Raw genomic sequence first — 115,343 nt, forward strand, 5'->3', positions numbered from 1 at the left:
ATTGAATATGAATCAAAGGATGAACTTGGCAATTTCATCAAAACATTTAACCAAATGGTAGAAGATCATCGAAAAATCGATAAAGAGAAAATAAAAATCGAAAAGGAAGTTAGAAGAAGCGAAGAACTTTTTAGAACTTTGATCGAAATTTCTCCCGATGCAATTTTGCTCATAGGATTGGATTATTCCATTCTTTGGGCAAACAGCAATATGCTTCGAATGTTCGGATACAATTCTATTGAAGAAGTTAGAGAATTACACGCTGTTGACTTTGCAATTCCATCTGAAAAAGAAAAAATAGCGTCAATCATGAATGCTCTTTTAAGTTCGGATTATAACAGTTATGCGTATGAGAGTATTGCATTTAGAAAAGATAAAACTAGTTTTCCCATTGAAATTCAACACTCGATTTATCAGAATGAAAATGTAAATGTGGGGATACTTACAAATATCCGTGATATTACAGAGCGCAAGCTAGCAGAAGAAGCTCTAGTCGAAAACGAAGAGCGATACAGAATCATTACTGAAAACATGGCAGATGTTATACTCGTCATTGATACAATCTCTACGAAGTTACTCTATATTAGCCCTTCAATCAAAAATTTAACAGACTATTCTGTTTTAGAAATCATGGCTCAGCCACTTGAATTTTTCTTAACTCCAGCCTCCTTAGCTTATGCAAAAAAAACTTTTCCACGGAGGTTAAAAAAAATTTCAATGGGCAAGAAATCTATCGATGGTATTTATGTTGATGAGCTTGAACAGTATAAAAAAGATCGAACAACAATATGGACAGAAGTTGTATCAAGATATATTTTAAATCATGATACTGGAAACCTTGAAGTCCATGCCGTTATGCGCAATATCACAGAGCGAAAAAAAATACAAAAAGAAATAAATGAGAAAAGTCAAATGCTTGGTGGAATCCTCGCAAATATGCCTGTTGTAGTTTTTAGAGTTGACAAGTATGGTATCATCACTCAAAGCACGGGAGCCGGTCTAAAGAAGATGGGTTTATTTGAAAACCAGGCGGTAAATATAAATATTTTTGAGGTATATCATGAATTTACCGCTCAGTTCAATCGAGCACTGGAAGGTGAGCCACAGGTTTTTATTTCCAATGGACTTTATAATGATGGGGCTGAATGGTTTTTTCAAAATTATTTTTTTCTCGATGAGTCAACCGACGGTCTTATAGGATTTGGTCTTGATATCACAGAACAAGTAGTCGCAAAAAAAGCAGCAGAAGTAGCGAGTAAAATCAAGGGAGAATTTTTAGCCAACATAAGTCACGAAATTAGAACTCCAATGAATGCCATCATAGGATTTACAGAAATTCTCAGAGGCTCTATCTCTGATGAAATACAGCGAAAGTATTTAGAGAATATTGTTTCAAGCGGAAAAACGTTATTAGCCCTAATTAATGACATTCTTGACCTATCAAAAGTTGAATCAGGGAAACTTGAGCTTGATTTATCGCCCGTAAACATTGGGGATGTATTCGGAGAACTCCGTGATATTTTTTCTCAGAAATTGCAGGAGAAGGAGCTTGATTTTCAAATTGTTGTTGACCCTAGCCTTCCCAAAGAGATAATTCTCGATGAAATTCGTTTTAGACAGATTTTTCTAAATTTACTCAGCAATGCAATTAAATTTACTGATAAAGGTTATATTCGATTAACCGCTACATATCAAACGAAGAAGGAAACTATTCAATATATGGATTTAATTTTTACTGTAGAAGATACAGGCGTAGGAATTCCAGAAGAAGAGCACGATTCGATTTTTGAGGCGTTCACCCAGCAAAAAGGACAGAGCCATTCCAAATATGGGGGAACGGGTCTTGGACTTGCCATTTCAAATCGATTGGTTCAGCTTATGAATGGCAGTATTTCAGTAAAAAGCCAAGTAGACAAAGGTAGTGTTTTTCAAATCATTTTACAAAATTCACTTGTCTCAAAAGAAATTTCTCACAAAAATCCAAAGTCAATTAGTGGAAGCAAACAATCAGTTGCCGCAATACTTCCTGAAAAAATTGAGAGGATCCAATTGGATGAAGAAGAAATTAAAAATTTAAAACCATTACTCGATGAAATGGAAACAGATTTATATTCTGAATGGAAAAAATTATCTGACATATCTAGCATTAACGAGATTGAAGAATTTGCCTACAAAATTAAATACTTAGGAGATAAATATAATTATCCCCCTTTAGAAAACTTTTCTGAGAACTTACAAGCAAAAGCTTTGCTATTTGATATGAATTCCCTTTTAAGCTTGCTAATGACCTATCCAAAGCTTTTAGAGGATCTAAGGTCACACTATGTTGGCTAATATAAAAAGTGCCTATATATTGATAGTCGATGACACTCCAAAGAATATTCAATTACTAGGGACTGTATTGAAAAATGTCGGTTATAAAATTATTGTTGCATCGAACGGCTTACAAGCATTAGGCATATTAGAGAAAATTAAGCCAGACTTAATTCTTCTAGATGTTATGATGCCTGAGCTAGATGGATACGAAACTTGCAAGAGAATCAAAGCAACTGAAAATTTAAAAGAAATTCCAATCATTTTTTTGACAGCAAGAACGCAGCCCGAAGACATTGTAAAGGGCTTTGAACTTGGAGCAGTAGACTATATTATTAAGCCATTCAATTCTAATGAATTACTTGTTCGAGTGAAAACTCATTTAGAGCTTAAATTCAATCAGGAATTACTTCAAACTTTACTCAATTTTCAAAGAGATATGGTTCTAATGACGGACGGAGAAAAAGTAATTGCGGCAAATTACAGTTTTCTACAATTCACCGGACTAAAAACAGTAGAAGCGTTTAACAAGAATTATCCAAGCTTAATGAATTTTCTAGATTTTGGCAATGGTTCTGACTCAGAAGAAAGTTTTATTTTACCAAAACTTCCCAAAGATGAAGAATTTCAGGTTAAAATTAAAAATTCTGATGGGGAAACGACGATTTTCCGCATAAAGCAAAATATCATTCCTGAAAAAGAAGTCAGTATTCTGAGTCTAACAGATATTACCCAATTGGAAAATCAGAAAAGTTCTCTAGAAGAAAAAGCCAGCCTAGATGAGCTTACGAAAGTTTTTAACAGAACAAAATTTCAACAACTTTTCAAACAGACAATCGAAGAAAATAAAATCAATCCAAAATCAATCTGTCTTATCATTTTTGACATTGATCATTTTAAAAAAATTAATGACACATACGGTCACAATAAGGGTGATGAAGTGCTTGTAAATGTTTCTCGTTTTATCAAGGCTCAAATTAGAATGTCAGATATTTTATGCAGGTGGGGAGGGGAAGAATTTACTCTTCTACTAGTCGGTTCAAACATCGATGATGGCGTGAAAATATGTGAAAAAATTAGAACGTTAGTTGAAAATCATGCTTTTCTAGAAGAAAGGCAAGTCACAGTAAGCATGGGAATTAGTGAATACTTACCTGACGACAGTTTAGAATCATTTATAGCTAGAGCGGATAACGCTCTCTATAGAGCCAAAAAATCTGGACGCAATCGAACGGAGCGAAATTGATCCCAAGAGAATTTTTTATTGAAGATCGTTTAGAAAAATATAGATTAACCGCTAGCTGTAATTTAGGGGAGAGCGGCTTACGCAATTTTACCGTAAAAGAATTATTGGATCGGTTAAATTTAGATATTGGATGCTTGAATACAATTTCACTTGCCGATTCTCCCAACAACGGAAGGGAAGATTTGCGATCAGAAATCGCTTCCCTATACAAAAATATTTCACCAGACCAAGTTTTAATTACCACAGGCACAAGTGAAGCTTTGTATATATTATTTCATCTACTAATTGGAAAAGGTGATAAAGTATCTTTGTTTACTCCTGCATTTCAAGCGTTATACGAAATACCTTTGACATTAGGAGCCATCATAATAGAGGTTGAAGTAAAGGAATCTCTTCCTATACAGCAATTGTTTGATCAACAAGTTAAATTGGCAATCGTAAATCATCCACATAATCCGACCGGCATTGGACTGGGAGAAAGCGAAATCAAAACACTAAAAGACTCCCTATCTAAGTTTAGCGGCTACTCCTTATTTGATGAACATTACCGTTTCTTAGACTATGTAAACGATTTAAGCTTTTCGGGAGCTGGATTAAATGAAAAATGTTTTGCTACCGGCTCGATTACAAAATGCTTTGGGGTAACCGGCCTCAGAATTGGTTGGCTCGTTGGAGACAAAGGATTGCTCGAAAAAGCTCGTTCTTTTAAAGACTATTTAACACATACAGTAAATCCAATTTCAGAATTCTTAGCTTTAGAAATTTTACGAAACAGAAAAAAAATTGTGAAGCCAATCAAAGATTCAATCTTACAAAATGTAAATACATTTGCCATCGCAGCAAAGAATTTGCCAGGAATAGAAAATTTTCGCGCACCCGATGGAGGGCTTGTTAGTTTTGTGAAATTAGCAACAGGAATTTCCTCAGAAATCTATGCAGACTTATTATTAAAGCAGTGCGACATATTCGTATTACCCGGAAGTAATTTTGAAAGAGAAGGATTTATTCGTGTTGGTTTCGGTGAAACGCCAGGAAGATTTTTTGCAGGAATTGAGAGATGGAAAGATTTAAAGATTACCACCGATGGACAACGAGTGCACCGATAAAAGATACGATTAATGTTAAATATTTTTAGTTACTCACCTTACGCAAGGTGAGTGCCAGCGTTCCCAGCGCTGAGGGTGGGGTTTACACCTAACGGTGGGTTTGCTGCCGCAGGCTATTTTATTAGATTTACCTAATATTCTTGATTGCATTAAAAAACCCATTGTTTTATTCTCTTGCGTAAGGTGAGTTAGTTATATTTGTATTGAGATCGTTTTTTATTGTTTATTTATCCGTGTTCATCGGTGGTAATCTTTGAAGAGTTTACTATTGAACAGTTTCGGGGATGACGCTTGTGCTAATAAAATTAATTTCTAATTGCCAATGAGGGCTTACTCTAAAAACTAGAATACAAATTTACTTTAGAGTAATAGTTATGAATGAAAAAGTCCAATTAATTACGGAAGAATTGTTTTCATCCGTTTCCGAAAAAGCAAAACTAAGTCAACGAAAAAGATCCAATCACAATTTTCATGAGCTAACAGAGGTTTACCAAAGATTCCTAAATGTATTAGTAAAAGGCACTTATGTTCAACCGCATAAACATGAGAATCCGCCAAAGCCAGAAACATTTATCGCTTTAAAGGGAAAACTTGGTTTCCTGATTTTTGATGAGACAGGAAGCATTACCGGAAAATACTTATTATCCGATGATGGACCTATTCGAGGAATTGACATTCAACCGGGAGTCTGGCATAGTTTAGTGACACTCAGCGATGTATGTGTTTGCTTTGAAGGTAAATCAGGACCTTATGATCCGAAAGAAGATAAATTTTTTGCAACTTGGGCACCTACTGAAGCGGATGACGCTCGTTTTGCGACAATAGAAAAATGGGAGAAATTATTTTTATGATAGATAGATACAGCAATCCAGAAATATCCAAAATTTGGAGTCTCGAAAATAAATTTGAGATTTGGAAAGACATTGAAATTCTAGCCTGCGAAGCAAGAATGAATCGCGGAGAAATTCCAGAAGCAGATTTCAACGAAATTAAAACAAAAGCAAAGTTTAAAGTAGATGAAATTCTAAAATTAGAAGAAACGTTACAGCACGATGTAATTGCATTCTTAACAAACCTAGGTTCTTATATCGGACCTGCATCGAGACATGTTCATCACGGACTCACTTCGTCTGACATCGGCGACACCGCATTATGCGTTCAAATGAAACAGGCAATTGAAATCATCATCAATCGTGTTGAAACGTTACTCGAAACAGTAAAAGAAAAAGCGATCCAAGAAAAAGATTCTCCTTGCATGGGACGCTCTCATGGAATCCACGCGGAGCCAATGACTCTTGGATTAAAATTTGCACTCTTCTTTGCAGAGATGCAACGAAATCTAGAAAGACTCAAACAAGCGCACAAAGAAATCTCTGTTGGAAAATTTTCCGGAGCGGTAGGCACTTACTCGAATATAGATCCAGCAATTGAAGAATTTGTTTGCACAAAATTGGGATTAGCCGTTGACCCAATAACAACTCAAGTCATTACTCGTGACCGCCATGCATTTTACCTTTCTATTCTAGGGCTAACAGCTTCTAGCCTCGACAGGATGGCGACAGAAATTCGACTCTTACAAAAGACAGAAGGGAGAGAAGTAGAAGAACCTTTTTCTAAAGGTCAAAAAGGCTCATCCGCAATGCCGCATAAACGCAATCCAGTTATTTGCGAGCGCATAAGTGGGATAGCGAGAGTTATCCGCTCGAATGTAAATGTTGGATTCCAGGACATGCAACTCTGGCATGAGAGAGACATATCCCATTCTTCCGCAGAGAGAATTGTATTGCCTGATTCAACAATCGCTCTCGATTACATACTAGATAAGATGAATTTTGTAATTAAGAATTTGCATATTTATCCAGATGCAAGCGAGCGGGTTCTTGGTATTACCCGCGGTCTTATTTTTTCACAGAAGCTCATGCTTGCAATGATCGAGCGTGGTGGAATTTCCCGTGAGAAAGCTTATGAGAAAGTCCAATCCCATGCAATGGCGGTTTGGGCAAATCAAAATGAAACAATGAAATCGCGTCTTCTAGCTGATAGCGAAGTAAATCAAGTATTAACCGCAAAAGTGTTAGATGAAATTTGCGATATAAAACCATACCTTGCACGAATTGATGTCATTTATAAAAGACTAGGCTTGGTATAATCAAGAATGGCTTTGAAATACTATTTCAAAGCCATTTCTGTTTTTTGAAATAATAAATCATTCCAAAGAGTGTAGTAATCATTATCCCCCAGACAACAAAATATCCATATTGCCACTTAAGCTCTGGCATATTTTCAAAGTTCATTCCATAGACTCCAACAATGAATGTCAACGGAATAAAAATTGTCGCAACCGTTGTTAAAACTTTCATCGTTTCATTCATCTTTTGACTCAAAGAAGAGAAGTAAATATTCGTTAGACTCTCTAGCGCGGTATACGTTGCATTTGCCTCTTCGATTGCGTTGCTACAACTATTTGTTAGATCTCTAAAGTATTTTCGATTTCCAACATTGATAAAATGAGTTCGATCCTGTAAAATATTAGTAAGCGCTTCCTTAAATGGGGCAAGGGATTTTTTTATTTTACTCACATTCTTTTTATTCTTTTCTATCAATAACAAAGTAGATTGTTTCGGGTTTGTTAAGGTTTGTTTTTCAATTAATGCTACTTCTTTATTGATTGAATCAAGAGTTTCAAAATAATTATCTAATATGGCGTCGAGCAATTGAAACAAAAGAAAATCACATTCTCGTTTTCTTACCAGACCAAGGCTATCACGCATTCTCTGTCTAATATAATTAAAATGATCTCCAACTTTTTCTTGAAAAGATACTAAATAATTTTTGCTAAGAACGAACGATAGCTGCTCGATATCAAGCCTATCAAACTCATCCAATAAAATGGATTTTATGCTAAAGAAGATATAATTGTCGTAATCCTCCATCTTCGGACGTTGCGTTGTATCAACTACCTGTCCAACAGTGAGACTTTCTAATTTAAGTGTATCAGCTATTGCTTCGATTAATGCAACATCGTGAATACCGTGAAGATTTAGCCAGTGATTATTGGATAAATTATTTGTATCAACTAATTTATAATCAGTGATTTCCGCTGTTTCTGTGCAAGTGTTTTCATTATAAGTAAACAGTTGCAACTTAACTTCTTCAACTTTCTTCTCTCCGATGAAGGTAAATTCTGTTTTGCCTTTAGCCTCACTTTTTAACTTTGAATAGGACTTAAAATTAATCCCTGTAATGCTTTCGGTCATCTCTGACAAAGAACGCAGACTTTTCATTAAAACTTCGTCTGGATTTTTCAAAGCCTGCATTAAATTTTCAGGTTTAAAAGGCTCAATTACTGTCTTCTCGATTTTCTTACGCGCTACTTTCCATTTCATCGTATTTATTACTTCTCTACTGACTTGCTTTTGATTTGCAGTCACTACATGAAGACTACTAAGAATTTAGAAAATGATTTCAGGCAAGAACATTTTTACTATATAACAAGAATCGTTAATGCCCTAGGATTCCTGCTGAAACAATAATATCATTCACTTTTTCATTCTTGAGGATAAAAGCGATTTGCCAGATACGGTATATGAGAAAGTTTTTTGTAATAGGAAAGAACACAGTATAAATATTCAATGTTTCTTTGCTCAAGAAATTCTCCTTGACTTATGATAGAGCAGACAAACAAATTTTCTTCTATTTTTATCTTCGCCATAGATTCTGGGCTTCCAATTGAAAAGCAGATTTACACTGTCAATTAAAGCAAAGTTAAACGAACTATGGTCTTCATCGTGAGATTCTATTTGCGACTTATATTAATTATTCACTCACCTTACGCAAGGTGAGCGACCAGCGTGCCCAGCGCTGAAGGTGGGGTTACACCTAACGGTGGGTTCGCTGCCGCGGGCTATTGATTCATTAGATTTATCTAATGTTCTTAATTTCATAAAATAATCCATAGCTTTACTTCTTTGCGTAACGTGAGTTATTCATTCAAAATATTTCTACAGGGTTCGGAAAGACTACTTTCATTCCTAAATAAACATTTTATTATTCTTCCCCCACCGGGAACGGTCCATTTACAAAAATTATTCACATCTTCTTTGCAAGCACCTTTTGTTTGATTTCGCATTTTTTCGGAATAAGCCTTAAGATTTGACTTACATCCTTCAGACAAATCATCATTATGCTCTAATAGACATTGAGTAACTTTTGCTTTTGGTTGCGTAATTTCTTTGCAAAATTTTTCATAGTCTGATTTACAATCAGGAAGAAAGGTATCGGCAGAGAGAGATACCAAAGACAAGGTAATAAATGCAATAAAAGATACAGGTTTGATAGGTTGAAACATTTTATTCATAAGATATTTTTATAAGCTCCCAAAGATTTTATAATACATTAATTTCTATACCCAAAATGAAACGATCATCATCCGGTGGGACACCCATTGAAAACTCATCGACCTTGTTTAGAATAAAATCAATGGATTCTTCTAGAGACATATCAGTATTACACGCTTCTGTAATTATATGGCAGAAATTTTTGTTTCCGAGAAGTTTTCCTTTCTCATTTTTAACTTCGATGAGGCCATCCGTGATAATATAAATTCGATCTCCAGGAAATAGTTCGACACTGAGTTCCGTGTAAGTAAGATTATTCATAAGTCCAAGAGGAGTTCCTTCTATCTCAAAAATTTTAGCGCATTTTTCTCGATGAGAATAAATAAATGGATAAGGGTGCCCGCCTCTAGAAAATGTAAAGGTTGTTGACTCAGAACTCGATGAGAGTAATCCATACAATGCAGTAAAATAATAATCTTCCGCTAAATAGTTATTAGCCTCTTTATTCAGATTTTCCAAATACTTACCCGGAAAAAGGCCATTTTTCTCTCGATTCTTATTAGCAAGAACATTGACCAAAGATGAAATCAGTGCAGCAGAGATTCCATGACCCACAACGTCTCCCACAAGGATACTCAAAAGTCCTCCATCTATTCTTTGAAGGGAAATGAAATCCCCGCCAACTGGGTTTAAAGGTAAATATTTATAAAAAATTCTATATTGATCAAACTTAGGAATTTCTGGCAAAGAAAATTCCTGAATCAATTTGCAGACTGTAAATCTTTTTTGTAGACATCAATCAAATCACGAATATTATTTTCAATCGCGTTACTCTTTGCAATTTCGATTCGTAATTCTTTATTGGACTTTTGCAATTCATGATTAATTTTATTAGCGATTTCTTGCGTTTGTCCCGCAATTCTAGCAAGGAATCCCAAAAATAAAGGGGCAGTATCTATGACCCAAAGCAGTGGACTTGAAACTTGAATGCTTAATACTGAATCGAATGAAATAAATCCAATTCTCAAGTATGTTTCAAATAATGTTGAGAAAATGGGAAATAGAAACCCAAACCCCAATCCAATGAACATAAATTTATTTGCTGTATTCATCTAATTATAATTAGCCACTCTTTTAATATTTATAATTCAGTCTTGAATCCATATACAACAAAATTCGATCCACACGGTGGTGTTGGAGGACAATAGACTCCATAGATTCCTGATCTGTGATGAATTCGTGCAAATACTTTTGATGATTCATTAAACCATGGTAATGTATAATCCAATTCAAACATTAAATAGTTAAGCCAAGGTCTCGACTGAATATCATCAAATACAATTCTACCGTTGTCATAGCCCTTACGTAAATTTTCCAATTTTGGATTTTCACTAGCAATAGACTGTCCTTCGCCTAACGCAAAACTAATTGGAGTGCCGAATAGTTTTGGAATCCGAGCAATTCCAACTACTACAGCTTCACCATGATTCATCGCTCCAGAATGCTTGGCTAAAATTCCTTCCACTTCAAACTCAAAGATAGAATACTTACGATTAACCTTTCGATTAATTCCTAAACCTGAAATGTAAGAAGGTTTGTATTTAAAATCCAAATTAAAAGAGATCGGAGCTAAATCTGAATTAACAAAAATTCCACCAAAGCCTAATACACTATATTTAGGTTTTAAAAAAGCTTCCTCTGCAGACAAAGTATAACTAATAATCAGAGAAATAAATAAACCTAGAAATTTCATAATTAGTTATTGAATTTAAAAAATAGGCAAATAAAAGAAAGCTGTTTTGCAAATGATTTGTATTTTCCTCAAAAAAAAAATTTGTATTAAAGCTGTAAGAGATTTTACTACCAATAAGAAGGCAAAATGCAATTCAATCAAAAGAATGGATTTATTTCAAGTTGGGTTTCAGAAGGTTCAGGTAAGAAAATTGTTTTTTTACCTGGTTGGGCGGAGCCTCATTCCGTTTGGCAAGAATCATGTCCTAAAAATCTATTCGGCTACGAAAAAATATTTATGAACCTCGGCGGACATTTTCCTTCTGAATTTCCAAAAGATAAAACCCATTTGCAGCTAGCGGAATTTTTAGATTCTCACTTCGATATATTGAATAAAATAGCGGCTAATGAAAAGTTAATCCTGATAGGTCATTCGACAGGAGCATTTGTAAACTGGCAGTATATGAATCATTTTCCCGATAAAGTGGAAAAAAATATTCTTGTAGGATCTTTTCTGGAAGGACCAATTGGTGGAATCGTGACTCTCATGGAAAATCTCAGACTTTGGAATCTGACTTTTCTCACTGATTTTGCATTGGGATTTTCTCAGGATTCAAAATCTACTTTTTACGATACAGCATTATCTGTTAACCCCGATAGAAAACAAGAATTCTTAAATCGAGCTGATGTAAAAGAATTCTTCCCAACTTTCTTTGAGCAATATAAGAAAATTAAACCTAAATCGCTGCGTATTGTGGTTGAAATTCTTGAATCCATTCGTCTTTCCGATATGAATTTACGAGAAGGACTTCCTTTATATTTCATTCACGGAGAAAAAGATCCTGTCATTTCCATTTCTCGCATAAAACAATTTTGTGAAAACTATAAAACAGCTAAGCTCATAGCTATAGCGGATACAGGTCATTCACCTCATTGGGAAAATCCCTCTTTGTTTTGGAGTTACGTGAGAGAAATTTTGGAAAGCAAATAATAAAAAGTCATTCTCTTTTCTTTACCATCCAAAATGTCCAGTAAATCATGTTTAAAAATATTCCCATGAAGATGGTTACGCCCCATGTTCTTGGATGATCAAAGGGATTAATCAGACGATCAGTAATATCATACAGTAAATTAAATGGCTCACCTATAATATCCCAACTATTCCAGCGCAAATATCTTCCTAGATAAATTCCAAAACTCCCGACAAATAAGAGGCTAACAGATATTATGCTAATCCATATTTGACTCAATGATTTAGTAAGTATTTTTTCAATATCCCATAGACTTAAAAAACCAAATACTAATCCAGTCCATGCAAAGGAAAGAATTAAAATCAAATCAAACCATTTCGGCATAGAGGATTTTAATCGAAGATGAAATAAATCTGTTAAGATATAAGGTGCATTCGGAAAGAACAAAAGCCAAACCGCTAAGAGGATAATGATTGTTACCTTGTATCTTTGAATGCTTGGTTTCAGGATTGTTATACTTGTCACTGCCCAGGGGATAAAGGCGAGAAACAAATTCCAATTTAGAAAAAGAAAAACTTTTGTATCCGTATATATAAATCTGAAGATTGAAAAGGAAAAACACAAAAGGGATATTGTTCCCATAAATAATGTTTCACTAAACCGATTTCTTTCTTTTAATAATTTTATCATAGCCCAAAGTAAGAATGGATTTGGCTGCTTTGTCTGACAATTATTTTATTATTGGAAAAAAGGCAATGTAATTAGTTTGGGTATAAATACAATTAACCCAATGAAGATTGCAGTAATTGCACTAATCAAGACTGCAGCGGCGGATAAGTCTTTTATTTTTTTAATCTGATCATTTTTTTCAGGAGAAATGAAATCAGCCAAATTCTCGATTGCGGAATTGATCGTCTCAAGCGCAAAAACAAATCCAATCGCAAAGATAATTGCAATCCATTCAACATTTGCTATTCTTAATACTATTCCCGCAATGATAACACAGAGTGCAGCAACTAAATGAATTCTTGCATTGTGCTCTTCGAGAATTAAAATTTTCAATCCATTCAAAGCAAAGATAAAACTTTTTAGCCTTTTGATGATGGAGAATTTTTCTTGTTTCATATTCAGTCTAACAGCCATTTGCCATTCACTTAACCTGGATATTCCGACTCTCTTTCATCCCAATTAAAGTAATCCCACCATTCATATTTACATTGCATACATATTTTTTTCGTAGAGCGTAAATAATATACAGTCGAGTTAATTCCATCTATCCAATGTTCCAGTCCTGAGACCCTATCTTTGTATTGGATAATATTGATTTTGCGAAATTTACAAATCGGACAAGCATGATTAGAATCAACGTCTTGTATTGTTTCAGTCGGAGGATCTTCCAAAGAATTTACTTTATTGTAAAAAACTTTCCGAAGTGCGATATCAATGGTAAGATTTTTAGTAATCCCATTATAATAATCAATCATAAACTTGGAAGACTCTAAATATTCGAGTCCTAGCCCTTTGAAATAATGAATGCGCGCATTTTTCTGATCTTTCTCTATAAGTTTATCAATTTCTTTTAAATAGATGTTTAACTCATGTGTGGCTTTTTCCTTGTCTCCTTGCTTATAATAAATCTTTGTTTTATACAAATAAATCAAAACATTTGGGACCAAGTGGTAACTTTTTTCTAAATAAGAAAAAGCTTTGTTATAATCCTGGAGATTGGAATAAACTATCGCCATACGAATACAACTTTCTGATTTTAATAAATTCTCAGATGCTTCGTTTATTACATATTCATAATATTGCAAGACAAGTGGATACTGATGCATATCCTCTAAAACATTTCCCGCCTGAAAATAGTATTTTGCTAATGCAAAGCGATTGTTTTTATGATAGTCCAAAAGATAACGCAAAAGATTGATTAACTCCTTTCGTAAATCTTTAAAGCTAGAAAATATTCTTGTAAAGTGTCCAAAGAACATTCTCTTCTCATACCAGATTTCATTTTGCGAAATAAAAAGAGTATATAGGACTTCTGTTAACTCTTCGATGGCAACCAAGTAAGTTTTATTTTTTTCGAGTGCTTTTTTTAACTGTTGATAGGAGCTGGGAAGTTCTCCTTTTTTATGAAGAAATTTTCCATATTCGTATCGCATTTCGGCATCAGCAGGTTTTCTCTTAAAGAAATCTTCGAACCCATCTTTAGCCATACTGGGAACATGGTCTTTAAAATACAAAGCTCTTCTTCTGAAAAAATCAGGCTCAAATCCTTTTGGATAAACGGTTTCTTTCCATTCTTCCCAGGATTCTTCACTCGCATTGCAACTCTCGCAAATTCGCTTTGTTTTCTTTTTGACTAAATTATAATTTACAAATTCGTTTTTAGCCTCTAGCGGATAACGCACAGCATTGTAGTATTCAATCCGCACTGACCCAACAGCCTGGCAAGACTTACAGTCTTCTTTCTTTTTATCTATAAACCAAAGTTTATCTTCTGACATGAAATCCTCAAAGCAGTGTAAAGTAGATAATGTTTCACCTTCAGCCAAGCTATGACCGACTTATCGCAACTCTCTCATTCAAAATTCATAATTACTCATTCCGCATTCCTAATTGATCATTAAATTAATCTCGCGGCAAATCACCGCTATCCGGTATTTCAACTTCTCTTGCCCAAGTAGATTAAACAAAATCGGAAGTTCCAAACCATGCGCCTTACCGGTAGTAGCCACACGGATTGGCATATAGAGATTTTTTCCTTTTTCGCCTGTTTCAGCGCCGGTCTTTTCAATTAAGGCTTTGTAGGCGTCGGAGTTAGATGGGTTTTCGGATGCGAGAAGTTTGTGAAATGTCTTTATGACAAGTCCAGCATTTCCGGCAGTGGCGATCGTTCTTGCGTCTTCGTTTTCAATAACAATATCGTTATTGAAAAATTCAGAGATGTAGTCAGGTGCTTGGGAGAGTCGATCCAAGTAGACCCGAATTGATTCTAATAGAGATTGCAGGGTTTCATTATTCGCATTTTTAATTTCTTCTGGAATCCCTTTGTTATCTTTGATAAATGGAATTACTTCAGCGCATAATTTTGTTATGTCGGAGTCGCGGATGTATTTATTCGAAAGCCAGTTGAGCTTGGACTTTGGATTGAGTTGGTCTGCGAGTGCGGATAATGGCAACGAGTTGAAATCTGTCTTTTCTTTGTCTTCTTCTTTTACTTTTTTAAATACATCAAATAGCGATGGAGACTTAGAGCATCTTTCTACATCAAATATTTTTTCGAGTTCGCCGTGTGGTAAATATTCCTGTCCACTTTCCGAGGTCCAACCGAGAAGAGCCATATAATTACGAAAGCATTCTGCTGTGTATCCCAAGTCTCTGAACGCCAAAATAGAAGTAGCCCCTGCTCGTTTCGAAAGTTTCTTTCCGTCTGCGCCTACGATTTCGGATGCGTGTGCGTATTTCGGAAGTGGATAGCCAAGTGCTTCGTAAATTAAAACCTGTCTAGGAGTATTCGATAAATGTCCCACGCCTCGGATAACATGTGTTATCTGCATAAGGTGATCGTCTACCACAACTGCATAGTTGTAAGCAGGAAAACTATCTGATTTTACAATGATAAAATCTCCGATGAGTTTTGTATCAAATTTTACTTTTCCTTGAATGATATCGTCTACGATTAAATTTTTTGCAGGTGTGCGAAATCGAACTGAAAATGGAATCTTTTGATCTAGCTTGTCTTGGATTTCTTTTTCTGTCATGCTTGAACAGGTTCCATCATAGAGATTAGGAATTCCCATTGCCTCGGATTGCTTTTTCTTGGCTTCAAGTAATTCAGTTGTGCAAAAACAACGATATGCGTGGTTACTCTTGATTAGCTTCTCTGTGTGCTCTTTGTAAATATCCAAACGCTCGGATTGTTTGTAAGGACCATGCGGACCGCCTACTCCCGGACCTTCATCCCAATTGAGTCCAAGCCATTCGAGTGACTCTAAAATAATTTTCATCGAAGAGTCAGTAGATCTCTCTTGATCAGTGTCTTCAATGCGAACCAGGAATTTTCCGCCGGTTGCTTTTGCGTATAGATAATTGAATAGTGCAGTTCTTGCACCGCCTACATGTAAGAAGCCGCTCGGAGATGGAGCGAATCGTGTTCTAATATTTTGGTTCATTCTACTGTGCTCTCTTTCTTTTTAAAAATAATCAAAGGTAAATCCATTTTATATAAAGTCAGTTGTTTGTTTTTAGCATAAATTAAATTTTCATCTACGGGATCTAATTTTTCACCGGGAAAATAATAGATCACAAATTCTTTGTTGTTATAAAGTTTGCTGCCCGAAGGAATGTCTTTAAAGATTTTTTTATAACTGTAATCTTCGAAGGCATAGATTCTTGAATACTCTAACGTATTTTTATTGGGAGAGAATTCCGAATAAGGGTAATTACGCGCTGGAGTTCCTGACGGATAATGCTTCCAACGAATTGCTTCTTGACCATCTTTCATTTCTGACTCTTCCAATTTCCAAAGACCTTCGTCTGGTGTAATTGTATAAATTACTTTTTCATGAAACAACTGCTGCGCTTCCATTTTGCGATTAATGAATTTTTCTAACCCGCCAAGCAAATCGGAACTTTGTGAATTACGAATCGAAAAATTTGTGTATTCGACTTCTAAATCGCCAGAGTCGTTACTTCTTTTCCCTTCTCCGTATTTTACTTTTTCATAGATTGTGAATTTAGGTGGAGCTTTCTCTGCAAAAAGAGAACTCACTTCACCAAGAAATTTATTCGTATAGGAATAAAAATAAATCTCGATTTCCTTGACCTTTACAGTCGGACCTTCACCTGGTCGAATCACTAGGTATTTGTATTGTGAGCTAGGTTTTTCAAAAAAATTATTTGAGTTCAAAACCTTCGCTTTTTGGTAATAATCACCTGTAAAAATTTCCAGAAATTTCTTTTTTTCTGCATCACTTGTCGCAAAGGTTTTACACGAAATGATTAGAATTGGAAAAAAAAATAGAAAAAAGTGTTTTTTACGATTATGTATCATTTGAATCAATAGAATTAGGGTTTTTTGCACATTCAGACGCTGCTAAAAAGGGGACTTGTATTCGTTTAGCCAGTGTAAAATTGCGAAAATGCTTGACAAGCAGAATAGACAGACATACGAACGCAAAAAAAGATGAAAAATAATACACAAGAAACGACCCGACCAGATTTTCCAAAAGTGCTGTTCGAAGACCAGGTAAATGATGACCAGAGAAAGTATTCTCGGTATGTTTGTGACTCCCGTGCCATTCCACACGAGATTGATGGACTGAAACCGGTGCAAAGACGAATTCTATGGGCGATGTGGAATTCCGATGCCAGAAATAGACATACTAAAACAGTAAAAGTTGCCGGCTTGGCGATGGGATACCATCCGCATGGGGACAAGTCTATTCAAGACGCTCTCTCAGCTATGGCGCAAGATTTTACTTTTGCCAATAATATTCCTCTCGTTCATGGAGAAGGAACCTTTGGGGACGTGCTAGATCCAAATGCGATCGCATCTCCGCGTTATACAGAAGTCAAACTTTCTGATTTTGCAAAGGACTTAGGTTTTTTTGAAGGACTTGCTGATATTGATTATGTAAAAAATTACGATGAGACAGAAGATGAGCCAATCCATTTCGTAGGAAAAGTTCCAATTGTTCTTCTAAATCAAATCCAAGGAATTGCGACGGGGTTTAGATGCTTTATCCCCGCTCATAAACTTTCTGATATTGTTGAATCTCAAATTGCTTATTTAAAAACAGGCAAACCAAAAAAAATTAAACCTTGGTATAAAGGTTATGGCGGCGAAGTTCGAGTAGCCACCAACGAGAATGGATCTGAAATCATGTATACAACATTCGGATTCAAATGGGAAGGGGAAAGTCTCTTCTTAACTCATGCTCCTCAAACTTGGAATCGTGACAAAGTAGTTGCTCTTTTAGAAGACATGATAGAGAAAAAGGATAATTGGTTAAAAGACTACATCGATTCTTCCAGCCAAACTTTTAAAATAGAACTCGTTTATAAAAAAGGCGAAAAGCCAACAGAAAAAGATATCAAAGCTTTATTTAACAAAGAAAATCTTGATACTCTTTCGTTTAACGTTATTACACATGAAGGAAGATTAAAAAATCACAAGCAAGAAGAAATCATTAAACGATTTTGTGATTTTCGCAAAACACATCTCATCCGCAGATTCAAAAGACTTGCAGGATTAGAGCAAGAAAAGATTGATAGAAACTCTGAATTAATTCGTTTCATCAATGAGAAGTGGAATCAGAAAGTGGTAACAATCAAATCAAAGCAAGACTTCGAAAATCAATTGAAGAATGCGAAGTTCAAATACTTCGAATGGTTAGCCTCCATTCCAGTTTATAGAATGACTTTAGAAGAAGCAAGAAAATGTCAAGATGCAATCAATGAGGCTAAGATTAAGTTTGCGGAGTTCACTGCATTGTCAAAGCAAGATGCAAAGCTGACTGCATTTATGATCGATGAATTGACCGAACTGAAAAACAAGTGGGATAAATAATGAGTGCCGAAATAAAAACTAAACCGAACGCAAAAGATTCAGGCGAAAGAAATTTTAAAAAGCTTTCGAACGTAGAGCATGTTCGTATGAGAACTGGAATGTGGCTTGGACAAAATTCCATGTCAACATTCGAGCAACATTTTTTCAAAAAAGATTCCAAGGGGAATTATGAAATTAGCCATGAAGAGCTAAATGATATTCCTGCAAAATTAAAATGTCTTGATGAAGCTTGTATGAATGCTGTCGATGAATATCGCAAAAATCAAAATGATAAGACAGTCAAAGATGGTCAGAAGATGACTAAACTCATTGTTAGCCTCTCGACTGATTGTGGAAGAGTTACAGTAGAGGATAACGGTCGCGGAATACCAGCAAAAAATGCAGAAGGTGTATTCTTACATTTGATGTATGGAGAAAATTTTGACGATCAAGTCAAACAAGATCATGTGGCAGGTCAAAATGGAGTAGGTATTTCCTTGGTGAGAATGGTGTCTAATTTTTTCCGTGTAACAACAGAGAACAAAGGACAGTCTTACAAAAAACTTTTTAGCGTTCACGATGAAGTAAAAAAACTAATTCGCACCTTTAAATTATCTCCAGAAGATTTTGAAAAAGTTATTTTATTTTACGATGAACATGGTTCTTTTAAGGAATGTCCATTGCTTACAAAAGATCATCTTTCTAAGCTAGAATCTTTGATGGAAAAAACTTTCATGATAGAAGCTATTAAATCCTGCGGTGATTCGCATGGAACTTCTGTTGAGTTTGAATTAGAGCCAAAGTATTTTAACAAGCTAGATACTAAGTTTAATCCTGATTTAATGCGTCAATATTTGCAAGACATTGCAATGACAAATCCAGGACTTGAAGTTCAATTCCATCACAAGAATAAATCGGATAAGTTTAAATTCAAAAAAGGAATGGAAGAAATTTTTCAAAATTCTGATTTAACATATTACAAAATGGAATACAAAGATCCGAATGTGGCTTCTCAGATTAACCTCGAAACCTATTTCGTAATCGGTCAGAACAAAACTCTAACGTGGGTTAATTCCAATTTTGCGGTGCAAGGCGGTTCTGCAATCGAGTATTTAGAAAATCGAATTTGTGATGAAGTTCGAAAGAAAAGTCAAATCACTGCACTTGAGAAAAAATTAAAAACTCAATCTACAAGAAATGATGTAAGAAATTGTTTTCATATGTATGTAAACTTGCGCATTCTAAATCCACGTTTTAAATCGCAAGATAAATCTTATTTGATTAACGACTTAAATGAAGACATCAGAAACGCAGTCGATAAGAGCCTAGACAAACTGATTAAGAAGACCGACTTACTCGAAGAAGTTAAGATGCAAATGGAAAAGAGAACTCAACTCAAAGAGTTAGAAGATGCACAAAAAGGACTTCGCAAAGCGTCTAAGAACAATATACCAAAACTTATGCAACCAACTGGAAAACCAAGCGATGCAGGCAGAGTGTTGTTTGTCGCTGAGGGAGATTCGGCTATTGCAGGTTTACGTCCTGCTCGTAATCCAAAACTTCACGGCTTATTCCCATTACGCGGTAAACCATTAAACTGTAAAGGAATGAGTTTGGCAAAAGCACTTGCGAACGAAGAGATGAAGAATATTGTGGCTATTCTTGGTTTGCCGATCAATGAAAAATTAAAAGATCCAAAAGAATTAAACTATGAAAAAGTAAGTATCATTACAGATGCGGATTTTGACGGTTATGCGATTCGCTCTCTCATGCTTTCGTTCTTTTATGAATACTGGCCTGAGCTGTTTGACTTCGGTGTAATTCATATTTCTGCTGCACCTCTTTTTGAGGTAGATGTAAAGTGGAAAGATGGAAAGAAAGAAACCATCTTCTGTATCGACGATAAGGATTATGACAAGCTCATGGATCGTATACGTAAAAACGCAGGAGAGATGGTCAGAAAGAAAAGAAACAAGGGTTTAGGGGAAACAGGCAAGGAAGCGATGAAATTCGCTGTAGACGAATGTATGACGAAAATTACGATTAGCACTCGCAAGTCAGCCCAAAAGACCCAAGATCTATGGTTTCACAAAGACTACGCCGAACAAAGACGTGAGGCTATTTCCGAATACTCAATGGCGGTGATTCAGGATTAATGGTTAATGGTTAATTATGAATGGAAGATCGTGGGGTGTTGTGACATTATGTGAAGGCGTAATATTTTATTGAAGGGCGCGTCATTATTGAAGGCGCAGAAACGTTTCTGCGCCTTCAATAATGACGCTCGCCTTCGAATCACTAACACTCGACTTGAAATACCTCTTTGAATCACAACGACTTGGATTTAGAAAATGGAAAGAGTCTGATATAATTCCATTTACGAAAATGAATTCCGATTTAGAGGTTATGCAGTATTTTCCGCAACCTCTCTCAAGAGAAGAAACAATCAATTTAGTAAATCGTATTCATTTGCATTTTGAAAAATGGGGCTTTGGTCTTTGGGCAGTAGAAGAAAAAGAATCAGAAATATTTATTGGTTTCATCGGATTAAACTATGCTGATTTTAAAAGCTCTTTCACTCCCTGCATGGAAATTGGTTGGCGATTAGATTCTCGCTTCTGGGGTAAAGGCTACGCATCCGAAGGCGCTAGGCTTTGTTTACAAAAAGGCTTTGAAGAGTTTAACCTAAAAGAAATTTATTCTTTTACTTCGGTCTTAAATACTAAATCTGAAAATGTAATGATAAAAATCGAAATGAAAAAAGTAATGGAGTTCGAGCATCCGAAATTAGAAAATGAGAATCGTCTTTGTAAACATGTATTGTATAAAATTACTTGTGAGTGAGTTTTATTCAATAAAATTAACCACTTCGCTAAAGAATTTTTAATCTAAAGGAATTAGAAATGACATCCACCCAACCCAAATTCAAAAGCCCAGAAGTATTTGCGGTATTTCAAGATTATCCGCATGATATAAAGTCAAAGTTATTATTTCTTCGTAAGCTTATATTCGAAGTCGCAGATAAAACAAAAACTGCCGGTGAATTAGAAGAAACTCTAAAATGGGGTCAACCGAGTTATTTAACTTCCCAAACAAAATCAGGAACTACCATTCGAATCGATAAGGTCAAATCGGGTAAGCATGATTATGCGATGTATTTTAATTGCCAGACTACACTCGTTGATACGTTTAGAGAAATGTTTCGCGATGAGTTTGAATACGAAGGAAACCGCGCTCTTCTTTTTAAAACAAAAGATAAAATCGCAACTGAGAAATTAAAACTTTGTATCTCGATGGCTTTAACTTATCACTTGGATAAGAGGAAAAAGTAAAGATTACTATGCGAAGGCGCTGGTCGCGAATATATGCAGCGAAGGGGAGAATGAAGACGATGAACACCGATGGGGATTACTCCTGTCACCCCCGAAATCTTTAATCGGGGGTCTATCTGACAAATAAACGAAATTGATATAAGTTTCTAAAATTCTTTCGTGCAGAAGATTTCTAATGGTTTGTTTTCAAAAAAGTATTTTATGGATATTTCTTTACACGGATAATGGGTAATGGAATAAATAGCATTTAGCTTAAATTTTCAAATTGAAAGGTCTAAATTAAATGCAATTTCCTAGAAAGAAATCTTTTACAATATTACTCTTCCTCTTTTGCTATACCAATTTAAATTCTTTTGGAGGAAACAGTCAGCGAAAACTGGATTGGTATAGACTTCAAGTCGAAACTTCACATAAAGTAAAACTCTGTAATCAAAAAAGTTCTACAATCGCAGAAAGATTAAAGCAAAAGCATTCTTTTCTTTATTTGAAAATACCTGAATTAGGCAATGAGTATTTGGAGTATGGAAATGAAGAGTCAGAACAAAATTTAGAATCCTACAAAAGAACGGAAAAGTCTTTGCCCGTTTTTATCGAATTTGGTGATAGCATTTTAAATCCTAGAAAAGAAGACTTCATGAATTACCAGGCAAGCTCCAAAATAAAAGAGCGAATCATCTCTGAAAATTCTACTATTACAAGAAGAAATTGCACCTTTATGTCTTTGGGATCAGAGTATTTATTTCCTATTCAATCTGGTAAAGGAACCCTTTCTGTTATTCTTTATTTTAATTATGCACAAGATATTGCACGTTATGAATTATTGCGTTTACTAGGCAGCACTAGTCAAATGATTCCTGAAAACGAATTCGATAACTTCATCCATAGGAGTTTACGAACTGAAATTAATTTTGAACCTGGGCATGTTTATCAAATTGAAATTAAAACAAATCCAAATTCAGCTATTTCACGCAAATCATACACAGCTTGGGCTAACGCATTTGATAGAATGAATACTGTTCCCGGATTCATTATTACGCTTAAAGAACTACCGCCTAATACAAAGTTTGCGTTTGATGGAAAAGATGATATTGGTAAAGATTACATGCAAGTGAAAAAGGAATTTATCTTTTATGAAACAGGTGTAGAGAAAAATATAGAGTAAATTATGGAAATTAAAAGAATGACAATAACTGTATCAATTTTCCTAATCTTTTTTTTATATTTTGAAAACTGTGCAACACTACCAGATGATAAAAATACTGATAGCTTAAAGAATTGGAGTGATTATCTAGGTGAAATGAATTGGGAAGATGCTAAAAGAAAATGTGGTAGTCTTGGGATAGCCGGTTATGGAATGAGATTACCTAGTATTAATGATTTGGAAATTGCATATAAAAACGGTATCACAGAATCTTGGAAATCCGATTGGCAAAAAACTGAAAATTCAGGTTACTGGACTTCTCAGCATTATTCCGAGGCAAGAGCATATTATTTCCTTGTAGCGTTAGGCGAATTGGATTATCTGAATAAAAAAGATATTAAGCATGTTCGCTGTAAAAGTTGAATATTATTTTTTCTTAAAAGCAATCAAAAAAAGAATCGGCTTTATGTCCGTTGATTTTAGTTGACTTATTCTAAAATGATTCGCAAAGTGGGATTTAGTAAATTTTTGAAAGAAGGCTGAGCTATGGATTTATTTAAAAACGATGATTCTGCGGAAGATTTTTATAAATACAAAGATTCTAGACAAAACTTCACAAAAGAAAATAAGAAGATGAAGTCTACTCTTTCCAGAAAGACCATGGATTCTGAAAACATTCCTTTTGATGAAGTGCATACTACTATTTATAGTGAAGTCGGTCTTGGTTGTAACTGGAAAGTTGATAAATCAAATAGTTATGAGGAAATTAATACTGCGTCCGACGGCTTTAACACAGTATCCACACATTTACAAGAAAATGTTAGAGATAAAAAACTTCATTCGACAGGCGTTGTTGCAAAAATTTTATCTATTTTCAGAGCAAACAATGACTAACCTCTCTTTAAAAATTTCAGGCTACATTACGATAGGGCTAACTTCTGTTAAACCCGTTAGCTTTGCTGACTTCAAAGAAAGTGTAGAGCAAAATGATTCCGATAAAAATATTTCTTTTTATTCTGAAAATTTAGAAAGGCTGCATTCCTTTGGTCAAAACCCATTCTGGCGTTTGCCGAAGACAGAAATTGAAAATTCTATTCTTGAAAAAGAATATTCTACTCGCTTCTCGCGACTAAACAAAGTTAGCCAGAACTATTATCATTATATAATTAAATCAACCAACCATTCTATAAAAGAAATTGTGCAAGTTTATGAAAAGGAATGTGATCGTCTCATCATTTTAAATTCTTATGATCTAATGCACGATTATATGAGCATGGTTTCCTATTTCAGTATAAATTCTTTTTTATACCAACGAATTATTAAATCAGGAATACTCACCAATCTTTTTATGCACTTTGGTTATATTAACAAAAAGAAATTAGCCTTACTGTTACAAGGTTCAGGCAAGGGTGTAAACGAATACACCTTCCAAGCCATTGAGCCGGTCTTAGACAAAGACTTTCATTCCAAAGTAGATATCATTAAACATAAAATTTACAAACAAGCTTAAGTAATTATCCTATACCTAGAACCAACATAGAAGCGACGTAGAAGCCGCACAGAAGAATCGTTTATTCTGATTCGAATTGATCGATTTCCATATTAATTTTCTCTGCTTTCTCTACGAGCGATTTTGTAGAGGTTGAAATTTCTTCTGTTGCGATTAAGTTTGTAAACGCAAGGTCATCAAGAGTTGAAATTACATCTTTGATTTCTAGGACAGCAGAATTTTGCATAGTAAGAGATTCTTTCATTTTGCCAGCGGCTAATTTAAAGTTATCTGCTGAATGCTCCATCGATTTAAAGTCAATAGCCTGTTGATTGACTGCATCCGAGATGAGTTGAATCTTTTTTAAGATTGTGTCTACGTTTGAAATGATATTGCTAATTTGCCCCGAAGTCTGAGCCAGATTTTGAGAGCCTGATTTTATCTCGTTGTCATTTTGAATAATGATTGAGCTAATTGATTTAATACTTCCTGAAGTTTGCTCTGCCAATTTAGAAATTTCATCGGCTACTACCGCGAAGCCCATGCCTGCATTGCCCGCCCTCGCCGCTTCGATAGCAGCATTGAGAGAAAGTAAATTAGTTCGGTTGGATATATCATTGATAATTCCAATGATTCCTTGAATCTGACTTGAACTCTTACTAATTTTTTGCATACTCTCTTGCATGACTTTCATAGACCGATCTCCTTCCTGTGCATTCTTGTTGATCGATTGAATTTTACTTAGAGATTCTTGTGTTAGTTTAATTACAGACTGCATACTTTCATTGACGGACTGCATTGAATCAATCAATACATTCATTCCAGAAAATTGATTTTCAATATTTTCAGAAACGACATTTGCTCTTGAAGCAATCTTTTCGATATTCTCATTTGCTTTTTCGGAAGAGGATTTCTGATTTTTTGTGTTCGAATGCAACATGGAAATCGTAGCTAAAAGCTTTTCTGAAAAACTAAAAAGATCTTCCGAGTTAGTTTTAATTCTATTCTTTATAAAATCATTTTGCTTTTCACTTTTCTCTGCATTGCTCTTATTAAGTTTATGAATTTCCTCTGCCTCTTTAGAGATTGCAAAGAATTTTCGTAAGATTGCTCCCATCGAGAAGAGGATAAAAACGCTTATCCCCACAACAAATCTAGAATGCTTACTATCAGGAGTAAAGTCATAGAATTGATGTGTATACACACTAATAACGTCAATTACAGCACCGGAGACAGCAATTAAAAGTCCAATAAAAGATAATAGCAGGTAATTGAGATTACCCTTAATCATATCGACTATATAGCATCCAATAGAATATAAAATGATAAAACCGAAAAAGGCATCACGGATCGGATAAAAACTACCTTCTTTTCCTCTTCCATGATCTGCCTGCCGAGTCAACCAATCTTCACGATGAATAGTCTGAGATACAAATAAATCAGGTGCGACGAATGCAATAATCGTAATCAAAGCAAAAATTCCTAATCCAATGAAGATAAGGATTCGATTTAGTTTTTTCCAGAAAGAATTTATAACAAGTAAATGTTGTAATACCATGAGTATTGCAGGCCCGCTTATACCCGCCCAGCAACCCGAAAAAACAAAAAAAAAAAAAACAAAAAAAAAAAAACAAATAATAAAATAAAAAAAACAACCCAAAAAAAAAAAAAAAAAAAAAATAGTTTTGTTTTTGTAATATGATTCAAATTCTTTGTTGAAGTATATGGTTTTAACCTTTTATTCATTTCAATATACTTAATTAGAACAAATTTTGTTTGTTTGTCTTTAGTCTTTAACAGACACAAAATAAAAGTCGATTAAAAAAAAGTTTGACCTTCTCCTTTTTCATAGCCTTCAAGTGGTTTATAAAATTCTAAAAATTTATCTATTTTTTCTTTTTCCATCTATTCTCTCTTTAAATAAACTATGTTTTAGAAGTATCCCTAGTTTAAATAATATTTTCTAAATATCTCCACTGTCTTTGTATAACGAAAGAGGAGGCGGGGACGATGCTTGCTTTCGCCTAACATTAGAGTAGCCGCAATTTGCTCGAACCTATGAAACCACATACCCAACTCAGGATTTAGCATCCATCCAGAGGCTAAAATCATTGTCTCGCCACCAACAAAACAAAAACCTGCAATACCTAAAACAGTTGTTCCTAAATGCAAAGGATCTTTTGTATTCCAATACATTATAGCATAGAGCAAGGAGCCAAGAAAAAGAATTCCTGCACAAAAAGCAGACGGCAAAAAAATAGAAACACTTAGATATTCTTGAAATGGTTGCATAAGTTCAATGGTAAAGAACTATTTTTTCTTGGATAGAAAAAAAAGGATATTTTGACTAACTCTTCCGAATCAAAACTGAAACAGCGAATTATCAGAATTAGTCGTAATTAAAATCTATCGAATGCAATGTGTGTCTTTGATTCCTGTTTTATCAGTCTCAAATGAATCCTTACATGTAAGAGAGAACGCATAAACATATCTCGGCGCATCTTTTATTTCGTCAGAGCTCCAGTATACACTACCCTGCCATTCTTTTGCTAATCCATTTTTGGATGCATCTTTGATTTCGCGTAATGTGGGAAGTCTCATTTGTTTGCCCTTACAGTATTCAGCCGCTTGTGTCCAAGTGAAGAAACTTTTAGAATCAGCAGCATCCCACTGCTCTTTCGATTTTGAAATTTCTTCTTGCGAGTTTTTACAAAATAATATATTTCCGAGAATTAGAATGCTGAGTAGCGTTTTTGTAATTAAAATCTTATTCATAAAATAAAAATCTTTATACAGATAAAATAAATCAAGTATTTTTATCTATATTTACGCAAAACGCCAACTACTATTTTAACTCAGAAGATTTTTGGCGACTAAACTTTTCTCCTAAATCGATACCGATAGAATATACGGTCGGAATAAAATATAAAACTACTACCGTTCCAAAGAGTAGCCCATAAGACAAAGCCAAACTCATAGGAGAAAGAAATGGATCATATCCTCCAATTCCATAAGCCGTAGGTAATAAACCTAATATAGTCGTTGTGGTTGTAAGTATAATCGGTCTTAACCTCTGCACTGCTCCATCTACAATGATTTCCTTTGTAATTTTACCTTCTCCTGCAATCTCAGAAGTAGTAAATACCATAACGATTGAGTTGTTCACAATCACTCCCATGAGTCCAACGAGGGCAACTCCTACAAATAAAGAAAGAGCCATTCCGTGTGCGAAGACAGAGAGTATAACACCAATTATCCCAAATGGAATAGCTAGAATTACGATGAATGGTTTTAAATAAGAGTTAAAAATCAGCGCAATGATTAGGTAAATACCGGCTAACGCAAATATGGCAGCAATGCCTAGATTCTTAAAAATCTTTGCATTCTCCACAGGCTCACCTGCAAACTCATATTGGAGCGAGCTTTCATTTGAGAAATTTGCCTTTACTTGATCGACTACACCTTGCGGACTGATAATATCCTTATTCAAATTTCCAAATACGGCCAAGTATCTTTTTCCATTGATATGACGAATTTCATCAGAAGAATTCTTTTCTTCAATGGAAATGAATTCTTTGAAATTGATTTCTTGTCCTGCGCGATTTAGAATGGGCAAACTGCGTATAAACCGCACGTCGGCTCTTGCCTTTTCATTGAGTCGAAGTCTAAAATCTAACTTCTTATCCATGTTGACCAAATCTGTTACAACTTTTCCCTCGAACGCAATATGCAGAGTAGTCAACACATCGTCTACACTCAGACCTGCTCTTGCTAGAATTTCATGATTGATCTTAAGATTTAATTCATCCTTGCCTTCAATCTCATCATCGTTCACATCGAAGACTCCGGGGATTTCTGAGAGAAATTTCTTTAGAGGAATTGATTTTTCTTTTCTAAGTTCATTATCATTTGAGATTAATCTGATTTCAAATGGTCTACCCATTGGAGGTCCGAAGCGAATTATCTTTGAAGAATAGGAAACTAATTCTTTTTTAATTTCTTTTTCTATTTCGACTCTTACCATTTCTTCTAACTCAGACGCCGTTGTCTTTCTTTTTCCAAATGGAGTAAGATATGTAAAGATTACTGCCGAGTTGCCGACACTGCCTCTCTCTGTTGTAGTGGATTCACTATTAGTTCCTATTCTTGCACTGAATCCTTCCACATCTTTCTCTGGGAGTTTATGAAGAATAGCCTCTACTCTTTCAACTAGTGATTCTGTTTTTTGAACACTTGCACCTTTTGGCAAGAGTAGGTTAATGATAAATCCTTCCGATGCATCTTGCGGGAATGGGTCTTTCTTCATAAACTTCTTAAAGGTAATGATTGTAATCCCCAATAAAAGAATTATTGATAGAATAAATAATACTCTATGGTGTAAAACTTTTATTAGAATAGAACGGTAGGAATTTTCTAGCTTAACAATGAACTGTTTCTTTTGAGGAATATAGGCTTTTCCGTGTGCCATATGAGTGGGTAACATGAAGTAGCTCTCAAATAGAGAAATGGCAAGAGATAGAATTACAACGAGCGGTATTACCCATATAAATTTTCCAGGAAGCCCACCGAGACTAATCAATGGTAAAAAAGCTATCGTAGTTGTGGCAGAAGAAGCAAGCACAGGAGCCCAAACTTCTTCCACTGCGGCAGAAGCAGCTTCTACGGGATTCATTCCTTTTTCCTTATTGCTATTGATTGTTTCTGAAATTACAATCGCATCATCTACGAGCATTCCTACTACTATAATAAATCCACCCAAAGCCAATACGTTAAGCGACATCCCCATCAACTGTAATACAACAAGACATCCAAGTAAAGAAAATGGAATTCCAAACGCAGTCCAAAATGCAGTCTTCATATCGAAAACTAAAAACAGTAAGAGGAGAACTAATCCAAACCCCATCATTGCATTTCCGAGAACTAAACTAATTCTTGTCCTTGTCAGACGAGAACCATCATTTAATTTTTTGAAAGTCACTCCTTCCGGTAATTTCAAAGTATCCAGATAATTGGAAACTCCGTCTATTGTTTTTAAAATATCTGCTTTTTTCTTTTTTTGGATAAGAAGGGATACTCCTCGTTTGCCGTTATTGCGGACAATTAACTTTAAATCCTCCGGTTGGTATTCAAGCTTTGCAATCTTACCAAGCTTAACGCCAAATCCATCGGGTGACATTCTAATATAAGTATCTAAGATTTCTTCTGGCTTTCGAAATTTTTCATAGGAGACAATCTTTTTTTCATCCAAAAAAGATTTGAGTGTTCCACCTGAACCATGAAGATTTCTTTTTTTTATCGCAGCGGCTACTGTCAGTAAGTCTACAAATTCTTTTTTTGCTAATTCTGGATCCATTAGTATATGAACTTCTTCATCACCAAGTCCAATTGTCTTAACTGCGGAGACTCCATTTATTTTTTGAATTTCTTCTTTGACTGTTGGAATAAAATCCTTGATTTGTTCGTATGTTCCTGAAAATGCAATTTCCAATACAGGCAAATCTCCTGACGAGATTTCATCTATTACCGGCTTTCCCTTTAAGCCTGTCGGCAAATTGTTGATATTCGATATCGCACTATCAACATCCATATAGAGTCTTTGTAATTCTTTCTCTTCTAAATTTTCATCAGCAGTAATATCAACTAAAGAGTAACCTTCTCTGGAATAGGATTTTACTTCTTGTATTCCTTCCAATTCTTCGATTGCGTCTTCGATAGGGAGAGTAACGTTTATTTCGACATCGGCAGCAGAGGCACCTGGATAAATTGTAGTGATAATAAATCTTCCCATTGCCACTTCGGGAAACGCTTCCTTTCTCATCTTTGATAAAGATAAAAATGCAAACCCGAATACGGATATGATAAATAGATTTACGAGCATAGGTCTATTTACAAAAAACTCTACAATTTTTTTCATAATTTAATTTTCTCCAAGTTAATTGAAGCAAACTTTCACTATGGAGTGCAATCCATTTTTCGAAATTAAACTTTTTAATTGATGGGGAGATGTTCGACTTGCGTAATATACTTTGAAATCTTTGATACTAATTTCTCCGGATGAAATGGATTTAATATAAAATCAATGTTTCCAATCTTAGCAAAAGTATTTATCATATCTTGATCAATATTCTCCGCTGCAATTAAAATAGGAGCACTTGCTAAATTTGGTTTGAATTTAATCTGTCGAATGATCTTCAAGGGATCAAGCTTAGGTAGACTCGATTCCAGAATAATATAAGCTATATCTAGACTATCTGTGAGTCGAAGAGCTTCCTGCATTGTTTCAGCCTCATAAATATTGCAAGAAAATAATTTACGGATATTAGAGGTTATCCTTAATCGTAAGAGAGGGCTATACACTATTAATAAAATGTGATTTGAGGATTTTTCAGCTTTGCTTTCGTCTTTGCTCAATATTGATTCTTTATGGAGAGGCAACTCATCCTTTTGCTCAGGAAGAAGCTTTTGGAGTCGTTCAATTTCCTTATCTTTAGCAAGAAGTTCATCTTCTAATTTAGCAAGAAGTCTAATTCTCTCACCCTGAAATCTTTGGATTAACAATTCTTTCTTAAGCAACTGAGTTTTTACAGTTGCCAATAAATCGTCTATTTGAAACGGCTTAGTAATATAATCCGCTGCTCCTAAATGCATTGCTTTACGAACATCTATTTTATCTGCCTTCGCTGTAACAAAAACGAAAGGAATCATCTCTTCAATAGAATCATAATTTACTTCTGAAAAAGTTTCTAATCCACTCATTCCAGGCATCGAAATATCACATAGTATTAAATCGGGTTTATATCCTAACGCAAGAGAAACCCCATTCTCGCCATTTTCTGCCAGAATAACTTTATATCCTTCATTCTTTAAAATCAAACTGACTGAATCTCTAATTGCGGCATCATCATCAATGAGTAGAATTGTTTTCATCTTATCAAACCTCCTTTAATATACTGTGTCTTTGCGGAAAAATATTTTTTACTTCTGTTCCGATTCAAAAATTGTTTTTAATTCATTTAGCATTTTAGCAGTTAATGGCTTCGAAAGAAAATCAATTGCGATTGTATACTCTGTTGCCCTTTCTTCATCCTTTGGATCAATCGAAGATGTTAGAATTGCCACTTTTGTTTTAGGAAAATCGCTATAATACGTTTTCACAAATTCATCTAAAAATTCCCAGCCATTCATAATAGGCATATTCAAATCTAAGAATATTAGATCAGGATAATGCTCTTTTTCCCCAGCAGATGCTTTTTGTAGAGATGCATAATAATCGATAGCCTGTTGACCGCCGAGAGCACTTACAACTTCGGCTGCAAAAGAATTTCTTTTAATGATTCCAGTGCAAAACATAATAGTAACTGGATCATCGTCGATACAAAGTATTTTTTTCATTTTATCACCTTTAGAAAGTTGATTTTAAATTTGGCTCCAACATTCACTTCACTTTCAACGTGAATAGTTCCGCCTAACGCTTCAATTTGGGATTTAATTAAATAAAGTCCAAAACCTTTACCCTCAGGATGATCATGAAACCTTTGATAGAGTCCAAAAATCCTATCTCGATAGCGATTCAGATTCATCCCCAATCCATTATCCTCAAACAACAATTGATATTTATTTCCAAAGTCTTTCATTTGAATAGATATTTTTAGTCTCCTATCTGATGATTTATATTTCATTGCATTTGTAAAAAGATTTAAAAAAATACTTTCTAACCACCAGAGGCCCACGCGAAACACCGCTATTGATATTATTGATTCATTAGATTCATCTAATATTCTTAATTTCATCTAAATTTCCATAGTTTTATTACTTTGCGTAAGATAAGTTTCTAAATAAGATTTATTAAAGCGAATAGTTTCAACTTCCCCAAAGTCAATCGTTATATCTGGATCGATTTCAATAATCAGATTGTTAATTTGACCACGTATACGCTCAACCATATCATATAGGTCAATGTGTTCCAATAGAATGGAAGGCTATTTTCGTATAACAATGATTTTGTGCAAATCTTTTAAAGTTTGATTGAGTGCATATGTTCAGATAAGGAATCGAACACGCTTACATTAAATTCATTGCTTTAGTGGATTAGTGGAATGATTTGACTTTATTTCTTTTTTTAAGAGCGCGAATCATTAATTCCGCATCACGCGAATTATCCTCAACGAGTAAGATTTCTACTGAATTTGTTTCTATTGTCATAATCTCTCCTGACTTAAGCGATATTTCTAATACAAACTGAAAATTCTAAAGGACGTAGTAGAACCTATCTACCTAAACCTATAACTTACTTTCTATTTCGAAAAATATCTATAGCCTAGGAAACAGTCAAGCCTATTAAATAAAAATAGACTGTAATCAAGTAAGTTATGGAAATTGTGGATAAATTAAATTATGCGCTGTATAATTTAGAATTATTTCCAGAATTTTTATAGGTAAATACACTTGTTTTTGATTTAGAATAATTCTTTTACTCACAATCATATAAGTATATCCTTATGAGATTTGTTTATATTAAAATGAATGTCAGATTCAATCAAAGAATTGAATAATCTCAGCGGATTCTGCACGAGGAGATTGGAACTTATTCGTATTATCCTCTAAATCTCCGTAACCAAGACTAACACCGACTGCCACTGTCCAATTATCCACTAAACCTAAATTTTTTCGAACAATATCAGGGAATGCAGCAAGACTGGCTTGTGCGATTGTTTCGAGTCCTTCGTCTCTAGCTGCAATTAAAAAAGTTCCAATTAAGATTCCAAGATCAAGAGTTGGCCAATAATTCATTCCTTTTTCCATGAGAAAGAATACTCCGACAGGAGCGCCGAAGAATTTAAAATTTTCAAGCATAAGCTCCTTTCGTTTTTCTTTGTCCTTTCTGTCTACTTGCATATGACCAAAATAAGCTGCGCCGAGTTCAAGCATTCTTTTCTTTATATAATTAGGATAAAAATCTTGATATGGGTAATCAGGATTTTCCGCTATCCCTGCATCTATGGCTTTAACAAAATCATTCGCGATATTTTCCTTTGTTTTACCTTGAACCACTGCGATTTTATAACCCTGCGTATTCTTCCAAGTAGGAGCTCTGCGGGTAGTTTCCAGTAACCGCTCTAGCTTTTCTTTTTCAATAGGCTTTGGTAAATACTTTCGAATTGATTTTCTATTTAAGATTGCTTCTTTTACTTCCATTTAAAACTCCTTTTTTAATGAACATTCGAGATACTTATATCAATTTTTTATGCAATTTCTATTGGAGAATTTCCGCTTGCAAATTCTTTTAAAAATTTCTTTTTCCCTTATTGTAAGACGCACCGTATTTCAAAACTAATATTTATTATTATCTTACCATAAGTCTTGAATGATCCATTTGGATGTCTACATCTTTTCAAATAAATAATAGTCAATATTAACTACTTTTTGCATCAAAAAAGCGCAAAAAAACGTATTTTCTAATCAATCTTGAGGATAGACAGAAAATTTTTAATGGCTATAATAGGTGGTAAACATATTCAAAGGAGAATTCTAATGAAAAGAAATCTTGAAAAAAACAAAGGTATCCAAAAGGGGATAATGGCTCTCAGTGCAATTACAATTTTACTAGGTGTTTTGTTTTGCGCTTCCGAAAAAGCAGACGATCCAATGAAGGATATTACTAACTTATTGCTACTCAATTCACTTTCCCAAGCGACTAGATCTAGTTCAACTAGTAGCGGAACATATTCTTCTAGCAGTAGCTCTTCTGGTGGATCATCTAGTGGATCATCTTGTTACTATGCTTCTAGTTCAGTTTGTCCATCTTCGACTCCTTATACATGCACAGCTAGTGGTTCTTGCTCTTCTTCTTCAACTTGCTCTAATCTTTCGGCTTGCACAAGTTCTTCTTCCTCATCTAGCAGTTCATCTAGTTCATCCGGTGGGTCATCTAGTAGTGGAGGTTGCACAACTGGATGGACTTCTGCCTGTGGCTCTTCAACCGCATATTCTTGTTCTGCGTCTTCTAGTTGTTATTCGACATATACCGGTTGTGTGAATTCAGGAACTTGTGGAACATCTTCATCTTCCTCTTCTAGTAGCAGCTCTTCATCAGGTGGAACATCCTCTTGCTACTACGCATCAGCATCTGAATGTCCAAGCTCAGCTCATTATACTTGCAGCGCAAGTTCTTTTTGCTCTACATCGTCTACTTGCTCAAATCTAAGTTGCAAACCAGAAGCTATGTCAACCAAAACACAAGACGGACAAATTGCAGCAGAGTGTGATGAGAAAGATTTCAAATGCGCGAACAGGACAGATATCACCAATAGAGCAGACATAACGAGAAAGAAGGCTAACTAAGGATTAAATCCAAGTGCAAATAGATAAAATAATAAAAAGATTTGTTCCTCGGTTTTTGGTTCAAGCCATTCTAATGGGAATGGCTTGGGCTTTTTATAAGAGTTTCCCTTTTTACAAAACTTATTTCTTTCAAAGTTGGCAAATAGCTTTGAATTCATTACTCTTAGTATGGTTGGGGATAAGCTTTATTTACCTCTTTGCCTCCCTTTCTTTTTCAAATAAAAAAACAATTGATACAGGAGATAAATTTCTAATCTTAATTTCTTTCGTTAAACAATTAATACATCCTAAGATTAGTTTAAATCATAAAAAGTATAGAAACGTTTTCTTCGTAATTCTCATAAAGATTTTCTTTATTCCACTGATGTTCGTATTTATATTGGAACATTACAGAGTATTATTCCCTTATTTCATAGACATCTCCGCAGATTTATTCATTTTTTTTAAACAACCTTTTTCTTATTTTTATACAGCTTATTTTAATTTTCTACTTATCTTAGACACGATCATATTCTTCTTTGCCTATTCAGTAGAATCCAAATGGCTCGGCAATAGAATAAGAGATCCACAGCCACATTCTTCTGGATGGATAGCGGCATTAATCTGTTATCCTCCATTCAATGGTGCAACGGCACAATTATTTACCTACGGAAAATTTCCAGAAGCACAGTGGATAGAGTCTTCTACTATTCTTACGGTCTTACAAATCATAACACTTTTTCTATATACGATCTATTTTATTAGCACATTGAATCTTGGATGGAATGCAGGGAATTTAAGTAGAAGAAAAATTATCACGAAGGGAGTCTATGGAATTGTTCGACATCCTGCCTATGTAGCTAAAATATTTGCCTGGTGGTTAGAGCATTTACCCTATTTAAATTTTCAAAATGCACTCGGCTTAGTCGGGTGGAGTTTGATTTATTTCTGGAGAGCCTACACAGAAGAAATCCATTTACAAAAAGACATTGTCTATGTGCAATATATGCAAAGAGTAAAATGGCGATTTATCCCTGGCATATTCTGAAATTACAATTTCACACAAAAGATTTCATCTCAATAAAACCTAATTTATCTAATTCCACTTGCATTGAAGAACTTAGAATATTTTTTATCTGATCTGAGGATATGATTGGTTAGCCACTTCCTTAAAAAGTTTAACAACTCAAAGCTAACCGTTTCCGTTCCCTCTCGATAGGCTTTGCTGAATTTAAGAACTTCTTCTTTTAATGCTTCGTGCTCTGCAGTGTGAGCTACCGCTTCTGGATATTTGCACTGCTTCATATAACTTTCTTCTGTATTAAAATGAATCACCGTATATTCTATGAGTGCGTTTAGTATTTCGGTGAGCTTTTCTTTCGATGCATCTTCATGTGTAGAAATATAAAGTTGGTTTAGAATATCGATTAGTTTTTGGTGTTGTCTATCTATTTCTTCTACGTTTACACTGAGAGTATCATCCCATTGGATTAAAAGCTTTGTATCGATTTGGAATTCACTTAGAACAGTCTTGATAAAGTTAGAAGTCTTTACTTTGTCATTGGCTAACCGCAATATATCCTGCGTTCCATTTCCGATAGTCTGTGCTTCTACAGAAATACTTTTTACGTCTGTGTCAATATAGCTAACAGTATGCTTTAGAACATTTATATTGGACTCAATTTGATCTGCCATTGCATTCATATACTCAATATGTTTTTTTAATTTGTCTGAAATATCTGTATGCACATTAATTTTTTGAAACACTTTGTCAATGTATTGGTCTACTTTTTCTGCATTCTCTAAAATAGAATGAATAGTATTGGAAGATTCATCCACTTTGTTCTTTCCATTTTCTATTGCTTTATTTGTAGTTTTGATTAATTTTTCAATTTCCTTGACTTTATCCGCTGTATGCTCTGCTAATTTATAAACTTCATTTGCTACAACAGCAAATCCTTTTCCTGATTCGCCTGATCGAGCTGCTTCAATCGAAGCATTGAGCGCAAGTAAATTGATTTGTTCGGAAATTTCTGTAATGGTTCCCATGATATTTTTTATGGCGATATAATTTTGACCGATTGCGTCCATCGCGAATCTAACTTCCATTATCCCCTTCTCGCCCAAACCTGCTTCTTCTGCAGAATGATCCGATACTTTCATTAGTTCAGTAAAGACGGTAGATTCATCGAGAATGGACTCATTCAACTCATTGATGATAGACAAAGCATCTTTCGTCATTATGGTTTCTTTATTTACCGCATCCACAATAGCATTTGTAGAATTGGATACGCTAGTAACAGAGTCGGAAGTTTTTTTAACAACGGTTGCTAATTTAAAAGAAGTCTCTGTAAAATCCATTGCATAGCCAATCATAATATTTGCTGAGCTATGTAATTTATTTGCCACTTCTTTTATCTCAGCAAAAACACTTCTAAAGATAATGCGGATAATCTTGATTGACTGCAAGAGTTCTCCAATTTCATCCATAGTATTTACTTTTAGGTTATAGTCAAAACGACCTTTGGACATATGCTCGGTTACACTGAATGCTTGCTGAAGAGGCACAATTAATTCTGTGTAAATGAGAAAAGAAGCTAAAAAGGAAATTATGGTAATAACTGCGAGAACCAAAATCCAACCAATCAGAAAGGTATCAAGAAACTTGATTAATTCTAATTCATGATTTTTTAATTTATCAAATGCTTGGTTTTCTAAAGCGATATCTTCTTTATACTTTGTATCCAACAAACCACGGAGTCTACTCTGCTCTGTTTGAATTTCTTGAATCTGCGTCTTCATTGTGTCTTTTACTACTGTAGTTTGGTAATAGACACCAAATGTCGCACCTACCAAAACAAAACCGGCAAGGCATAGAGTTATAATTAATCTAGTTACAATTCTAAGCTGATGAATAAATTTAATCATACACAATGACTCCTACTAATAGAATCGGCATTTGGCAATCATAGTTTTCTCGGAAACGAGCAGATTCAAAAAAAGAAATCATATTGTATTCCTCTTGGTTTTTGTATCAGCTAGGTAACTGAGCAGACCCAACAAAATTTCGTCCATTTTTCTTGGCAATGTATACGCCATTATCCGCAACTTTTATAAGATCTTCCAAAACCTTCATATCATCTTGCCTTGAGGCAACACCAATGCTTATACTTCCAATCCATTTGCCATTACCCACAGAGACTTGAAGATTTGATACTTCTTGTCGAATCTTTTCAGCAAGAAGCATAGCACCATCCAGTGGAGTATTCTGACATAGAATTATAAATTCGTCTCCACCCAATCTGCAAACAACGTCATCTGTTCGAATAGATTCTTTTAATTTTCGGGATAATTGTCGTAACACCTCGTCCCCTGCATCATGTCCCTGTGTATCATTAATTTGTTTAAAATTATCAGCATCAACCATCATACAAGAAAGCGGTTTATTTTCATTGATAGATTCAGTCCAACATTTAGTAAAACGCTTCATTGCATGACGACGATTTGGTAGACCAGTTAGAACATCTGTTAATGCCATGTCTTCCAACTTTTGATTTGCTTCTAAAAGTTCTTGTGTTCTTTCGGCAACTTTTTCTTCCAGAGTTTGATTTAATAGACTCAATTCTCGATTTCTCTCTGATACTTGATGGAATAATCCATTGAGTGCTCTTAGCAAAGGACCAGTTGCCCCGTTTTTTTGTTTCACTTCTTGGGTATACGCGTCATAACTGCTTACGCCATTCTGTATAGCGAAGATTTGTTTTGCCATACTCTGATCTAAGCCTAAAATATGATAAGCGAGCCAGTGAATTAAAAATTTTAATAGTGACTTTGCAGAATTGGGATTACTATTAGAAAGACTTTTTTTTATCTGCTGTATTTCTCGCAAAAAGTTTAAATGCTCTCTACAATGATGTTTGTAATGATGCTCATATATGGAAGCTTTCTTCATTAAAGATTCTTCTTCCTTGAAGTGATATTCAGAATAATCAGTTAAGTCTTTAAATACTTTTTCAATCTCATCCAATAGTAATTTATCATTCTCTCTGACTAGTTTTCCAAAATGATTTATTACATTTACAAGGTGATGATGTTGCTCATCAATTTCAGTTAAGCCGGTTACAAAGCATTCATCCCATTGAAAAGATTCATCAAAGTTCGAATCATGATGCTTTTTACCCATTTAAACAAATACCTCTTGTTATCATTTTATTTTAGTCACTTAGATATGCACTTCATTTTCAATTAAAAAAACAATTCAGAATAAGAACAAGTTTTTAATAGACAAGAATATTTGATTCTAAAATTTAATTAGAATAATAATGGACTTTTAGAATCATGTTTCTCCGAAAGATAAAGCAAAGTTTAAAGGAAATATTCTACTACGGAATTGACAAAGTTCCAAGCGCAAACAAAGCAAATTTTATTTTTTCAATATTACTAATTTCTCTATTATAATTGTAATCTTGACTATCATCATTGCTCATCCATTTCAACTCACGCAATTTGAATGGAATCTTACATTCTTTTTTTATTCATCTTTTGCTTTAACTTAATTGCATTGCGTTTGTTTGGTTTCCTCGTATCCAAAAGAATCCTTGCGACTTCGATGAATTTGGTAGTTTTGTTTTTGCTCCTGAAAGAAAAGGATTTAGCGATATTTTTACTTTTTGATATTTTCGCAGATTCTGCTACTTTCTTTTTATTTAATATATATGAAAAGAGAGATATTTTCTTTTTTCTTGGATTCAATATATTTGGTCTCATCATTTATTTTTTTGTGGACCTTCCTTTTATTGAGCATATACCAAAGACAAAAATGGAAGAGAGGTTTCTCACGATTACCTTTTATCAAAAGTAAACTATGAGCTCAATGAAAACAAATTGGAAGAGTTTTACACAGATAAGCCGCTCAGTATTTGCATAACTGACGAAGGAATTGGAATACCAGAAAAGATTTTAAAATATATTTTCGAGCTATCAAGTATCAAGAAGCGAACAGGATTGGACAATGAAATTTCTACTGGATTAGGTTTATTTATTTGCAAGATGATTTCACGCAAATTAGGAGGAAATATAAATGTTGAAAGCAGGGAAGATAGTGGTTCCAAGTTTACACTTTCTTTGCCTCTAGATATTGTCGTGAACGAATAACTTATTCTTTTACAATTGTAAATTTTCAAATAAAATTGAATTTTCGTAATGAGATTGTAATATAGATTGAAATAAATTGAAAATTTAACTCTGCGATTCAATATTTTGAATATAAATTGAAAATTTAACTCCAAAATCAAATATTTTAAACGAAAATTGAAATTTCGTAATATAACTGTAATATAGATTGAAATAAATCTAAAATTTAACTCTGCAATTCAATATTTAGAATATAAATTGAAAATTTATCTCCGCAATTCAAATTTTTCTTTGAGGATAAGAGTTATTACTTCTTCGAAAGCAGCTTTTGTTCCTTTTTCAATTACAGCTTTCTCTCCACCGATTTTATTGATATGAGGAGAAGCTATACTGAGTTGTTTTTTTAGAATTTCTTTTTTGTTTTTGGTTACACTTAAATTAATAAATCCTCTATAACTTCGCATTGGAGAGCCCGCCATTACTGCTCCTTGCTCTACAATATTTTCCAATTCTATTTTTACTTCATATTCTGCAGTTTCCTCTTGTGAGATTCCATATTCATTCGATAGATTTGTAGTTGTAGTTTTTAATAATTTTAATTGTGTCGGCGCAGTCGCTGATTGAATCAGATTTTTATGGATAAAATAAACCTGAATCGATTCAGTTTCTCCTTTTTTCAATTGGATAGTATACAAATTCTTTTTGATCAATAGATTACAGGTAAAATCATTTTCTAACTTTTTGCATTCTGTCTTTTCTATAAAATCAGAATAGGAAGGAATTAAAGTATTGAGTAACTTAGTTCTCAATGCTTGCTTGTCTTTAAAAAAATCTCCTACAATACTGTATTCTTGTATAATCCGATCATATAATCCGGGCATACCTTCTAAGCTTCCAGTAGAGCTAATCGCATAATTTTTAAATTCCCCTACGTTGATTTTTGATGAGAATCTATATTCATTTTGACTTACGACTAATTCCATCTTATCATTTTCTGAAACGAAATAACTGCTTGGTGGTTTTTGAAAGATAGCTTCTTTAGAGCCAGCAGGATAAAACTCTGCAAATGATTTATTTTTATTTTTTCCATTCTTATAAATAAACTGAATCAATGAACTCTTCTTTATTTCTTCTTGATCTTGTATCAAATAATTTTTAATCAAATTATTTTCTTTATCTAACGTTGGCACTTCATCTGCCAATAAGCAGAAGGGAAGTATTAAAAGTAAAAGTATTTTTTTCATAATTTCTTTTGTTAAAAATATTTTTTGCAGCTAATTAACCGTATCCAATACAGGTTTAATTCTAAGATATGCCATTGTATTTTCCCTGAATGAATTCATTGTAAACTTTATTTTCATTAAAAAGAGATTCTCTTGCTTTGTTGACGTATTGCATTGCAAAGGATGTAAACTCATTCACTTTAAAACTTTTAAAATGATATAGAATAATGTTCTTCCTTTAATTCTCCAAAGAATAGAATTCTGCTAATATGACTTCCATTCTGATGCAGGCAAACTTTCTATTCTGGCAGTCATTACTGTTGCACCCACTGTAATGATCGCAGCTAGTCCATACATCCAGAATGTTCCATGAAGAACAATCTTGTTGGAGAACTCCCATTTTTTGCATTTCCGTATTGTGTTCGAGTGTAAGTATATTTAATAAAATAATTCGTTGTAGATGATTTGTTAATCAATAGGAACCCCATTCTACGGCATCTCCTATATTTATCTATCACGCCTTCACAGTTAGAACAGCTTTTAACCGAGATAGGATTAATTGTTTGACATAGTCGTTGTTTTTTTAGAAGATAGGGATTATCTTCGGTTTTTGCTTTCTATCATTAGAAGATCGGCAGCAATCGTAGAGCCTTTCATATCAGAGAGCATAACAATGATAAACCGAGCCATTGGACATATGAAAAATCTTTTTCTCCAATAGATTTGTTTCCCAACCCAAGGAATGAGAACTGTTCCTTCTTTGGTTTCTTTTTCTTTTTGCATGTCCTGATTTAAAATAATGAAGTCATCCATTTTTAAGCTAGTAGTCATAGCAATCTTTTGTCTTGCTGATGAGAATTCTCTATTGTCAAAAATAACAAATGCTCCACCGATTTTTGTTTTATTCACTTTGATTTCAGTGGATATTGCATAGCCAAAATCTTCTTTTCGATCTTCAAAGCTATCTACGGTTACAGTTGATTTAATTGCATACAACGCAATTTTTAGCATATAATCTTGCTTTTGCGCACTAATTTCTTTACGTATGCCATTATCCGCATAAATAGATTCTGCATTTCCAGGTCTTCCATTTTTACTGATTCAATTGTAGGAATACTTCCATCTTTAATCATGATAAAATGAGCTTCTTTGGCTTGAATTCTAAAGAGCACTTCTTTGATGATCTGAGTTCTCTTTTCTGTAATGGAAGTAGAATCATCTCCAATAATGGCATTCAGGTTATTGGTTAGTAATTCAATTTCTCTGTAATACTTTCTCCGATTAAAACTCAATATGGCGGTATTTAATTTTTCCCCAAAAGAGCGAAGAAACCCTTTATCGAATTCATTGATTGCATTTCCGTAAATTGAAATAGTTCCGATTTTTATATTATTAAGGCTATTTGCTGTTAGCTCTTCTGAATACCTATCCAATTTTTCTAAAGAAGGATTGTTTATAAACTTCATGCTAAGAGGTGGGGGAGCAGGATCCATTCGGTCAACAGGAACATTTTTCAAGAGAAGCGAAGAATTCGACACTATCATCATTGATTCAACCTCGACGGATCCTGCAACGACGAGAAGGCCCATTTCTTATCCCGATCTAACGTTGCACATTTAAAATAGAATTATCTATTAAATTAAAAAATAATTTCTTAAATCCAAACTGTGTATGGATTGATATGCCTTGCTTTCATTTTTTGAGCCTCTCGTATATGTAAAACTTCGTAAACCATTCCACCTTTAATGGAATACAAAGAAGAATACAATTCTGCAAGAGTATGAGAAGATATACTTCCTTTTTCTTCTGTTAACGCCAAAGTAGAACCAGTGACGAATCCTAGACTGCCACGAATTTCTTGTGGAATCAAGGTAAGTCCGAATTGATCAATTTTGAGTTCTTTAATCCTCTTAAATTCTTTTTCATTGTTTGTCACAAAAACTAAGTCTTTGGAAATTGCTTGAGAGGCAATGAGAATATCATAAGGACCAATCATTTCTCCGGCGAGCACCGCAAACTTTGGATTATCCACTAACTGGAAAGATTGGCAGACTTTCATTTCCGTGCAGAGGCAAGACACTGTTATTCAAAGAAAATCTGATATAGGAGACACTGATCCTGTAACTGGAATATTACAAACAAATGATTATAGCAATCCCTACTCCTATCCAACTTACAGAACTAAAGATGTTCCTGCATGGACAAATATAAATCTAAGAATTAATTATAAAATATGGGAAAATATGCGTATTGCGCTTAACGTATAACCAATACCAAACCACAATTCAAAGATTAGCCTATCCTAACGATTATGTCAGGGAAGGTAGGAAAATCTTTCTCGATTTTCAAGCTAGTTTTTTAAATTTAGAAACAAGGAAATAAAGGAGCCTACTTCCGAATTGGACTTTCAACCTTTTGATTTATTTAATCTAAGTTTTCTTGTATAATTTTTTCAATTCGGATATTCAATTCTTTTAGTAAATCAATAGGAGCATTTTTGTTACTTGCAAGGTAAGGTTCAACAAAACTAACTTCAGATAAAACACCTAGAATTTTTGCAATATTTTGACTGGCTGTTTCAATGGTTTTTGACGGTTCTTGTCCTTGCCTACGACGAATCTCAATTTTTCCTAAAATTCGATTGTTATTGACTATAATATGCTCAGCCATGAGAGCCATAATTTTTTGGAAGGTTTCCACAGATGTTTTGTATTTTTCTTTTTTGACATCCAATTCATAAGCTTTCTTGGCAGCATGCCGAAGGGAAAACCAAAGATATAAAGTTAAACTAGAAAAAAATATTTCTATTATAAGGATTGGCAAAAAGGGAAAAGAAAAAACTGATTGAAAAAACTTTTTGTCCAAGTTGAAATAAATTGGTTTTTCCTCCATCATTGAGTCCATAACGATTAAACCTAGATGCAACCCTAATCCTAGTATAATTCCTGCCAAAATTAAAAGACTATACTTTTGATAAACTGCCTTTGATAAGTTCAAATCACTGTCCTTTTATTCTAATATGAATAGATTTTTTTTAATTATATTAGCATTTTCTTGTTAGACTCTTTGATTTAGAAAATTTTTAATTTAATGACAGAGTTTTGTAATAAGCAACAGAAATGGATATTCGGAATTATCCACATCCTATTATCTAGTGTTAGAGCCTATTTTGTAAAATAAAGTTGGGAAAAAATTTTATTTCCCATTTTTCAGGTGTTGGCTGGATGATCCAAAAAGTTTCACTCAAAAGAGGTAAATTAGTGTTTGTCACAACTATTTTTAAAAAGGAAAAGATTTTTTGTTAAATTATTTAAAATATTTTTACAGAAATAATGAACCGTTACAAATTAGAAACAAAAAATTATGGTGCACAAGATTACGAACAAGAAAAAACTCAGTCTATTTCTAAAAACCGTAGAGTTGAATTCCAAATTTATAAACAATAAGATTTAAAAAAAATTTAATAGATTGTGTAAAACCATGCTTCGACTCGCTAATTTAGAATCTGCGGTTCAGCATAAACACTAGCAGGGAGATAAACAGAAATGATGTATCAAACTCTCTGTGCTTAATGTTTTTTGCTTTTACACAATCCTAAAATCTTTTCAATTCCGTTTCCTGGTGTAAGTTTTCGATTTTAATTAACTTGAACTCGATGTAAGGATTCCTTTCTGTATCATCCCCAAAATTTTTTACTGAGAATCTTTAGAAGTTGAGATTTCTGATATTAATTTTCTTTTTATTTCAAAAGAAATTTATTGACAAAGTTTTTTAAGACATGATCCTTTACATTGAGGTAATTTATGAAAAAAATATATTTATTTTTATTTCTATTCGTATTTTCAATTTTTGCGAATGATGTTCCACAAGATCCAAAATTAGTAGATTTGCTGACTAAATTTTGCGAAGCATTAAAAATCGCAGATGAAAATGAAAGAGTAAAAGCGATTCTTCCCTATGTACACGATTATGACAAAACCAAAGATAAAACTGATTTAATTCCAAACACTAAGCAATTTTCTTTTAAAAAAGCTTCCAATGGAATTTCTAGATACGAATTTCCATTGGTAATTACAAGAGTGGAAAAAACAGCTGACACTTCTTACCAAGGTGTAGCTGGTTCTAGATTCAAATATTTTATTAAGAAAAATCAGAATTTTAATGGGATGCCTGCCCCAATTCATATTTTTGTACCTGCCGACGGATCTGAGCCAAAAGTTATTAATTTTGGTAGCATATAGTTTTTAAAAAAAGAATTTCGCTAAATTATTTTTAGCGAAATCTTAAAACCTTTTATGAAGAATATTTGTTTATAAGGTTTGATACTTTTAGCCATATAAACAAATTCAAAGATGTAAAAATTTTTCATTTTGTAGAAAGCCCTTCTCAATGAAATTATTTAATTACATAATCGAAAGGATAAACATTAGATTTAAAACAAAAAGAATAGAGAACCATTCATATCATTCTAGCGGTTGTTACCTCAATAATGCAATTTGTATTTCTAGTAATTTGCATTCAACTTCTCTCATAATTATATCCGATTCTAATTACACAGAATAAAAGCTTAATGCAAAATTGGATTGTCTTTCTTTCATAAAAAGATGTTTTGAAATGAATGGGGGAAAATTTTTCTAATTGACTGCTACAGTCTACGCTCTATTAGCCACAACTTGTAATGATTATAGGTTAATAATATAAAAAAGAAATGCTTGAAACTATTGAGGCAGCATTCATTATTAACTCTTAATCAATCGAAGAAATATTAAACTCTGAATGGAGTATAGAACTATGAATTATGAAGAAATGCTAACAATCGCTTATGAAGAAGCCAAGGTAGGATTTGACGAAGGAGGAGTGCCTGTAGGTGCTGCTTTGTTTGATAGCAATGGCAGACTTCTCGGACGTGGGAGAAACCGCAGAGTGCAAGACAATGATCCTTCTGTGCATGGAGAGACTGACGCTTTCCGCAAAGCCGGACGGCAAACAAATTACCGAGATAAAATTTTAGTGACAACACTCGCACCCTGCTGGTATTGTTCTGGCTTGATTCGTCAATTTAATATTGGAACTGTTATTGTAGGTGAGTCTGTAAATTTTGATGGTCACCTAGATTGGTTAAAAGAGGCAGGGGTAAAAGTGATTGAACTAAATAATACACACTGCATTGATCTGATGAAGCGGTTTATCGAAAAGTCTCCAGATATCTGGTTTGAAGATATTGGTGAATGTAAGCATGAATAATTTTCTAAACTAGGTAATTGTGATTCGATTTTTTTATTTAATATGTTTATTTCTAACTAGTATTCTATTCTCCTTGGATTTGAAGGCGGAGACAACGCCGGTTAAGCTTCAACTGAAATGGAAACATCAATTTCAATTTGCAGGCTATTATGCAGCAAAGGAAAAGGGCTTTTATGAAGAAGCAGGTCTAGATGTAAAAATTCTAGAAGCAGTTCCCGGTGTGGATCCTGTAGTAGAAGTGATTGTAGGCAACGCTCAATTTGGCGTAGGCACGAGCGAGTTAATTTTAAATCGCTATCATGGATCGCCCGTGATTGTGTTAGGAGTCATTTTTCAGCACTCTCCTCTCAGTCTAATTACTCTCTTTGAATCAGGTATTGACAATGTTCATAAACTAGCTGGTCGTAAAATAATGATCGAGCTTAGCTCTGCGGAATTGTTTGCTTACCTCTCTCAGGAAGGACTAAGTCAAAATAAATTTACGCTACAACATCATAGTTTTGATTTCAATGATCTATTAACAGGAAAAACTGATGCGATCTCTGTTTACGTGACAGATGAATTATATGAAGCAAAGAGAAGAAATTTAAAATACAATCATTTTACTCCGAGAATGGGAGGCGTTGACTTTTACGGTGATAATTTTTTCACAATGGAAAAAGAAGTAAAAGAAAACCCACAGATTGTTGCAGCATTTAAGGAAGCGACAGAGAAAGGTTGGCGATACGCAATGCACAACCGAGAAGAGATTATTCAGTTAATCTATAATAAATATTCCAAGCGTCATAGCATCGAACATTTACGCTTTGAGGCTAATACGATGTATGACTTAATGCAGCCTGAACTGATTGATCCTGGCTATATGAATCCGGGACGTTGGCAGCATATCAGTCAGACCTATCATAAGCTAGGACTCTTACCAGAAAAATTCAATGTAGATGCAATGCTCTATGTTCCTGACTCTATAGCAGACTTAAAAAAATTAAGGGAAAAGCTTTATTATGCCGCTTTCGGATTATCGTTATTAACCTTAATATCGGTCATGCTATTTCGATTTTATCGGACTGCTCGCATTAGTGAATCAAGACTTAAGATTATGTTAGACAATGCTCCTGTCAGTATCATTGTCCTAAACGATAAAAACCAAGTGCAAACTTGGAACACAGAAGCAGAAAATACTTTTCTTTGGAATTCGAAAGATATGCTAGGACAGAATATTTTAAAAATAGTTCCTTCAAGGGAACAAGAAGAAGTAGAACAGGTTCTTTCAGATGTTCATAAAAATTTTACTGTTTCCCATCATCAGAATGCAAATATTCGCAAAGACGGCAAAGAGATTTTATGCGAATGGATGAATGCACCCTTTAAGGGAAAATACGATAACTCTAATTTTGTAATCTGCATGGCTCGCGATATAACAGAAAAGAAGCGATTACAACAAGAGTTAGAACATGCCGCTCATTACGATAGTCTTACTTCCTTGCCAAACCGTGCTTTGATTCTAGATCATTTTAAAAAATCAATCGCAATCGCTGCTCGAAGAAAAAGTAAACTTGCCGTTTTGTTTCTAGACTTAAATGGATTTAAAGATGTCAATGATAGCCTAGGGCATGAAGCAGGAGATGTTTTACTAAAGACGATAGCTGAGCGTTTAAAACTGGGAATTCGAGAAAGCGATTATGTAGGACGATTGGGTGGGGACGAATTTCTTGTAATCCTAACCGACATAGAAACTTTTGCAAATGCAAACCTAGTAGCCAAAAAGTTAAAGGAACTTATTTCTCAGACTTGCAATATTAAAAACGTTAGTATCCATATCACCACAAGCATTGGAATTAGTATGTATCCCGATGATGCCACCGAATTGAATGATCTAATTCATCATGCCGACCAGCGAATGTATCAGATTAAAAAAGAGGAGAAATGAAATTGATTGATTGTTAGGTTTTAAGAAAGCACGAGGTTTTTAGTCTCGTGCTTTTAATTTAAAGACTAGATTACACCAAGTTGCAGTTCTCATTGCAGTTCATGTATCAGTTCATCTATACTCTAAAAATTCCGTGACTAAAGATGTACTGCAACTTGAACCGCAAGATGAACTGCAATGAGGTGTAAGGTTAACCTAAACTATTGACAATTGGTTCCGACAGCTAATCCATATTTGCTTTGAATGTAGCAGTGGACGACATTGATTCCAGTTACGTCGAAGCCTTGTTCAAAGAAAAGGACTTCGAGAACTTCGGCATCCAAGAAAGTGGATACATTTAAACCAGATCCAAGAAGCATTGTATTGGCAGCAGAAAAACTAGTTGGTGTTGCAAGAGTTGAAGTTCCGTCTATGTTGCCATTATAATAATAAGTAACAGCACCGGCAGAATCAATGGTAAATAAAATTACACTATAGGAGGTAGTGGATATTGCCGTATTAGCCGCAGCCGCACAATTTACAAGCGAAGGAGAAAGAGAAGAGCAAATACTTGGATTGGAAAGGTTTGCTCTCCAATTTCTAGCATTCACCGAGTTTCCTAAAAAGCCAATGCTAAAATATACTTCTTCTGATTGAGAAGAATATTTTTTTAATACCATGACTCCTGTGCCTGTCTTTGCCCCTGTATAGCCATTCATTGTTCTGGTATTCATAAATTGTTTTTGGTTTGAATTAAAACGCACAGAGGGTTTGCCGTTTAACGCATTTGCAACAAGAGTTGGATTCGATGAACTTATAGAACTAGTATAGAGATGATTTCCACTTCCGCTAAAATCATTCCATACTTTTACTTCCATTCCATTTTGTATCCCAATAGAATCTGCTGAATACCAAAAACGTAAATTCTGCGCGGAGAGTGGACTTTGTGAAACTATATACTGATCTGTTTTAGTATTTGCAACCATTGAATCAACACAAACGGCTGCTTTGAGCAAATGCGTCTTAGCCCCGACCAATGGAACTGGATCGGTGTATACAGTTCCATTCCAGCATGTAGGCTCAGAACCATCTGTCGTATAGCGGATAACGCTTGCTTGTGTTCCAGATACTATACTTACAAATTGGTCAAACCGATACGTTCCACCAACTGGTAAAAATGTGAGAGGATTTCGTGAACTTCGAATCTGTCTTTCTAAAACAAGCGAAGAAATTGGATTGCAAGTTGAATCCAATTGATTGCAGGGACTAGTGACATTGCAATCCTGTAAGCTTATTAGGAGAAATAATACTACAACTTTTAAAATTGATTTCACTGGTTACTCCTTATTTACCACAAAGAAAAAAAATCTACTGAATTTGATTTATACTTCGCTAAAACTAGCAATCTCAAGTGCAATTAAAGTTTCACTTAAATTAATTGGAGGGTCAAAATGCAACCAGATGAATGTATAATGTCTGCCTTTGTGAGTTTGATTTTCAATAGAGGTTGTCTTTCCATTGAATTCATATTTTTCTTGTTCGCCGCGCTTTTTAATGAAGCCCTTTATTGCCTCAGTAGTCTTGGCAACATGCATACCTTTATGGACAATGCAAACTTCTAACTCACTTGCATATCCTAAAATTCCAAGCATATGTTTGCCCATGTATTCAAAACTAACATAGTAATCTTTGTAACGATTTGCTTTAAATAAAAATCTTCCTTTATCAATCATTTGTGTTCCTTTTTCATTAATATGGCATCTTTTCCATCGGGGTAGTATCTTTTACGGACTGCATAATTTATAAAGTCTTTTTTTTTATAGAGTTCTATAGCCGGAGAATTTTCACAGTTGACTTCGAGTATAATATCTCGCATGTCTACAAACTCTATGAGAGAATCAAGGAGTCTCTCGGCAATTCCTCTTCTGCGAAAATCATTTAAGACTCCAAGCCTTAAGATTTCTAATTCAAAAGAAGTTTCCGAATAGAGTAAATATCCAACAGGACTCGTAAAATCATCAGGGAAATAGAGAAGAGAGGAATGCATGTCATGATGGGATACAATTTGAGCAAAATTCCAATTCTCTGATGGAAAGCAGAGTCTCTCTAAATTTTCTAAGGACTTCATGTCCTCTGTAGAAGTTTTTTTTATCAAAAATTACGCCCTAGCTACCGTTTTTGTCGAAACCGCGTAATTGGAAATAAAATAATTGAATTGTCAGAAAGACGAAACGATTTTTAGATTAAAGAAAATTATTAAAGAAGCTTAGCACGATGTTAGGGGTATAAACAAATTGTCACCCCCTAAATTTTCTGTAGGGGGTCTCAAGAAGTTGAGATTCAACAAATGTCATCCCCGAATTTAGTTATCGGGGATCTCAATATGTTGGAGATTCCCGACAGAAAATGAACTCAATGTTTCTCTCTAAGGGTCGAAACATAATGGGAATGACAACTTGAACAAACCCGTTGTGCAAATTTAATTTCAATACTAGGAGTCATTTATGAAGTATTTATTACTATTGTTGCTATTTACTTTTTCTTCTTGCGAGAAGTTGCAAGAGATGGGGCAGGAAAATTTTAAGAAGAACGTTACACCCAAAACACCTTCCGAAGCAGAGTTAGAAAAATGGAAACAAAAACTCGCACTCGAAGAGGCAGAGATCAAAGAGCTAGACGAAAAAATTCGCAAGATGGTTCGTAAGACAAAAGAAGCAGGCGTGCTTTCTTGGAAAATCGCGCAAGGCTATATGCGCGTTGGAAACTATGAACTGAGTAGTCGCTATTATACGCAGGCGATTCAGCAAAATATGGAAAACAAAGTAGATGTTGTTGGCTCTGAAGTTCATTTCTTTGAAGGTGCAATTCCATTTTTCGAAAAAGCATTACTCTATCGAGAGATTACTGATGATTTGCTCTTCGAAGCCGGACTTGCCTATGCAAATGCTTCCCGCGATAGAGGCTGGGATAAAGAGCGTCATGATATTGCCGTTACCATATTTAAAGGACTCATTCGAAAAGATCCGGCTGATCTACGTTATCCGTATGAGCTTGCTTTAATTTATTTTGATTCTTCTGTGACAGATGGACTCATTGATGGAGTCGATCCTTCCGGCTACAATGATGCAGAGAAAGCGATGAAGATTATGAATGCTATCATTCAAAAAGAGCCGAATAATATTCCCGCTAGATTTGCTCGCGCGAATTTTCTTTATAGAGGGGGTTCACCCGAACAAGCAACAGAAGAATATCTCACGATTAAATCAAAACTAGAAGCCATGAAAAAAGCAGGCGCAATCAAAGAAAACTTAGACAAAAATACATCTTATATAAACGTTGTGCGCAATCTTAAAAAATTAGGCGCCGCAAAGTAAAAACATGGAGGACTTGATTCCTTATTATTTTTCTTTTTCGAGTTTTTCTTCGATTGCGCATAGATACAAATTATTATCACAGGTATCTAATCTATCTGAGTTAGAAAAAAAAATTTCTCCCATTCTAAGATCAGATGAAATAGTTAAAATTCAAGCTGCCGCTGAAAAACTAAAACTCGAAACAGAAAAAAGAGGAGTCAAAGTCATCGATTTCTTTCAGCCTCGCTATCCGAATCTTTTAAAAGAAATTGATAAACCTCCTATTTTACTTTTTTGTAAGGGTAATCTTGATTTGCTCCAATACGAATTAGTATCAGTCGTAGGAACTAGGAAACCAACACCTATTTCTAATTTGGCGACAAGTCTTTTACCGAATATGCTTTCAAAATCTCCGAATTTAGGAATTGTATCGGGTGTTGCAACGGGAATTGACAGAACAGCTATGTTAGCCGCTCTCGAAGCAAACATCCCAACGATAGGCGTAATGGGAACGGGAATGGAAAAAGAATATCCCTATCAAAACAAAGACTTGTATACCAAACTAAAACATTCATCGAATGGATTACTCATCACAGAAATGAGAATCGGTGAGGCTATTGGCAAATGGTCATTTCCTCGGCGAAATAGAATTATCTCCGGCATCGCAAAACTACTCATTCTAATGGAAGCTCCAATTAAAAGCGGTGCCATGTCCTCCGTTGCACATGCACTTGAACAAGGAAGAGAAGTCATGGTATTTGATGACCCTGAACTTCTCTACAACGAAGGAGGACGCAAACTTCTAGAAGATGGTGCTTCTAGACTTACAATGTCTGATCTAAAAAAATCCCCCGATTCCTTCTTCCATATATCTGAGATCATTCCCCAAAACTTTAAGGAAATGCCTTCTTTGTTTTCTTCTCTCAGCCAACTCGAAAACGAAGGTCTTTTCCAAAACATAGGGGGCGGATACTTTAAAAGAGTGTCACCTTAAATTATTTTCCAATCGAGACTAATATTCATTTGACAAATTAATCGAAAGTATCCGAAATTTGAAAAAGGAATTATTCTCAAAAAAAATAAAAAGGAATCCCAATGCACCCAAACGAAGAACTAATAGATAAATTTTATAGCGCGTTTCAAAAGAAAGATTTTAAAACAATGGGAGAATGCTACGCCGATACAGTGGAATTCAACGATCCTGTTTTTAAAGGACTCAAAGGAAATGCTGCAAGAGCTATGTGGCAAATGCTGATCGAGCGAGGCGCTGAACTCAAATTAACCTATAGCAACATCAAAGCTAACGACACAGAAGGAAGCGCTGATTGGGTTGCCGTCTATCCATTTAGCAAAACGGGAAGAACGGTCACCAATCGCATTCGCGCAAAGTTCCAATTCAAAGACGGAAAGATTGTAAACCACAAAGATCAATTTAGTTTATGGAAATGGGCAGGCATGGCACTTGGAGCTACAGGTTATCTGATGGGGTTTATGCCATTTATCCAAAACCAAATCAAGAGCGAGGCTAACACCGGTTTAACCATGTTCATGAAACGCAAAAAAATCACAGCTTAGGAAAATCCCCTGTATCCCCTTTACAAAAGGGGATTTTGTATACACCCCCTTTCGCAAAGGGGGCAGGGGGGATTTAAAAAAGTCGATGGAATCATTTGGTAAAAATTTATTCTTTTTAGGAATCATCCTTCTTATCGTTGGAGGTTTGTTTATGCTTAGCGGCAAATTCCCGTTTATCGGTAATCTTCCCGGGGATATCAGCATTAAGCGCGATAACTTCAGTTTTTATTTTCCTCTCACAACTTCTATTCTTCTAAGTATATTACTTTCTTTTATTATGTGGCTATTTAATCGGTAAGAGTCCAATATGGATTATCCAGAGAGAATACGCCTGGCAATCCAATACATGGAAGAACATTCGAGTGAAAAAATTTTGCTCGAAGCAATAGCAAAAGCCTCTTTTATTTCTCCTTTTCATTTTCATCGAATTTTTAAATCAATAACTAACTCTACTCCAAGAGAATATATGGAAAGGATTCGTATAGAAAAAGCCGCTCATCTTATACAATATACGAATTTAGGCATAGGAGATATCGCATATGACGTTGGGTATGAAAACCATGAATCTTTTTCTAAAGTGTTTAAAAAAATATTTGGGTCAACGCCGCAGGAATACAAAAGAAAATTCAAATCCATTTTTACAAAGAAACCATTAGAAATTAAATTAGATAGTCCAATTAGAAAAAAATCTGAATCTTTAAATGTATTGTATATGCGGCATCTCGGAAAATACAGCCAGGTAGATAAAACTTGGAGGAAACTAATTCAGATTGCATCTAAGAAAATAAAAATAGATAAATCTACAAGGCTAATTGGTATTTGGCACGATAATCCCAACATAACTTCCGCAGAAAATCTCAGGCTGGATGCATGCATTGTAACTAAAGAAAAAATGCAAGTTGAGGGATTGGATATTAAAACAATTGCAGAAGGAGAATATTTAGTTTTCAGGTATTATGGAGATTATGCGCAACTCGATTTAGTTTATAGTAATATCGTTCGAGATCATTTACTTACAAACAAAATAGAATTAGACAACCGCCCGTCCTTTGAAGATTATATTCAATCCCCTGCCTTTCATTCCCCTAAAGATTATATCACTGATATTTACCTACCGATAAAATAGCAAGATTTGTCTAACTAGAATCAGGGAATGGGTGTATCCTAAATTTATAAAGGAGATAAATATGAAATACGCTTTGATAATGATTGGAATTTTAGGACTTGGCGGCGGAACTATTGTTAAGTTCATAGAAAAGCCTTCTATAGCAAATCCATTCATGAGAGTCTTTGCTCATCTATTCATTGACATGGACAAAGCGATGGAATTGTATTTAGAAAACTTAGGTAATGCTCTTGGAGAAAAATATGAAAGCGCAAAATAAAGATTTAACCCCATGGCAAACAAAATTAAATAAAGACGCAACGCACCAAGTAAAAATTTTGGATAAGAAATTTGCTGATATGCCTGCCAATAGCTCTATGTTAATTGCAACACCTAAAATTATAGATCAATTCATTCGCAAAATCCCAAAAGGAAAATCAAAATCTCTAAAAGAAATGAGAGTAAGTCTAGCAAAAAAATATTCCGCCGATTATACTTGTCCTGTGACAAGTGGAATCTTTCTTAGAATTGTAGCTGAAGCTGCATTCGAGAGTTACATTATAGGCAAACAGCCATTAGACAAAATAACTCCATTCTGGCGGTTAATAGAAGTAGACTCACATCTTGCAAAGAAGCTAAGTTTCGGCGAAGACTTCATCCGGCAAATGAAAAAACAAGAAAGTGTTTCGCAGGAATAAAGATATTTTTACGAAATTTTTTCGTTTACGATTCCCCTTTTTGTTTTAACATGTATGTCATAAACATAAAAATAGAGATGTATGAGATGACGATGTATGATAAAAACAAAAATACCGGCGGAAGACAAGAAGTATTATGATTTAATTAATAGCTTGCAAATTGAAATACGGTTAGGAAAAAATATTTTCGATATTCTAGATCATATTCTAGAAGAAATTCTCAATATTTTTGAAGCAAGCACAGGAAGTATTTCTCTTTCTGACCCACAAGAAAAAATCCTTACCATTGCATGTGCGAAAGGTATTGATAAAGAAAAAAAAATTGCCGCAAAATTCCCATTTGCCGTTGGGATTACGGGAGCGTCAGCAGCAAATAGGAAAACAGTTTATGCACCTGATGTAACAAAGGAAAAGCGTTATGTAAAACTAATTGACTCTGTTGTATCTGAGCTTGCTGTGCCTATGATTTCGGACAATGAAGTAATTGGGATTCTAAACCTAGAATCGCATTACCTAGATCATTTCACAAAAAAACAAATCTCATGGGCAGAAAAAATTGCCGATGAACTCTGTAAGGCGCTTATTCAAAATACCTTTTATAGAGAAGCAATTGAGAGAAGTAAGAACGAACAGGATTTTTTAAATTCTATTCTCGGTTATGATGCGCAGATTTTATTTTTAAAAACAAGAATTCGCACTGTAGCTCCCTCCGATGCATCCATCTTGATTAACGGCGAGTCAGGAACAGGAAAAGAATTAGTCGCGAAAAGCTTACATCATTTATCCGCTCGCAAAGCAAATCCTTTTATTAGTCTAAACTGTGGGGCGTTAAATGAAAATCTACTCGAAACAGAATTATTTGGTCATGTGAAGGGAGCTTTTACGGGGGCAGATAGAAATGTAATCGGAAGATTTGAAGCGGCTAATGGTGGAACTATTTTTTTAGATGAAGTTGCTGAAATGCCACCTTCTTTACAAGTAAAGCTATTGAGAGTTTTACAAGAAGGAGAAATAGAGCGAGTTGGTGACTTTAAAAAAATAAAAGTAAGCGTGCGGGTAATTAGTGCTACCCACAAAGATCTCGCGCAAGAAGTTGAAAAGGGAAACTTTCGATTAGACTTATACTTTCGTTTGGGGGTAATTCCTCTTCGCCTCCCACCTCTTCGAGAAAGAAGAGGAGACATTCCCTTACTCGTTCATCATTTCCTATTAGAATTCAATAAACGATACGGCAAAAATAAATACTTTGACATGACAACGCTAGAACTCTTAACACAACATACCTGGCCTGGCAATGTGCGGGAACTCGAAAATGCAATTCAGTATGCAGCCATTCTATGTCCAAATGATAAAATTACTCCTGACTTTTTACCGGATAATGCAATTCGTGGATTTGATCGCCTAAAAGAAGAAAAAACGACCGCTAAATCAAAGGTGAATCCCTTAGAAGAACTGACAGCCATTGATTATTCTGATTTGAATCTAGAAAAAGCTCTTTCCAAAGTAGAAACAAAATTGATTCAAGAAGCCCTAAAAATCGGAAAGACACAGGACAATGCGGCAAAGCTTTTAGGTATTAGCAGGGGTTCTTTACAATATAAGATTAAAAATAATCCTGATATTCAATTTTTAAGCGATTAATTTTAATCTTTTTAGATTAAATCTAAGAATAATTCTAGCAGCAAAAATCCCGATTGGATACAGTTAAAACTTATTACTGTAAGCCGATTATTGCTAAACTATCAATATTCTTTATTAAATCATACATTTCTAGCCATTCTAGACATAATAAGGGAGGTAGAATGCAATTGAAGATTTAATAATTTTAGATTAAAATTAAGTTTTTAAAACTTGGCACGGTTCATGCATTAGTATAAATGAAACAGCGAAACGCTGAAAACAAAGAAATGATAGACAAGAGGATACATACCATGAAAAGAATTACAGCAATTACCTTAACAGCAGCAGCTCTCAGCCTAATGACAAGCCCGATTTTTTCAATTAGCAATGACTTAGAAAGCAAGCTCCTAGAAAAAGCACTCATCGAAGGCGCAGTTACTCAAGAACAAAAATCTGCTGTAAAACATTACCTAGCTTCCGTTGCTTCTGAAAAGAAAAAATTGGCTGATTCTTACAGAGAAATGGCAACAGTAAATTACGGTGGAAAAGCTCTTACTCAAGATTTGAGAACAAAAAGACTTTTAGACCTTGCAAAAGCTTTGGATAATTTAGCAGCTAGCTACGAAAGCTTAGCAACAAACTACTCTCCAACAGAATACCAAAAACTAGCTAAATTAGAAGAATAATAACATCTCATACATCTTTACTAACTCTTGCTCTCTCCCTAACCTTGTCGAGCAAGGGTTAGCTTTTTTTCCCACCCACCACCTTCCCTCCTACAAAAACAAAAAACACTTTCGGGCAGATAAGTTAAATTAGCCTCAGAAAAAATCGACAATAGTTACTAAAGCTATAAACCTACCTTATATAGCTTGATAAAAACTATTTTAACTTTACTCTTTCATATTGAGCATCAAGTATTGTCGCACCTGCACCTCTTCCACCGGCAACATCCCAACTAGGGCGAGATTCTTTTTTATCTTCCGAATAATCTAGAACGAGTTTATAATTTCCAAAGAAGTTTAATTGGTTCGCTATAATTTCTAACTTATCAGGAACTTTAGGATTGTATTTTCCATAAATTCCTCTTGATAATGATCCATCGTTTTTCCACTTATAACGATATTCACTAATATTTACATTTCCAGCTGAATAGAATTGAAAAACTTTTCCAACAGGAAGATGAGTAAAGTAGTAGCAATCTTTTTCCTGCTCGTTAAACTGTATTGTCTATTCGATAAAATTTATTAAGATGCGAAATCATGGAAATAAAATTTACACAAAAGGAATTATCATGTTACCAGAAAAAGAAATTTTAAAAGAAACTTTATTATGCAATAATACCGGAAAGCTAAACAAGGAAGCTTGCGGCTATTCCCGATTTCCCCTTCAAGTATGCAATCTAAAAGGAAATACATTTAGAAAAAAAAGATGGAACTATTGGTGTTTTACAAACGATGAAATTTTATTTTCCGTTACACTCGCTGATTTGGATTATGCAGCAACTGGTTTTATTTACCTCTTTGATTTAAAGACGCTAGAGTTCATCGAAAAAACAGAATTGATTCCCTTTGGAAAGGGTTGTGTATTAGGAGAAACTGTTTTAGATAGAGTTTATTTTGAGAACTCAAAAATGAAAATTTCTATCGAATATGCTACAGTAGGCGACACATACGAAATTGATTTTAATATATTCTGCAAATCCTTTCAGCAAGACAAAGATTTAAACGCTGAGATAAAAGTAATTCAACCACTGACGCATGAGAGTCTAAACGTTGTAATCCCCTGGGACGAAAAGCATTTTCAGTTTACATCTAAACAACACGCCATTCCAACTAGCGGAAAAATACAACTGGGACAAAGAGAATTTCTCCTTAAACCGGATAAAACAGATGCTACCTTGGATTTCGGAAGAGGCATATGGCATTATTCCTCTTCCTGGAATTGGGCGGCTGCCTCAGGCAAAATAAATGGAAAGAAAATAGGATTAAACTTCGGTGCGAAATGGACGGATAATACTGGTTATACAGAAAATGGAATTTTCTATGATGGAAAGCTTTATAAAATAAGTGAACAAATTCTCTTCGGTTATGATACATCTGATTTTAAAAAGCCATGGACTCATAGAACAGAAGAATCGGATAGAGTAAACCTTACCTTTCATCCGATCTATGAGCGTGTTGCTGAAACTAATTTTATTTTAATCGCATCTAAAGTGCACCAAGTATTCGGCTATTTCGATGGTTATATTCGCTTAGGAGTAAACGAAGAAAAAATTCAACTGCCTAAATTGTTTGGTTGGTCAGAAGAGCACTATGCTCGGTGGTAATCGAAGAGCTAAAAAGAATTCCACTTGACAGAGTTTTTATAAATTCCTATTGTCTTGCACATGCGGAGGAATTTCCTAAATGAAAAAAAATTCAAGCTTTGAAGAAGAGTCCCCGGAGTCGTCTCAGGATTTGCAAGACTTAGAGTCCTTTAAGAAAAAGTTCATTGATAATCATCGTGGACGCCCCATTTTTATGGTGCGCATGGAAAACATAAGGGGGCTTTCTCTAATTGATTTCATTAATTTTTTAAAAAAGGAGATTCATAATTTTCCTGAAATAAAAATCATAGACTACGGATTCTACTTTGTTGAAAATAAACAAAGTCTATTGCTTGGCATTGCCTCTGGTGCAGATATTGCGGATGACGCATTTCCAAATCTAGATGGCCATTTTGGAAAAATACACCAAGAAAATATTAGAAAGAAAATCTGCGAATTTAGCTATGGAATTTCAAGAACACAGTGCAATTACATTTCAAGCGTAAATGAAATCTTTGAAGATTTATCCAAAACGTCAGAAAAAAACTTAAATGATAATTTAGTGCGATGGGGCTGGACCTATTTTAACAAAGCAAACAGCTATATATCGGGAGCTTCCCATGAGGCAATGATTCAACCAACAGTTTGCTATGATTCAAAAGAGAAAACATTCTCAGTTAAAGGTGGAGAAATATTTGTTGGTGGAGGTGCATATAAAGGCTACAAAGATCTAATAACAGATATACCACTTGGTCAGGATATTAATCGCGTCGAATTACTTATCCTTGAAAAATTAATCATTGCAAGTGAAAACGCGCCCGGGTTATTAAAATTCAACATTACACCGCAATCTTTAATTGATACATTTTCCAATCATGAAAAGGTCAACCGGTTTAATGGTCTTATCCGCTCAAAAAATCTATTACCTAAAAATGTTCGATTCGAACTAATTGAAAAGCATTACGAAGAAGATGAATTTCTATTGAAAGATGTATGCCAATGCTTCTGGGATTATGGATACAGCTTTGCCGCAGATGATTTTGGAGTAAAAAGTTCTAGTCATCAAATTGTTTTAGATTTGGGTATCATGATTCAAGAATTCAAACTAGATCCAATCAGCTTTAAATTCAAAGCAACTGAGGATAAAGTCAAATTCCTAGATAACCTCGCTTTCATCGACTATTGTAAGAAGCTTGCGGACAATAGAGAAGCTGTTATCACCGCAGAGGCAGTGGGTGATTTGGAAACTCTAAAGTTTTTGATGGAGCATCAAATCGGACAATACCAAGCATTTATTCTATTTAATAAAATTTCGTTGATGCAATACAAAGAAGAATTCGAAAGTTTAAAAAATATGCCAGTAGAAGTTGTCTTTGAAATTCTATCTAACCATACACTTCTAAAAGAACAAAGGAAAGAAGGACATATTTTTAAAGTTGCCAGAAAAAATAAGTTAATCTAATTTTGGTGGCAGATTATTTTTAACTCCTATTGCCAATAGCACCATGGACAAAAGTTTACAAATTCGATTGAAATTGCAAGCTGATAAATTACATTGAACATAGAATAGATATTTTCCGCATATCATCCCATGACAGAAATTCTAAACAAAAACCTTTCTAAGCTACAATCGGAATTATCGGAAAGAATTCAAGATTCCACTCCAATAGGTAATTTAGAGAAAACAAAATCCGGACAAGAAAATCTACTCGTAGATGGAATTTATTTTCATAGCAAGCATGACCCTTTTGTAGAAGCAAAACGCCTACTCGATGGACTAAAGAAGTCATACGAAAAAAAAGTCTATATTTTCTTTGGGGCTGGACTTGGTTACGTAATAGTAGAAGCATTAAAACTACCAAATGTTCAAATCATCTGGATGGAGTGCTATTTGGGAATACTCAAACAAGCACTGGGTAATTATGATTATTCACATTACTTAGAGTCGGGACAATTAAAAATTCTAGCTAAACCTTTTACGGAAGATTCTTTGTTTTCTACATTTAAGGGAATATCAGTATTACCCGTTACCTTTATTCCGCATCGACCTAGCGTGTCGTGGAGAGAAACAGATTATACAGAATGCAAGTATATATGCGAAAAATTCTTTCAGAAAAAAGATGTAAACATTGCAACACTCAGTCGATTCGAAAAGATATGGACTCGTAATCTTATTCAAAACTTTCCAGATATTCACCATTTAACTCCTGTGTCCCGATTATTTGGAATTGCAAAGGATTTGCCCATTGTTGTGTCTGGGGCAGGACCTAGTCTCTATGAGAGTCTAGGAGATATCGAAAAATATCGAGATAGGTTTATCCTAATCACAGTAGATACCGCCTTACAGGTATTAGCCAAAGCAGGCATTGAGCCTGATCTTATCTTTAGTGTAGACCCACAAGCCATTAATAGTTCTTATTTAGAAGGCTATCATGGTAGCGGCAATATTGTATTTGACCCAACTTCTAGCTATCATACTCTTCGACTTTCTAATAAATTCCGAACTGGCTTTTTTACTTCTTCTCCTTTTCCCTTGCTACAGTTATATACGAAACATTTAAACATAGAAGCAGGAGATATTCCATTCGGGGGATCTGTATCTACAAATGCAGTAAGTCTAGCAGAGCTTATGGGAGCGGCTAATGTATATTTTGTGGGACAAGACTTGGCGTTTACGAATGGATATGCACATTGTAGAGGGGCAATCCTAGAAGAGAGATTGAACTTTAAAGAATCCCGATATTTCAAAAGAGAAAAGCACAATTACAATCAACTGAATGCACTTCCAAAATTAAAATCCTTTGGTTATGCAGGAGAAGAATACCATACTAACGAGAAGATGCAAATTTTTAATAAATGGTTTTCCGATCGCGCAGCGGGAAGGAATTGGATTAACCTATCTACGAAGGGAACTAAGATCACTGATGTTCCTAAAAAAACTTTCTTTGAATGCTTTGATAAAACATCTCTAGAAAAAATTACGAGTATCCAATCTATAAGAGAGGCTATTCATCATTTAACCTTAGAACCTGCGAGTAATTACTTTGATACTGAAAGTTTTCTCAAAGAAACAGAAGAGATGTATTCGGCGCTAAAACAGTTTACATCTACTCTAAAAAAAGGAAAAGACATTGCCGAAAGAATTTATTCTTTGCTATTAAAAAAAGGTAACACCTCAAAAGAAATCAATCATCTACTCACGCAAATGAATCTAATAGACGAAGAAGTATCTTCTAAGAAAAGTCTCAACGAAGTAATCGGAATGAGTGTGCAACGAACAATTCTTACAATTACAGAAGGCTACGAAACAAATCTAAGTCTAGAAGAGAAAAAAAATCCGCATCTAGGCGTAGCAAAGAAAAGTATTTTGCTTTACACTGGTCTATTCGATGGAGCTACTCTGATTCAGAAGTTACTAAGAAAAGTTATTATGAGGATGTCAGATGGAAGAGATGAATAGAAAAGTTTTTTTAGCAAAAACAGGAACAGCAGTAGCGGCTACTTATATTTTATCCACAAACGCTGCCTGTAATACTGAGGAAAGTAAAATGGACACAAAATTAAGATTTGCAAATTTAGATGAAGCAGTAAAAGAACTAAAAAAGATTGAAACTGCAAGTAAAATTACTCCGAGTGGGGAATGGTCATGGTATCAAATTCTAAATCATTGTGCGCAGAGTATAGAGTATTCGCTCACTGGCTACCCGGAAAATAAAGCAGCTCTGTTTAGAATGACAGCCGGAAAAATTGCAGCCAACCTATTTGCTAGTCGTGGTTATATGAGTCATGATTTAAATGCTCCTATTCCAAAAGCTCCAGAGATTCCCAAAGTAGGAAATGAAAAAGAAGCAATGCTTCGTCTTTATCAAGCAATTGAAGACTTTAAGAAATTTTCTGGAGAATTAAAAATGCATTTTGCGTATGGCGAATTATCTAAGAAAGATTATGACCAAGCGCACGCAATGCATATAGCCAATCATCTTTCGTTTGTAAATGTAGAAGCGTAGGGACGTAATACAACGCCCCTACGATATGTTTTTATTTCTTAAGTAAATGTTCTACTAACGCTTTTAGGAAGTTCGGGTTTGGTGTTCCTGGATCAAGCGCCTTATTGTTAATATATAAAGAAGGTGTGCTTTGAATATTTAGAACCTCGCCTTCTTTTACTTCTGCTAGGATAAAGTTTTGAATTTCAGTAGAGCCCATGCAAGCTTGTAGCTGTTGCATATTAGCCCCTGCTTTATTTGCAATCTCTTTTACGGAAGAAATTGTATGTCGAACTCCGTTTTCGTTATCCGCATAAAGTCCTGTGTAAACTTCTTTGAATTTGCCTTGCTTGTTAGCGCATAATGCAGCACTTGCCGCAATACAAGAACTCGCACTCGGATCTTTTCTTTGCACTAAAGGATTACAGGTTCCATCTAGTGGGAAGTTCTTATAATATACTTTTATATCATTTGGAAAGTCTGCAAGAAGTTGACTGATAATATGACTTGTATGCATGCAATGTCCACAGTTAAAATCGGCATATTTTACAATCGTTATCTTTGCATTCGGACTTCCGACTCCAGGAGATTGCGATAAATCAATCTTAACCGCTGGTCTTTTTTCGAATGCTTCAATTTTTGTCTGTAAATAGATTTTATTGCTTTCTGGGTCAGGCTCATTACTAGTTTTATTTGGCGTAGATAATCTAGCGCAAGCAATCCCACCCGCGAAAAACAATAAAACGACGATTGTATAATTTAAAAAATTCGTGGCAATGTTCTTACCAACAGTTAATTTTACTTGGCTCATAATTCCTTCCTCCCCAGAATAAGACTTTGCCTGTAAGTAGGCAAGCACGAATATGCCTATAGTAACTACATAGGTCAGAGCGCATAATACGCATACTGTTCCAATTTGTGAAACTGAAATAATGAGCAATATCACATCTATCACTATTCCTAAAAGAGAAACAGCAAATAGTAAATTTACAAATCCTTTCTTCTCCTCTTCGTCTGCTCTTAAAATCGCGAAGAATAAAAATCCGCAAAATCCATAAAAGGTAAATCCAATATGCGCAACAGGAACATCACCTAATACTGGTAAGCCTCTAAAACCTGACCAAGCACTCTTTGCAACTTTACTACAAGAATCTCCATCTCCCGTGGTAGAACAAAGTGATTCAACGAAAGCGCCCGCCGATCCAAAAAATTCCTGTATTAAGGCAATACAAAGGGATAGACCTACAATCGCTACGATTACTCCCATTAAATTATATTTTTTTAAATTATTCGTATTCATTCGTGTTTTCTGTTCTCCGTAATTTTTATTATTTATCCTTCAAATGATTCTTTATTTAACTGGTTTGCCCTTGGTCCACTGTCCTTTAAAAATAATGGATCCGTCCGCCTTTGTATGAATTCCTTCGCCCTCTGGTTGGTCATCTTTGAAATGTCCATTATAACTATCTCCATTAGCATTGGTTAATACACCTTTGCCGTTCTGACGATTTGATTTCCATTTGCCAGTATACTTTCGTCCATCAGGCCAGACATGAATTCCATATCCATCTCTTTCATCATTCTTCCACTCACCTAAATAGGATTCCCCTTGGTGTAGTCCACTTGTCCAAGATTGAATCCCATTTCCGTGTCGCTTACCATTAAGGAAATCTCCTTCATAATTCAAATCATGAAAAACGAGCTTTCCTTTTCCATTTGGCTTTCCATTGGAAATAATTCCTTTATAAGAACCACCATCAGGAAGATTAATCGTTCCCGACTTTTTGCATGCAAGAATGAAAATGAATAAAAGTAAAAAAGTTGCTATATGTTTAAAGTTTAACATTGAGTAACCTCGTATAATTATTTTTTCGTATTATCGATTGCTTCTTTTAAATCAAGTTTTCCTTCATAAATAGCTTTCCCTGTAATAATTCCATACAGAGGACGATCGGAATTAATACTTGATAAATCTATTATATCTTTCAGAGATGCTATTCCGCCTGACGCAATGAGTTGGAAATCAAAATCATCCAGAATATGCTTATAAGATTCAAGATTAGGTCCACTTAAAGTTCCGTCATAAGAAATGTCAGTAAAGATAATCTGTGTAATCCCCTGCGAACTCAATCTGGTCAATAAGTCTTCGTAACGAATTTCCGTTTTAACTTCCCAGCCACTCACGCGAACTAGTCCATGTAAAGCATCTACAGAAATAATGACTCTATCTGTTCCAATAAATGCAAGTGCATCATCTACAAATTTTGGATTCATCACTGCTGAAGTCCCAACAATAAACTTGTCAATACCAAGAGACTCGTAGTATTTTAATTTTTCCATATCGCGGATTCCTCCGCCTAATTGGATTTTAACGTTAGCCTCTTTGCGAATTCGAATGATTGTGTCTTTGTTGATCGAATCTGCATTTCTTGCTCCATTCAAATCAACTAGATGAATCAGTTCTGCACCACTTCTATTGAATCCTTGTGCGAGTTCCCAAGGCTTGGAGCTATAGACTGTTTTTTGAGAATAATCTCCTTTGTAAAGTCTGACAGCTTCATTGTCTAAAATATCTATTGCTGGTATGATTATCATGATTTAACTAAACCTTAATTTGGATTTGCTACCCGAATAAAATTTCTTAATATCTTAAGACCTTCTTTATCGGATTTTTCTGGATGGAACTGAGTTCCAAATATATTTTCTTTTTCTACTATCACTGGAAATTTTTCTTCCGCATAATTACAATTTGCCGTTACAAAGGATTGATCCGCATCAACAGGACGATAGGAATGAATGAAATACATATACTCTCCATTTTGAACTTCATTGAGTAGAGTGGATTTCTTTCTAGCGTTTACTATTAATTTGTTCCAACCCATATGCGGGACTTTATAACTTCTCAGTTTGAATTTTCTTACATGACCTTTAATTAAGCCTAAACCTTTTATTAGCTTTCCTTTTTCAGTAGACTCCTCGGAGTCCTCAAATAAAATTTGGAAACCAATACAAATCCCAAAGAGTGGAATTTTTTTTTCTATAGCTTTATGAATCGAATCAATGAATCCGAGTTCCTCTAAATTAGACATTGCCTTTTCAAATGCTCCATCTCCGGGCAAAACAATGCCGCTTGCATTTTCCAAATCCTTTGGATCTGTCGTTAATTTAAAATTATCTGTGTAGAGGCTAATCGCCTTTAGGCAAGAATGAATATTTCCCATTCCAAAATCAATGACGGCGATCATTCTAAGACTCCTTTTGTGGAAGGAATAACACCCTTAGCATTTTCGTCATAAGCAATTGCTTGACGCAGTGCTCTGCCCAGACCTTTAAAAATAGATTCGTGAATATGATGACGATTCTCACCATAATGAACGACAACATGCAAATTCATCTTTGCATTCAATGCAAACTTTTGCAAGAACTCAAGGGAAAGCTCAGCATCGTAAATTCCAAATTTTCCTTCGAGCTTTGGACCTGTGTATTTAAAATAAAATCGCCCGCCAAGATCGACAGCCACAGTGGTTAGAACTTCATCCATTGGAATCGTAAAATGTCCATAGCGATTGATGCCAGCTTTGTCCCCTAATTGCTTGTGTAAGGTAGATCCAAGTAAAATGGCGGTGTCTTCTACGCTATGGTGGCAATCAATGCCAATATCGCCACGAAGCCAAACGTCCATATCGATTTGTCCGTGTTTGGATATATGCGAGAGCATATGGTCAAAAAAAGGAATTTCAGTATCGAAATTGTATTTTCCCGTCCCGCGAAGGTTTAGGGATAGTTTAATATCTGTTTCAGAGGTTTTTCGAGCTTCAGATGTCATGCACTATAGACAATCTTTGCAGGATAATTTATTGTCAATCATAGAACATTTTTTTAAACACACTTAAAACGCTGAGATGGTCTCTCAGCGATTTAGGAGTTCTCCATGTCGAATGAAAACATGGAATCTGAGGTTGTTATTGAACTGATTCTGAGAAATTCAATTCGTTCAAATAATAAATTGCATTGTCTGTTAGATTATTTAAGATTACTGGATCAGGATGATCTACAGAATCACCATTCTTAGTCTTGATAACGAAAGGAATGATACCAAATAGACGAGTAGAACTTTGATAGAATCTGTCGTATCTTTTCAATTTTCCATCAACATAGTAATCTACTAACATTGCTACTCTGTTCTTCTCAAAAGCAGGAACCAAAGTAAAGGTCATTATAGATACCCACGCCGATGCACCAAATAACCATCTATTTTCGAAAACATCTTGTTTCTTAAGATGAATCTCTAGGTGGTGTTTATCAGCTTTATCTAACTTATCATTTACATCGATGACATTTACAATTTGGAAAAGATTCGATTTTTCTAAATTAATTCTTACAACGCGGTTGTAATCACTCAAATCTTTCTTATCTTCAATTCCAGTGATTCGAAAAGAGATGGCGTCGATTTTAATTTTCGGTTTAACTGCCCTGATTCTTGGCAATTCATCATTAACATAAGTGTAGCAGGAAATCATATTTGTCAAAATGACAAAAAGTAATAGTTTTTTCATCCATATAACTCCAGAATAGAATTCTAGCACAGGTTAAAATTCCTAAAGGAATTGTCTAGGAAATAATTAATACCAACCAGATTCTTTCTTAGATTCGTTCAGATTTTAGTTGCATTTCCACCCTCATAAACATAGCTATAATTAAAATGCAGAAATCCTTATCCAATTCAGGTAAATTTCTTTCCTCAAAAGTATCCCTGCTACTCACTTTTCTTTGGTTAGCAAACGATCATATTTGGAAAAGAGAATTTCACAATGAAATTACAGGTAAATTAAGCGACATAACGGGATTAATTGTATTCCCTTTTCTTTTAACGACGATTTCCTTCCATGGTAGTTTCAAAAAACTAAACGAAAAATTTCTATTTCTATTCGCCAACATCAGTATCGCTACCTTATTTTCCATAATCAATTGGAATCAGGATTGGAACGATTGGATTTATGCGAATTGTTTCGGGAATCAAAATGGATTTGCGGATAGGACGGATTTATTTTGCATTCCATTTTGCCTATGCGCCAATTTTTTCTTTTATACAAAATTTTCAAAAATAGAAATAACTCTATCGACAAGATTTTTCTTTTTACAATTAATCGCTATTATCCTCTCAACACTAGCATTTACAAACACCTCTATAATTGATCCCAATATGCATTTAAAAAAGACAAAGCTGAATGCAAAAGTCCAAAAGAACTAATTCAAAATGAAACCAATTCAATTCTTAACCTCTTCATTCAAAATTACTAATTCCACATTCCTCATTCTCCTAACAACCTCCCTCTTCTCTGAAAGCTACAAAGAGCATAGAGTGGATGATCTTAATTATGCGAACCATGGACAAAAGACAATTCAAAACAAAGGACGGATTGAAACAAGTGGATTTAAAAAAAAGAAATCGGATACAAATGAAACTCAAGATAATTCTAAAGGTGAATTATTACTGAGTTCCTATATAACTCCTAAATTTTATTCCCAAAAGGGTGGAGACAAACAAGACTTAGCCGGTAGATATGCAAATCAATTTATTTTTTCACCTGAACTAGTTGGCTACAAGCAGACAAATAACGTGATGTATATGCTACTCTTATCCCCAATTCTTTCCTACAGAGAAGATTTTCAATTAAAGCGAAATGTAAATCGACCTGTAGATACAGAGTTAATCGCCGCTTGGAAATTAGCTAAGAAGGAATTCAATGTAAACTTGGAAGGTGGAAGAGGTTTTCAACGACTTGACGCATACGGTCTGTTATTCGCAGGAATGGCAAATTATATAGAAACAAATTTCTATTGGAAATCATTCGATGCAACCTTGAGTTTCCTGGCTTTATCGTATAATTTTAACCAAAAAAATTTATCCCTGAGAGACAACGATACAAATGATAGACTAATGGGAGGAAATTTACTCTTTAGATCAATCCCCTTCCTTTCACAGATACAAATCTTCAACTACCTTGTTTTAGAAAAAGGGCAGATTGCAGAAAAACAATTTCTTCAAGAAGACAAACAATTTAAACCGCAAGGCAAGTTTAGTTACAAAGGATTCGAGCTAAAGACCAATAATTTTTTCCGAATCACAAACATGGAACTAGGGCTTTTTTCGGTAAATGGATACCGAGATTACGGAGAATACGCTTACCAAAAATTCAACAGTATAACTAAGACTAATGCTTACTTGACGTATTTAACTATTAATCTTGAATTTGGAAAATGGAAATTTAGAACTGGCGGACTCTATGCCTCAAAGGATAAATCCAGTAGTCTTAATAAAGCGCATAATGGATATTCACCCTTACTCTCTGATGTAAGAATTTTTGGAGGAAAATCTTCTTTTCTTTTAATGGAAAATGTAAACGAAAGAAATGGAACTATATTTAAAGACTTTGATTCTAAAAAGGAAAATAGTTATGACACAAAAGGAATGGAACTCGCAAGTATTGGTGCAATCTACAGTGTAAACCAGAATTTTCAAGTCACCGGAATTCTAAATCATACCAATTCAAATCTTGGTATAGGAAATGAAGGAATTATTTCCGCAATGTATCAATTTTCTAGTCGGCAAGAGGATAATTCTAGTTTTCTGTTCGCATCCATCTGCGCTGCACGCGTAAATCCAATCACACAAAAAAAAATACTCTACGATGAATTCAGAGTTGATCCTTCAATAAAGGAATTCATTCGCTTTTATTTTTCAGGTGGCTTGTATTTTTAATAATTTTTTTTCCATAACAACGAGCGGCTACTTGTTGCTAAAATCACAATGACTTTTCTTTTTTTATTTGAATTCTACAGTTTTCAAGTTAGGCTGGTAAAATACGACATACTAAATGAAAAAATACTTTAAAAGAAAAATTAAGACATTACTCTCAATCGGAATCCGAGAAAGTCAGACAGTATTTGAAGCTAGACAAGTAAGAACTCTGAACCGAATTTCTTTTTTTCTTGGCATAATCAATGCATCCTTACTTGTATTTAACTTAATTGCGCAAAGGTCCCATGCAATTTTTCTAAATCTATCCATTTTATTAGTAATTTGCTTTCCTATTTTTTTTCTAAATTACAAATTCCAAAATAAGGCTGCGCAGATTTATTCTTTCTTTGCTTCTAATACTTTGATCTTGCTTTATGCTTGTTACGGAATCATTAACAATAGAATCATTAACTATGAAATTCTAATTCTTGGTTGTGGTTTTTTTGGAGCATTTCTTTTTAGTGCTTCGTGGATGCTCTTATCTTACATTTACAATCTTTCTACTTACGTTTTTATTGCGGGCATGAAAATAATATATATCAACGCTGTTTTTGATTCAGCCTTTATTGGAAGTTTGATAAATTGTTTTGCAACAACATCTTTCTTATATTTAATCATAATGGTCTACAAAGAAGATTTTAAAAGAGCAGAGCTAGCTTTATCCAAGTCAGAAGATCGATTAAACCTTGTATTGAAAGGCTCTAACCATGGTTGGTGGGATTGGGATTTAGTTAAGGATAATATATATTATTCTCCGGTTTGGTGGAACACTCTAGGATATGAATACAATGAATTAAAGCCTGAAGTAAAGTTATGGTGGAATTTATTGCATCCAGATGATCTACCTCATGTCAATGAACTATACAATCGCGCATTGATTACAACAACCATTATAACTTACGAAGTAGAAATTCACCTAAAACACAAAGCAGGTCACTACATTCCAATTCTTTCTAAAGGATTTATTTCAAGAGATAATGAAGGAAAACCATTTCGTATTTCTGGGAGTAATATTGATTTAACCGAACAAAAGAAAGGTCAGGAAAAACTTGAATCATTAGTCAAGAGCATCACGGAAAAGAATAAAGAGCTATCTCATCAAAAATCAGAAATTGAAATTCAATCTGAAAAACTAGCTGAACTAAATCAAATCAAAGATAAATTATTTTCCATTATTGCTCACGATATAAGGAGTCCGATAACGTCTCTTCTATTAACACTTAACTCCATAAAAGAAAATATGCTAACAACTGAGGATTTACTTGATATACTTCCCGAAATAACATCTAATTCAAAGAGCATTTTGGAATTAATTGACAATCTATTTGGTTGGGCAAGGAGCCAATTGGAAGGCGCAAAAGTTTATCCTACAAACTTTAATTTAAATCAAGTCATTTCTGAAGAGGTCAAATTATTTTCATCGCGTGCAAAAGATAAAAAAATAAAATTAAACCACGATATAAGCGATACACTCAATGCTTATGCAGATAAAGACATGATTGAACTTGTGATTAGAAACTTAATTTCAAATGCAATCAAATTCTGTAGTGAAGGAGATAATGTATATGTCACTGCATCTCCAAAAAATAATTCAATCGAAATATTAGTTTCTGATACCGGCAGAGGAATCTCACCAGAAAGTATTGAAAAAATATTTACGAGTGGTGTAATCTCTTCGAAAGGAACGTCAGGCGAAATCGGAACCGGTCTTGGATTATTACTTTGTAAAGAATTCACTGAAAAGAACAATGGAAATATTGCAGCAACAAGCGAACCAAGCAAAGGTAGTCAATTCACCTTTACCATTCCTTCAGCAATAGAAAAACCTGTGTAAAAGAAATATCTCTGTGGTAGATTTTTCCCTTTTACACAGTTCTACAAAATCAGTCGAATAAAGGATAATTACTCTTTAACGACTCTAAAATTGACTCTTCTATGATCTACATCTAAAGGATCTTTCTCGCTTTCCATTAGACTTTCTTCTCCCTTAGAAACAGCTATCAACTTGTTAGCTTTAAATCCTTTTTTTAATAGATAGTCATAGACATACTTGGCTCTTTTTTCACCAACTTCCATATTTTCCTGATTAGAACCAGAAGCATCTGCGTTTCCACGCACTTGTAATTTGTAACCTTCGGGCATTTTATCGTAAACACCTTTGACTATTGGTAAAAAATTTTTGTCCCATTCAGCAAGTTTTGCTTTTGATGGAGCGTTACTTCCTATTTCATACCCTGATAATCTTGCGGGTTTTAATTCTGCATTTAGTTCAGCCATTGGATCAGGCTTAGCTTGCACTGGTTCAGGAGTGGTGCTACAATTGTTTGTGAGGATAATAAGCATTATACTTAAGAATAAAAAAAATTTTACTTTCATTTAAATTAACTCCAATTAAAAAATATTTTCTCCATTCAAGAAAACTAACCACTTAAATCAAGTCTTTAATAATTCTAAAATAAGTGTGTTAGATTTATACAAATTATCTCCGACATTTTTATAGAATTTCTGTAATAAAAAAACTAGGAATATTATTTTTTTTTAAGTTGTAATTCTGTTTTTAAATCAAAACATGGAACGGTCTCATTCATTTTATTTAAATTTTCACATATAGGCGGCAAGTATGGGAGTAGTAAATATAATCATGGGCTTTTTTGCTGCAATACTTATTGCAACCGGAATAAAAAAAGAAGAACCCCTCAATCCCGAAGATAGAAAACCGAAAGTTGAAATTCTAGAACAGCATAAAATTGTAGATAGAAATTTTGATTATGAAGAACTCAGAAAAAAAGCAAAAGAGTTACTGGCAAAGCCATTTAAAGAACCCAAAAAATCAATCAATAAAAGTTTAGCCGAACTCAATTATGATAAATATAAAAATATAAAGTTTCTTCCTGAAAAATCTATTTGGAGAGGAGAAGGAAATCCTTTTCAATTACAATTTCTTCACCCGGGCTATATCTATGATTACAATGTTCTTATCAATGAAGTTAGAAAGAACAAGGCATTTCCTATTTTTTATAACACTGATTATTTTGATTTCTCTGCCTTGCAACTAAAAGAGAAAGCATCAACAGAACTTGGTTTTTCTGGCTTTAAAATTCATTATCCAATCAATACCGAAGAGCATACAGATGAATTCGTAGTTTTCCAAGGTGCAAGTTATTTCAGAGCAGTTTCCCAAAATCAATTTTATGGTCTTTCCGCAAGAGGACTTGCGACTAATACCGGTATGCCATATCCAGAAGATTTTCCTATCTTTAAAGAATTTTGGATACGTAAACCATCGTCAGGAGATGATTCCATAAAAGTTTATGCACTAATGGACGGCAAATCGGCAGTTGGCGCGTATGAGTTTGAATTTTTTCCCGGTAAGCAAACGGAAACGATTGTAAAGGCTGAAATTATTCTAAGAAAGGAGGTAGATCGCCTTGGTCTCGCGCCATTGACTAGCATGTATTGGTATGGAGAAAATTCAGAAGCAAATCATCCTTCTACCTATCCTGAAGTGCATGACTCTGACGGATTACTCGTATTAAACGCAAATGATGAATGGATTTGGAGACCATTGGAAAATCCAAAGAAACCAACTATAAATAGTTTTATTTCAGAAAATGTAAGAGGATTTGGTCTTCTTCAAAGAGATCGAGAGTTTTCCAGTTATGAAGATTCTGAAATGAAATATCACCTTCGCCCCGGTGCGTGGATTGAGCCAAACGGGAATTGGGGAAAAGGAAGCGTTCAACTCTACAGAATGCCAACCAAAGAAGATTCGGTTGATAACATCGGAGCATTTTGGGTTCCAGAAGAAATGCCTAAAGTTGGTGAGCCTTTTTCTTTTTCGTATAAAATTTTCTGGGTAAATCAAAATCCAAATGATAAAACAATCGCTGATGTAGTTGCGACTAGAATTAAAGCTGTTCCCAAAGAAAACGATGCATACATTTACCAAATTGATTTTAAAGGCGGTAAATTAAAAGGAATAGAAAACTCTTCCGAGCTAGAAGCCGTTGTAACAGCAACGGATTCTGCCCAAATATCCGAAATAACAATTCAAAAAATTCCGGAAACAGAGAAATGGAGATGCAGCTTTAAACTAAATTCTAAGGCTAATGGCAAATCAATCGAATTAAAAGCATTTTTAAAAAAAGGAGATTCAGTGATTACTGAATCCTGGACTTATACACTTGAACTTCAATAGCTTATTATCAAATAAGAAAATTGAAAACCAAAAAGGAATTGAGAAAATTTATTTCAATTTGCTTGCATATGGTATTTCTGATTTCACAGAAGCAAATAAAATTTGGGAAAAATTGAAGAAGAGTCAATCAAAATTAGATACTCGAATGAATAATTCTAGTTTAGATTTAGTAGTATACGAGTATTTGTCGCAAGAAAGTATTAATTCAAATGCGTTTGGGCCAAAACAAATATTATCTCTTATCTGCCTAGATTCTCAGAAAGATTCAGCACATGCAATGGACAGGCTAGAGAAAATTTTTCCGCAAAACTTAAATGTAAGCAGTATGACTCCGAGTCCTATTCACTTTGGACCATTAGAAGGATTTTTTTCAGATTCCAGTTCAGCAGTAGATATAAAAACTTTATTTTTAACAATTGGATTTTGGTTTTTCATTTACACTCTGATTATTTACAATTTATATTTTTAAACAAATGAATAAAACACCTGGATCCAAAATTTATACAGCAAGAATCGTTGCATTTTTAGCAGTTATGAATTTAATTTCTGGGTATGGAACAATTCTTTTATGGGATTATTTTTCAATTAGAGAAATGTCTTTTTTAAAATGGAGTGTTTATTTTATCTTCTTAATTTTATTTACGAACCTTTCCTATGGCACGACAGTCTCTATTTTTGGATTCTGGAAACTAATCACTGGCGGCGATTCCTACCGAATAACAAAGAATATCCTCTCAAACAATAAATTATCATTAGAAAATATTCCAGTTGCAGTCGTAATGCCAATCTATGGAGAAGAAGTAGATTCTGTATTCTCTAGAATTGAAACTATGTATAATTCCATTTCCCTAGAAAAAGAAAAATCTAGTTTTGATTTTTATGTTTTAAGTGATACGCAAAGTATTGAGAAGTGGGTCAAAGAGGAAACTGCATTTTTTGAACTAGTAAAAAGATTAGATGCATTTGGAAAAATTTTCTACCGAAAAAGAAAAATGAATCTGAATAAGAAAAGTGGAAATATTGCGGATTTTTGTAGAAGATGGGGAAAAAAATATAAGTATCTGATTATACTTGATGCAGATAGTCTTCTGACAGGAAAGTGCATTGTTCAACTTGCACAACTAATGGAGGAAAATCCGAGCACGGGGATTATACAAACCTCTCCCCAAATAATTATGGCAAAAACTTTTTTTCAAAAAATTATGCAGTTCTCAAATTCTGTGCATAGTTTAATTTTTTCTGTTGGTGCAAATTTTTGGCAATTGAATAGCTCCCCTTTTTGGGGGCATAATGCTATTATTCGCTTGAAGCCATTTATGGATAATTGTGGACTCCCTGCATTACCTAAACTCGGTGCTGTCGGTGGTAGAATTTTAAGTCATGATACAATCGAAGCTGCTCTCATTCGAAAAGCAGGTTACTCAGTTTGGTTTGCGTATGACTTGGATGGGAGTTATGAAGAGTCTCCACCCGGTGTAATAGACTCGCTAAAAAGAGATCAGAGATGGTGTCAGGGAAACTTGCAGCATTTTTGGTTTCTATTTGCTAAAGAATTAAAAATTACGAGTAGAATTCATATCCTGCTTGGTATTTTTTCTTACGTATCCTCTTTCTTGTGGTTTATTTTTATATTATGTATGGTGTTAGTTTACTTCCAAGATTTACAATTTTATCGACTTGCTCTCGGACCTGAAAAATGGAAAGATTTTTGGGGACATACCTATTTCGAAAAAGCTTTGAAGCTTCAGATTTTTTCCTTAGGAATTCTTTTCCTACCTCGAATCTTGACTTTAATTTATACTTTGGTAAAAGCGGATTACAAGAAGAATTCGCAGAATATTTTTTCCTTTCTGTTGAGTTACTTTTTAGAATTCACTTTTAGTGTCATTCATGCACCTATTCTAATGTATATGCATAGTAAATTTATCCTACTCACTCTTATCGGTTTTAAAATCGAGTGGAAGTCACAAAACAGATACTTAGATAGCTCGTCAGCATTTAGAGAAAGTTTTAGCACTTTCTATGTATTGAGTTTACTCGGAATTCTAACAGGTGTATTTTTTTACTTCCAAATAAGTGGACTTTTTTATTGGATGATGCCCATCTGGGGAAGCTGGACATTATCCCCTTTTGCTACTTATTTGGTATCATGTAAGGATAAACAAGAAAAAATTTTTCTACAAGAAACTAGATTTAAAACAAATACAGACGTAATTTCTCTTGAAAGAAAAACTTTATCTTCACAGGGGCTAATGGCTAACAGGAGAAATTTCAACGTTGACCCTCTATTCTTAATTTCTGTCGATCCTTATTATAACGCACTTCATTGTTATTTACAAAAGACTTCTTTGCATTTGCCTGAAAAAAAAATGAAATACGGCAATGACTTAATGGAAAAACTTTTACTAAATGGACCCGATAGTTTAAATGCAAAAGAGCTTCGAATCATTCTATATAGCTCTTTCTTTATGAAAGCACTCTATTCTAAGTTCTGGGAATTACCCGAAACCAAATTGCATCTCTGGTGGAATGAAAACTTTATAAAATACAAACTTGGACTTCTAACCTAAAAAAATCTAACCGACTTGAATCTTTAATCCATCATCAACTTCGCCCATCTGACTAGTAACTGAGTTGCCCGTAACCGCAACTAGGACAGTAAAAATTCCTATTCGTCCTAAATACATTAACAAGGAATAAATAACTTTTTCTAAATCTGTAATTTTGGGTGTAAAATTCAAAGTAAAGCCTACCGTCCCAAAAGCAGATATGACTTCGAAAACTATTTCCGTTAATTGATTACTTTGAAGCAAACTTTTCGGATGAACTATAGAAAGAATAAAAATTGCGCCCATAAGTGTAGTTGTCGCTAGGAAATATAGCCTTATACTCATTGCGACAGATCTCTTAGAAACAAGTTGCCCGAAAATTTGGACTTTACTCTGTGAGTTGATTACATTCTTTAAATATTGAAGAAAGATAACAAACGTAGTTATCTTGATCCCTCCAGCAGTTCCTTGTGGTCCTCCTCCAATGAACATCAGACTACAAATTACAACTATCGACGAATCCATAAGTTTTGACATATCAAAAGTATTGAAGCCAGCCGTTCTAGACGCAATTGAGACAAACAGTGAATTGGCGAATTTAACATCCAGAGGAAGAGCACCAATAGATTTTTCATTCGTATACTCAGAAAGAAACACGGTTATCGTTCCAATACAAATTAAAACAAAACTCCCGATGAGGATAACAGTTGTTTGCACACGACTTGACTCACCGAGAAGAGATTTGTTATAAGTGGCGATTTGATTCTCTGTCCAAAAGGAAAGTCTAGTTAGAAAAAAATAAATCGGAGAAGGTTCCTCGCCACTAATTGCCTTTATCATTAAGTGAGTCTCACACCATACTTCAAATTTGGAAGTGATTTCGTTTAATGTCTTAAGCATTAATTTTTCAATAAATATAATTACAGGAAAACCAATTCCGCCCATTAAAATTAAAAACATAATCGCATAAAGACTAGGTAGATTATACATTAAAAAACTAATGTCGTCTGTAATAGAAAATCCAGCGTTATTAAAAGCAGATATCGAAGTGAATAAAGCTAAAAAGAATCTTGATTGAACGTTAGCCGGCAGTTCATCAGGGAAAGTAAAGTATAAAACAAAGGCTCCGATTAGTTCAATTGTAATAGCAATATTAAAAATGGCAACGATGATCCTTAATACTTTTGGTTGTCCAATAGAGTCGTCGGGCGTTCTTAATTCATCAGTCGGATCAGTATCCAAAACTTCAAACATAAATTCTTGCAGTTTTGTATTGCGCGACAAACCACGAATAACCATCACACCGATTAGAACGGTAAATACGATTATACCTAAGCCACCAGCTTGAATAAAAAACATAAGTGCTAGTTGCCCTGGAAATGAAAGTGTGCTAATTAATACTGGCGTTAAGCCTGTAACGCAAAATGCAGAGGCAGAAATGTAAAATGCATTTATGTAGGAAAGTTTTCCACCTTCTAATAAAAATAATACGAGAGAGCCGACCAAAATAGCCAGACTGAAGCTAAGACTAACTGCCCTAGCCACAGACATCGACTTAATGAAAGAAAGTAATTTAGAAATAAACCTGTTCGATTCATCCATACTGTTTAAGCATTTTCTTCGATTTCTTCATTCTCTTGCTCTTCTTCACTTCCTTCTTCATCATCGAACTCATCATCCGAATTCGATGCAAAATTTAATTCAGGATTTTTAATAGCGTTCACTTGTAAGTAAAAAGGAATAAGTTGCAAGCCGAGAAATAAAACGATAAAAGTTAAAAGAAATATTTTCATAGAAGTCTACTTTTTTAGAGGTAGGATCACTGTAAATTCAAGATTTGCAATATCCTCGATAGGATTCATCATACTTTGATAAACCATTCCATAATCTTTGCGATTAATCTTGATAGAACCAGAAAATTTCTCAGAATCAGTTGTGCGGATGATCGAAGCTACAAAGGAATACTCTTTAGTAATCCCTTTTAAAGTTAATTTTCCTTTTCCTTTCACTGAATCAGTTCCAGATTCTTCTAATCCAAGAATCTCAAACTCTGCTTTCGGAAATTTTTGAACATCAAAAAAATCAGGATCACGAAGATGAGTGTCTCTCATTGAGTTTCCTGTATCAATAGAAGATGTATCAATTTCGATAATTCCCAATCCAGCTTTTCTGTCTTTGACCATTATAGAAGTTTTTTTAAAAGAACCTTTTCCTAAGCCAAAACGCGTGTCTATAGAAAATTTTAATTCTACTTTTGTATCTTCCTTGGTTTGCGATAAGATAGGATTTAAAAAAACCATGCAAATTATCAAACAGAATAATGTAAATCTAGTAATCATTTGAGTCTCCGTGTATTTCATAACCGTAAAATCTTAGTTTATACCATGCATAGTAAAAATTAGAGAGAGCGAAAGTTAATGACAACTAACTTTCCTGTATCAACAGATATTTTACTGAAGTTTTTCCCTCCCATAGCACGACTGGTATTTGATTTAAACTCAAAGTCATATGTTCCTGGTTCAATAAAAATTCTTCGAATTTGAAAATTAGAAGGTAAAGTTCTCCAACAACGAAGGTCAGGTTTAATAGTAGCAGACACTCCGGCTCCGGCAATGGCTCCGGCAGCAACACCAACAATCAAGCCTACAATACCGGCACCGTCTCCCCCTCTATCCTTTGCTTGTTTCTCTGCAGCCTTCGAAGCGGCATACGCAGCAATACCCGCTGCAACGACTTTAGTTGCAATAGACGCAACGTTCCTTGTAACAAGGCTTGTGTAATTTTCATTGAAGTTAGCAATAGCAGTTTCCGAATAATCGTTGTAAACCTTTGTGTTGGTTAGCATGACTCCATTTACATAGATATCAATTGGATTTGAACGTTGCTCTTCTCTTTTTTTGTATTCGGGAATAGGATTTTCAGCACTAGAAATCATTGCCATTACAGTTGTAACGGAAGCACCTTTGGTATCCATATTTCTCATGGCAAGGTCAACCGCTTTGTAAAGTGCTTGCTGAATTACTGGCTCATTGATCAATTTGCCTTTTGACTCTTTCGTTGCAGTTTTACCAGATTGGTTAATAATAAGAACTTCCGCCAAATTACTATTATACGCTATTGGTTGTAAGTTTTTATTGTATGCCTTAATATAATTTTGTCCTTCTGCATACTTTGATTGATCTCTTGTATCTTTTTCTTTGACGGCTAACACGTATCTGTCTGCCAAAATATCTTTATTGTCTGGAGCGATGTCCATGATATTTTTATAACTAACTCTCGCATCGTTAAATGAATTTAATTGTTCGGAAACGACCGCATCAATATAACGAGCAAAAAGATTCTGTTTGTATTTTGAATCAGTCGTTTTCATATCTCTGAGTTCAAAGTCTACTTTTTTAAAATAACGCTTAGATGATTCTACATCTCCGAGCATAAGATAATTTATAGCCATGTAAAGCTTGATTAAAACACGCTCGAAACTTTCTCCTTTGAAATTACTTTCATTATCAGAAAGCATAAAAGCAAGACCTTCTTTTGTAATGCTGGTTTGAATTTGATCAGCTATCACTTCTGCATCTTTGAATACTTTATTACTAGTTGCGTAATCCCCTTTAGTGTGAAAAATCGTTCCAGCTTCCATCAAGTAGAGTAATTCATCTTTTGCGCTAGCGTCTTTTGCTAATTCACGAACAGATGGAATTGCTGTTTCATAATCTTCCGCATAAAATGCATTTTCCGTCTTAGCGATCTTTTCAATATAATTTGTTGCGCAGTAAGAAAAAAGCGCGAATAAAAGAATAAAACTAGAATACTTGATGTATTTCATTTTACCAACCAACCCCTCTGTTACTCACAGCTTGTTTACGGTAAGTCTTTTTATTACTGAAAGCGACTTCCCTGTCTCAATACTCAAAAGTTCTACATTCAAGACTTGCTCTACAATTTTATCACCACCACTTCGAAACATATTTTCATCTATAGATGTTCTTATAAAGTAATTAGGCGATTTGAGATTAGCCGCAGAAAGATCAGTTCCTAATTGCTGGCTGAGTTTAATCTCTTTTAGCTGCTCTGCTCTTTTGTCTGTGCGGATCGTTAAAATCTTTCCAGAAAGCATAGTAGCGACTAACGTATTTTCAAATACCTCTGTTGGAATTTGTTCAGACGTATCATTCTTAGTCTGAAGAATTGCAAGGGCAACGCCTTTAGGGCTTGGGTTCTTCTTAAAATGAACAATGACATCTTTGCCGATTTTGACGGCAGCAATTTCCAATTCTTGGCGAGTCAGTCCACCGCTATCACTAACACGGTCTTCCGTTTCATCCAGTCTTTGCCCACCGGATGCACAATTCTGCAAAAAGAAAAAAGAAATAGTTAAGATAAATAAGATTCGTAACATGAATTACTCCAAAGTTATTTTTTGCCTTTTTATAAAAAGAATCAATCTAAACGAAATCACCTTTTTTGTAAGCAAGTGAAATTATATTTACATGTTATAGGATTTTATCAACATTTTATTTTTGTATAGAACGGTTTTAATTTAATCTTCCAACACAGTAATTTCCTTGAAAATCTGACAATATGCCTAAACCATATTGATTTTAGTTATGAGCCTACATATGTAAGTTCTAAATTCACTGACTTGCCAATCCAAATACAGAGTGCAAAATTCTTATTTGATTATTCTGCATACGGTGAGTTATTTAAACAATCTCAATTTCAGGCATCTTTAATTCTGCGAAGTATTTTCCGTCTTCAATTTTATCTGAAAAATTTATTCTTAATGCTTCTACTCTTTTTAGAATTGTGATATGACCATTTCCTACTTGAACTTTTTCTTGATTCCAATTTGTATTTGAAAGCATTTGAAATACAATTTTATTATCTTGTGAGGTTAGAGTCCAATGGGAAATTCCGTATCCATATTTCAAATCATTGTTTACAAGTTCAGAAATGATGTTCAATAAATTAGAATAACTTTCTTTTGGGATTCGACTTTTATTAGAATATTTTTCTGATTGAAATACTATTTTTCTTTCTGCTAGATTGTATCTTCTGATCAGGAAAATTTGCAATCCTACTGCAAAATTTTCTTCTATGCTTTTCATATCCTCAAAAATTAATAATCGATTCCTCAGTCCTTTTAAAACCGAGTTGATTGTGTTTTCAATTCTTTCTTTAGCGGAAGAAGGAATGATCATATCCTTCTGTATGAGATTCAATTGAAATGATAGATCTAAAAGTTTCCCTCCTAGATTATCATGAATGTCTGCGAAGATTTTTTCTCTTTCTTCTACTATCTCTAATTCTTTTTTTATCCTTTCCGTCGCTCTTTCCCATTGAAGTTTTTCTAACTCTCTTTCGTATTTTTCTTCGGTTTGACGTCTTCTTTGATATGTGAAAAAAGCCATGAGCCCATAGAAAAACAAAAAAGCAAAATCAGCAGTGAAATAAATGGAATCATATTTTGTAAAAAATACATAATCAACAATTGCAGTAAGGTAGCTTAAAAACATAAATATAGTTAGCATAAATTCAATTTTTGTATTCCAGGAATGTTTGATTGAATGAATAAGAGTAAGAGAAAAGTTATTTCTTAATCTTAATTCTCTTTTGTATGTTTCTAAAAAATCTTTAAGTCCTATGTATCCAATTCTATATACGATCAAATAGAAAAATACTAGCAATCCTGAATTTGATACAACATTATATAAAAAGAAAAAGGTAAGTGCGTGAGGTAAAAATAACTTTATAAAAGAAAGTAGCAATGTTAAAAGAAAATTAAATTTAGTGAGCCAATGAATCCTATCATCAATTAAGTAATTTGCAAAAAAAATCATCGTTCCAGATAGAAGTATAAAGGATATAGAATATATGTTTTGTTGAGTATTCGAATCTTCGATAAATCTAAATGCGATATAACTATCAGAGAATCTAAAAATCCCATATAGAAATAAACTGAAAGAAAAATATAAATTAAACTTCTGTCCCGGATAAATCAAAAATAGAACCAAGTAAAAAATGGCAAGAATAAGGTAGGAAGTATGGATAACAAATCTAAATAAATCCCATTGCCTAAAAGCAAGATTTTCAATTGTGTCAATTTCAGATGAATTTAAAAAAATTGCTAAATAGGTATCTCGGATATCACCTGTTAGCCGGAAATATAAATGATTTTCGCCCTGCTTTAAAAGTTCAGAAGGAATAGAGATTAAGGGAAAGCGAGTGGCTTTGTGAATTTTTACTTTTCCAACTTCATCTAGATGAATCTCGGATTTCAAAAGCTGACCATTCAAATAAATTTCCCAGTTGATGCCTATTCTTTCTAACAAAATTCCGTAGACGATATTTTTACCGGGTAATTCTTTTAGATGAAAAGTTGTGCCTATCGTAAATGTATCAGCCCTTCTCTCATTCAAATCCATGATTCGATTGGCTAATTCAAATTTTTCCGGAAATATTTTTTTTATGCGAATGGACTTGAATACCTCTTCATGAAAACTGATGATTCTACAATCCATACAATTCTCCGGTTTTAAATGAATCCATTCTAGCTCAAATCCTTCTCTGATAAAGAACTCTGATTTGGTTAAATCAATAGGTTGACCGCCTAATTCAAAAACGAAAAAAAACAGGACAATTTTTTTTAACAAACTCATATACTAGTGGCTAATTTTTATTAGTCTACCAAATAACTTTTACTTTGTAATTTTCAATCATCTAATAGTTCTTTTGGAAGCGGAACAAAAAAAAATTGTTTGTTTTAAAAAGACCTTTTGCGTTAGTTGCATTCATGACACCAAGGTTGGATAAGTGAATAGACTAAGTCAAGGAAAAATTATAAGTGCGCCTGGTGATAAATAATTCTTCCTTTGTCTTAAAAGACTGAAAACAAATATCAATTATGCCATGAAAAAATTTTTGTATTTAGTCTTGCTTTCCTTCAGTCCTGTCTGGATGAAATAACGCTTTGATCTAAGTATGACTTAAGATAATACCAACTAGCAGTCCATGTTGCAGTTCTCCTATCAGTTCAATTATACTCTCAAATTTTTAAGACTAAAGATAAACTGCAACATGAACCGCAACATGGACTGCAACGAGGGGATAGGCAAAGTAAACCATTAGTGTATCTATGCTTATCAAGATATTGAATACAACTTTGCTCTCCCAAAAACTTAGTAGAAATATAAATTGACTGTTCTAACTGATACAATTACAATTGTAAAAAATAATTATTTCCTATAGAAATAACGGTCTTGAAAAATTTCCTATAACTATACAGGAATGATTGCAACATATGCGAATTAATTTAATTGCATCAAGTCACAGCGAGTTACGGCATAATATTATTATGCGCTCGTAAGAATACTATGAATGAATAAATTAAGGTAAATTAAAACAATTGAGAAAAGAACTTATAAAAAAAACTCCACTTCAACTATTTATTGTTACGACATTGATATTAACTTTAAATTGTATAACCACAGGAATTCATAAAGCCTCAAAAACTGGGGACTTAGAAACAGCAAAAAGATTAATCGGAGAAGGAGCCAGCATTAACGACTCGGATGGATGGAGTTTTTCACCGCTGCATTATGCTGCTGAGAATGGTCATTTGAATATGGCAAAACTTTTGATTGAAAATGGTGCCTTTGTAAATGCACTCGATGTTCGCGAATACACCCCATTACACTTAGCTGCCAGAGAAGGTCATTCAGAAATGGTTTATTATTTACTAACCAAGGGAGCCAATAAAGAATTAAAATCATCTAGCACAGCCTACGAAAGAACACCATTAGACTTAGCAGTTATGGGTATGCATGAAACAACCAAGCAAGTTTTATATGACTGGATAATTTTTGAAGAAATCCCCAAAGGAGCAAGCAGCAACGGTCAATCTGCTCCCAAAGGCATTTATAAAGATATCGTAACTTTGCGAAATGGAGATATTCTCGAAAATGTAAAAGCAGTGGTTACTCGTAATTCTGTGGTAGTGACAAATGCAAAAGGAAAAGCGACCGAGTATAAAAAAGCAGATGTAAAAAAGATCTCTTTAAGAAGAATGTAAGAACAATCTCAAACTATGCAACTTCCACTCTATTAATATGAAGCGATTTTTATTTTTATGCCTACTACTTATTTCTACGGCAATTAGTTCTCAGACAAACGAAAACGGATTACCCCAAATGACTGAATATATAGGAAAAGCTCAAACATCAAAACAGGGAGCGGGCTTAGTTATAAAGAATGGAGTTATTTATTTTCTAAAAGGAAAATCTGAATGGGAAAAAATGTATGAAGGCAAAATAGTATTAGTCAAAGGAATATTAACTGCACAAGAATCTTCTACCCCACTCAAGAACGAAAAGGGAGAATACAGCACGGGAGTAGAAGGAACTCAGTATTTTTAGATAATTATCAGCTTCCTAAGGTTAGAGAAAGCTCTTCCTTCGTAGTCGTTTTCAAAAAAAATATTCCAGACCAAACTGCCGAACAAATTGTGGACAAATACAATTATCCTCACTGGGAAGGTATGGACAGCAGCAAGGGTAAGAAATATTTTTATAGCACAGGAAAAAAATACTTTATGATATTTCCTACCGAAAAAGAGAAAATGGAGACAATCCAAATACTAAATAAAATCCAAGAAATTCATGAAATCTATACACCGGACTGGAAAATCCAAAAAGATTAATCTTTCAATTTACCCTTGCTGCTTTCTCTGCGGCCAATGCACGTGAGGCGCGAAGACTAAGACTCATCGTTGTTATCTGTGGATTTACCGAAAGCCCGGTTGGAAATACGGATGCATCCATGACAAAGATATTCTTATGACCATATAACTCAAAGTTAGGCGCAATAGCTCCTCCCTCGGGCGAATCGGCAGCTTGGATAGACCCATGTGGATGTGCAGAACCGATGTTAATCGAATCTGCTGTGGCGGACTCTTTTAATATCCAATCAAAATTAGAATTCTTTTCTACGATATAAGGTTTTTTCATACGAGTAAATGGGAATATTAGTTGCTTTGCGCCAGCGGCTACTTGAACTTCGGCAAGCATTTTTAATCCACGTAGTAGATTACGACCATCCGTAGGCGTTATTTCAAAATAGACTTTTCGTTTTCCTGATTTCCATTCTACACGAGCATTGGTTTCTCCGTCTGCTCCGTCTCTTACTAATACAATCCCGGCTTGTAAATGTAAATAATCCTTCATTACGTCAAATTGCTGTTTGCCGTAAAAGGGAACGAGGGATGTAGCCAACGCCGGACGGAAAGGAGCGGTTTCTAGCCAGAAGCCGTAACCTGTATTATCCTGGTTGTGTCCATCTTTGATGACAATAGATTGGGGTGGACCGGAGAACATTTTTATTTCTTACTCAAAGAGCGCAAATATGGTAGTAGTTGGATGCACTTTAAAATTTCTTCCTACCCAATTATTTCCGAGACTTGATCTTTGCAGTAGTGCAGGACCTTCAACGGCACCGGCACTTACAATTACAACGGGAGCTTGAATTTCCATTTCTTTTATTAATTCATCTGAATATTTTTCATATGGGTCTGGTGTAAATTCCGCAAGGACAGTTTTTATTTTTCCATCTTCTATTTTGATTGCGCGCATATTCGTGATTATCTGCGCCCCGTATTCAAGGGCATCGGGTAGAAAGGTAAGAAACATAGACTGCTTTGCATTAATAGGACAACCCATACCACATCTTCCAAGTCCATGACAACCTCGATTATTATTTGGTAATACTTCTGGATGAAGACCCAATTTCTCTCCGCCTTTACGCAAAACATTATTATTCCGATTGATTAATGCTTCTGGAACTTGATGAACTCCGAGCCTTGCGTGAATTTCTTCTATATAAGGATTCATCTTTTCTTTGGAATAATCTTTTAGACCAAATCGCTTGTCCCATTCATCCGTTACATAGATCGGGGGATAAAGCGATGTTTGCCAATTAATAGTAGTAGAGCCGCCTAACGTTCTGCCTTGCACAATATTCAACGTTTGCTCTTCTGCAAGTATGAATCCCGCATCTCTATAAAGCCGAGTGTTGGATAAAAACTCATCTCCATTGAATTGTGCCGGAGTAAAATAAGATCCTTCTTCTATCAATACAACTTTCCAGCCATTCTTGGAAAGCTCTGCTGCCGCAACGGAACCGCCTGCTCCTGAGCCAATAATTACAACGTCAGCGGATAATTTCCACTTGCCGTTTCGGATTTTATTTTCCTCCATAATTTCTTTGTGTTTTTTTGGAGTGATGATTTTATTATTTATTTCAGGGATTCCCATAATTAGCCTTCGTATCCGATGGATTTTTGATATTCTTTGCTGCTCGATAGCAAATACATACTGAATTGTCTTAGAACTGCGAAGAGTCCTCTTTTTGTTCGAGAAGAAGAGTTTTTCCAGGAAAGAAGCCTCTTTTCTCTATCCTCTCGATTTAGTTTTACAAGAGGGGTAAGGGAAAAATCTAGAACCAGAGCGGCTAATATAGAAGAAGGCGCTCCCGCTAATTCGTGGACTAATTCTTTTGTCGGGAGCGGAGAAGGATGTCCGTATACATAATCATCTAAAGCCTTACCCAAATCAAAATTCGCAATTGGATTTCCCTCTAAAAAAATTTCTCCAAGAGATCGCATATTAAAATACTCTTCCGGTGAAATTCCTCTTAAGGCTGGAGTAGTTAGCGAATTACCGCAATTTACCCCTTCAATCGAGAGTGCAGTAATTGCAAATGCCTTGAGTGAAATTTTCAGGAAACTATTTCTAGAAAACTCCGATTCAAATAATTTCATTAGAAGTTTTCCTCTTCCTTACTCTTTGTTTTTGACTTCGGTCTTGGTTTTACCTCTTTCGTGCTTTTTGGCTCACTGCCGTCTTTTTGTTCTTCGTTTAGAATTTTATTCACAGTGTCTAATTTTACTTCGCCCCCAAAAGAAATTACAAAAGCTCCTGTTTCTTTAAGGATATAGCTGATTGGAAATTCGATTAGATATTGACTGCCCATTGGAATGATTTCTAAATCAATTCCAGCATCTTGATTCTTCTTCTTGAAGACTGCCTTCTTTGGCTTTAATTCTCCACCGACTAACATCCTGTAAACCGGACCGCTCAAGATTGCTTCCGCCATTTGATTTTCTTGGGTGCCAGAGGGTGCTGTTGTTTTATTTTGTCTAAATACAAATACATATTGATTGTATTCATCCTTAAAAGGAACCATCGGAAAGGAGTCAGTTTCTATTCTTTTATTGAGAGAACCTTCCGAGCCAGCGTATTTAAAATGTAAGACGATCGAGGCATCTGTTTCTTTCTTAATTCCTGAAAAAACTCCATCTAGTTTTTTTAATTCAGGCTTATTGATCACGTCATCAATATCTAGATTTGCTACTGGTGAATTGACTCCACCCATTGCGAATAACGCTTTTGAAAAGGAAATTCTATATTCGGATTTGAATTTTTTATCAGCAGTCAATTCGATATAATGAAAAATATCAAAACAAGAAACACAAAAGAGACAGACCATAACTATAAATATTTTTTTCATTGATTACTCCATTTCAACTAGCCTAAAAAATGGGAATAAGAGATGCAACTGAAATTTAAGTAACTTGAACTGGAAAAGAAATGGGAATATAAAGAAGCAAAAGAGCTAGTAACCGCAGAAAGCGCAAAAGCGCGCAAAGAAAAGATTTAACATTTCTCTGCGAACTTTGCGCCTTCTAGGTCATATTTTTTACAAAATCATTAGAAACCTGAAACTAAATTTGTTTCGGAGAATGACTCCTCCTGTAGAATAGAATCATGGAAATTAGAACTAAAATCAATACTAATAATCCCTGATACTGCGCAAGTGAAACTCCTCCGATAAATGCTAAGAGTTGACTACTAGGAGTATCAAGTGCTCCCCGATTGGTAATTACAAAAGAATAATACACATTCGCACTTGTTGCAGCCGATGCGTCATTATACCAATCCATGTCTGTTTGTCCCGCACTGCTTACCCATGTTGCAAACCTAGGATAACCAGAACTAGCCGCTACACGTAAATCTTTTGACTCAGCAGGCCATTTCCATAACCCGGGAACTAAGACAGCAAATGGGAATCCATTCTTGTCAATGTAAATATCCTCGCCGGCATTTCTTACTACACTATCCACTGTTGCTGTTGTGGTATATTTGTATTTGCCAGGAAGATGGATTTCATAGACTTGAAAGCTACTTGTTGGAGTGACTGATCTCGGACCTTCAGTTGGATAACCGGGAGTAGTCGCAATCGGTTTGGTTTCCACTCGAACGAAAGTATCATATGGAGCAGTTCCAATGACTGATCTATCAACTGGCGTATTGAATTTAACTTTGATCTTTGCCATATATCCAGCTGCATAGGTTGTATCTGTGCTCTTTGTATACCAAGTGGAACCAACGGTCGTTAATGTATTTCCTAAAATTCTAAGACCATCTTGTAAATCAGTTGCGCTTGGAGTATACTGGCTAATACCAGTTGCCTCTGAAGTGCTCTTTGTTGCAACTGCTGTAGCTTGCAATATACTGTTTCCATCTCTAACTTCACTTTCATAAGTAACATTTACAGTAGAAGGCAATCTCAAATTCAGAGAATACTGATTACCCGCACCGTGTGCCATGTTCTGAAAAGATCCTCTAATTTCTACAATCTGTCCTGCTGCGTTTTGATCTTCCTCAATGTAATAAATAGTGACTAAATCGTTTAAGTCAGCATCACCCGCACTAGGGAAGGTTCCTTCAAAACCAATTGTATTAACCCCGCTTGATGGAAATCTTAGCTTTGTAGCTTTGGTTGCATCATTTGGATAATCATCATATTGATCCAATACTCCATCCCCGTCAGTATCTATGAGGCTAACAGAGTTTGTCCCTGATGTAGAAGTAGATGTTGCTACTTGAAGATCAGCTGTTTTAATTGGAATCTTTATCGTAGTGATTTTGATTAGAACTTTATTGTCTTGCTTAATAGCAACGATTGTAGCCGCGGTGGTTACTCCGTTGTATGTCACATATACATAAATTTTTGTCTCAGTGGTATTTAGAGTAATGGAACCAACGACTTTTCCGAGAGTATTGGAAAGCTGTTGATAAACTGAATTTTTATCTCCACTGTCTCGAATTTCAACTAACGCACCTGTAATGGGTTTATCTTCTCCATCTACTACAGTAGCATCAATAGAAATAGGTCGAGTTGTTTGGTAACTGAAATTTTCCGTTCCATAGTCAGCACCGATTACAGCCTGAGTGCTACTTACAGATGTGGTCGTTGTGCTCGTTGTCGAGCCAGTGCCAGTCCCTGTAGAAGTCGCGGTCGTTGGCTGAGTCACACTGGTGCTCGATGTGGTAGTCGGGGCAGATTGATTTGCTATAGTTTGTATTGGTATATAGTTTTTCTTCTTATTGTCGCATTGAATCATAAATAGACTAACTAGAACCAAGGTAGGTATAAATATTTTTCGTATCATTTTTTCGTCTCCTTGTATTTTATACGAAGCGGACAAAAGAATAATGACTAAATAAAAAAAAGCAACCGTTTTCTTGCAGAAAAAAAAATTGATACCAAAAAAATGGAAAAGGGATGGCTATGCGACAGAATAAGAACCGATGTGACTGGACTGGAAATGATGATTTAATGAATGAATATCATGATAAAGAATGGGGTGTGCCTGTTCATGATGATAAAAATCATTTCGAATTTTTGATCCTCGATACATTTCAGGCTGGATTAACCTGGAAAACAATTCTTTATCGACGAGAAGGATTCAGAAAAGCATTTGCTGATTTTGATGTCGAAAAGGTTGCACGATTCACCGAAAAGAAACTGGAAAAACTAATGCAGGATACAGGTATTATCCGCAATCGTCTTAAAATATGGGGAAGTGTTCAGAATGCAAAATCATTTATCCAAATCCAAAAAGAATTTGGCTCTTTTGATAAATACATCTGGCAATTCACCAATAACAAAACAATTCAGAATAAATTTAAAACCATGAAAGAAATGCCAGCCACTTCAAAAGAAAGTGACGCAATGAGTAAAGACATGAAGAAACGAGGTTTCACCTTCGTAGGGTCAACTATCTGTTATGCGTATATGCAAGCAGCCGGTATGGTAAACGATCATTTAACGACTTGCTTTCGCCACAAAGAAGTTAAATAATCGAAAATCTGGATGCATTATTTCTTTTTTAGCAAATAATCTCTCAACCCTTTGTAAGCAAGGTGTAGTCCACCATCGGTCGGATACATTCCATCAAAATACCAAGTCCCTGAGTGATCGGGAATACATTCCTTTAAATCTAAAAGAGATTGGAATATTAAACTCAACTTAGGTCTAAATACTTCTGGCATAATGATATTAGCCATTTCTTGAATAAAATTGTTTTCTGGAATTTGGGAATAGAATTTAATCAAGATCTCTTGCTTTTCTATTTTACTTAAATTCTCTTTTAATGTATCAGTGATACTTCTAAGTAAATCCTCATTTCCTTTTTTAGAATAATATTGAATAGCCGCTTGGAAGGAAAGAAATTCTTCGAAACTGGACATATTGATTCCATAACAATCTGGATATTTAATAATAGGCGCTGTCGAAGTAAAAATCACTTCTTTCGGATTGACTAGATTTAAAATATAAAGCAAGCTCTCTCGCAGTGTAGTTCCCCGCACAATACTATCATCAATAATAACCAATAAATCATTGTTCGAAATAATATCTAGAGTTGGCTCGTATACAAGACCAACCAGTTCATTGCGATTGCTTTTTTGCGTAATAAACGTGCGAGCCTTTGTATCCTTCCAGATTATCTTCTCCATTCTAGGAATTTGCCCTGTTTGTTTTAAAATTTCTTCGAGCAGACCATAGAATGCCACTTCCGAAGTATTTGGAACGTAAGAAAACACTGTCTCCGAAACTTTATATTCTATCTTTTCTAAAATGGGACGAGCTAGAGCCGCGCCTAATCTTTTTCTATCTTTGTATATTTCGGGATCGCTACTTCTGGAAAAATAAATTCTCTCGAAAGAACAACTCTTCTTTGGTTTGGGTTCCGAATAAGAATGAATAGCCGCATCACCTGACGGTTTAATCAGGAGCGTATGACCACCTGGAATTTCTTTTATGGACGAATAACTTGTATTAAACGCAAGAACTAGAGGCGAGCGCTCAGAAGCCACAGCAACTAAATCGTCATTTTCGAAAAAATACGCAGGTCGAATGCTATTTTGATCACGCACTACAAAGGCGGAGCCAAATCCCGTTAATCCTGCTAAGGCAAACCCTCCATCAAAATGCTTACAGCTTTTTTTAATCACTTGTAGAATATCTAAATTGGATTCAATAAAGTTGGATAAGTCAAGTCCTGAGAAATGGTTTTTATTTTCTTCGAACACTCTTTGCACTTCTGCATTTAGAAAATGGCTTATTTTTTCTAAGACAATCACAGTATCAGCGCTTTCTCTTGGATGTTGACCAAGATTCATTAGCCGCAGAAGTAACTCATCAATATTTGTTAAATTAAAATTTCCTGCTAGAATTAAACTTCTACTGCGCCAACTATCAAGCCTTACAAATGGATGAACATTTTCGATTCCATAGGAAGCGTATGTCCCATAACGCAAATGCCCTAATAGTAAATCTCCACTGATTTGCTCTAAGTTTAGTTTTTCGGAATTTGCGACCTTTTCATCTAGCTGCCTAAACAAATCAGAAATCGGATCCGCGGCAATGCTCTTCGTTATATCCAAATATTGATAGCATGGTTTTATTTTAGAATCAATAATCGCAATCCCTGCCCCATCTTGTCCTCGGTTTCTTTGTTTCTCCAAAAGAACCTTCATCTTTTGAAGTCCATAAAATTCGGTGCCAAAAGTATTTTTATAGTATTCCTTTGGCTTCTTTAACTTAATAAGTGCAATTCCACATTCATGCTTTATTTCTTCAGACATATGAGTTATAAATATCCTTTGACTAAATCATCGGCACTTCAATGAGTAAAATTTCTGCATTCTCATTGGCAGTAATCGAAAAAGAGTCTGTTTCTGCAATGCCAACTCCATCGCGTTTTTCAAACGTTTCTCCATCGACAGAAACAGAGCCATCAATCAAGAAGAGATAAGCACCATTACCCGCTAATTTAATTTTATAGTCAATGGATTTCCCTTTTTCTAAATTTGCGAGTGAAAAGTAAGAATCTTGATTAATCCAAAGAGCATTAGAATCTTTTTCAGGAGATACAACAGTTTGAAAATTATTATTTCTATCGCTTACTAAAAATTCTCTTTGATCGTAGCGAGGTTTAATTCCTCTTTCTTTCGGAAGAATCCAGATTTGTAAAAAATTTACGATATTGGTTTCAGAATTGTTATACTCGGAATGACGTAGTCCAGTTCCTGCTGACATGATTTGCACTTCTCCCGGATAAATGACTTTAGCCGTTCCCATGCTGTCTTTATGAGCGAGTTCACCAATGATCGGAATGGAAACAATTTCCATATTCTCATGTCCATGCGCGCCAAATCCCATTGCCGGTTGAACAATGTCATCGTTTAATACGCGTAATGCGCCAAATTGCATTCGATTCGGATTATAATACGACGAGAAGCTAAATGTATGATGACTGTGCAACCAACCAAAATCTGCGATTCCTCTAGTGTTTGCTTTGTGGATTGTTTTTTTCATTGTAATACTCCTTTATGCACAATAGTTCGACATCGAACTATTGTGTCAAGCTGTATTCATGGGTAAGGCTGAAATTGTTTAATTCTATCTAAGCCTCAAAATCGGGATATTGCGGTGGGGCTTCACCTACAGTTTCTATAACAGTAGCGGATAATTTTAATTTGCCACTTGGAGTTTCCTGTTTTATCAACTCAACGATAAATTTCCATTCGTCACCAAAATCAAATACAAACAGTAACTTCTTTTTTAAAACATCAAAGGCTTCTTCTACAGAAACTTGCGTAACGAAGCCAGTGGAATTCATAGAGTCTTCATCCTCTTCCATTGTATACGATTCATTTGAACGCGCCCAATTTTTTAGGTTATCATAGAATCCATACATATGATCTAGTTCAAAATCAAAGCTATCTAAAATCGCTTCCGCAAATTTGCTCAATGTGTAAGAATTGGGAATAGAAAGAATTCGGTAAGTCTCTTCTTCATAAATTGCCATGAGTCCTTCCGAAAGAGTTACTTTAAAAATAAAAAGGGAGTTGGAGTTGGATTTCTTTTTTGGGACCAATTTCTTTTTACTTGCACCTTGTTTTTGTGCTAAAATTTCATTGAAATCAATTAACTCACCCATATTGCGTTCTCCTTTTCACAGGCAATTAAATTTACAAGACTAGAATTTTTCCATCGTTCATAAAGTAAAGGATTAGTTCCTGAATAACTCAGATTACACAAAGGAATAAAACTATGAATTTTTCTACTTTACGGTATTGGCATTCATTTAATAGAAATACTTCTATGAAATATTTAGTTAGATCGTTATTCTTCTTAGTCAGCATTTCCATTTCAGCGGACACCTTTCAAAATATAAACGGATTCTTCGGTGAAAGAGCTGCCGGTATGGGCGGAGCCTATTCAGCTATATCAGATGATGTCTCAGGAACTTATTATAATCCCGGTGGAGTTGCATTTGCGCAAAATTCGTATTATTCGATCAACGCAAGTAGCTATAATCAAATCAAAGTAAACCACAAAAATCTATTCGGACCGGGTCAAAATTATAGACGAAATTCAAGAAACTATCTTCCTAATTTTATTGGTTTCATAAAGAAGGATGGAAAATGGACTTACGGCTTCTCGGTATTAAACCCTATCAATCAATCTTTCGATCAATCGGATCGTATCATACTTCCTATCTACCGCCGAAACCTATCTCAATTGGATATTAGCTATACGGAGGAAAACTTTCGTTTGCTGGCAGGACCTAGTGTCTCGTATTTGCTCACTGATAAACTTGGAATTGGACTAACGACCTATTATATGTATGATAGCAATCGAGTCATTATAAATGCTAATGAAAACCAATTCAATGATAATGTCACTACTGTAGGCGAGCAAAATAGAAGAAGAACAAGCGGAATTATTCCTGTTCTGGGTATTCAGTATATGCTCACAGAAAAAATTTCCTTCGGACTATCTATGCGAAGAATTTACGTTACCGGCGGAAATGTTTCCTATCGAACCAATGTAACTACTGCCGGAAGAACGGGAGGTCCTTCCTCTGTCGCAATTCAATCCACAGAAGAAGGAGGAGGTAAGGTAGATACTTTCAACCTAACAATCCTTAGCCCCTCAACCTATCAAATTCCACAAACAACTGAGATTCGATTTGGAACGGCTTTCTTTATTAACCGCAAATTTACAGTTTCTGCCGATGCAATCTACACTTCCGGGTATATGATAAAATTAGCGGGTAATACCTATAATGCAAAGAGTGGTGTAATCGGATTAACCGATCCCTATGCAAATGACCTAAGAAGAAATCAAACACTCAATTACAGTGTAGGCTTTGAATACTTTATAATGGATAGTCTTGTCTTAAGACTCGGGCATTTTACAAATAGATCCAATAACGAGCAAACTCATTGGGGAGAAGCAGCCTGGTTTGCCGCCTACCGTCAGATTAACAGGGGTAGTGCAGATATAACACTTCGGGATAATCTTACTTATACTATCCCTGAAAAAAGAGAGCAATACATCAACCTAACGGGATACTCGATAGGAATTGGTATTGAAAATGCTAGAAACTCTTTTAGTCTTACACTGATGATTCAAAATGGCAAAGGTCTTGGCACTATAGACAGAAACCAATTGCCATCTACTTCTATTTATAGAGAGAGCACTGCCTATGTTTCAGGCAGCACTCGGTATTAATTAGGAATTCGGAATTGGTAATGAGAAATTTTGGACGAGTGTGGGTTAATAATGATTAAACTCTATGAGTAGGCTTTTACCGGCATATTCTGAGTAGCCTGTGTGTATGGTTTTCTTAATAAAGTCAGCAAAGGATGATAGGGATTTGCCGCCTAATAAAACGCTAAAATATCTGTCCTTGTCTTCTTTTGCTTCCTCTGATTCTAATTGATATTCCCAAATTAAATCTTTTATTCTAAGAGCCCAAGCTTCATAAGAAATTTTCAAATCCTCTGCAAAGAAAACATCAGCGGTGATTCCTTTTTCTTCATCCTTCTCGATAGAAATAAATAAATCATCATTTTCGCTTAAACTAATTTGAATATCATCTAGAGAATCATTTGGCAAAGCGCTCAGTTTTTCTAAAAATTCTTCGAGCCGATTTAGATCACCTTTAATTGTAAAATCAGTTTGATTTGAGTCTTCTTTCTCTTTTATTTTTTTACTACTTAGGCTAGTTGCAAATCTATCAGAGCTATCGAAAGCAGAAAAGTCCTGTGCTTGATTGCCTGCGATTAGTGTAGACTTTGGCTTTGTATTTTTACTTTTTAAAATCAATGTAATTAAAGAATAAATTCCAACTCCAAACACGATTCCAAATAATAAAAATGAACTCAGATTAAATGTTTCCATATACCCTCTAAAACTTTTGTCCGTAGGCTATTCGGTCTTTCCAATTTGTCAATCTTGAAATTAGAATATTTGCCAAAGCCATTTAAATGGAAAACTAACGCACCTTACAAAAGGTGATTAAATACTATTATCCGCTCGTTTTTTTATACAATATGCGCCGGATTCTTTCTAAATTGTGCAGATTATACCTGATAGACCAAAACAAAATGACTATCTCCTTGTCTTCATGGCTATAAAATCAAACATATACGACATAAAGCAGTGATTTCATATATTTCATTCTAAATTTTCAAAAATAGAGTTTCACGAAATCGTTTATGGATTGTCAAATTCAGGAAACAACATATTTCAGTTAAATATGAACTTTAAAATATTTACTTTATTCATTTTTTTTTCATTAGGCGCAAGTCTTCTTGCACAAGATAAAAAAATTCCTCTTCCTGCTAGCTTAGCTGACTTAGAAGGTCTTTGGGAAGTAACGAAGATCGAACAGCCCTATGGTTCGACCGACACAAGTTCCGTTCAGCAATGGCTTGGAAAAAAGGTATCCGTTTCTCAAAGCAAAATCACACTCTTGGATGAATTTGAACTTTACGGCAAATTAGGATTTACCGGAAAGGAATGCGATACAAAAGGTGGAAACGTTAGACCGATTACTTTTCAAAAATATTCTAAGTATGATGCAACTAACAAAGATTCTCTGGTTATTAAAGCAGATGAGAAATTGGCTCTTGGAGATTTTTACATTTGTAAAACAACTCCATTTGCAGAATTCCTTTACTTGCCTAAGCAAGAATCAATTGCACTCTATTCTCCTGCGCCTGGTGCGGCAAATACATCGTTATCCAGTGGATTTTTTGTATATCTGAAACGAATTTCAAAAACTCCAGTACAAACAATTAGTGCACAGACAGGAGAAATTCTTCCTGCAAGTTTTAATTTTTCAGATAAAGCAGTAGAAGCTATCAAAGAATTGGAATCTTTCCGTGACCATCTTTACTTAGATGGCAATAAGAATTTCATTTTTGGATACGGTCATTTAGTCGCTCCAAACCCACAACTAATTAGAGAAGGATTTGAGCATCCACAAGAAATAAAGGATGAAATTCAAAAATTCAAAACTAAATTTGGAACAGGTGCAGGGGATGGAACTGCAACACAACAAGAGAAAAACGAAGCAGTGGACATGTATCTTCGTAAAGATCTTGGTATCATTATTGGGAACATGAAAAAATTTATCACCGTTCCTTTGTCTCAGAACAAGATAGATGCAATTGTGATTTACCTCTTCTGGAGAGGCTCTTATGCAAACGACACAACAACAAATGGAAAAATGGTCTTAGAATTTTTCCAATTGATTAACGCAAAGAATGATTCCGGTGTTGCCAATTTTATAAGAACTCGCTTAAAGAAAGACGTAGATGGGAAAGACATTCCATTTAGTCCAGGGCATCCTGACAGACACAATAAAACAGCGACTCTTTATACGGACGGTATTTACGCAAACCCTTGGTTGTGGTAAATAAGGAGTAATCGCTAAGGGCTGTGTAAAAACATGAAAATGCTGTCATGGTGAGTCTGTCGAACTACGGCACTCATGGCAACAGTTTTTTACACAACCCATAGCATCTAACAACAATTAACCTCTTCTTGCTTCGGAGGGCATACCACACTTCCATACGAGCAGAACACACAGCAATCCCCTTCTTTTGGTTTAAGCCATTCATTACAATTTGTGCATGTATAAAAACGCATACAGGCATTCGTTGGCATCACTTCTTCCTTTTTAAACCCGCATTTGGGACAAGTAATCATTGATTGTAAGAGTATTTTATTAAAATTCATTTTCTTTTTATCAATCTTGATTTTTTTTGCTTCCCATTCTTATATTATAGTTAGATTATTACTTTATGATTCGAATATTTATTCTTTTCTCCTTTCTGTCATTAGAAATTTTTTCTCAAGCTACCATAACAAAAATAGTCAATGAGAAAGGTGCAATAAAAAACCTTACGGAAGAACAATTCGTAAGCAATGTTGTCGATCTCATTCACAATGAAAAGCAAATTATCGCTTCGGTTAATGCGGGAGTGCAAGTCGAATATAAACTCACAGGAGAGACTGTTTCCAATTTCAAAGAATTTGGAAATATGGCACTCGTCATTACAAATAAAAATTTACTTGCTATTTCAAATAACGCAACCGAATTCGCAAGGCAACCTCTTTTTAGCGATATGAATATTACTTATACAGTTTCGAATTCTCTAATATTTGTAATTACAAATAGGAAAATTTATTCGTATACTGTATCCTCGTCTGAATGGAGATCGATTGATTTAACAGGAGAGTATGTTAGATCTCATGCAGCATTTGACAAGACTGGAACTCTGATTACAAACAAGCGAATTATTTCGTATTCTGAATTTACAAAAGAATTTCATTTCTTTAATATAGATATTTTTACTCCGGTGAATAATTATACAGTGCTCGCAGATAAAATTATATTCGCTAGCTCACGAAAAACAATTATCTACCGAGCAACAACAGGCGAATATTCAGTTGTAAATTTCAATTAATCTAAATTCTTGGATGTTAGCAACTATGACATTCAAAAATTTTTTATATATACTACTTTCCCTACTATTTTCTATTTGCGCTTACAACTTATTATCCGATACAAACTCGCCTGCAAGCAATTCACCCGAATCAGCCAAACCTATCGAAGCAGGAACAAAGTATCCTGAATACGGCTGGCCTATCTTCGGTGATAAACTTGTCACAGGTAGCTTTGGAGAATTTAGATACTATCATTTTCATATGGGACAAGACTTTGCTACAGAGGCAAAGAACGGTCTACCGCTACTTGCGATGACAGACGGAAAAGTAATCAAGCTTCAAAGTTATCGTTATTCCATTGGAAATGCGATTATACTATTGCATGATGATGGATTTATGAGCCGTTACGGTCATATGAGCGGCTTTGCGGATAACGTATGGGCATCTATCCAGGACAAAGATGTTTTAGAAAAAAGAAAGCGAAGACAAGACTTCGAATACACACTTGCAACAGCAGAACAAGTTCGTGTAAAGAAAGGAGATGTGATTGGTTATTCCGGCGATACTGGAATTGGACCTTCTCATTTACATTTAGAAATTTTTAAGGATAATATCTATTATAACCCTGCGGACTTTGGATTGAACTATTTTGCTTTCGGCGGAATCAATATTTACGCAGTCGATATAGTTCCAGAAAACAATAAAAGTTTTATCAATGGAAAGAATGCAACTTATTCCATGCGATTCAAATTGGATAAGGATAAAAATCTTGTTCCTCTTCATGGGGAGGTTCTAAAAATAAAAGGAGACGTTAGTCTCAGTGTCTATGGGAGTGAATCTTCCGGTCGAAGCAATAAGATAGGATTTCAGAAAATCACGGTTGGTCTCAATGGTGCGGAATTGCAAGAAGTTAATTTTAATAAAATTTCAAGCTTCCATACATTTCGTTCCTGCTTTGTATTGGATAATTACAAAAGTAGAATGAATGGCAGACCCTTTAAGTATTTCACGCATACCAAAGATGGAAATACTCTACTCGGATTTAAAAATCAGCAAGTTGGTGCAGGGATAGTTCGTTCTGAAAGTTTTAAAGAAGGGGAAAATGAAATTTCACTTGCCCTCTTTGGAATCTCAAAACTTCCCGCCCTTGCTAAGATCAAAGTAGAAAAGGATAACAAAGAGTATCCAGACGGAGAAATTAAAAAATTCAATCTCTCCCATGATAGCTACATTACAGTATCAACGCCCGACAAAAAAGGAGAAGCATTTTTCCCTGCCTATTCCATATTTACACAAGCAAATGTATCCATCGAAAAAAGCAAAAACCAAAAAGTCTTAGATAAAGATATGAGTCTTGAGTCAGAAATCTATACAGTGGAGCCCGATTACAAAGAATTTAACCTTGGCTATGATTTGTATATAAAACTCGACAAAGAAATCAACGCAGAAAAATTTGGACTCTATCAACTCGCAAATAACGGAAAGGTAATCAAGAGTTTCCCCGGCGTATACTTCAATACAACTGAAAAATTCTTTCGCGCTAGAATTAAGGCTACTGGTAATTTTGCGATAGTATCTGATTATGCAAAGCCGACACTAAGAATCTATCGACATAAAAACAATCAGGTATTTAAAGGAAATGAATTTAAAATCTATCTAATTGCATCCGATCATGGAACAGGAATTCCAGATTCCTCACTTATCGTAAAAGTGGATGAGAAAGAAGCCTATTTAGACTTAGATCCAGAGACGGGACTTAGAGAAATATTTTATCCAGATTCAATGCGCGATGTAGGCAAACATACAATTACCGCTACAGCCAAAGACCGAGCAAATAATATTGCTGAGCCTTTGACTTTTACCTATGAAGTGAAATAGAATGACTTCGCTTATCTCTCGCCAAAATAATTTGCAATAGCGAGAAAAAGACCACCTAAGAAAGCAGCAGTGAAACTTGGGACACTTAGCATTTGCGGGAACAAACCTTTAATTAGTAGGATGATTACTGCATTCAGCAGAAGACCTGCGATGCCTAACGTTAGGTAATATATTACCGCACCGATTCCAAGTGTGAATATGACGATTAATTTGCGAGCAGCAAAATTCAGTGCAAGAAAAACTATCACGATAATGAAAGCATCCTTCCAATCTCCCGATACACGAAAGCCTGAATCGATAAATGGAAAAACAAATAAGACAACTAACACCTGTAGAAAAATGGATAATAAAAATTTCTTCATTTAAAACTCCTTCCATCATAATTTATGATTGTAAAAAAATTACAATGAAATAAAGAAAATTGTTTCTTGCTTATTAGTTTTTTAAAAATATAGTCATTTAAATTGATTTCCAAGAGGAGTTTATATGACTGATACGAGTCTAGAAAATATAGGGAGTCCGGCGCCACAGAGATTCTTATTCACAGCAAACGGAGGAGATTTTTTTGGTATAGCAATCAAAAATTTTTTTCTTACGATCATCACACTCGGAGTTTATTGGTTCTGGGCAAAAGTTGAGATAACAAAATTCCTCTACAATAATACAAAATTCCAAGAATCTTCTTTTGACTATCATGCCACAGGCTTAGAAAAATTCATTGGATTTCTAAAAGGAATCGGCATATTGCTAGTTTATGGTATTTTTATTGGAATCGTCACTTGGATACTAACAAAGGCTGTCGGAGAATCAACGGCGACAACGATAGTAACTCTTCTTTCTTATCTAATTATTTTTTCAGTATTACCAATTATCATTATTGGGGCGCTACGATTTCGATTGAGTCGAACCTCCTTTCATGGAATTCGTTTTCAATTTCTAGGAGAGCCAAAAGAATTCACTATCTTATTCTTAAAGTCAGTCGGGCTAACGATTGTTACCTTCGGATTCTATTATCCTTGGGCGATAGTCGCCATATCTACCTACATCGCAAGGAATTGTCTTTATGGCAATCACGCATTTGATCTAAGAGTTAAAGCAGAAGAACTTTTCTTTACTTTTATAAAAGGTTTTCTTTTATCATTGGTCACTTGCGGAATTTATAGTTTTTGGTTTCGGGCTGATCTTCATAATTTCTTTTGGAATAATTATTACTTTCAAAATGGAAAAACTATCTCTGATTTAAAAGGAGATACTCTATTCATTACTTTTTTAAAATCGGTAGGGTTAATGGCGATTACCTGTGGAATTGGATTTGCCTGGGTAATTATTATGAATCAAAAAGTAATCATTGAAAGCCTTTCTTTCAGCACTAATATTGACTTCGATTCGATTTCCAATATTCCAATCAAGCCAGGCTCTGCGACCATTGATAGTATTGGCGGAGATGCACTCGATTCATTTGGATCTATTGCTGGATAATCCCTCTGATCTAGAGCGGATAACCCTAAGTATATTCTGCTGAATATCTCGCATTAAAAAATCGCTCCAGACTTCTGCATAGAAATTAAATCTTGTAGAAAGTCTGTAGCGGCTAAACAAGTGTAGCCTTATTTGGTTAGCACTGATTTTTTCAATTTCATACTGTCCTATAAGCGTATCAAAATATCTTCCACCAACAACAACATGGCTGTCGAGAGTAGTTAGAGGTGTATTGGCTGGTTCAGATCTAATTTTAAAGGTCAACTTCTTTTCTTTTTCCCAGTCAGTAATTGTTTCTAAAAACATAAGTCCCTTTTCAAACTTCGCCTCCCGAATACCTCCAATTCCTTCATAAGAAAGCGTAGCCTCAACAGGTCTCGGAAAACCCATCGCATAAAAAAAACTTTCCTGTGGTTCAGTAATCTTGGGGATACGAGTAATTTGACTCCAAACTATTTCTGAAGGTGCATTTATCAAAATAGATGTATTGACCTGTAAAATTTTATCATCCAGAGGATAACGCTCTTCTACCCCACTTACAATAAACGGCATAATAAGCAAAGCACCGAGAGCAAACGAATTCATCCTATTCGAGTTGTAGACAGTAAAAAAAGCGCCACCTATGACTCCACCTAAAGAGGCTAACGGTAAATAAATCGGAACTGCCATAATCAAACAAATCGTGCCTTCCATACCTGTGATAAAAGAAAGTAGTAAACAAAGCGAAGCTGTTGCCCAAGGCATAAAGATTCGATAAACCCAAGAAGATTGCGATTCAGTATTCGCAAAATACAGAGTAATCACTCCAAGAGCAATCGGAAGAATAAAAACAAAGCCCATCGTCATAACAGTAAACCAATCTTTCAATTCGTCACGGCTCAATACAAATTGACAGAATAATCCGTATAGAGCACCAATCGCCACCCCAATAAATAGAGATATTTTATTTCCCTTCGGTAAATTCATTGTTGCCTCATTTTTTTTGATTTAGTTTTTGCGTGTTCTTTGATTTTAATGCAAGAGCGATATACTCTGTTTCAATTTGATCGATAGATTTGCCGGTAAGCTCTTCTATTTTTTGAATTGCCTTTTGTCCCAATTCTTTGCCTTGGTAGTTTGGAGATAATTCATACACATAGGATTTGACAAATGGAATGATTTTATTTTCAACCCATAGATAACAAAATAAAAAACGAGCCGCAGAATAGCCGTAATCCTCACGCATTTCATCACTTAGTAAAAATTTCTTAAGAGGAGTCAATTGTTTTTTGTGGATAACATCCTGTAACTCCGGCAATCTCCAATTTGTATACCCTTCAATGAACTTTCCATTTCGAGTAGATCCCATTTCATAAAAGGAGGCAAAGCCTTCATTAAACCACTGTTGCACATCACTGTCCGTATTCAAATCAATGAAGGAATGAACCATTTCATGCCATAGTGTTCCGGGTCCTGAGTTGTAGTAAGTATAAAGAGTCCTTTCCGTATTAGTATAATAGTCAGGGGATTCGGGATAATAAACGCCGTAAGTAGTATATCCCATTTGTTTGATAAACTGACTCTTATTCTTAAAGAAAATAATTCGAAGTGTAAATCTCGGCTCATAAATAAAATAACGGGAATACGTATCGTTATAAAAAATTTTAAGCTTCTCTTCGATGACATCCATTTCTTTTTCCGTGCACATATACGCGATGTTATAATATTTCGTATAACGCACCTTGAATTCTAATTTATAGAGTGATTTCAAATCTGCTTTAAAATCACTCGTTTCTTTTTTCTTTATTTGCTCATATTCAGTTGCGCTTATGGATTGATTTAGATAGAAAGTTTTATTTTTCTCTACCCTAATTTCACTCAAAAGATTTTTTCTGTTCTTGAGAGAATCTTTTCTCTTTGATTCACCTCCTAGACTTGCGGTAGTTACAATCAGAGCTACAACAAGCAGAAATATCTCTTTACGCATAATGCGATTATCCTTTTATCTTGGCTATCGCGCGATTGTATAAACGTGTATACTCAGAACTTCCTTTCTTCCAACTCCAATCCAATTTCATTATCCTCTCTCTTTTTTCGCTCAATTCAATTTTATTATAATAAAGGGATAATGCACGATCAAGCGCATAATTTAAAGAATGCTCCACTCCAGCTTCGAATACTAATCCATTCGATTGTTTCCTATCCCAAGATTCTTGGACTGAATCCTTTAATCCTCCAACTCTCGAAACAATTGGAATTGTTCCATAAGCATGGCTATACATTTGGTTAAGCCCGCATGGCTCAAATAAGGAAGGCATTAAAAAGAAATCAGAAGCAGCTTCAATTCTTCTCGCGAGCGACTCATCAAAGCCTTTATAGAAAAAAATTCTACCGTTCGAATGATGGGACTCATGAAACAGTGCGCCTTCTATTTGTTTGTCGCCACTTCCTAGCACAAAGTAATAGAAAGGCATTTTCCATTTTTGATAAAAAGAATTTAAAAAAGTATCAAATCCCTTCTGGTGCGTTAGTCGCCCGATTAAACCAATCAAGGGTCTATGTAAATCTACATGCAATCCATATTCCTGATAGAGCGCTAGTTTGTTTGCAAGCTTTCCTTTTTCAATGGTTGCAAGGGTATAATTTTTGTAAATTTTCTTATCGAGTTCTGGATTCCATTCTTTTTCATTGATTCCATTTAATATTCCAGTAAGAGAATCCTGTCTGCCATTCATTAGCCAAGAAAGGGACTGTCCCATTGGTTCATGAAGAATTTCATCTCGGTATCCTTGACTAACAGTCGTTATCTCCTGTGCAAGAGTCAGTGCCGCTTTCATAAAATTCGCTTTATGTAAATGGTCAAATACTTTTATATCTAAATAAAATGGATCTATTCGCAAGAATCTACACATTTCGGTAGGATGATCGCCTTGGTAGGCAAGGTTATGAATCGTAAAACAGGTTGGTTTTTTTTTGCTTTGTGTATTACAAAGAATAGTCACTATTGCTGTATGCCAGTCATGCGAGTGAACCAAGTCAACATCCAATTCTAACGCTAAGTGATAACAAGCATAAGAAAAAACAGCAAAGTTAAAGTGCTCATTCGCGTTTGCATAAATTCCTGGTAGATCACGAAAAATTGGTGAGTCAAAAAAATATAACTTACGAGAGCCATCAATTGCTTCTTTAAATTTAGAGTTTTTTAAAATTTTGCACGCATCCGAATGGTATGCAATAGAATCATCAATACAAGCAAATTCTCTTCCCGTGAAATTTGGTTGCTGATTCATTTTTTGTATAATTGGCAATGCAACAAATACTTCATGGGAACCTCCTTCACCAGATTGAAATTCACTCAGGGAAGAAAGCATATCTGATAGCCCTCCCGCTTTAATGTAGGGAAAAAATTCTGCCGTAGTATGTAGTATTTTCAAAGTGATTCCTTTTTTTACTTTCTTTAAAAAGAAAAGTTTTTCAGTCTGAATTAACGATAATATTGGCATAATCTTATGAAAGAAAAAAATTTTATTTCAGTAAGATATATATCATAAGTTTTGTAAAAGAATTCCTATTTGTAGTCCATTTAACTTATTTTCGGTGACAAGATTACAGGAATAGCTACTAAAATATTTCTGGAGGAAGATATGAGTAAAACATTTATAGTGACTGGAGCATCTGGCGGGATAGGAATCGAAATTGTTCGAGGACTTTTAAGCGAAGGGGCATTTGTAATTGCAACTGACATTAATGCTAAGTCTTTGGAGGAATTAAAAAGAGAATTCTCTCACTACAAAGAAAAACTAATTACAGAAATTTTGGACGTGCGAAAGCCAGAACTCTGGGAAAAAATCATTGAAAAAGCAAAATCACAACCCGCCCCATTCTATTGCTTAATCAATTCCGCCGGAGTAATACTACCCGGTTATATTATTCATTCAACTTCAGCAGATATTGATTTTCATATTGATGTGAATACGAAAGGCGTCATGATTGGCTCCCAAGCTGCTGCCAAATACTTTGTAGAAAAAAGAAGTGGACATATTATTAACATTGCCTCTCTTGCCGGGATTTCTCCTATCCCCGGAATAGCTCTTTACTCGGCTTCTAAATTTGCAATCAGAGGATTTACACTCGCCCTTGCAATGGAACTGGAGCAATACAATGTGAACGTAACCTGCATTAGCCCAGATGCAGTTGCAACCCCAATGTTTGATTTGCAAAAGGATTATGAAGAAGCTGCGATAACCTTTAGCGGATCAAAGCCATTATCCGCTGCCGATATTGCAGATATTGTAATTGATACTATCGGAAATAAAAAAATGGAAATCACTGTTACTAAATTCAGAGGAATTCAGGCTAAGCTAGCAAGTATGTTTCCTTCGTTAGCTTCCAACGTAGTTTCCATTCTTAGATCAAAAGGAATTCGCAACCAACAAAAATTAAAAAGTGGTTTTTAAATGAAAGAAATTGAAATCGTATTCGGACTATTAGTTGTTGTTACCGCCCTTGCAGCTATAGCTGGAAAGGTAAAAATTCCCTACCCAATTCTTTTAGTTTTAGTAGGAGCATTGATTGGATTCATTCCATTCTTGCCCAACTATGAATTAAATCCAGATATTGTTTTTCTTGTTTTCCTTCCACCTATTCTATATTCAGCCGCTTGGTATACATCTTGGCGAGATTTTAAAGAGGAGCTTAGACCAATTAGCCTGTTGGCGATTGGATTGACTCTTGCGACTACGACTGTCATTGGATATACAGCCTATTGGCTCATAGATGGAATTTCGCTACCCTTAGCTTCGTAATTGGAGCTATTGTTTCGCCACCGGACGCTGTAGCGGCTACTTCTATTACCCTCGGACTCAATTTGCCCAAGAAAGTGATAACAATTCTAGAAGGAGAAAGTCTCATCAACGATGCAATCGGACTTGTCGCCTATCGTTTCGCAGTCGCATCTGTTGTTACAGGAAGCTTTTCATTCATCAATGCTACTAGCAGTTTTTTTCTAGTCTCTTTGGGAGGTATCTTCATTGGTTTTCTATTTGGATTTTTAGTATCTCGACTTCATAAATGGTTATTCAATAATCCGGCTATTGAAACAGCCATTACAATACTAACTCCATTCATCGTCTATTTAACCGCTGAGAACATCCACGTATCAGGAGTTCTCGCGGTTGTAACAACAGGACTCTTTTTAACTTGGAGATCTCCGGAGCTTTTTTCCCCACAGACCAGACTACAAGCAGTAGCCACATGGGACATTATCATTTTTCTATTAAACGGATTCATATTCCTTTTGATAGGACTTCAATTACCTACTATTATGGAAAAAATTCCTGGTGTTTCTTTCGGAAAATTAATTTTCTATGGTGTAGGAATCAGCATTATTGTAATTCTGATAAGAATTTTATGGGTAATACCTGTTAGCTACCTATCTTTCAGAATTGCACACAAACTAAATCCACAAAAAACAAGAAAAACCTCTTGGCAATGGAAAGAAGTTTTCATTGTTGCCTGGACAGGAATGAGAGGTGTTGTATCTCTTGCGGCTGCTATGGCTTTGCCGCTAACACTCGCAAACCAAGAAATTTTTCCTTATAGAAGTTTAATCTTATTTATCACTTGCTGTGTAATTTTTATTACACTCGTATTCCAAGGACTTGCACTTCCATTCATAATAAAAATTTTAAAAGTCAAAGGTGATACGAGTATAGAGGAAGAGGAAATACACGCGCGACTTCTTGCGGCTCAAGCGGCACTTGATTACTTGAATGAAGTAGAATTGGAGGGGGATGTCTCTGTTGACATGATTAACTGGCTCAAAGCAAAGCATAAAGCAAGAATCAGGCAGATTAAAATTGAGTATCACCATTTAGACAAAACCACAACCAGCAATGTTTTTCTTCCTGATAGATATTTGCAAATTCAAAAAGCAGTGATTGCGGCTGAGCGAAGCATGGTGATTCAACTCAGAAGGGAAGGAGTTATTAACGATGAGTCACTTCGTAAAATAGAAAGGGACTTGGACTTAGAAGAAGCTAGGCTAAAAAAATAAAGCTACTTAGTATAATCAATAGCCCGCGATAGCTCGGCTGCTGCTGGTGCGCGACTAAGTGATGGGGGGACGAACCCATCGGTGTAACCCCCACATTCAGCGCTGGGCACGCTGGTAACTCACCTTGAGTAAGGTGAGTAATTAAGACAAATACTGAGTAGCCGCTGAATTGCAGACTATTGAAATTTTTCTTTCCTTAACACGTTTACTTCATGGCTAAAGGCAATCATTTTATACTTTGGGAAATATTCTTTTTGCAATAAGCTGAATATTTTTTCTGTAAGCTCAAGACTTGCGAGGATTTCAATTCGTATATTTCTTCCCTCCCAATTATCATCTCTTCGCAGACTAAGTCCTTCTCCGTGGGCTTCACTAACAGTGTAACCTTTTACACCAAGTGCTTTAATATCTCCAATCAATCTTGCTTCAAGCACATCAACGGAGATAATCGTTATTAGTTGTATCGTATGTAGATTCATGAGTTTACTCCAAATATAAATTTAGCAATCGAAAGGTAAAGCGGAAGTCCAAGCACAATATTAAATGGGAACGTTATAGCAAGAGCTGACGTTAGGTAATATGTCGGGCTTGCTTCCGGCAGTGCAATTCGAATCGCTGCGGGTGCAGCAATATAGGAAGCACTCGCACACAATACTCCAAATATCGTAGATCCTCCAAGAGATAATCCAAGTGCCTTACCTAAATAGATTCCGATGCAAGCATGAACAATTGGCATGATGAGTCCAAAGCCAATTAAAAAAGGTCCCGCTTTTACTAAGTCACCTAGTTTTCTTCCTGTAACAAGTCCTACTTCCAAAAGGAATAATGCTAATACTCCTTTGAAGGGTGTGTCAAAAAGTGGGGCTACTTGCTCGAAACCCTTCTTGCCAGAAAGAAATCCAATGACGAGTCCACCTATTAATAAAACAGTTCCTCTGCCGGCAAATAACTCATGAAATAATTTTCCCCAAGAAGATGTGCTTTCTTCTTTAGATTGAGTTCTTGCGATAAATATAGCAATTAAGATTGCTGGAACTTCCATGATCGCAAGCATAGTTGGCATAAAACCTTCGAAGCTAACACCCATTGTCTCCATATAAGAAAGGCTTTCACTGAATGTTACAGCAGAAACGGAACCATAATGAGCAGCAATGGCAGCAGCATTGGTTACACTGAATTTACCTATCTTATTTAATATGAAGTAGGACCAAATCGGTATTAAACTACACATTAAAATGGCACCAAGGGCAGGCTTATAGAATTCATTCAATGGAGTGGCGGAAAGTTTTACTCCTCCTTTTAAACCAATTGCAAATAGTAAATAAATCGTAAGACCTATATAGAGTCCTTCAGGAAATTTCAGATCGCTCTTTATTAGTGTCGCAAAAATTCCGAGAGCAAAGGCTAACACCATCGGTGATAGTAATTTTGCAGCAAGTGAGTTAAATAATTCCATTACTTCTTCTCCTTTGAAATTTTATTCAAATAATTTTCAGGGAGTAATTCCACTTTGCCGGTCTCAAGATGATACACTGCACCAACAATTTTAATTTCTCCCGATTTAGTTTTTTTAGAAAGAACAGGCTCAAGTCCTTTTAACTGTTCTACTTGCTTTGCGACGTTTACTCGGACTGCATTGTCAACTAAGTCACCTTCCATATCCCTTGCAATTTCAGCAGCAGGTTTAATTGCATTAATAAGAGTTACAATATGTCCTGGCACATCTGGCACTACACAGGCAGCAGATACTGCACCACATTTTGTATGTCCCAACACTACAATGAGTTTTGCACCTAAAGCCGTTGTCGCAAATTCCATACTTCCCCATGATGCATAGCTAGATACTTGACCAGCAGTTCTTACAATGAATAAATCACCAAGTCCTTGATCGAAAACAATTTCATTTGGAACACGAGAGTCAGAACATCCAACAATGACTGCAAAGGGTTTTTGACCAGCCGCAAGTTCTTTAATCTTCTCAGGTGTTTGGTTTGGTCGAATCGATTTACCTGCGACAAATCTTTTATTCCCTTCAGTTAACTTTTTCAGGGCATCGTCTGAATTTACTTGTGCATTTAAACTCTGTAAAATGCTCATTAGAAACAATAGGCATGTAAGTTTTCTCATTTTTAAACTCCTTAATTAAACAGATAAATACAATGATATTTTATGTATATTTTTTAACAAGCATTTTAATACATGAATAATATTTCATGTATTAAAATGCTCATTTAATATGAAATGAAAAAATTAAACTAAATCAATTATTACTTTAAAGATAAAGAAAACACGAATAAAAGGGAAAGATTCTAAGAAATTTGGTGAGGGTTACGAGAATATGCTTATTTTAGAAGTTTTAGCAAGTCACCAATTGTTTTATGGGACTCTAGCGGATGACGAAGAGAGATGGATTCGTGGATTTTGTATTTATTTCGTCTGCCTTCTTTTGTGCGAACGATGATTCCGACAGTTTCCAAATCTTCAATAATACTGATGACTGCTCTTTCTGTAATACCCACATTAAACGCCAAATCTCTCAAACGAATAGTTGGATCTCTATAGAGACAAATTAGAACATGTGCGTGGTTACTGAGAAATGTCCAGTCCTGCTTATTTGAACTAATTGAAACGATAGTCTTTGATTTTTTGGCTGCCATAAAAATTGAATCTAAAGACAATATTCCTAGATAATCCAATGAAATGTCAAATGTAATTTAATTCCTGAATTATTTTTCTAGAAATCAAATTAGTGCATCTATGCTAATCTGAAGGAAGTAAAGACAGACTTTAAACTCTTGCGTGTCTGTTAAAGAATTAGTATTTTAAAAATCTAAATCTAAATTTTCAATTTTTAAAATTCTTAAAGCATTTGTAGATTTGATTACGCCATCTTTTATTTTATAATCAAAGCTCATTCTATTTTCCTTTACAGTTTCCGTGAAATGAGCAATTTTTTGCTTTTTATTTTTAATAGCTAAATCCACATCATGCGTAGTTATAAAGATAAACGAATTTGATTGCATTAATTTTTGTAAAATTGCTTTCGATGCAATTAATCTCTCACGAGTATTTGTGCCTTTCAGTAATTCATCCAACAACACTAAATACTTGCCCGATTCTTTTGTCTTATTTAAGATATAAGCAATTCGTTTTACTTCAGCATAAAAAAAAGAGATACCTTCTTCTAATGAATCTTCATTCTTTATACTAGAAAATATTTCTAATGGAGGAAACTGCATCTTATCCGCTGCTACAACAGAACCACATAGACCAAGTAAAACATTAAGCCCAATCGTTCTAAGATATGTTGTTTTACCTGACATATTGGAACCGGTAATAATCAGGCTTTCACCTGTTGCAATTTTCTTTAATGGATTAGAAACAGATTGATTTCTTTCAATTAGCGGATGACGCATATTCTCAGCCGACAACGAAACAAAACCTGAATCAATCACTGGAAACATATAATCAGGATTGTGAAATTTAAAAATGACAAAGGGTAAGATTGAATCAACTACATCAAGGCTTTCCGCAATATATTTCATTTTTTCACGATATTCTTTTTGCCATTTTGCCAATGCGGTTAATTGCCATAAATCCCAAAGAAAAAGCATATTTAATATATAATGCATGAATGGAGCATTCTGCATTGAGATTCTAGATATAATTTTATCTAAATTCTTAAACATTATCTCTATCTCAACTCGGCTAAAGTTTGAAAAGGAAAAAGATTCTTTCTCTGATTGAATAGGAATTCCTGAAAGATAGGTAGATACTCGTTTAATGGAAGGAATTTCTTCTTGTATGTTTTTAAAAGATTTCAAAGCAATGCTGATTTCTTTTCGATTCATAATAAATAGGATTGTATTAATAAGAAAAAGACTCGCGCTGATAGGTGGAGAATCAGCAAGGAATAAATAAAAACTAACTAACCATCCGAATATAATGTAAGGCTTGTATAATCTGCTAAGTATTTTCTTCTTTTCGAAAAATTTGCTTTGATACTGATACAGAGGGGCTAAGTTTATTTTACCCGAACCCTCTTCTATATGAGCCTCATCTAAAATACGTAAAATTTTTAGCGGCGAGTATGTCTTAGCACAAAACTCTTTCACTAGATTTTGGCGAGATTGAATTTTTTCGATGGTTTCCGGGTTAATGCGTAGCAAATTTTCTAAAAAGAGTTTTTCTCCACCAACTGTTCTTGTTGTGTTCAGATATGTGAATAATCCTGTTTTGCCAGAAATCCCAATATCTCGATGAAAATGATTTTTTAAACCAAACCGATTGATTGCAATATCATAATCATAAAATGTATCTAGTTTAAACTCAAATCTTAAAACTTCCTTCTGTAACAAATTTTCATAGGAATGAAGTCTTAATCTAAAAATATTTATCTTTCGATAGTAAAATACTAAAAACAAAAAGACTGCAAAGAAAACAAAAATGGGGAGAAGATAAAGGCGATTATCCGTTCGAGTTAAATAATAAGAAAGCAAAGATCCAGAAAACAAACCGAAAAGAACTAATCGAAGTAAGCTAAGCGTATTTAGTTTCTTTTTAACTTGCTTGAGTAATGCTGATAGTTTAGCAATTCGTCTATTGAGAAATTCACCGACGGATTTGGGTTGATTTAAATACTCTTGAGGCATAAAGATACCAAGAAAGTCTTTCGAATAGGAGCCTAGACGGCAAGTGTTTTATTTAAAAAGAATTAAGCGGCATTGACGTTCTCGTAATTTTCTACTTCCCTTCGATAAATCTCAAGGTCGAGAGTGCGAACGAGACTACCTAAGTCATTTAAAATCCAACGATCTACCAGCTTTCCTCTATCCTTGCCTTTGAACTTATCTAAATAGATATAGCCGAATAAATCGGTGCCATATTCGTAAGAAACGAATCTTCCTTCTTTTTTGCCTGTATTATTAACTAATTTGATACACATGTGATCTGACAGAAATTCTTTATTTTTGTACATTCTATAATGGTACAGAAAATGTACAATTATTTTTTTTGTCTTAAGTATTTTTTATTTATCTCGATAGTTATATTAGGGTAAATAGACGCTTCAAGGATGAAAGTCTTTTGCTCTTTATAACATATATAAAAACACACAAATATAATTCAAATACGCACGGAGGCGGATATGTATTATTCAGAAATGGATGAGAACCTAAAAAGTTCCTTCGCAAAAAACAATTTATCTAATGCAAACCTTACAAGTGAGTCACAACTTCCTGACTTTGGTCTAAAGGCTCGCGAATTATTAAACTCACGTCAAATGCAAAAGCTCGCCCGCATTCGCGCAAAACGAATCAAGAACGCAAGGAATTTTATTAAGGATTAATTCTAACTGTCACCTCGAATGGCTTTATCGTGAGAGGTCTATCTGGCAAATAAAAACAGTATTAAGCTAGATAGACCTCTCACGGTGGGGCGGTTCGAGGTGACAGTAAAAGTCAATTATCTAGATGTAGCAGAGATAATTGATTCAACAATGTCTCTTGCTTCATCCATAGAAGTTGCTACACGTATGTGATTTTCTAAGCGGGTAATAGTGAATACTTTGCGAACGCTATCAACGATATTCGTAACAATGAATTCTCCACCACGTTTTCGAAGCCAACCAACTATCTGGATAAAAGCCCCAATCGCAGAAGAATCGATAAACTTACTGTCACTCAAATCAAAAATAACAAAGCGGTATCCATCTCTCATTTGAGATTGCACAGTAGCTTTAATGTCCGGACATTTATAGAGATCTATATCGCCAATAACTTTGTATTCAAAGATTCGATCATGAACATCAACGCCGCCCGTGTCAATAATATCCATTCTACTGTATAGGTCAGTTCCTTCTGCCATAAAATGCTTACTTGCAGTAGCTGCATTTTCTCTCAGCTTAACTTCAATATTTTTAAGGCGCTGTAAAATAGGACTTAATACATCAGCAGATAACTTTATATTATCCTCAACTCGTTCGATAGCTGCCTGTAATAATGTGCGAGCCATTCCGATATCATTTTCTTTTATCAGACGACCTGCTTTAATTACTGTTTTCGCCGATGAAGTTACCAATCGTTCTACAACAACTTCCTTGTCTGACTCAGACTCGGTTGTGCTTTTAACTAAAGGCACAGAGCGACTAGCTTTATCTAAACGCATTTTTTCAAAAAGATTATAAAAGGAAACATCAATATTAACTAAGTCTGAAGAATCCATTGGCTTCTCAGCATCTATCTCTAAGGACATTACAATATTACGAGTATCATCTGCTCTAACATCTCCTGACTGGATAGATATGCTTCCATCTTCATTTGCTTGAAACGGATAATCGTTGTATATCTCAAGCATCTTAACATTCGGAGCAAATTTTAGTTTAAGTTCAACTGCCTGTGCATACAGTGCACCTATGTCGCCAAACTCACGAAAGAAAATTTCCGAGGTTTGTTCGGGACTACTTACATAATAAAAATTTCCACCACCATTGACAGCAATGTCTCTTAGAGAAGTCTCATTAAAATCTTCTCCAAATCCAATCGTAGTCGTAGATACTCCGCGAGTTACGTGATCATTCGCAATTTGAATGAATTGCAGTGGGTCTTTAATGCCAAGAGTAGCCTGACCATCAGTGAGTAGTATCACACGCTTATAAGCGTTTGGAATTCCAGCAGACTCAACAGCACGCAAAGTCTGAAGCCAACCTCCGCTCATATTAGTAGACGTGGCAACTTGGATAGAACGAATCTTATCAATGACAGCTGATTTCTCTTTCAATTGGATAAGAGGTTGAACCACTTGCACATCTGCCGAATAGGCAATGACAGTTAGATAATCATGCCGTGTTAGCCAGTTTACGAGAGAGCAAGCTGCCTCGATTGTAGCTTCCATCTTATCGCCTTTCATTGACCAACTTTTGTCAATGGCTAAACCAATCACAAGAGGTTGTCGTTGTGGAAGGTGAACTGCTGGTGGGGTCTTCATTTTAATCAACAGATTGTTGATTTGACGGGTTCCATTTACTACACTAGGTCTTTCTAATTTAGCCTCTATTTCCATTCGACAAACAATAAGGACTATGAGAACTTATGCAAGTAGAAATAGATTTCGAGTAAGAAAAAAATGAGAACTACTATTCACCACCAATAGGAGCAAAATTGGTCTAACCGAGTATGAGAAAAATCATTCTATTCGATGGAGTATGCAATCTATGCAATGCTTCGGTAAACTTTATAATCGACAGGGATAATAAGAAGTTATTTCAATTTGCCTCCTTACAATCCGAATTTGCACAGAACTTAATTTCAAATTCCCAAAAAGAAGTTCTGTTTTTTACTTCTAAAGGTTTAATGCCGTTAAACGAATCTATTCGCAAAGAATTAAACTCACTCAATTCAATTCTCTATTTTGAAAATAATATAATCTATCATAAATCAGACGCTGCTCTTCGCATTTCAGAACATCTCGACGGATTATATAAAATTATCTCAATTGGAAAAATTCTTCCAACCTCTGTTCGCGATTTCATTTATGAGTATATTGCTCGTAACCGCTACAGATG

The 115,343-nt window shown here is 34.9% G+C and carries 115 protein-coding genes and 2 pseudogenes (2 of these 117 only partly in view); 54 read left to right on the forward strand and 63 right to left on the reverse strand.

Annotated features, from left to right (window positions below; genetic code table 11):
• The 5 genes from IPH52_01115 to IPH52_01135 form a co-directional block, all read left to right on the forward strand.
• Nucleotides 1-2,334 carry the 3' portion of a PAS domain S-box protein gene (locus IPH52_01115; GenBank protein ID MBK7053641.1) on the forward strand. It extends 738 nt beyond the left edge of the window, so 2,334 of the gene's 3,072 nt are visible here — the last part of the coding sequence; its start codon lies off the left edge, out of view; its stop codon occupies nucleotides 2,332-2,334.
• Nucleotides 2,324-3,559: a diguanylate cyclase gene (locus IPH52_01120; GenBank protein ID MBK7053642.1), complete on the forward strand. Its 1,236-nt coding sequence runs from the start codon at nucleotides 2,324-2,326 to the stop codon at nucleotides 3,557-3,559. Before IPH52_01115 ends, IPH52_01120 begins: the two co-directional genes overlap by 11 nt.
• Entirely contained in the window at nucleotides 3,556-4,665 is a 1,110-nt protein-coding gene (locus IPH52_01125; protein ID MBK7053643.1) for a pyridoxal phosphate-dependent aminotransferase, read from the forward strand. Before IPH52_01120 ends, IPH52_01125 begins: the two co-directional genes overlap by 4 nt.
• 374 nt (nucleotides 4,666-5,039) lie before the next feature.
• On the forward strand, nucleotides 5,040-5,516 hold the full coding sequence (locus tag IPH52_01130; protein MBK7053644.1) for a WbuC family cupin fold metalloprotein: 477 nt from the start codon (nucleotides 5,040-5,042) through the stop codon (nucleotides 5,514-5,516).
• Entirely contained in the window at nucleotides 5,513-6,814 is a 1,302-nt protein-coding gene (locus tag IPH52_01135) for an adenylosuccinate lyase (protein ID MBK7053645.1), read from the forward strand. Before IPH52_01130 ends, IPH52_01135 begins: the two co-directional genes overlap by 4 nt.
• A 25-nt stretch (nucleotides 6,815-6,839) precedes the next feature.
• Here IPH52_01135 and corA read toward each other — a convergent pair whose 3' ends face one another.
• The 6 genes from corA to IPH52_01165 form a co-directional block, all read right to left on the reverse strand.
• Nucleotides 6,840-8,096, reverse strand: coding sequence for a magnesium/cobalt transporter CorA (corA, locus tag IPH52_01140; GenBank protein ID MBK7053646.1), 1,257 nt, complete (start codon nucleotides 8,094-8,096; stop codon nucleotides 6,840-6,842).
• A 70-nt stretch (nucleotides 8,097-8,166) separates the two neighbouring features.
• Nucleotides 8,167-8,313, reverse strand: coding sequence for a hypothetical protein (locus IPH52_01145; GenBank protein MBK7053647.1), 147 nt, complete (start codon nucleotides 8,311-8,313; stop codon nucleotides 8,167-8,169).
• 334 nt (nucleotides 8,314-8,647) lie between these two features.
• Nucleotides 8,648-9,022 carry a hypothetical protein gene (locus IPH52_01150; protein ID MBK7053648.1) on the reverse strand — a complete coding sequence of 125 codons (375 nt, stop codon included), beginning with the start codon at nucleotides 9,020-9,022 and terminating at the stop codon, nucleotides 8,648-8,650.
• Nucleotides 9,023-9,050: 28 nt separating this feature from the next.
• The gene (locus IPH52_01155) at nucleotides 9,051-9,749 is read right to left on the reverse strand and encodes a serine/threonine-protein phosphatase (GenBank protein ID MBK7053649.1); all 699 of its coding nucleotides are present in this window, start codon (nucleotides 9,747-9,749) and stop codon (nucleotides 9,051-9,053) included.
• 14 nt (nucleotides 9,750-9,763) lie between these two features.
• Nucleotides 9,764-10,114: a hypothetical protein gene (locus IPH52_01160; GenBank protein MBK7053650.1), complete on the reverse strand. Its 351-nt coding sequence runs from the start codon at nucleotides 10,112-10,114 to the stop codon at nucleotides 9,764-9,766.
• 29 nt (nucleotides 10,115-10,143) lie between these two features.
• Nucleotides 10,144-10,755, reverse strand: a complete 612-nt coding sequence (locus IPH52_01165) for a hypothetical protein (GenBank protein ID MBK7053651.1) — start codon at nucleotides 10,753-10,755, stop codon at nucleotides 10,144-10,146.
• Between the two features lie 126 nt (nucleotides 10,756-10,881).
• On the opposite strand from IPH52_01165, the gene IPH52_01170 reads away from it, so the two are divergent.
• Nucleotides 10,882-11,724: an alpha/beta hydrolase gene (locus IPH52_01170; protein MBK7053652.1), complete on the forward strand. Its 843-nt coding sequence runs from the start codon at nucleotides 10,882-10,884 to the stop codon at nucleotides 11,722-11,724.
• Between the two features lie 7 nt (nucleotides 11,725-11,731).
• Here IPH52_01170 and IPH52_01175 read toward each other — a convergent pair whose 3' ends face one another.
• The 5 genes from IPH52_01175 to IPH52_01195 form a co-directional block, all read right to left on the reverse strand.
• On the reverse strand, nucleotides 11,732-12,394 hold the full coding sequence (locus IPH52_01175; GenBank protein ID MBK7053653.1) for a DUF1361 domain-containing protein: 663 nt from the start codon (nucleotides 12,392-12,394) through the stop codon (nucleotides 11,732-11,734).
• A gap of 48 nt (nucleotides 12,395-12,442) precedes the next feature.
• Nucleotides 12,443-12,829 carry a diacylglycerol kinase family protein gene (locus IPH52_01180; protein ID MBK7053654.1) on the reverse strand — a complete coding sequence of 129 codons (387 nt, stop codon included), beginning with the start codon at nucleotides 12,827-12,829 and terminating at the stop codon, nucleotides 12,443-12,445.
• A 29-nt stretch (nucleotides 12,830-12,858) separates the two neighbouring features.
• Nucleotides 12,859-14,211 (reverse strand): hypothetical protein, encoded by a 1,353-nt coding sequence (locus tag IPH52_01185; protein MBK7053655.1) that lies wholly within the window; start codon nucleotides 14,209-14,211, stop codon nucleotides 12,859-12,861.
• A gap of 108 nt (nucleotides 14,212-14,319) precedes the next feature.
• Nucleotides 14,320-15,879 (reverse strand): glutamate--tRNA ligase, encoded by a 1,560-nt coding sequence (locus tag IPH52_01190; protein ID MBK7053656.1) that lies wholly within the window; start codon nucleotides 15,877-15,879, stop codon nucleotides 14,320-14,322.
• A complete protein-coding gene (locus IPH52_01195; protein MBK7053657.1) occupies nucleotides 15,876-16,760 on the reverse strand; it encodes a hypothetical protein in 885 nt (294 codons plus the stop codon). The genes IPH52_01190 and IPH52_01195 overlap by 4 nt, the downstream gene beginning before the upstream one ends.
• Before the next feature lie 132 nt (nucleotides 16,761-16,892).
• On the opposite strand from IPH52_01195, the gene IPH52_01200 reads away from it, so the two are divergent.
• From IPH52_01200 to IPH52_01235, 8 genes are all read left to right on the forward strand, one after another.
• Complete coding sequence (locus tag IPH52_01200; GenBank protein ID MBK7053658.1) at nucleotides 16,893-18,278, forward strand: DNA gyrase subunit A; 1,386 nt, start codon at nucleotides 16,893-16,895, stop codon at nucleotides 18,276-18,278.
• Nucleotides 18,278-20,413 (forward strand): DNA gyrase subunit B, encoded by a 2,136-nt coding sequence (locus IPH52_01205; protein ID MBK7053659.1) that lies wholly within the window; start codon nucleotides 18,278-18,280, stop codon nucleotides 20,411-20,413. The genes IPH52_01200 and IPH52_01205 overlap by 1 nt, the downstream gene beginning before the upstream one ends.
• Before the next feature lie 121 nt (nucleotides 20,414-20,534).
• Complete coding sequence (locus IPH52_01210; GenBank protein MBK7053660.1) at nucleotides 20,535-21,101, forward strand: GNAT family N-acetyltransferase; 567 nt, start codon at nucleotides 20,535-20,537, stop codon at nucleotides 21,099-21,101.
• A 59-nt stretch (nucleotides 21,102-21,160) separates the two neighbouring features.
• A complete protein-coding gene (locus tag IPH52_01215; protein ID MBK7053661.1) occupies nucleotides 21,161-21,589 on the forward strand; it encodes a DUF1801 domain-containing protein in 429 nt (142 codons plus the stop codon).
• Nucleotides 21,590-21,872: 283 nt separating this feature from the next.
• Complete coding sequence (locus IPH52_01220; protein ID MBK7053662.1) at nucleotides 21,873-22,751, forward strand: hypothetical protein; 879 nt, start codon at nucleotides 21,873-21,875, stop codon at nucleotides 22,749-22,751.
• Nucleotides 22,752-22,754: 3 nt separating this feature from the next.
• Nucleotides 22,755-23,153 carry a hypothetical protein gene (locus IPH52_01225; protein MBK7053663.1) on the forward strand — a complete coding sequence of 133 codons (399 nt, stop codon included), beginning with the start codon at nucleotides 22,755-22,757 and terminating at the stop codon, nucleotides 23,151-23,153.
• Nucleotides 23,154-23,276: 123 nt separating this feature from the next.
• A complete protein-coding gene (locus IPH52_01230) occupies nucleotides 23,277-23,624 on the forward strand; it encodes a hypothetical protein (protein ID MBK7053664.1) in 348 nt (115 codons plus the stop codon).
• Nucleotides 23,617-24,240 (forward strand): hypothetical protein, encoded by a 624-nt coding sequence (locus IPH52_01235; protein ID MBK7053665.1) that lies wholly within the window; start codon nucleotides 23,617-23,619, stop codon nucleotides 24,238-24,240. Before IPH52_01230 ends, IPH52_01235 begins: the two co-directional genes overlap by 8 nt.
• Nucleotides 24,241-24,301: 61 nt before the next feature.
• On the opposite strand, the gene IPH52_01240 is transcribed toward IPH52_01235, so the two are convergent.
• The 9 genes from IPH52_01240 to IPH52_01280 all read right to left on the reverse strand — a co-directional run bounded on the left by IPH52_01240 (nucleotide 24,302) and on the right by IPH52_01280 (nucleotide 33,414).
• Nucleotides 24,302-25,777 carry a hypothetical protein gene (locus IPH52_01240; GenBank protein MBK7053666.1) on the reverse strand — a complete coding sequence of 492 codons (1,476 nt, stop codon included), beginning with the start codon at nucleotides 25,775-25,777 and terminating at the stop codon, nucleotides 24,302-24,304.
• A 386-nt stretch (nucleotides 25,778-26,163) separates the two neighbouring features.
• Nucleotides 26,164-26,511: a hypothetical protein gene (locus tag IPH52_01245; GenBank protein ID MBK7053667.1), complete on the reverse strand. Its 348-nt coding sequence runs from the start codon at nucleotides 26,509-26,511 to the stop codon at nucleotides 26,164-26,166.
• 114 nt (nucleotides 26,512-26,625) lie between these two features.
• Nucleotides 26,626-26,994, reverse strand: coding sequence for a hypothetical protein (locus tag IPH52_01250; GenBank protein ID MBK7053668.1), 369 nt, complete (start codon nucleotides 26,992-26,994; stop codon nucleotides 26,626-26,628).
• Nucleotides 26,995-27,064: 70 nt separating this feature from the next.
• On the reverse strand, nucleotides 27,065-30,133 hold the full coding sequence (locus IPH52_01255; protein MBK7053669.1) for an efflux RND transporter permease subunit: 3,069 nt from the start codon (nucleotides 30,131-30,133) through the stop codon (nucleotides 27,065-27,067).
• A 74-nt stretch (nucleotides 30,134-30,207) separates the two neighbouring features.
• Complete coding sequence (locus IPH52_01260; GenBank protein ID MBK7053670.1) at nucleotides 30,208-31,146, reverse strand: response regulator; 939 nt, start codon at nucleotides 31,144-31,146, stop codon at nucleotides 30,208-30,210.
• Nucleotides 31,147-31,194: 48 nt separating this feature from the next.
• Entirely contained in the window at nucleotides 31,195-31,611 is a 417-nt protein-coding gene (locus IPH52_01265; GenBank protein ID MBK7053671.1) for a response regulator, read from the reverse strand.
• Nucleotides 31,608-32,009, reverse strand: coding sequence for a hypothetical protein (locus tag IPH52_01270; GenBank protein ID MBK7053672.1), 402 nt, complete (start codon nucleotides 32,007-32,009; stop codon nucleotides 31,608-31,610). Before IPH52_01270 ends, IPH52_01265 begins: the two co-directional genes overlap by 4 nt.
• Complete coding sequence (locus tag IPH52_01275) at nucleotides 32,010-32,162, reverse strand: hypothetical protein (GenBank protein ID MBK7053673.1); 153 nt, start codon at nucleotides 32,160-32,162, stop codon at nucleotides 32,010-32,012. It lies immediately after the preceding gene.
• A gap of 589 nt (nucleotides 32,163-32,751) precedes the next feature.
• Entirely contained in the window at nucleotides 32,752-33,414 is a 663-nt protein-coding gene (locus tag IPH52_01280) for a nitroreductase (protein MBK7053674.1), read from the reverse strand.
• Nucleotides 33,415-33,750: 336 nt separating this feature from the next.
• On the opposite strand from IPH52_01280, the gene IPH52_01285 reads away from it, so the two are divergent.
• Nucleotides 33,751-34,560, forward strand: coding sequence for a hypothetical protein (locus IPH52_01285; protein MBK7053675.1), 810 nt, complete (start codon nucleotides 33,751-33,753; stop codon nucleotides 34,558-34,560).
• Nucleotides 34,561-34,573: 13 nt separating this feature from the next.
• On the forward strand, nucleotides 34,574-35,587 hold the full coding sequence (locus tag IPH52_01290; GenBank protein MBK7053676.1) for a hypothetical protein: 1,014 nt from the start codon (nucleotides 34,574-34,576) through the stop codon (nucleotides 35,585-35,587).
• A 44-nt stretch (nucleotides 35,588-35,631) separates the two neighbouring features.
• Here IPH52_01290 and IPH52_01295 read toward each other — a convergent pair whose 3' ends face one another.
• Both IPH52_01295 and IPH52_01300 read right to left on the reverse strand, forming a co-directional pair.
• A complete protein-coding gene (locus IPH52_01295) occupies nucleotides 35,632-37,467 on the reverse strand; it encodes a bacteriohemerythrin (GenBank protein MBK7053677.1) in 1,836 nt (611 codons plus the stop codon).
• 106 nt (nucleotides 37,468-37,573) lie between these two features.
• Complete coding sequence (locus IPH52_01300) at nucleotides 37,574-38,722, reverse strand: bacteriohemerythrin (GenBank protein ID MBK7053678.1); 1,149 nt, start codon at nucleotides 38,720-38,722, stop codon at nucleotides 37,574-37,576.
• A 701-nt stretch (nucleotides 38,723-39,423) separates the two neighbouring features.
• Between IPH52_01300 and IPH52_01305 the strand changes: the two genes are divergently transcribed.
• The gene (locus IPH52_01305; GenBank protein ID MBK7053679.1) at nucleotides 39,424-39,693 is read left to right on the forward strand and encodes a HAMP domain-containing histidine kinase; all 270 of its coding nucleotides are present in this window, start codon (nucleotides 39,424-39,426) and stop codon (nucleotides 39,691-39,693) included.
• Nucleotides 39,694-39,938: 245 nt separating this feature from the next.
• Here IPH52_01305 and IPH52_01310 read toward each other — a convergent pair whose 3' ends face one another.
• The 4 genes and pseudogenes from IPH52_01310 to IPH52_01325 all read right to left on the reverse strand — a co-directional run bounded on the left by IPH52_01310 (nucleotide 39,939) and on the right by IPH52_01325 (nucleotide 42,897).
• The gene (locus IPH52_01310; GenBank protein MBK7053680.1) at nucleotides 39,939-40,916 is read right to left on the reverse strand and encodes a hypothetical protein; all 978 of its coding nucleotides are present in this window, start codon (nucleotides 40,914-40,916) and stop codon (nucleotides 39,939-39,941) included.
• Nucleotides 40,917-41,492: 576 nt separating this feature from the next.
• The gene (locus tag IPH52_01315) at nucleotides 41,493-41,906 is read right to left on the reverse strand and encodes a hypothetical protein (GenBank protein MBK7053681.1); all 414 of its coding nucleotides are present in this window, start codon (nucleotides 41,904-41,906) and stop codon (nucleotides 41,493-41,495) included.
• Nucleotides 41,900-42,442 (reverse strand): hypothetical protein, encoded by a 543-nt coding sequence (locus tag IPH52_01320; protein MBK7053682.1) that lies wholly within the window; start codon nucleotides 42,440-42,442, stop codon nucleotides 41,900-41,902. Before IPH52_01320 ends, IPH52_01315 begins: the two co-directional genes overlap by 7 nt.
• Before the next feature lie 332 nt (nucleotides 42,443-42,774).
• A pseudogene (locus tag IPH52_01325) lies at nucleotides 42,775-42,897 on the reverse strand (type II toxin-antitoxin system VapC family toxin).
• Nucleotides 42,898-42,958: 61 nt separating this feature from the next.
• Between IPH52_01325 and IPH52_01330 the strand changes: the two are divergent.
• Nucleotides 42,959-43,162 (forward strand): hypothetical protein, encoded by a 204-nt coding sequence (locus tag IPH52_01330; protein MBK7053683.1) that lies wholly within the window; start codon nucleotides 42,959-42,961, stop codon nucleotides 43,160-43,162.
• Between the two features lie 157 nt (nucleotides 43,163-43,319).
• On the opposite strand, the gene IPH52_01335 is transcribed toward IPH52_01330, so the two are convergent.
• On the reverse strand, nucleotides 43,320-43,892 hold the full coding sequence (locus tag IPH52_01335) for a hypothetical protein (protein MBK7053684.1): 573 nt from the start codon (nucleotides 43,890-43,892) through the stop codon (nucleotides 43,320-43,322).
• 806 nt (nucleotides 43,893-44,698) lie between these two features.
• On the opposite strand from IPH52_01335, the gene IPH52_01340 reads away from it, so the two are divergent.
• The 3 genes from IPH52_01340 to IPH52_01350 all read left to right on the forward strand — a co-directional run bounded on the left by IPH52_01340 (nucleotide 44,699) and on the right by IPH52_01350 (nucleotide 48,066).
• The gene (locus IPH52_01340; GenBank protein MBK7053685.1) at nucleotides 44,699-45,136 is read left to right on the forward strand and encodes a hypothetical protein; all 438 of its coding nucleotides are present in this window, start codon (nucleotides 44,699-44,701) and stop codon (nucleotides 45,134-45,136) included.
• 550 nt (nucleotides 45,137-45,686) lie between these two features.
• The gene (locus IPH52_01345; GenBank protein ID MBK7053686.1) at nucleotides 45,687-46,139 is read left to right on the forward strand and encodes a nucleoside deaminase; all 453 of its coding nucleotides are present in this window, start codon (nucleotides 45,687-45,689) and stop codon (nucleotides 46,137-46,139) included.
• A gap of 16 nt (nucleotides 46,140-46,155) precedes the next feature.
• A complete protein-coding gene (locus IPH52_01350; GenBank protein MBK7053687.1) occupies nucleotides 46,156-48,066 on the forward strand; it encodes a diguanylate cyclase in 1,911 nt (636 codons plus the stop codon).
• A 200-nt stretch (nucleotides 48,067-48,266) separates the two neighbouring features.
• Here the strand turns inward: IPH52_01350 and IPH52_01355 are convergent, their stop codons facing one another.
• Genes IPH52_01355 through rimI form a run of 3 tightly spaced genes read right to left on the reverse strand, consistent with a single transcriptional unit; the run spans nucleotide 48,267 to nucleotide 50,200 of the window.
• Entirely contained in the window at nucleotides 48,267-49,379 is a 1,113-nt protein-coding gene (locus IPH52_01355; protein MBK7053688.1) for a chitobiase/beta-hexosaminidase C-terminal domain-containing protein, read from the reverse strand.
• A gap of 48 nt (nucleotides 49,380-49,427) precedes the next feature.
• Nucleotides 49,428-49,778 carry a hypothetical protein gene (locus tag IPH52_01360; protein MBK7053689.1) on the reverse strand — a complete coding sequence of 117 codons (351 nt, stop codon included), beginning with the start codon at nucleotides 49,776-49,778 and terminating at the stop codon, nucleotides 49,428-49,430.
• A complete protein-coding gene (gene rimI, locus IPH52_01365) occupies nucleotides 49,775-50,200 on the reverse strand; it encodes a ribosomal protein S18-alanine N-acetyltransferase (GenBank protein ID MBK7053690.1) in 426 nt (141 codons plus the stop codon). The genes IPH52_01360 and rimI overlap by 4 nt, the downstream gene beginning before the upstream one ends.
• Before the next feature lie 349 nt (nucleotides 50,201-50,549).
• Here rimI and IPH52_01370 point away from each other — a divergent pair, with 349 nt between their 5' ends.
• From IPH52_01370 to IPH52_01430, 13 genes are all read left to right on the forward strand, one after another.
• A complete protein-coding gene (locus tag IPH52_01370; GenBank protein ID MBK7053691.1) occupies nucleotides 50,550-51,419 on the forward strand; it encodes a hypothetical protein in 870 nt (289 codons plus the stop codon).
• Between the two features lie 4 nt (nucleotides 51,420-51,423).
• The gene (locus IPH52_01375; protein MBK7053692.1) at nucleotides 51,424-52,392 is read left to right on the forward strand and encodes a DNA-protecting protein DprA; all 969 of its coding nucleotides are present in this window, start codon (nucleotides 51,424-51,426) and stop codon (nucleotides 52,390-52,392) included.
• A 101-nt stretch (nucleotides 52,393-52,493) separates the two neighbouring features.
• Nucleotides 52,494-52,973 (forward strand): nuclear transport factor 2 family protein, encoded by a 480-nt coding sequence (locus IPH52_01380; protein ID MBK7053693.1) that lies wholly within the window; start codon nucleotides 52,494-52,496, stop codon nucleotides 52,971-52,973.
• A gap of 85 nt (nucleotides 52,974-53,058) precedes the next feature.
• Nucleotides 53,059-53,271 (forward strand): DUF2905 domain-containing protein, encoded by a 213-nt coding sequence (locus tag IPH52_01385; GenBank protein ID MBK7053694.1) that lies wholly within the window; start codon nucleotides 53,059-53,061, stop codon nucleotides 53,269-53,271.
• A gap of 9 nt (nucleotides 53,272-53,280) precedes the next feature.
• Entirely contained in the window at nucleotides 53,281-54,099 is an 819-nt protein-coding gene (locus tag IPH52_01390) for an AraC family transcriptional regulator (GenBank protein MBK7053695.1), read from the forward strand.
• 61 nt (nucleotides 54,100-54,160) lie between these two features.
• Complete coding sequence (locus IPH52_01395; GenBank protein MBK7053696.1) at nucleotides 54,161-54,358, forward strand: hypothetical protein; 198 nt, start codon at nucleotides 54,161-54,163, stop codon at nucleotides 54,356-54,358.
• A gap of 55 nt (nucleotides 54,359-54,413) precedes the next feature.
• Nucleotides 54,414-54,776 carry a hypothetical protein gene (locus tag IPH52_01400; GenBank protein MBK7053697.1) on the forward strand — a complete coding sequence of 121 codons (363 nt, stop codon included), beginning with the start codon at nucleotides 54,414-54,416 and terminating at the stop codon, nucleotides 54,774-54,776.
• A gap of 96 nt (nucleotides 54,777-54,872) precedes the next feature.
• Nucleotides 54,873-56,417, forward strand: coding sequence for a sigma 54-interacting transcriptional regulator (locus IPH52_01405; GenBank protein MBK7053698.1), 1,545 nt, complete (start codon nucleotides 54,873-54,875; stop codon nucleotides 56,415-56,417).
• Nucleotides 56,418-56,707: 290 nt separating this feature from the next.
• Complete coding sequence (locus IPH52_01410) at nucleotides 56,708-57,082, forward strand: hypothetical protein (GenBank protein ID MBK7053699.1); 375 nt, start codon at nucleotides 56,708-56,710, stop codon at nucleotides 57,080-57,082.
• Nucleotides 57,083-57,690: 608 nt separating this feature from the next.
• Nucleotides 57,691-58,725 carry a DUF2804 domain-containing protein gene (locus IPH52_01415; GenBank protein ID MBK7053700.1) on the forward strand — a complete coding sequence of 345 codons (1,035 nt, stop codon included), beginning with the start codon at nucleotides 57,691-57,693 and terminating at the stop codon, nucleotides 58,723-58,725.
• Between the two features lie 79 nt (nucleotides 58,726-58,804).
• Nucleotides 58,805-60,166, forward strand: a complete 1,362-nt coding sequence (locus tag IPH52_01420) for an EAL domain-containing protein (protein MBK7053701.1) — start codon at nucleotides 58,805-58,807, stop codon at nucleotides 60,164-60,166.
• 129 nt (nucleotides 60,167-60,295) lie between these two features.
• Complete coding sequence (locus IPH52_01425) at nucleotides 60,296-62,164, forward strand: motility associated factor glycosyltransferase family protein (GenBank protein ID MBK7053702.1); 1,869 nt, start codon at nucleotides 60,296-60,298, stop codon at nucleotides 62,162-62,164.
• Nucleotides 62,148-62,711 (forward strand): DUF1569 domain-containing protein, encoded by a 564-nt coding sequence (locus IPH52_01430; protein ID MBK7053703.1) that lies wholly within the window; start codon nucleotides 62,148-62,150, stop codon nucleotides 62,709-62,711. The genes IPH52_01425 and IPH52_01430 overlap by 17 nt, the downstream gene beginning before the upstream one ends.
• A gap of 31 nt (nucleotides 62,712-62,742) precedes the next feature.
• Here the strand turns inward: IPH52_01430 and IPH52_01435 are convergent, their stop codons facing one another.
• From IPH52_01435 to IPH52_01460, 6 genes are all read right to left on the reverse strand, one after another.
• A complete protein-coding gene (locus IPH52_01435) occupies nucleotides 62,743-63,990 on the reverse strand; it encodes a thioredoxin domain-containing protein (protein ID MBK7053704.1) in 1,248 nt (415 codons plus the stop codon).
• Nucleotides 63,991-64,041: 51 nt separating this feature from the next.
• The gene (locus IPH52_01440) at nucleotides 64,042-64,536 is read right to left on the reverse strand and encodes a phosphatidylinositol kinase (GenBank protein MBK7053705.1); all 495 of its coding nucleotides are present in this window, start codon (nucleotides 64,534-64,536) and stop codon (nucleotides 64,042-64,044) included.
• Between the two features lie 17 nt (nucleotides 64,537-64,553).
• The gene (gene hisA / locus IPH52_01445) at nucleotides 64,554-65,285 is read right to left on the reverse strand and encodes a 1-(5-phosphoribosyl)-5-[(5-phosphoribosylamino)methylideneamino]imidazole-4-carboxamide isomerase (protein ID MBK7053706.1); all 732 of its coding nucleotides are present in this window, start codon (nucleotides 65,283-65,285) and stop codon (nucleotides 64,554-64,556) included.
• 14 nt (nucleotides 65,286-65,299) lie between these two features.
• Entirely contained in the window at nucleotides 65,300-65,935 is a 636-nt protein-coding gene (gene hisH / locus IPH52_01450) for an imidazole glycerol phosphate synthase subunit HisH (protein ID MBK7053707.1), read from the reverse strand.
• Entirely contained in the window at nucleotides 65,932-66,516 is a 585-nt protein-coding gene (hisB, locus tag IPH52_01455) for an imidazoleglycerol-phosphate dehydratase HisB (protein MBK7053708.1), read from the reverse strand. The genes hisH and hisB overlap by 4 nt, the downstream gene beginning before the upstream one ends.
• Nucleotides 66,517-66,652: 136 nt before the next feature.
• Nucleotides 66,653-67,246, reverse strand: coding sequence for a hypothetical protein (locus IPH52_01460; GenBank protein MBK7053709.1), 594 nt, complete (start codon nucleotides 67,244-67,246; stop codon nucleotides 66,653-66,655).
• Nucleotides 67,247-67,392: 146 nt separating this feature from the next.
• Between IPH52_01460 and IPH52_01465 the strand changes: the two genes are divergently transcribed.
• The 3 genes from IPH52_01465 (at nucleotide 67,393) to IPH52_01475 (ending at nucleotide 71,326) form a co-directional block, all read left to right on the forward strand.
• Complete coding sequence (locus tag IPH52_01465; protein ID MBK7053710.1) at nucleotides 67,393-67,941, forward strand: hypothetical protein; 549 nt, start codon at nucleotides 67,393-67,395, stop codon at nucleotides 67,939-67,941.
• Between the two features lie 6 nt (nucleotides 67,942-67,947).
• A complete protein-coding gene (locus tag IPH52_01470) occupies nucleotides 67,948-69,453 on the forward strand; it encodes a hypothetical protein (GenBank protein ID MBK7053711.1) in 1,506 nt (501 codons plus the stop codon).
• A 115-nt stretch (nucleotides 69,454-69,568) separates the two neighbouring features.
• Entirely contained in the window at nucleotides 69,569-71,326 is a 1,758-nt protein-coding gene (locus IPH52_01475; GenBank protein MBK7053712.1) for a PAS domain-containing sensor histidine kinase, read from the forward strand.
• Between the two features lie 68 nt (nucleotides 71,327-71,394).
• Here the strand turns inward: IPH52_01475 and IPH52_01480 are convergent, their stop codons facing one another.
• Nucleotides 71,395-71,868, reverse strand: coding sequence for an OmpA family protein (locus IPH52_01480; GenBank protein MBK7053713.1), 474 nt, complete (start codon nucleotides 71,866-71,868; stop codon nucleotides 71,395-71,397).
• Nucleotides 71,869-72,112: 244 nt separating this feature from the next.
• On the opposite strand from IPH52_01480, the gene IPH52_01485 reads away from it, so the two are divergent.
• The 3 genes from IPH52_01485 to mdoH are packed head-to-tail and all read left to right on the forward strand — an operon-like array spanning nucleotide 72,113 to nucleotide 76,260.
• A complete protein-coding gene (locus IPH52_01485) occupies nucleotides 72,113-73,690 on the forward strand; it encodes a glucan biosynthesis protein (GenBank protein MBK7053714.1) in 1,578 nt (525 codons plus the stop codon).
• Between the two features lie 58 nt (nucleotides 73,691-73,748).
• On the forward strand, nucleotides 73,749-74,159 hold the full coding sequence (locus IPH52_01490; GenBank protein ID MBK7053715.1) for a hypothetical protein: 411 nt from the start codon (nucleotides 73,749-73,751) through the stop codon (nucleotides 74,157-74,159).
• Nucleotides 74,160-74,163: 4 nt separating this feature from the next.
• Entirely contained in the window at nucleotides 74,164-76,260 is a 2,097-nt protein-coding gene (gene mdoH / locus IPH52_01495; protein MBK7053716.1) for a glucans biosynthesis glucosyltransferase MdoH, read from the forward strand.
• Nucleotides 76,261-76,266: 6 nt separating this feature from the next.
• On the opposite strand, the gene IPH52_01500 is transcribed toward mdoH, so the two are convergent.
• From IPH52_01500 to IPH52_01525, 6 genes are all read right to left on the reverse strand, one after another.
• Nucleotides 76,267-77,841 carry a potassium transporter Trk gene (locus IPH52_01500; GenBank protein ID MBK7053717.1) on the reverse strand — a complete coding sequence of 525 codons (1,575 nt, stop codon included), beginning with the start codon at nucleotides 77,839-77,841 and terminating at the stop codon, nucleotides 76,267-76,269.
• A gap of 5 nt (nucleotides 77,842-77,846) precedes the next feature.
• On the reverse strand, nucleotides 77,847-78,032 hold the full coding sequence (locus IPH52_01505) for a hypothetical protein (protein ID MBK7053718.1): 186 nt from the start codon (nucleotides 78,030-78,032) through the stop codon (nucleotides 77,847-77,849).
• 6 nt (nucleotides 78,033-78,038) lie between these two features.
• Nucleotides 78,039-78,578 carry a YceI family protein gene (locus tag IPH52_01510; protein ID MBK7053719.1) on the reverse strand — a complete coding sequence of 180 codons (540 nt, stop codon included), beginning with the start codon at nucleotides 78,576-78,578 and terminating at the stop codon, nucleotides 78,039-78,041.
• 59 nt (nucleotides 78,579-78,637) lie between these two features.
• Nucleotides 78,638-80,065 carry a hypothetical protein gene (locus tag IPH52_01515; GenBank protein MBK7053720.1) on the reverse strand — a complete coding sequence of 476 codons (1,428 nt, stop codon included), beginning with the start codon at nucleotides 80,063-80,065 and terminating at the stop codon, nucleotides 78,638-78,640.
• A gap of 24 nt (nucleotides 80,066-80,089) precedes the next feature.
• Nucleotides 80,090-80,638 (reverse strand): penicillin-binding protein activator LpoB, encoded by a 549-nt coding sequence (locus IPH52_01520; protein ID MBK7053721.1) that lies wholly within the window; start codon nucleotides 80,636-80,638, stop codon nucleotides 80,090-80,092.
• A 304-nt stretch (nucleotides 80,639-80,942) separates the two neighbouring features.
• Nucleotides 80,943-82,892 carry a hypothetical protein gene (locus IPH52_01525; GenBank protein ID MBK7053722.1) on the reverse strand — a complete coding sequence of 650 codons (1,950 nt, stop codon included), beginning with the start codon at nucleotides 82,890-82,892 and terminating at the stop codon, nucleotides 80,943-80,945.
• 752 nt (nucleotides 82,893-83,644) lie between these two features.
• On the opposite strand from IPH52_01525, the gene IPH52_01530 reads away from it, so the two are divergent.
• From IPH52_01530 to IPH52_01540, 3 genes are all read left to right on the forward strand, one after another.
• A complete protein-coding gene (locus IPH52_01530; protein ID MBK7053723.1) occupies nucleotides 83,645-84,310 on the forward strand; it encodes an ankyrin repeat domain-containing protein in 666 nt (221 codons plus the stop codon).
• 118 nt (nucleotides 84,311-84,428) lie between these two features.
• A complete protein-coding gene (locus IPH52_01535; GenBank protein MBK7053724.1) occupies nucleotides 84,429-84,653 on the forward strand; it encodes a hypothetical protein in 225 nt (74 codons plus the stop codon).
• Nucleotides 84,654-84,775: 122 nt separating this feature from the next.
• Nucleotides 84,776-84,937, forward strand: a complete 162-nt coding sequence (locus IPH52_01540; GenBank protein ID MBK7053725.1) for a hypothetical protein — start codon at nucleotides 84,776-84,778, stop codon at nucleotides 84,935-84,937.
• A gap of 4 nt (nucleotides 84,938-84,941) precedes the next feature.
• Here the strand turns inward: IPH52_01540 and IPH52_01545 are convergent.
• From IPH52_01545 to IPH52_01560, 4 genes and pseudogenes are all read right to left on the reverse strand, one after another.
• A pseudogene (locus IPH52_01545) lies at nucleotides 84,942-86,549 on the reverse strand (GMC family oxidoreductase).
• Complete coding sequence (locus IPH52_01550; GenBank protein MBK7053726.1) at nucleotides 86,549-87,052, reverse strand: hypothetical protein; 504 nt, start codon at nucleotides 87,050-87,052, stop codon at nucleotides 86,549-86,551. The pseudogene IPH52_01545 and the gene IPH52_01550 overlap by 1 nt, the downstream one beginning before the upstream one ends.
• Nucleotides 87,052-87,801: a hypothetical protein gene (locus tag IPH52_01555; GenBank protein MBK7053727.1), complete on the reverse strand. Its 750-nt coding sequence runs from the start codon at nucleotides 87,799-87,801 to the stop codon at nucleotides 87,052-87,054. Before IPH52_01555 ends, IPH52_01550 begins: the two co-directional genes overlap by 1 nt.
• A gap of 214 nt (nucleotides 87,802-88,015) precedes the next feature.
• Nucleotides 88,016-89,746 (reverse strand): LruC domain-containing protein, encoded by a 1,731-nt coding sequence (locus IPH52_01560; GenBank protein MBK7053728.1) that lies wholly within the window; start codon nucleotides 89,744-89,746, stop codon nucleotides 88,016-88,018.
• A 113-nt stretch (nucleotides 89,747-89,859) separates the two neighbouring features.
• On the opposite strand from IPH52_01560, the gene IPH52_01565 reads away from it, so the two are divergent.
• Nucleotides 89,860-90,438 carry a DNA-3-methyladenine glycosylase I gene (locus IPH52_01565; GenBank protein MBK7053729.1) on the forward strand — a complete coding sequence of 193 codons (579 nt, stop codon included), beginning with the start codon at nucleotides 89,860-89,862 and terminating at the stop codon, nucleotides 90,436-90,438.
• A 17-nt stretch (nucleotides 90,439-90,455) separates the two neighbouring features.
• On the opposite strand, the gene IPH52_01570 is transcribed toward IPH52_01565, so the two are convergent.
• From IPH52_01570 to IPH52_01580, 3 genes are all read right to left on the reverse strand, one after another.
• Nucleotides 90,456-92,225 (reverse strand): amidophosphoribosyltransferase, encoded by a 1,770-nt coding sequence (locus IPH52_01570; GenBank protein MBK7053730.1) that lies wholly within the window; start codon nucleotides 92,223-92,225, stop codon nucleotides 90,456-90,458.
• Between the two features lie 22 nt (nucleotides 92,226-92,247).
• On the reverse strand, nucleotides 92,248-92,958 hold the full coding sequence (locus IPH52_01575) for a pirin family protein (GenBank protein ID MBK7053731.1): 711 nt from the start codon (nucleotides 92,956-92,958) through the stop codon (nucleotides 92,248-92,250).
• 88 nt (nucleotides 92,959-93,046) lie between these two features.
• Nucleotides 93,047-93,583, reverse strand: coding sequence for a hypothetical protein (locus IPH52_01580; GenBank protein ID MBK7053732.1), 537 nt, complete (start codon nucleotides 93,581-93,583; stop codon nucleotides 93,047-93,049).
• A gap of 113 nt (nucleotides 93,584-93,696) precedes the next feature.
• On the opposite strand from IPH52_01580, the gene IPH52_01585 reads away from it, so the two are divergent.
• The gene (locus IPH52_01585) at nucleotides 93,697-95,163 is read left to right on the forward strand and encodes a hypothetical protein (GenBank protein MBK7053733.1); all 1,467 of its coding nucleotides are present in this window, start codon (nucleotides 93,697-93,699) and stop codon (nucleotides 95,161-95,163) included.
• Between the two features lie 45 nt (nucleotides 95,164-95,208).
• Here IPH52_01585 and IPH52_01590 read toward each other — a convergent pair whose 3' ends face one another.
• Nucleotides 95,209-95,835, reverse strand: coding sequence for a hypothetical protein (locus IPH52_01590; protein ID MBK7053734.1), 627 nt, complete (start codon nucleotides 95,833-95,835; stop codon nucleotides 95,209-95,211).
• A gap of 358 nt (nucleotides 95,836-96,193) precedes the next feature.
• On the opposite strand from IPH52_01590, the gene IPH52_01595 reads away from it, so the two are divergent.
• Nucleotides 96,194-97,357: a hypothetical protein gene (locus IPH52_01595; protein ID MBK7053735.1), complete on the forward strand. Its 1,164-nt coding sequence runs from the start codon at nucleotides 96,194-96,196 to the stop codon at nucleotides 97,355-97,357.
• Between the two features lie 107 nt (nucleotides 97,358-97,464).
• On the opposite strand, the gene IPH52_01600 is transcribed toward IPH52_01595, so the two are convergent.
• Complete coding sequence (locus IPH52_01600; GenBank protein MBK7053736.1) at nucleotides 97,465-97,680, reverse strand: hypothetical protein; 216 nt, start codon at nucleotides 97,678-97,680, stop codon at nucleotides 97,465-97,467.
• Between the two features lie 65 nt (nucleotides 97,681-97,745).
• Between IPH52_01600 and IPH52_01605 the strand changes: the two genes are divergently transcribed.
• Together IPH52_01605 and IPH52_01610 are read left to right on the forward strand one after the other, a co-directional pair.
• Nucleotides 97,746-98,411 (forward strand): hypothetical protein, encoded by a 666-nt coding sequence (locus tag IPH52_01605; protein ID MBK7053737.1) that lies wholly within the window; start codon nucleotides 97,746-97,748, stop codon nucleotides 98,409-98,411.
• Nucleotides 98,412-98,436: 25 nt separating this feature from the next.
• Nucleotides 98,437-100,269, forward strand: a complete 1,833-nt coding sequence (locus IPH52_01610) for a M23 family metallopeptidase (protein MBK7053738.1) — start codon at nucleotides 98,437-98,439, stop codon at nucleotides 100,267-100,269.
• A gap of 11 nt (nucleotides 100,270-100,280) precedes the next feature.
• Here the strand turns inward: IPH52_01610 and IPH52_01615 are convergent, their stop codons facing one another.
• Nucleotides 100,281-100,631: a phage holin family protein gene (locus IPH52_01615; GenBank protein MBK7053739.1), complete on the reverse strand. Its 351-nt coding sequence runs from the start codon at nucleotides 100,629-100,631 to the stop codon at nucleotides 100,281-100,283.
• Nucleotides 100,632-100,755: 124 nt separating this feature from the next.
• On the opposite strand from IPH52_01615, the gene IPH52_01620 reads away from it, so the two are divergent.
• Nucleotides 100,756-101,748 carry a DUF898 family protein gene (locus IPH52_01620; protein MBK7053740.1) on the forward strand — a complete coding sequence of 331 codons (993 nt, stop codon included), beginning with the start codon at nucleotides 100,756-100,758 and terminating at the stop codon, nucleotides 101,746-101,748.
• On the opposite strand, the gene IPH52_01625 is transcribed toward IPH52_01620, so the two are convergent.
• The 3 genes from IPH52_01625 to IPH52_01635 form a co-directional block, all read right to left on the reverse strand.
• Nucleotides 101,725-102,594: a hypothetical protein gene (locus IPH52_01625; protein MBK7053741.1), complete on the reverse strand. Its 870-nt coding sequence runs from the start codon at nucleotides 102,592-102,594 to the stop codon at nucleotides 101,725-101,727. The two genes, IPH52_01620 and IPH52_01625, sit on opposite strands and share 24 nt — an antisense overlap.
• Nucleotides 102,595-102,721: 127 nt before the next feature.
• Nucleotides 102,722-103,714 (reverse strand): hypothetical protein, encoded by a 993-nt coding sequence (locus IPH52_01630; GenBank protein MBK7053742.1) that lies wholly within the window; start codon nucleotides 103,712-103,714, stop codon nucleotides 102,722-102,724.
• 7 nt (nucleotides 103,715-103,721) lie between these two features.
• Entirely contained in the window at nucleotides 103,722-105,161 is a 1,440-nt protein-coding gene (locus IPH52_01635) for a glycogen synthase (protein ID MBK7053743.1), read from the reverse strand.
• A 210-nt stretch (nucleotides 105,162-105,371) separates the two neighbouring features.
• On the opposite strand from IPH52_01635, the gene IPH52_01640 reads away from it, so the two are divergent.
• The 3 genes from IPH52_01640 to IPH52_01650 are packed head-to-tail and all read left to right on the forward strand — an operon-like array spanning nucleotide 105,372 to nucleotide 107,782.
• Nucleotides 105,372-106,184: an SDR family oxidoreductase gene (locus IPH52_01640; protein ID MBK7053744.1), complete on the forward strand. Its 813-nt coding sequence runs from the start codon at nucleotides 105,372-105,374 to the stop codon at nucleotides 106,182-106,184.
• Nucleotides 106,185-106,532, forward strand: coding sequence for a cation:proton antiporter (locus IPH52_01645; GenBank protein MBK7053745.1), 348 nt, complete (start codon nucleotides 106,185-106,187; stop codon nucleotides 106,530-106,532). It abuts the gene before it with no gap.
• Complete coding sequence (locus IPH52_01650; protein ID MBK7053746.1) at nucleotides 106,493-107,782, forward strand: Na+/H+ antiporter; 1,290 nt, start codon at nucleotides 106,493-106,495, stop codon at nucleotides 107,780-107,782. The genes IPH52_01645 and IPH52_01650 overlap by 40 nt, the downstream gene beginning before the upstream one ends.
• Nucleotides 107,783-107,958: 176 nt before the next feature.
• Here IPH52_01650 and IPH52_01655 read toward each other — a convergent pair whose 3' ends face one another.
• From IPH52_01655 to IPH52_01680, 6 genes are all read right to left on the reverse strand, one after another.
• The gene (locus tag IPH52_01655; GenBank protein MBK7053747.1) at nucleotides 107,959-108,261 is read right to left on the reverse strand and encodes a hypothetical protein; all 303 of its coding nucleotides are present in this window, start codon (nucleotides 108,259-108,261) and stop codon (nucleotides 107,959-107,961) included.
• Nucleotides 108,258-109,238, reverse strand: a complete 981-nt coding sequence (locus tag IPH52_01660) for a sodium-dependent bicarbonate transport family permease (GenBank protein MBK7053748.1) — start codon at nucleotides 109,236-109,238, stop codon at nucleotides 108,258-108,260. Before IPH52_01660 ends, IPH52_01655 begins: the two co-directional genes overlap by 4 nt.
• A complete protein-coding gene (locus IPH52_01665; protein MBK7053749.1) occupies nucleotides 109,238-109,909 on the reverse strand; it encodes a carbonic anhydrase in 672 nt (223 codons plus the stop codon). The genes IPH52_01660 and IPH52_01665 overlap by 1 nt, the downstream gene beginning before the upstream one ends.
• A 215-nt stretch (nucleotides 109,910-110,124) precedes the next feature.
• A complete protein-coding gene (locus IPH52_01670; GenBank protein ID MBK7053750.1) occupies nucleotides 110,125-110,439 on the reverse strand; it encodes a MarR family transcriptional regulator in 315 nt (104 codons plus the stop codon).
• Between the two features lie 165 nt (nucleotides 110,440-110,604).
• Nucleotides 110,605-112,434 (reverse strand): hypothetical protein, encoded by a 1,830-nt coding sequence (locus IPH52_01675; GenBank protein MBK7053751.1) that lies wholly within the window; start codon nucleotides 112,432-112,434, stop codon nucleotides 110,605-110,607.
• Between the two features lie 62 nt (nucleotides 112,435-112,496).
• A complete protein-coding gene (locus tag IPH52_01680) occupies nucleotides 112,497-112,727 on the reverse strand; it encodes a hypothetical protein (GenBank protein MBK7053752.1) in 231 nt (76 codons plus the stop codon).
• A gap of 201 nt (nucleotides 112,728-112,928) precedes the next feature.
• Between IPH52_01680 and IPH52_01685 the strand changes: the two genes are divergently transcribed.
• Nucleotides 112,929-113,129 carry a hypothetical protein gene (locus IPH52_01685; GenBank protein ID MBK7053753.1) on the forward strand — a complete coding sequence of 67 codons (201 nt, stop codon included), beginning with the start codon at nucleotides 112,929-112,931 and terminating at the stop codon, nucleotides 113,127-113,129.
• A gap of 116 nt (nucleotides 113,130-113,245) precedes the next feature.
• On the opposite strand, the gene IPH52_01690 is transcribed toward IPH52_01685, so the two are convergent.
• Nucleotides 113,246-114,841 (reverse strand): anti-sigma factor antagonist, encoded by a 1,596-nt coding sequence (locus tag IPH52_01690; GenBank protein ID MBK7053754.1) that lies wholly within the window; start codon nucleotides 114,839-114,841, stop codon nucleotides 113,246-113,248.
• Nucleotides 114,842-114,954: 113 nt separating this feature from the next.
• On the opposite strand from IPH52_01690, the gene IPH52_01695 reads away from it, so the two are divergent.
• Nucleotides 114,955-115,343 carry the 5' portion of a DUF393 domain-containing protein gene (locus IPH52_01695; GenBank protein MBK7053755.1) on the forward strand. Its footprint extends 61 nt past the window's final position, so 389 of the gene's 450 nt are visible here — the first part of the coding sequence; the start codon lies at nucleotides 114,955-114,957; the stop codon falls past the right edge of the window.

The sequence above is a fragment of the Leptospiraceae bacterium genome (genome assembly GCA_016708435.1).
Lineage (GTDB): Bacteria > Spirochaetota > Leptospiria > Leptospirales > Leptospiraceae > UBA2033.

Bases quoted from the DNA above. Each gene is read 5' to 3' on its own strand.
- IPH52_01120 (MBK7053642.1), top strand. From the start codon at position 2,324: ATGTTGGCTAATATAAAAAGTGCCTATATATTGATAGTCGATGACACT.
- IPH52_01130 (MBK7053644.1), top strand. From the start codon at position 5,040: ATGAATGAAAAAGTCCAATTAATTACGGAAGAATTGTTTTCATCCGTT.
- IPH52_01135 (MBK7053645.1), top strand. From the start codon at position 5,513: ATGATAGATAGATACAGCAATCCAGAAATATCCAAAATTTGGAGTCTC.
- IPH52_01150 (MBK7053648.1), bottom strand. From the start codon at position 9,022: ATGAATAAAATGTTTCAACCTATCAAACCTGTATCTTTTATTGCATTT.
- IPH52_01160 (MBK7053650.1), bottom strand. From the start codon at position 10,114: ATGAATACAGCAAATAAATTTATGTTCATTGGATTGGGGTTTGGGTTT.
- IPH52_01165 (MBK7053651.1), bottom strand. From the start codon at position 10,755: ATGAAATTTCTAGGTTTATTTATTTCTCTGATTATTAGTTATACTTTG.
- IPH52_01170 (MBK7053652.1), top strand. From the start codon at position 10,882: ATGCAATTCAATCAAAAGAATGGATTTATTTCAAGTTGGGTTTCAGAA.
- IPH52_01175 (MBK7053653.1), bottom strand. From the start codon at position 12,394: ATGATAAAATTATTAAAAGAAAGAAATCGGTTTAGTGAAACATTATTT.
- IPH52_01180 (MBK7053654.1), bottom strand. From the start codon at position 12,829: ATGAAACAAGAAAAATTCTCCATCATCAAAAGGCTAAAAAGTTTTATC.
- IPH52_01185 (MBK7053655.1), bottom strand. From the start codon at position 14,211: ATGTCAGAAGATAAACTTTGGTTTATAGATAAAAAGAAAGAAGACTGT.
- IPH52_01190 (MBK7053656.1), bottom strand. From the start codon at position 15,879: ATGAACCAAAATATTAGAACACGATTCGCTCCATCTCCGAGCGGCTTC.
- IPH52_01195 (MBK7053657.1), bottom strand. From the start codon at position 16,760: ATGATACATAATCGTAAAAAACACTTTTTTCTATTTTTTTTTCCAATT.
- IPH52_01200 (MBK7053658.1), top strand. From the start codon at position 16,893: ATGAAAAATAATACACAAGAAACGACCCGACCAGATTTTCCAAAAGTG.
- IPH52_01205 (MBK7053659.1), top strand. From the start codon at position 18,278: ATGAGTGCCGAAATAAAAACTAAACCGAACGCAAAAGATTCAGGCGAA.
- IPH52_01210 (MBK7053660.1), top strand. From the start codon at position 20,535: ATGACGCTCGCCTTCGAATCACTAACACTCGACTTGAAATACCTCTTT.
- IPH52_01215 (MBK7053661.1), top strand. From the start codon at position 21,161: ATGACATCCACCCAACCCAAATTCAAAAGCCCAGAAGTATTTGCGGTA.
- IPH52_01220 (MBK7053662.1), top strand. From the start codon at position 21,873: ATGCAATTTCCTAGAAAGAAATCTTTTACAATATTACTCTTCCTCTTT.
- IPH52_01225 (MBK7053663.1), top strand. From the start codon at position 22,755: ATGGAAATTAAAAGAATGACAATAACTGTATCAATTTTCCTAATCTTT.
- IPH52_01230 (MBK7053664.1), top strand. From the start codon at position 23,277: ATGGATTTATTTAAAAACGATGATTCTGCGGAAGATTTTTATAAATAC.
- IPH52_01235 (MBK7053665.1), top strand. From the start codon at position 23,617: ATGACTAACCTCTCTTTAAAAATTTCAGGCTACATTACGATAGGGCTA.
- IPH52_01240 (MBK7053666.1), bottom strand. From the start codon at position 25,777: ATGGTATTACAACATTTACTTGTTATAAATTCTTTCTGGAAAAAACTA.
- IPH52_01245 (MBK7053667.1), bottom strand. From the start codon at position 26,511: ATGCAACCATTTCAAGAATATCTAAGTGTTTCTATTTTTTTGCCGTCT.
- IPH52_01250 (MBK7053668.1), bottom strand. From the start codon at position 26,994: ATGAATAAGATTTTAATTACAAAAACGCTACTCAGCATTCTAATTCTC.
- IPH52_01255 (MBK7053669.1), bottom strand. From the start codon at position 30,133: ATGAAAAAAATTGTAGAGTTTTTTGTAAATAGACCTATGCTCGTAAAT.
- IPH52_01260 (MBK7053670.1), bottom strand. From the start codon at position 31,146: ATGAAAACAATTCTACTCATTGATGATGATGCCGCAATTAGAGATTCA.
- IPH52_01265 (MBK7053671.1), bottom strand. From the start codon at position 31,611: ATGAAAAAAATACTTTGTATCGACGATGATCCAGTTACTATTATGTTT.
- IPH52_01270 (MBK7053672.1), bottom strand. From the start codon at position 32,009: ATGAAATTAAGAATATTAGATGAATCTAATGAATCAATAATATCAATA.
- IPH52_01275 (MBK7053673.1), bottom strand. From the start codon at position 32,162: ATGGTTGAGCGTATACGTGGTCAAATTAACAATCTGATTATTGAAATC.
- IPH52_01280 (MBK7053674.1), bottom strand. From the start codon at position 33,414: ATGGAAGTAAAAGAAGCAATCTTAAATAGAAAATCAATTCGAAAGTAT.
- IPH52_01285 (MBK7053675.1), top strand. From the start codon at position 33,751: ATGAAAAGAAATCTTGAAAAAAACAAAGGTATCCAAAAGGGGATAATG.
- IPH52_01295 (MBK7053677.1), bottom strand. From the start codon at position 37,467: ATGATTAAATTTATTCATCAGCTTAGAATTGTAACTAGATTAATTATA.
- IPH52_01300 (MBK7053678.1), bottom strand. From the start codon at position 38,722: ATGGGTAAAAAGCATCATGATTCGAACTTTGATGAATCTTTTCAATGG.
- IPH52_01310 (MBK7053680.1), bottom strand. From the start codon at position 40,916: ATGAAAAAAATACTTTTACTTTTAATACTTCCCTTCTGCTTATTGGCA.
- IPH52_01315 (MBK7053681.1), bottom strand. From the start codon at position 41,906: ATGCTAAAAATTGCGTTGTATGCAATTAAATCAACTGTAACCGTAGAT.
- IPH52_01320 (MBK7053682.1), bottom strand. From the start codon at position 42,442: ATGATGATAGTGTCGAATTCTTCGCTTCTCTTGAAAAATGTTCCTGTT.
- IPH52_01340 (MBK7053685.1), top strand. From the start codon at position 44,699: ATGAAAAAAATATATTTATTTTTATTTCTATTCGTATTTTCAATTTTT.
- IPH52_01345 (MBK7053686.1), top strand. From the start codon at position 45,687: ATGAATTATGAAGAAATGCTAACAATCGCTTATGAAGAAGCCAAGGTA.
- IPH52_01360 (MBK7053689.1), bottom strand. From the start codon at position 49,778: ATGATTGATAAAGGAAGATTTTTATTTAAAGCAAATCGTTACAAAGAT.
- IPH52_01370 (MBK7053691.1), top strand. From the start codon at position 50,550: ATGAAGTATTTATTACTATTGTTGCTATTTACTTTTTCTTCTTGCGAG.
- IPH52_01375 (MBK7053692.1), top strand. From the start codon at position 51,424: ATGGAGGACTTGATTCCTTATTATTTTTCTTTTTCGAGTTTTTCTTCG.
- IPH52_01380 (MBK7053693.1), top strand. From the start codon at position 52,494: ATGCACCCAAACGAAGAACTAATAGATAAATTTTATAGCGCGTTTCAA.
- IPH52_01385 (MBK7053694.1), top strand. From the start codon at position 53,059: ATGGAATCATTTGGTAAAAATTTATTCTTTTTAGGAATCATCCTTCTT.
- IPH52_01390 (MBK7053695.1), top strand. From the start codon at position 53,281: ATGGATTATCCAGAGAGAATACGCCTGGCAATCCAATACATGGAAGAA.
- IPH52_01395 (MBK7053696.1), top strand. From the start codon at position 54,161: ATGAAATACGCTTTGATAATGATTGGAATTTTAGGACTTGGCGGCGGA.
- IPH52_01405 (MBK7053698.1), top strand. From the start codon at position 54,873: ATGATAAAAACAAAAATACCGGCGGAAGACAAGAAGTATTATGATTTA.
- IPH52_01410 (MBK7053699.1), top strand. From the start codon at position 56,708: ATGAAAAGAATTACAGCAATTACCTTAACAGCAGCAGCTCTCAGCCTA.
- IPH52_01415 (MBK7053700.1), top strand. From the start codon at position 57,691: ATGTTACCAGAAAAAGAAATTTTAAAAGAAACTTTATTATGCAATAAT.
- IPH52_01420 (MBK7053701.1), top strand. From the start codon at position 58,805: ATGAAAAAAAATTCAAGCTTTGAAGAAGAGTCCCCGGAGTCGTCTCAG.
- IPH52_01425 (MBK7053702.1), top strand. From the start codon at position 60,296: ATGACAGAAATTCTAAACAAAAACCTTTCTAAGCTACAATCGGAATTA.
- IPH52_01430 (MBK7053703.1), top strand. From the start codon at position 62,148: ATGGAAGAGATGAATAGAAAAGTTTTTTTAGCAAAAACAGGAACAGCA.
- IPH52_01435 (MBK7053704.1), bottom strand. From the start codon at position 63,990: ATGAATACGAATAATTTAAAAAAATATAATTTAATGGGAGTAATCGTA.
- IPH52_01440 (MBK7053705.1), bottom strand. From the start codon at position 64,536: ATGTTAAACTTTAAACATATAGCAACTTTTTTACTTTTATTCATTTTC.
- hisA (MBK7053706.1), bottom strand. From the start codon at position 65,285: ATGATAATCATACCAGCAATAGATATTTTAGACAATGAAGCTGTCAGA.
- hisH (MBK7053707.1), bottom strand. From the start codon at position 65,935: ATGATCGCCGTCATTGATTTTGGAATGGGAAATATTCATTCTTGCCTA.
- hisB (MBK7053708.1), bottom strand. From the start codon at position 66,516: ATGACATCTGAAGCTCGAAAAACCTCTGAAACAGATATTAAACTATCC.
- IPH52_01460 (MBK7053709.1), bottom strand. From the start codon at position 67,246: ATGAAAAAACTATTACTTTTTGTCATTTTGACAAATATGATTTCCTGC.
- IPH52_01465 (MBK7053710.1), top strand. From the start codon at position 67,393: ATGCAGAAATCCTTATCCAATTCAGGTAAATTTCTTTCCTCAAAAGTA.
- IPH52_01470 (MBK7053711.1), top strand. From the start codon at position 67,948: ATGAAACCAATTCAATTCTTAACCTCTTCATTCAAAATTACTAATTCC.
- IPH52_01475 (MBK7053712.1), top strand. From the start codon at position 69,569: ATGAAAAAATACTTTAAAAGAAAAATTAAGACATTACTCTCAATCGGA.
- IPH52_01480 (MBK7053713.1), bottom strand. From the start codon at position 71,868: ATGAAAGTAAAATTTTTTTTATTCTTAAGTATAATGCTTATTATCCTC.
- IPH52_01485 (MBK7053714.1), top strand. From the start codon at position 72,113: ATGGGAGTAGTAAATATAATCATGGGCTTTTTTGCTGCAATACTTATT.
- mdoH (MBK7053716.1), top strand. From the start codon at position 74,164: ATGAATAAAACACCTGGATCCAAAATTTATACAGCAAGAATCGTTGCA.
- IPH52_01500 (MBK7053717.1), bottom strand. From the start codon at position 77,841: ATGGATGAATCGAACAGGTTTATTTCTAAATTACTTTCTTTCATTAAG.
- IPH52_01505 (MBK7053718.1), bottom strand. From the start codon at position 78,032: ATGAAAATATTTCTTTTAACTTTTATCGTTTTATTTCTCGGCTTGCAA.
- IPH52_01510 (MBK7053719.1), bottom strand. From the start codon at position 78,578: ATGATTACTAGATTTACATTATTCTGTTTGATAATTTGCATGGTTTTT.
- IPH52_01515 (MBK7053720.1), bottom strand. From the start codon at position 80,065: ATGAAATACATCAAGTATTCTAGTTTTATTCTTTTATTCGCGCTTTTT.
- IPH52_01520 (MBK7053721.1), bottom strand. From the start codon at position 80,638: ATGTTACGAATCTTATTTATCTTAACTATTTCTTTTTTCTTTTTGCAG.
- IPH52_01535 (MBK7053724.1), top strand. From the start codon at position 84,429: ATGACTGAATATATAGGAAAAGCTCAAACATCAAAACAGGGAGCGGGC.
- IPH52_01540 (MBK7053725.1), top strand. From the start codon at position 84,776: ATGGACAGCAGCAAGGGTAAGAAATATTTTTATAGCACAGGAAAAAAA.
- IPH52_01550 (MBK7053726.1), bottom strand. From the start codon at position 87,052: ATGAAATTATTTGAATCGGAGTTTTCTAGAAATAGTTTCCTGAAAATT.
- IPH52_01555 (MBK7053727.1), bottom strand. From the start codon at position 87,801: ATGAAAAAAATATTTATAGTTATGGTCTGTCTCTTTTGTGTTTCTTGT.
- IPH52_01560 (MBK7053728.1), bottom strand. From the start codon at position 89,746: ATGATACGAAAAATATTTATACCTACCTTGGTTCTAGTTAGTCTATTT.
- IPH52_01565 (MBK7053729.1), top strand. From the start codon at position 89,860: ATGGCTATGCGACAGAATAAGAACCGATGTGACTGGACTGGAAATGAT.
- IPH52_01570 (MBK7053730.1), bottom strand. From the start codon at position 92,225: ATGTCTGAAGAAATAAAGCATGAATGTGGAATTGCACTTATTAAGTTA.
- IPH52_01575 (MBK7053731.1), bottom strand. From the start codon at position 92,958: ATGAAAAAAACAATCCACAAAGCAAACACTAGAGGAATCGCAGATTTT.
- IPH52_01580 (MBK7053732.1), bottom strand. From the start codon at position 93,583: ATGGGTGAGTTAATTGATTTCAATGAAATTTTAGCACAAAAACAAGGT.
- IPH52_01585 (MBK7053733.1), top strand. From the start codon at position 93,697: ATGAATTTTTCTACTTTACGGTATTGGCATTCATTTAATAGAAATACT.
- IPH52_01590 (MBK7053734.1), bottom strand. From the start codon at position 95,835: ATGGAAACATTTAATCTGAGTTCATTTTTATTATTTGGAATCGTGTTT.
- IPH52_01595 (MBK7053735.1), top strand. From the start codon at position 96,194: ATGAACTTTAAAATATTTACTTTATTCATTTTTTTTTCATTAGGCGCA.
- IPH52_01600 (MBK7053736.1), bottom strand. From the start codon at position 97,680: ATGAATTTTAATAAAATACTCTTACAATCAATGATTACTTGTCCCAAA.
- IPH52_01605 (MBK7053737.1), top strand. From the start codon at position 97,746: ATGATTCGAATATTTATTCTTTTCTCCTTTCTGTCATTAGAAATTTTT.
- IPH52_01610 (MBK7053738.1), top strand. From the start codon at position 98,437: ATGACATTCAAAAATTTTTTATATATACTACTTTCCCTACTATTTTCT.
- IPH52_01615 (MBK7053739.1), bottom strand. From the start codon at position 100,631: ATGAAGAAATTTTTATTATCCATTTTTCTACAGGTGTTAGTTGTCTTA.
- IPH52_01620 (MBK7053740.1), top strand. From the start codon at position 100,756: ATGACTGATACGAGTCTAGAAAATATAGGGAGTCCGGCGCCACAGAGA.
- IPH52_01625 (MBK7053741.1), bottom strand. From the start codon at position 102,594: ATGACGATGGGCTTTGTTTTTATTCTTCCGATTGCTCTTGGAGTGATT.
- IPH52_01630 (MBK7053742.1), bottom strand. From the start codon at position 103,714: ATGCGTAAAGAGATATTTCTGCTTGTTGTAGCTCTGATTGTAACTACC.
- IPH52_01640 (MBK7053744.1), top strand. From the start codon at position 105,372: ATGAGTAAAACATTTATAGTGACTGGAGCATCTGGCGGGATAGGAATC.
- IPH52_01645 (MBK7053745.1), top strand. From the start codon at position 106,185: ATGAAAGAAATTGAAATCGTATTCGGACTATTAGTTGTTGTTACCGCC.
- IPH52_01655 (MBK7053747.1), bottom strand. From the start codon at position 108,261: ATGAATCTACATACGATACAACTAATAACGATTATCTCCGTTGATGTG.
- IPH52_01660 (MBK7053748.1), bottom strand. From the start codon at position 109,238: ATGGAATTATTTAACTCACTTGCTGCAAAATTACTATCACCGATGGTG.
- IPH52_01665 (MBK7053749.1), bottom strand. From the start codon at position 109,909: ATGAGAAAACTTACATGCCTATTGTTTCTAATGAGCATTTTACAGAGT.
- IPH52_01670 (MBK7053750.1), bottom strand. From the start codon at position 110,439: ATGGCAGCCAAAAAATCAAAGACTATCGTTTCAATTAGTTCAAATAAG.
- IPH52_01675 (MBK7053751.1), bottom strand. From the start codon at position 112,434: ATGCCTCAAGAGTATTTAAATCAACCCAAATCCGTCGGTGAATTTCTC.
- IPH52_01680 (MBK7053752.1), bottom strand. From the start codon at position 112,727: ATGTGTATCAAATTAGTTAATAATACAGGCAAAAAAGAAGGAAGATTC.
- IPH52_01685 (MBK7053753.1), top strand. From the start codon at position 112,929: ATGTATTATTCAGAAATGGATGAGAACCTAAAAAGTTCCTTCGCAAAA.
- IPH52_01690 (MBK7053754.1), bottom strand. From the start codon at position 114,841: ATGGAAATAGAGGCTAAATTAGAAAGACCTAGTGTAGTAAATGGAACC.